The organism is Pseudogemmobacter lacusdianii, from assembly GCF_030848395.1.
Lineage (GTDB): Bacteria > Pseudomonadota > Alphaproteobacteria > Rhodobacterales > Rhodobacteraceae > Pseudogemmobacter > Pseudogemmobacter lacusdianii.
On the sequence record NZ_JAVDBT010000005.1, the window covers coordinates 55,761 to 169,201 of the forward strand.

At 62.4% G+C, this 113,441-nt stretch carries 102 protein-coding genes, 2 tRNA genes and 1 riboswitch (2 of these 105 cut by a window edge); of the genes, 65 read left to right on the forward strand and 39 right to left on the reverse strand.

Annotated features, from left to right (window positions below):
* Both Q9295_RS06265 and Q9295_RS06270 read right to left on the reverse strand, forming a co-directional pair.
* Positions 1 to 366 carry the beginning of a hypothetical protein gene (locus Q9295_RS06265; protein ID WP_306679664.1) on the reverse strand. 468 nt of this gene lie to the left of the window's left edge, so the window shows 366 of its 834 coding nt (coding positions 1–366); its start codon is at positions 364 to 366; its stop codon lies off the left edge, out of view.
* Positions 367 to 512: 146 nt separating this feature from the next.
* Positions 513 to 1,175, reverse strand: coding sequence for a hypothetical protein (locus Q9295_RS06270; RefSeq protein ID WP_306679665.1), 663 nt, complete (start codon positions 1,173 to 1,175; stop codon positions 513 to 515).
* A gap of 137 nt (positions 1,176 to 1,312) precedes the next feature.
* On the opposite strand from Q9295_RS06270, the gene argE reads away from it, so the two are divergent.
* From argE to Q9295_RS06290, 4 genes are all read left to right on the forward strand, one after another.
* On the forward strand, positions 1,313 to 2,494 hold the full coding sequence (argE, locus tag Q9295_RS06275) for an acetylornithine deacetylase (RefSeq protein ID WP_306679666.1): 1,182 nt from the start codon (positions 1,313 to 1,315) through the stop codon (positions 2,492 to 2,494).
* Between the two features lie 186 nt (positions 2,495 to 2,680).
* Positions 2,681 to 4,009 (forward strand): RNA polymerase factor sigma-54, encoded by a 1,329-nt coding sequence (locus tag Q9295_RS06280; RefSeq protein ID WP_306679667.1) that lies wholly within the window; start codon positions 2,681 to 2,683, stop codon positions 4,007 to 4,009.
* Positions 4,010 to 4,071: 62 nt separating this feature from the next.
* On the forward strand, positions 4,072 to 6,099 hold the full coding sequence (locus Q9295_RS06285) for a hydantoinase/oxoprolinase family protein (RefSeq protein WP_306679668.1): 2,028 nt from the start codon (positions 4,072 to 4,074) through the stop codon (positions 6,097 to 6,099).
* Positions 6,100 to 6,218: 119 nt separating this feature from the next.
* A tRNA-Met gene (locus tag Q9295_RS06290) sits at positions 6,219 to 6,295 on the forward strand.
* A gap of 205 nt (positions 6,296 to 6,500) precedes the next feature.
* On the opposite strand, the gene Q9295_RS06295 is transcribed toward Q9295_RS06290, so the two are convergent.
* Positions 6,501 to 6,905: a hypothetical protein gene (locus tag Q9295_RS06295; RefSeq protein ID WP_306679669.1), complete on the reverse strand. Its 405-nt coding sequence runs from the start codon at positions 6,903 to 6,905 to the stop codon at positions 6,501 to 6,503.
* Between the two features lie 269 nt (positions 6,906 to 7,174).
* Between Q9295_RS06295 and Q9295_RS06300 the strand changes: the two genes are divergently transcribed.
* Positions 7,175 to 7,813 (forward strand): DUF533 domain-containing protein, encoded by a 639-nt coding sequence (locus tag Q9295_RS06300; protein ID WP_306679670.1) that lies wholly within the window; start codon positions 7,175 to 7,177, stop codon positions 7,811 to 7,813.
* A gap of 9 nt (positions 7,814 to 7,822) precedes the next feature.
* Here the strand turns inward: Q9295_RS06300 and bhcR are convergent, their stop codons facing one another.
* Positions 7,823 to 8,632, reverse strand: coding sequence for an HTH-type transcriptional regulator BhcR (gene bhcR, locus Q9295_RS06305; RefSeq protein ID WP_306679671.1), 810 nt, complete (start codon positions 8,630 to 8,632; stop codon positions 7,823 to 7,825).
* A 150-nt stretch (positions 8,633 to 8,782) separates the two neighbouring features.
* Between bhcR and bhcA the strand changes: the two genes are divergently transcribed.
* The 5 genes from bhcA to Q9295_RS06330 all read left to right on the forward strand — a co-directional run bounded on the left by bhcA (position 8,783) and on the right by Q9295_RS06330 (position 14,460).
* Entirely contained in the window at positions 8,783 to 9,973 is a 1,191-nt protein-coding gene (gene bhcA, locus Q9295_RS06310) for an L-aspartate--glyoxylate aminotransferase BhcA (protein WP_306679672.1), read from the forward strand.
* Between the two features lie 70 nt (positions 9,974 to 10,043).
* Positions 10,044 to 11,012 carry a beta-hydroxyaspartate dehydratase BhcB gene (gene bhcB / locus Q9295_RS06315; protein WP_306679673.1) on the forward strand — a complete coding sequence of 323 codons (969 nt, stop codon included), beginning with the start codon at positions 10,044 to 10,046 and terminating at the stop codon, positions 11,010 to 11,012.
* A 12-nt stretch (positions 11,013 to 11,024) separates the two neighbouring features.
* Positions 11,025 to 12,188 carry a 3-hydroxy-D-aspartate aldolase BhcC gene (gene bhcC / locus Q9295_RS06320; protein ID WP_306679674.1) on the forward strand — a complete coding sequence of 388 codons (1,164 nt, stop codon included), beginning with the start codon at positions 11,025 to 11,027 and terminating at the stop codon, positions 12,186 to 12,188.
* 157 nt (positions 12,189 to 12,345) lie between these two features.
* Positions 12,346 to 13,305, forward strand: coding sequence for an iminosuccinate reductase BhcD (gene bhcD / locus Q9295_RS06325; RefSeq protein ID WP_306679675.1), 960 nt, complete (start codon positions 12,346 to 12,348; stop codon positions 13,303 to 13,305).
* Positions 13,306 to 13,485: 180 nt separating this feature from the next.
* A complete protein-coding gene (locus Q9295_RS06330; RefSeq protein ID WP_306679676.1) occupies positions 13,486 to 14,460 on the forward strand; it encodes a type I glyceraldehyde-3-phosphate dehydrogenase in 975 nt (324 codons plus the stop codon).
* A 123-nt stretch (positions 14,461 to 14,583) separates the two neighbouring features.
* Here the strand turns inward: Q9295_RS06330 and Q9295_RS06335 are convergent, their stop codons facing one another.
* The 11 genes from Q9295_RS06335 to Q9295_RS06385 all read right to left on the reverse strand — a co-directional run bounded on the left by Q9295_RS06335 (position 14,584) and on the right by Q9295_RS06385 (position 26,507).
* On the reverse strand, positions 14,584 to 15,351 hold the full coding sequence (locus tag Q9295_RS06335) for a potassium channel family protein (RefSeq protein WP_306679677.1): 768 nt from the start codon (positions 15,349 to 15,351) through the stop codon (positions 14,584 to 14,586).
* Positions 15,348 to 17,678, reverse strand: a complete 2,331-nt coding sequence (locus Q9295_RS06340) for an aldehyde dehydrogenase family protein (RefSeq protein WP_306679678.1) — start codon at positions 17,676 to 17,678, stop codon at positions 15,348 to 15,350. The genes Q9295_RS06335 and Q9295_RS06340 overlap by 4 nt, the downstream gene beginning before the upstream one ends.
* 174 nt (positions 17,679 to 17,852) lie before the next feature.
* Positions 17,853 to 18,776, reverse strand: a complete 924-nt coding sequence (gene deoC / locus Q9295_RS06345) for a deoxyribose-phosphate aldolase (RefSeq protein WP_306679679.1) — start codon at positions 18,774 to 18,776, stop codon at positions 17,853 to 17,855.
* A gap of 206 nt (positions 18,777 to 18,982) precedes the next feature.
* Entirely contained in the window at positions 18,983 to 19,384 is a 402-nt protein-coding gene (locus Q9295_RS06350; RefSeq protein WP_306679681.1) for a Na+/H+ antiporter subunit G, read from the reverse strand.
* Positions 19,381 to 19,653, reverse strand: a complete 273-nt coding sequence (locus Q9295_RS06355; RefSeq protein ID WP_373457432.1) for a monovalent cation/H+ antiporter complex subunit F — start codon at positions 19,651 to 19,653, stop codon at positions 19,381 to 19,383. The genes Q9295_RS06350 and Q9295_RS06355 overlap by 4 nt, the downstream gene beginning before the upstream one ends.
* Positions 19,650 to 20,147 (reverse strand): Na+/H+ antiporter subunit E, encoded by a 498-nt coding sequence (locus Q9295_RS06360; RefSeq protein ID WP_373457437.1) that lies wholly within the window; start codon positions 20,145 to 20,147, stop codon positions 19,650 to 19,652. Before Q9295_RS06360 ends, Q9295_RS06355 begins: the two co-directional genes overlap by 4 nt.
* The gene (locus Q9295_RS06365) at positions 20,147 to 21,616 is read right to left on the reverse strand and encodes a monovalent cation/H+ antiporter subunit D (protein WP_373457438.1); all 1,470 of its coding nucleotides are present in this window, start codon (positions 21,614 to 21,616) and stop codon (positions 20,147 to 20,149) included. The genes Q9295_RS06360 and Q9295_RS06365 overlap by 1 nt, the downstream gene beginning before the upstream one ends.
* A gap of 2 nt (positions 21,617 to 21,618) precedes the next feature.
* Complete coding sequence (locus Q9295_RS06370) at positions 21,619 to 21,960, reverse strand: Na+/H+ antiporter subunit C (protein WP_306679684.1); 342 nt, start codon at positions 21,958 to 21,960, stop codon at positions 21,619 to 21,621.
* Positions 21,961 to 21,962: 2 nt separating this feature from the next.
* Complete coding sequence (locus tag Q9295_RS06375; RefSeq protein WP_306679685.1) at positions 21,963 to 24,752, reverse strand: monovalent cation/H+ antiporter subunit A; 2,790 nt, start codon at positions 24,750 to 24,752, stop codon at positions 21,963 to 21,965.
* Positions 24,753 to 24,959: 207 nt separating this feature from the next.
* Complete coding sequence (locus Q9295_RS06380; RefSeq protein WP_306679686.1) at positions 24,960 to 25,565, reverse strand: nucleoside triphosphate hydrolase; 606 nt, start codon at positions 25,563 to 25,565, stop codon at positions 24,960 to 24,962.
* 18 nt (positions 25,566 to 25,583) lie between these two features.
* On the reverse strand, positions 25,584 to 26,507 hold the full coding sequence (locus tag Q9295_RS06385; RefSeq protein WP_306679687.1) for a DMT family transporter: 924 nt from the start codon (positions 26,505 to 26,507) through the stop codon (positions 25,584 to 25,586).
* 119 nt (positions 26,508 to 26,626) lie between these two features.
* On the opposite strand from Q9295_RS06385, the gene ade reads away from it, so the two are divergent.
* From ade to Q9295_RS06420, 7 genes are all read left to right on the forward strand, one after another.
* Entirely contained in the window at positions 26,627 to 28,342 is a 1,716-nt protein-coding gene (ade, locus tag Q9295_RS06390; protein WP_306679688.1) for an adenine deaminase, read from the forward strand.
* On the forward strand, positions 28,339 to 28,683 hold the full coding sequence (gene arsC, locus Q9295_RS06395; RefSeq protein ID WP_306679689.1) for an arsenate reductase (glutaredoxin): 345 nt from the start codon (positions 28,339 to 28,341) through the stop codon (positions 28,681 to 28,683). The genes ade and arsC overlap by 4 nt, the downstream gene beginning before the upstream one ends.
* Before the next feature lie 149 nt (positions 28,684 to 28,832).
* Positions 28,833 to 29,480 carry an SGNH/GDSL hydrolase family protein gene (locus tag Q9295_RS06400; protein WP_306679690.1) on the forward strand — a complete coding sequence of 216 codons (648 nt, stop codon included), beginning with the start codon at positions 28,833 to 28,835 and terminating at the stop codon, positions 29,478 to 29,480.
* A 103-nt stretch (positions 29,481 to 29,583) separates the two neighbouring features.
* The gene (locus Q9295_RS06405) at positions 29,584 to 29,997 is read left to right on the forward strand and encodes a RidA family protein (protein ID WP_306679691.1); all 414 of its coding nucleotides are present in this window, start codon (positions 29,584 to 29,586) and stop codon (positions 29,995 to 29,997) included.
* 135 nt (positions 29,998 to 30,132) lie between these two features.
* Positions 30,133 to 30,810, forward strand: a complete 678-nt coding sequence (locus tag Q9295_RS06410; protein ID WP_306679692.1) for a DUF1028 domain-containing protein — start codon at positions 30,133 to 30,135, stop codon at positions 30,808 to 30,810.
* A 36-nt stretch (positions 30,811 to 30,846) separates the two neighbouring features.
* Complete coding sequence (locus tag Q9295_RS06415) at positions 30,847 to 31,770, forward strand: LysR substrate-binding domain-containing protein (RefSeq protein ID WP_306679693.1); 924 nt, start codon at positions 30,847 to 30,849, stop codon at positions 31,768 to 31,770.
* On the forward strand, positions 31,770 to 32,426 hold the full coding sequence (locus Q9295_RS06420; RefSeq protein WP_306679694.1) for a sirohydrochlorin chelatase: 657 nt from the start codon (positions 31,770 to 31,772) through the stop codon (positions 32,424 to 32,426). The genes Q9295_RS06415 and Q9295_RS06420 overlap by 1 nt, the downstream gene beginning before the upstream one ends.
* A gap of 22 nt (positions 32,427 to 32,448) precedes the next feature.
* Here the strand turns inward: Q9295_RS06420 and Q9295_RS06425 are convergent, their stop codons facing one another.
* The 3 genes from Q9295_RS06425 to Q9295_RS06435 all read right to left on the reverse strand — a co-directional run bounded on the left by Q9295_RS06425 (position 32,449) and on the right by Q9295_RS06435 (position 36,725).
* Complete coding sequence (locus Q9295_RS06425) at positions 32,449 to 33,840, reverse strand: glutamine synthetase family protein (protein ID WP_306679695.1); 1,392 nt, start codon at positions 33,838 to 33,840, stop codon at positions 32,449 to 32,451.
* Positions 33,841 to 33,854: 14 nt separating this feature from the next.
* On the reverse strand, positions 33,855 to 35,234 hold the full coding sequence (locus tag Q9295_RS06430; protein WP_306679696.1) for an aspartate aminotransferase family protein: 1,380 nt from the start codon (positions 35,232 to 35,234) through the stop codon (positions 33,855 to 33,857).
* A 327-nt stretch (positions 35,235 to 35,561) separates the two neighbouring features.
* Entirely contained in the window at positions 35,562 to 36,725 is a 1,164-nt protein-coding gene (locus Q9295_RS06435) for an alpha-hydroxy acid oxidase (RefSeq protein WP_306679697.1), read from the reverse strand.
* 172 nt (positions 36,726 to 36,897) lie between these two features.
* On the opposite strand from Q9295_RS06435, the gene Q9295_RS06440 reads away from it, so the two are divergent.
* A complete protein-coding gene (locus Q9295_RS06440) occupies positions 36,898 to 38,412 on the forward strand; it encodes an aldehyde dehydrogenase (NADP(+)) (RefSeq protein WP_306679698.1) in 1,515 nt (504 codons plus the stop codon).
* Positions 38,413 to 38,479: 67 nt separating this feature from the next.
* Here Q9295_RS06440 and trpA read toward each other — a convergent pair whose 3' ends face one another.
* Complete coding sequence (trpA, locus tag Q9295_RS06445) at positions 38,480 to 39,271, reverse strand: tryptophan synthase subunit alpha (protein WP_306679699.1); 792 nt, start codon at positions 39,269 to 39,271, stop codon at positions 38,480 to 38,482.
* A 142-nt stretch (positions 39,272 to 39,413) separates the two neighbouring features.
* Here trpA and Q9295_RS06450 point away from each other — a divergent pair, with 142 nt between their 5' ends.
* The 3 genes from Q9295_RS06450 to Q9295_RS06460 all read left to right on the forward strand — a co-directional run bounded on the left by Q9295_RS06450 (position 39,414) and on the right by Q9295_RS06460 (position 41,220).
* On the forward strand, positions 39,414 to 39,737 hold the full coding sequence (locus Q9295_RS06450; protein ID WP_306679700.1) for a hypothetical protein: 324 nt from the start codon (positions 39,414 to 39,416) through the stop codon (positions 39,735 to 39,737).
* Positions 39,738 to 39,856: 119 nt separating this feature from the next.
* The gene (gene ychF, locus Q9295_RS06455; protein WP_306679701.1) at positions 39,857 to 40,954 is read left to right on the forward strand and encodes a redox-regulated ATPase YchF; all 1,098 of its coding nucleotides are present in this window, start codon (positions 39,857 to 39,859) and stop codon (positions 40,952 to 40,954) included.
* 176 nt (positions 40,955 to 41,130) lie between these two features.
* Positions 41,131 to 41,220: transfer RNA gene (locus tag Q9295_RS06460), tRNA-Ser, on the forward strand.
* Between the two features lie 343 nt (positions 41,221 to 41,563).
* Here Q9295_RS06460 and Q9295_RS06465 read toward each other — a convergent pair.
* A complete protein-coding gene (locus Q9295_RS06465) occupies positions 41,564 to 42,148 on the reverse strand; it encodes a TetR family transcriptional regulator (protein ID WP_306679702.1) in 585 nt (194 codons plus the stop codon).
* Between the two features lie 173 nt (positions 42,149 to 42,321).
* On the opposite strand from Q9295_RS06465, the gene Q9295_RS06470 reads away from it, so the two are divergent.
* The 6 genes from Q9295_RS06470 to Q9295_RS06495 all read left to right on the forward strand — a co-directional run bounded on the left by Q9295_RS06470 (position 42,322) and on the right by Q9295_RS06495 (position 51,795).
* Entirely contained in the window at positions 42,322 to 43,698 is a 1,377-nt protein-coding gene (locus tag Q9295_RS06470) for an efflux transporter outer membrane subunit (RefSeq protein ID WP_306679703.1), read from the forward strand.
* Between the two features lie 104 nt (positions 43,699 to 43,802).
* A complete protein-coding gene (locus Q9295_RS06475; RefSeq protein WP_306679704.1) occupies positions 43,803 to 44,978 on the forward strand; it encodes an efflux RND transporter periplasmic adaptor subunit in 1,176 nt (391 codons plus the stop codon).
* Positions 44,978 to 48,109, forward strand: coding sequence for an efflux RND transporter permease subunit (locus Q9295_RS06480; RefSeq protein WP_306679705.1), 3,132 nt, complete (start codon positions 44,978 to 44,980; stop codon positions 48,107 to 48,109). The genes Q9295_RS06475 and Q9295_RS06480 overlap by 1 nt, the downstream gene beginning before the upstream one ends.
* Positions 48,110 to 48,772: 663 nt before the next feature.
* Positions 48,773 to 49,774, forward strand: a complete 1,002-nt coding sequence (locus Q9295_RS06485) for an ABC transporter substrate-binding protein (RefSeq protein WP_306679706.1) — start codon at positions 48,773 to 48,775, stop codon at positions 49,772 to 49,774.
* Between the two features lie 100 nt (positions 49,775 to 49,874).
* On the forward strand, positions 49,875 to 50,762 hold the full coding sequence (locus Q9295_RS06490) for an ABC transporter permease (RefSeq protein WP_306679707.1): 888 nt from the start codon (positions 49,875 to 49,877) through the stop codon (positions 50,760 to 50,762).
* Entirely contained in the window at positions 50,755 to 51,795 is a 1,041-nt protein-coding gene (locus Q9295_RS06495) for a quaternary amine ABC transporter ATP-binding protein (protein ID WP_306679708.1), read from the forward strand. The genes Q9295_RS06490 and Q9295_RS06495 overlap by 8 nt, the downstream gene beginning before the upstream one ends.
* A gap of 60 nt (positions 51,796 to 51,855) precedes the next feature.
* Here the strand turns inward: Q9295_RS06495 and Q9295_RS06500 are convergent, their stop codons facing one another.
* Together Q9295_RS06500 and Q9295_RS06505 are read right to left on the reverse strand one after the other, a co-directional pair.
* Complete coding sequence (locus tag Q9295_RS06500) at positions 51,856 to 52,908, reverse strand: GlxA family transcriptional regulator (protein WP_306679709.1); 1,053 nt, start codon at positions 52,906 to 52,908, stop codon at positions 51,856 to 51,858.
* Between the two features lie 247 nt (positions 52,909 to 53,155).
* Positions 53,156 to 53,347, reverse strand: a complete 192-nt coding sequence (locus Q9295_RS06505; RefSeq protein ID WP_306679710.1) for a type 2 periplasmic-binding domain-containing protein — start codon at positions 53,345 to 53,347, stop codon at positions 53,156 to 53,158.
* A gap of 71 nt (positions 53,348 to 53,418) precedes the next feature.
* On the opposite strand from Q9295_RS06505, the gene Q9295_RS06510 reads away from it, so the two are divergent.
* Entirely contained in the window at positions 53,419 to 53,775 is a 357-nt protein-coding gene (locus tag Q9295_RS06510) for a pirin-like C-terminal cupin domain-containing protein (protein ID WP_306679711.1), read from the forward strand.
* Between the two features lie 253 nt (positions 53,776 to 54,028).
* Here the strand turns inward: Q9295_RS06510 and Q9295_RS06515 are convergent, their stop codons facing one another.
* Genes Q9295_RS06515 through Q9295_RS06525 form a run of 3 tightly spaced genes read right to left on the reverse strand, consistent with a single transcriptional unit; the run spans position 54,029 to position 57,459 of the window.
* Positions 54,029 to 55,636, reverse strand: coding sequence for an ABC transporter ATP-binding protein (locus tag Q9295_RS06515; RefSeq protein ID WP_306679712.1), 1,608 nt, complete (start codon positions 55,634 to 55,636; stop codon positions 54,029 to 54,031).
* Between the two features lie 3 nt (positions 55,637 to 55,639).
* Positions 55,640 to 56,497, reverse strand: a complete 858-nt coding sequence (locus Q9295_RS06520; RefSeq protein WP_306679713.1) for an ABC transporter permease — start codon at positions 56,495 to 56,497, stop codon at positions 55,640 to 55,642.
* Positions 56,498 to 56,502: 5 nt separating this feature from the next.
* On the reverse strand, positions 56,503 to 57,459 hold the full coding sequence (locus Q9295_RS06525; protein WP_373457439.1) for an ABC transporter permease: 957 nt from the start codon (positions 57,457 to 57,459) through the stop codon (positions 56,503 to 56,505).
* Positions 57,460 to 57,610: 151 nt separating this feature from the next.
* Here Q9295_RS06525 and hutC (Q9295_RS06530) point away from each other — a divergent pair, with 151 nt between their 5' ends.
* The 5 genes from hutC (Q9295_RS06530) to Q9295_RS06550 all read left to right on the forward strand — a co-directional run bounded on the left by hutC (Q9295_RS06530) (position 57,611) and on the right by Q9295_RS06550 (position 63,226).
* Positions 57,611 to 58,303, forward strand: a complete 693-nt coding sequence (gene hutC, locus Q9295_RS06530; protein WP_306679715.1) for a histidine utilization transcriptional repressor HutC — start codon at positions 57,611 to 57,613, stop codon at positions 58,301 to 58,303.
* 246 nt (positions 58,304 to 58,549) lie between these two features.
* A complete protein-coding gene (locus Q9295_RS06535; protein ID WP_306679716.1) occupies positions 58,550 to 59,587 on the forward strand; it encodes an aromatic ring-hydroxylating dioxygenase subunit alpha in 1,038 nt (345 codons plus the stop codon).
* On the forward strand, positions 59,587 to 60,699 hold the full coding sequence (locus Q9295_RS06540) for a 2Fe-2S iron-sulfur cluster-binding protein (RefSeq protein WP_306679717.1): 1,113 nt from the start codon (positions 59,587 to 59,589) through the stop codon (positions 60,697 to 60,699). Before Q9295_RS06535 ends, Q9295_RS06540 begins: the two co-directional genes overlap by 1 nt.
* 5 nt (positions 60,700 to 60,704) lie before the next feature.
* A complete protein-coding gene (gene hisC, locus Q9295_RS06545) occupies positions 60,705 to 61,841 on the forward strand; it encodes a histidinol-phosphate transaminase (protein WP_306679718.1) in 1,137 nt (378 codons plus the stop codon).
* Positions 61,838 to 63,226 (forward strand): FAD-binding oxidoreductase, encoded by a 1,389-nt coding sequence (locus Q9295_RS06550; protein WP_306679719.1) that lies wholly within the window; start codon positions 61,838 to 61,840, stop codon positions 63,224 to 63,226. Before hisC ends, Q9295_RS06550 begins: the two co-directional genes overlap by 4 nt.
* Before the next feature lie 33 nt (positions 63,227 to 63,259).
* On the opposite strand, the gene Q9295_RS06555 is transcribed toward Q9295_RS06550, so the two are convergent.
* Positions 63,260 to 64,192 (reverse strand): LysR family transcriptional regulator, encoded by a 933-nt coding sequence (locus tag Q9295_RS06555; RefSeq protein WP_306679720.1) that lies wholly within the window; start codon positions 64,190 to 64,192, stop codon positions 63,260 to 63,262.
* A gap of 253 nt (positions 64,193 to 64,445) precedes the next feature.
* Here Q9295_RS06555 and Q9295_RS06560 point away from each other — a divergent pair, with 253 nt between their 5' ends.
* Positions 64,446 to 65,954, forward strand: coding sequence for an ABC transporter substrate-binding protein (locus tag Q9295_RS06560; RefSeq protein WP_306679722.1), 1,509 nt, complete (start codon positions 64,446 to 64,448; stop codon positions 65,952 to 65,954).
* A gap of 149 nt (positions 65,955 to 66,103) precedes the next feature.
* Here Q9295_RS06560 and Q9295_RS06565 read toward each other — a convergent pair whose 3' ends face one another.
* On the reverse strand, positions 66,104 to 67,435 hold the full coding sequence (locus Q9295_RS06565; protein ID WP_306679723.1) for a formimidoylglutamate deiminase: 1,332 nt from the start codon (positions 67,433 to 67,435) through the stop codon (positions 66,104 to 66,106).
* A 157-nt stretch (positions 67,436 to 67,592) separates the two neighbouring features.
* Between Q9295_RS06565 and hutI the strand changes: the two genes are divergently transcribed.
* From hutI to Q9295_RS06600, 7 genes are read left to right on the forward strand one after another with little or no spacing between them, the layout of a single operon-like run.
* The gene (gene hutI / locus Q9295_RS06570) at positions 67,593 to 68,795 is read left to right on the forward strand and encodes an imidazolonepropionase (RefSeq protein WP_306679724.1); all 1,203 of its coding nucleotides are present in this window, start codon (positions 67,593 to 67,595) and stop codon (positions 68,793 to 68,795) included.
* Positions 68,792 to 70,345: a histidine ammonia-lyase gene (gene hutH, locus Q9295_RS06575; protein WP_306679725.1), complete on the forward strand. Its 1,554-nt coding sequence runs from the start codon at positions 68,792 to 68,794 to the stop codon at positions 70,343 to 70,345. The genes hutI and hutH overlap by 4 nt, the downstream gene beginning before the upstream one ends.
* Positions 70,342 to 71,145: an N-formylglutamate deformylase gene (gene hutG, locus Q9295_RS06580; protein WP_306679726.1), complete on the forward strand. Its 804-nt coding sequence runs from the start codon at positions 70,342 to 70,344 to the stop codon at positions 71,143 to 71,145. The genes hutH and hutG overlap by 4 nt, the downstream gene beginning before the upstream one ends.
* Positions 71,142 to 72,335, forward strand: a complete 1,194-nt coding sequence (locus Q9295_RS06585) for a CaiB/BaiF CoA transferase family protein (RefSeq protein WP_306679727.1) — start codon at positions 71,142 to 71,144, stop codon at positions 72,333 to 72,335. The genes hutG and Q9295_RS06585 overlap by 4 nt, the downstream gene beginning before the upstream one ends.
* Positions 72,328 to 73,470, forward strand: coding sequence for an acyl-CoA dehydrogenase family protein (locus Q9295_RS06590; RefSeq protein ID WP_306679729.1), 1,143 nt, complete (start codon positions 72,328 to 72,330; stop codon positions 73,468 to 73,470). The genes Q9295_RS06585 and Q9295_RS06590 overlap by 8 nt, the downstream gene beginning before the upstream one ends.
* Before the next feature lie 15 nt (positions 73,471 to 73,485).
* Positions 73,486 to 75,180 carry a urocanate hydratase gene (hutU, locus tag Q9295_RS06595; protein ID WP_306679730.1) on the forward strand — a complete coding sequence of 565 codons (1,695 nt, stop codon included), beginning with the start codon at positions 73,486 to 73,488 and terminating at the stop codon, positions 75,178 to 75,180.
* A complete protein-coding gene (locus Q9295_RS06600) occupies positions 75,177 to 75,719 on the forward strand; it encodes a HutD/Ves family protein (protein WP_306679731.1) in 543 nt (180 codons plus the stop codon). The genes hutU and Q9295_RS06600 overlap by 4 nt, the downstream gene beginning before the upstream one ends.
* Here the strand turns inward: Q9295_RS06600 and hutC (Q9295_RS06605) are convergent.
* On the reverse strand, positions 75,716 to 76,444 hold the full coding sequence (gene hutC / locus Q9295_RS06605; RefSeq protein ID WP_306679732.1) for a histidine utilization transcriptional repressor HutC: 729 nt from the start codon (positions 76,442 to 76,444) through the stop codon (positions 75,716 to 75,718). The genes Q9295_RS06600 and hutC (Q9295_RS06605) overlap by 4 nt on opposite strands.
* A gap of 475 nt (positions 76,445 to 76,919) precedes the next feature.
* Between hutC (Q9295_RS06605) and chrA the strand changes: the two genes are divergently transcribed.
* Positions 76,920 to 78,125, forward strand: a complete 1,206-nt coding sequence (gene chrA / locus Q9295_RS06610) for a chromate efflux transporter (RefSeq protein WP_306679733.1) — start codon at positions 76,920 to 76,922, stop codon at positions 78,123 to 78,125.
* Between the two features lie 6 nt (positions 78,126 to 78,131).
* Here chrA and Q9295_RS06615 read toward each other — a convergent pair whose 3' ends face one another.
* Positions 78,132 to 79,154 (reverse strand): LacI family DNA-binding transcriptional regulator, encoded by a 1,023-nt coding sequence (locus Q9295_RS06615; protein WP_306679734.1) that lies wholly within the window; start codon positions 79,152 to 79,154, stop codon positions 78,132 to 78,134.
* A 177-nt stretch (positions 79,155 to 79,331) separates the two neighbouring features.
* Here Q9295_RS06615 and Q9295_RS06620 point away from each other — a divergent pair, with 177 nt between their 5' ends.
* The 9 genes from Q9295_RS06620 (at position 79,332) to Q9295_RS06660 (ending at position 88,438) form a co-directional block, all read left to right on the forward strand.
* Complete coding sequence (locus tag Q9295_RS06620) at positions 79,332 to 80,654, forward strand: ABC transporter substrate-binding protein (RefSeq protein WP_306679735.1); 1,323 nt, start codon at positions 79,332 to 79,334, stop codon at positions 80,652 to 80,654.
* Positions 80,655 to 80,718: 64 nt separating this feature from the next.
* A complete protein-coding gene (locus Q9295_RS06625; protein ID WP_306679736.1) occupies positions 80,719 to 81,666 on the forward strand; it encodes a carbohydrate ABC transporter permease in 948 nt (315 codons plus the stop codon).
* Positions 81,663 to 82,601 (forward strand): carbohydrate ABC transporter permease, encoded by a 939-nt coding sequence (locus Q9295_RS06630; protein WP_306679737.1) that lies wholly within the window; start codon positions 81,663 to 81,665, stop codon positions 82,599 to 82,601. The genes Q9295_RS06625 and Q9295_RS06630 overlap by 4 nt, the downstream gene beginning before the upstream one ends.
* The gene (locus Q9295_RS06635; protein WP_306679738.1) at positions 82,598 to 82,786 is read left to right on the forward strand and encodes a hypothetical protein; all 189 of its coding nucleotides are present in this window, start codon (positions 82,598 to 82,600) and stop codon (positions 82,784 to 82,786) included. Before Q9295_RS06630 ends, Q9295_RS06635 begins: the two co-directional genes overlap by 4 nt.
* 3 nt (positions 82,787 to 82,789) lie before the next feature.
* Positions 82,790 to 83,887, forward strand: a complete 1,098-nt coding sequence (locus Q9295_RS06640; protein ID WP_306679739.1) for an ABC transporter ATP-binding protein — start codon at positions 82,790 to 82,792, stop codon at positions 83,885 to 83,887.
* Complete coding sequence (locus Q9295_RS06645; RefSeq protein WP_306679740.1) at positions 83,880 to 84,875, forward strand: ABC transporter ATP-binding protein; 996 nt, start codon at positions 83,880 to 83,882, stop codon at positions 84,873 to 84,875. The genes Q9295_RS06640 and Q9295_RS06645 overlap by 8 nt, the downstream gene beginning before the upstream one ends.
* Before the next feature lie 11 nt (positions 84,876 to 84,886).
* Positions 84,887 to 86,512 (forward strand): dihydroxyacetone kinase subunit DhaK, encoded by a 1,626-nt coding sequence (locus Q9295_RS06650; protein WP_306679741.1) that lies wholly within the window; start codon positions 84,887 to 84,889, stop codon positions 86,510 to 86,512.
* Positions 86,513 to 86,666: 154 nt separating this feature from the next.
* On the forward strand, positions 86,667 to 87,488 hold the full coding sequence (locus tag Q9295_RS06655) for an SDR family NAD(P)-dependent oxidoreductase (RefSeq protein WP_306679742.1): 822 nt from the start codon (positions 86,667 to 86,669) through the stop codon (positions 87,486 to 87,488).
* A gap of 35 nt (positions 87,489 to 87,523) precedes the next feature.
* Entirely contained in the window at positions 87,524 to 88,438 is a 915-nt protein-coding gene (locus Q9295_RS06660) for an SMP-30/gluconolactonase/LRE family protein (RefSeq protein WP_306679743.1), read from the forward strand.
* Between the two features lie 9 nt (positions 88,439 to 88,447).
* Here Q9295_RS06660 and Q9295_RS06665 read toward each other — a convergent pair whose 3' ends face one another.
* From Q9295_RS06665 to Q9295_RS06690, 6 genes are all read right to left on the reverse strand, one after another.
* A complete protein-coding gene (locus Q9295_RS06665) occupies positions 88,448 to 89,179 on the reverse strand; it encodes a creatininase family protein (protein WP_306679744.1) in 732 nt (243 codons plus the stop codon).
* Complete coding sequence (locus Q9295_RS06670) at positions 89,176 to 89,820, reverse strand: glutathione S-transferase family protein (RefSeq protein ID WP_306679745.1); 645 nt, start codon at positions 89,818 to 89,820, stop codon at positions 89,176 to 89,178. Before Q9295_RS06670 ends, Q9295_RS06665 begins: the two co-directional genes overlap by 4 nt.
* The gene (locus Q9295_RS06675; protein ID WP_306679746.1) at positions 89,807 to 90,556 is read right to left on the reverse strand and encodes an amino acid ABC transporter permease; all 750 of its coding nucleotides are present in this window, start codon (positions 90,554 to 90,556) and stop codon (positions 89,807 to 89,809) included. Before Q9295_RS06675 ends, Q9295_RS06670 begins: the two co-directional genes overlap by 14 nt.
* Before the next feature lie 58 nt (positions 90,557 to 90,614).
* Complete coding sequence (locus Q9295_RS06680) at positions 90,615 to 91,421, reverse strand: transporter substrate-binding domain-containing protein (protein WP_306679747.1); 807 nt, start codon at positions 91,419 to 91,421, stop codon at positions 90,615 to 90,617.
* 41 nt (positions 91,422 to 91,462) lie between these two features.
* Entirely contained in the window at positions 91,463 to 92,518 is a 1,056-nt protein-coding gene (locus Q9295_RS06685) for an ABC transporter substrate-binding protein (RefSeq protein ID WP_306679748.1), read from the reverse strand.
* 114 nt (positions 92,519 to 92,632) lie between these two features.
* Positions 92,633 to 93,553, reverse strand: a complete 921-nt coding sequence (locus tag Q9295_RS06690) for a LysR substrate-binding domain-containing protein (protein WP_306679749.1) — start codon at positions 93,551 to 93,553, stop codon at positions 92,633 to 92,635.
* A 103-nt stretch (positions 93,554 to 93,656) separates the two neighbouring features.
* Between Q9295_RS06690 and Q9295_RS06695 the strand changes: the two genes are divergently transcribed.
* Both Q9295_RS06695 and Q9295_RS06700 read left to right on the forward strand, forming a co-directional pair.
* A complete protein-coding gene (locus Q9295_RS06695; protein WP_306679750.1) occupies positions 93,657 to 94,742 on the forward strand; it encodes a hypothetical protein in 1,086 nt (361 codons plus the stop codon).
* Between the two features lie 13 nt (positions 94,743 to 94,755).
* Positions 94,756 to 95,808: an aromatic ring-hydroxylating dioxygenase subunit alpha gene (locus Q9295_RS06700; RefSeq protein WP_306679751.1), complete on the forward strand. Its 1,053-nt coding sequence runs from the start codon at positions 94,756 to 94,758 to the stop codon at positions 95,806 to 95,808.
* A 77-nt stretch (positions 95,809 to 95,885) separates the two neighbouring features.
* Here the strand turns inward: Q9295_RS06700 and Q9295_RS06705 are convergent, their stop codons facing one another.
* The 3 genes from Q9295_RS06705 to Q9295_RS06715 form a co-directional block, all read right to left on the reverse strand.
* Positions 95,886 to 96,431 (reverse strand): YaeQ family protein, encoded by a 546-nt coding sequence (locus Q9295_RS06705; RefSeq protein WP_306679752.1) that lies wholly within the window; start codon positions 96,429 to 96,431, stop codon positions 95,886 to 95,888.
* A 124-nt stretch (positions 96,432 to 96,555) separates the two neighbouring features.
* Positions 96,556 to 98,073, reverse strand: coding sequence for an L-piperidine-6-carboxylate dehydrogenase (gene amaB, locus Q9295_RS06710; protein ID WP_306679753.1), 1,518 nt, complete (start codon positions 98,071 to 98,073; stop codon positions 96,556 to 96,558).
* Between the two features lie 160 nt (positions 98,074 to 98,233).
* A complete protein-coding gene (locus Q9295_RS06715; RefSeq protein WP_306679754.1) occupies positions 98,234 to 99,151 on the reverse strand; it encodes a LysR substrate-binding domain-containing protein in 918 nt (305 codons plus the stop codon).
* Positions 99,152 to 99,271: 120 nt separating this feature from the next.
* Between Q9295_RS06715 and Q9295_RS06720 the strand changes: the two genes are divergently transcribed.
* The 4 genes from Q9295_RS06720 (at position 99,272) to Q9295_RS06735 (ending at position 105,053) form a co-directional block, all read left to right on the forward strand.
* The gene (locus Q9295_RS06720; protein ID WP_306679755.1) at positions 99,272 to 100,555 is read left to right on the forward strand and encodes an NAD(P)/FAD-dependent oxidoreductase; all 1,284 of its coding nucleotides are present in this window, start codon (positions 99,272 to 99,274) and stop codon (positions 100,553 to 100,555) included.
* Between the two features lie 33 nt (positions 100,556 to 100,588).
* The gene (locus Q9295_RS06725; RefSeq protein ID WP_306679756.1) at positions 100,589 to 101,770 is read left to right on the forward strand and encodes a pyridoxal phosphate-dependent aminotransferase; all 1,182 of its coding nucleotides are present in this window, start codon (positions 100,589 to 100,591) and stop codon (positions 101,768 to 101,770) included.
* A gap of 65 nt (positions 101,771 to 101,835) precedes the next feature.
* Positions 101,836 to 104,025 carry a dehydrogenase E1 component subunit alpha/beta gene (locus tag Q9295_RS06730; RefSeq protein ID WP_306679757.1) on the forward strand — a complete coding sequence of 730 codons (2,190 nt, stop codon included), beginning with the start codon at positions 101,836 to 101,838 and terminating at the stop codon, positions 104,023 to 104,025.
* Entirely contained in the window at positions 104,022 to 105,053 is a 1,032-nt protein-coding gene (locus tag Q9295_RS06735) for an ACP S-malonyltransferase (protein ID WP_306679758.1), read from the forward strand. The genes Q9295_RS06730 and Q9295_RS06735 overlap by 4 nt, the downstream gene beginning before the upstream one ends.
* A 23-nt stretch (positions 105,054 to 105,076) precedes the next feature.
* Here the strand turns inward: Q9295_RS06735 and Q9295_RS06740 are convergent, their stop codons facing one another.
* A complete protein-coding gene (locus tag Q9295_RS06740) occupies positions 105,077 to 105,946 on the reverse strand; it encodes an RNA methyltransferase (protein ID WP_306679759.1) in 870 nt (289 codons plus the stop codon).
* Between the two features lie 235 nt (positions 105,947 to 106,181).
* Here Q9295_RS06740 and miaB point away from each other — a divergent pair, with 235 nt between their 5' ends.
* From miaB to metK, 8 genes are all read left to right on the forward strand, one after another.
* A complete protein-coding gene (miaB, locus tag Q9295_RS06745) occupies positions 106,182 to 107,477 on the forward strand; it encodes a tRNA (N6-isopentenyl adenosine(37)-C2)-methylthiotransferase MiaB (protein ID WP_306679760.1) in 1,296 nt (431 codons plus the stop codon).
* 202 nt (positions 107,478 to 107,679) lie between these two features.
* Positions 107,680 to 108,249 (forward strand): OmpA family protein, encoded by a 570-nt coding sequence (locus tag Q9295_RS06750; protein WP_306679761.1) that lies wholly within the window; start codon positions 107,680 to 107,682, stop codon positions 108,247 to 108,249.
* Between the two features lie 17 nt (positions 108,250 to 108,266).
* Complete coding sequence (locus Q9295_RS06755; protein ID WP_306679762.1) at positions 108,267 to 108,671, forward strand: hypothetical protein; 405 nt, start codon at positions 108,267 to 108,269, stop codon at positions 108,669 to 108,671.
* Positions 108,672 to 108,931: 260 nt separating this feature from the next.
* Positions 108,932 to 109,939 carry a PhoH family protein gene (locus tag Q9295_RS06760; protein WP_373457433.1) on the forward strand — a complete coding sequence of 336 codons (1,008 nt, stop codon included), beginning with the start codon at positions 108,932 to 108,934 and terminating at the stop codon, positions 109,937 to 109,939.
* A 196-nt stretch (positions 109,940 to 110,135) separates the two neighbouring features.
* On the forward strand, positions 110,136 to 110,666 hold the full coding sequence (gene ybeY / locus Q9295_RS06765; RefSeq protein ID WP_373457434.1) for an rRNA maturation RNase YbeY: 531 nt from the start codon (positions 110,136 to 110,138) through the stop codon (positions 110,664 to 110,666).
* Positions 110,667 to 110,707: 41 nt separating this feature from the next.
* Positions 110,708 to 111,616 carry a transporter associated domain-containing protein gene (locus tag Q9295_RS06770; protein WP_306679763.1) on the forward strand — a complete coding sequence of 303 codons (909 nt, stop codon included), beginning with the start codon at positions 110,708 to 110,710 and terminating at the stop codon, positions 111,614 to 111,616.
* A gap of 57 nt (positions 111,617 to 111,673) precedes the next feature.
* Positions 111,674 to 113,167, forward strand: coding sequence for an apolipoprotein N-acyltransferase (gene lnt, locus Q9295_RS06775; protein WP_306679764.1), 1,494 nt, complete (start codon positions 111,674 to 111,676; stop codon positions 113,165 to 113,167).
* Positions 113,168 to 113,203: 36 nt separating this feature from the next.
* A riboswitch (SAM-SAH riboswitch) is annotated at positions 113,204 to 113,252 on the forward strand.
* A gap of 7 nt (positions 113,253 to 113,259) precedes the next feature.
* Positions 113,260 to 113,441, forward strand: the 5' end (the start) of a protein-coding gene (gene metK / locus Q9295_RS06780; RefSeq protein WP_306679765.1) for a methionine adenosyltransferase. 985 nt of this gene lie beyond the right edge of the window; the window shows 182 of its 1,167 coding nt (coding positions 1–182); it begins with the start codon at positions 113,260 to 113,262; its stop codon lies off the right edge, out of view.

A 113,441-nucleotide genomic window follows, 5' to 3' on the forward strand; every position in this document is an offset into this window, starting at 1 on the left:
GGCCAAAGCGGCGGGGGCTTCTGGCGCTGCATCGGCGGCCTTGCGCGTGGCGGCAAAGCCATCCAGCGTCAGCTCCTCGGCCGCCTCAGCGGCACCGGCGACGGCGGCGCCTTCCAAAGCGGCGGGGGTCTTGGCCTCAACCTCGGCCGAGGCGACGAGTTTGGCGGCGGCCAGCACGGTGACCGGGTCTTTTGCTTCGGTGCCAATGGCATAAAGCTCATACCCCATCGACAAAGTTGCCGCAGCGCCGGCGGCGCCTTCGCCGCTGGTGGTGAGATTGGAGCCGGTTTTGTCTTGCGCGAAGACCGGAGCGGCCAAAGCGACAAGGGCGGTGGTGGTAAAAGCTAGGGAAAGGGAATTTGGCATCAGATCCTATCCTATGTAATCGTGAAGCGGCCACAATTGCGCGGCCGACTTTTGACAGTCTGGCATTTCACATGCCGGCTGAATAGCCGGTTTGGCGTGACAAATATTGTCATGGGGCGCGAGGCGGAAATGACGGCAGGCGTTCGTCAATTGGTGATGATTTGGTAGGCGGCGGCTGGACCGGAATTTATAATCGTGATGGTAAAGAAATCATTGCGTTCGGGCAGAAAGCCGCAAAAGGCATTGGCGGCTGAGATTGCGCAAAGGGTTTCGCCTTGGGCGTCCTGAACGCGAAGCTCCAAGGGGGTCTCGGAGATCAGACCGATTTCGGCCGGGAGCTGGCCGTTGAAGACCATGCTCCAGCGGTCCTCACCCTTTTCGGGCAAAAGCCTATTGGCGGCGTTTAGGCGGGGCTGGCCGGGGGTAACGGTTTGAATTTCGGCCGCCACATCTGCGGCGATATCTCCAAGGGCCAAGCTTTCCTCGGCCATCAACTGGACCAAGGCCAGCGCTTCGGATGTGCGCGGATCTTGCGGGAATGCGGGCTGAACGGCCATTGCGTCGGGCGGGGGAGGGGGCAGACCGTCGCCGCTCACCTCCCAGCCGCTGGCGGGGCGCAGCTCGACCCGATGCGCCAAGGCGATGGCGGCAAGGATCAAAAGCGCATCGTCTTGCGCGAGGCCGATGTCATAAAGCTGATGCGCCGCGATATGCTGACGCACCGGGCCGGAAGCGGGGTCTTGGGCGGCGGCGGGCAGCGGCAGCAGGGCTGTGGCGACGAGAGTAGAGATCAGGGCAAAGCGGGGCATGGGCGCTCCTTCTTCGGGGCAGAGTTGCAGAAGCGCGCGGCGGGGGGAAGGTGCGAAACTCTAAACCGGGCAAGTTGTGGGAATGATTTGGCGAGACGGCTCTCTTCGCGCTAGGTCAGGGGCAGAGGAGAGATTTCATGCAACCCATCGCCCGCGCATCTATTCCCAGTGTGACCGAGATTTTGGCTCGGCTGATTGCTTTTGACACGGTGTCTTCGAACCCCAACCGGGCTTTGATGGATTATGTGGCAGAGCTTTTGGCTGCGGCGGGGATTGAGAGCCATTTGGTGCCGGATGCGGCGGGGGGCAAGGCCAATCTTTACGCCTCGACCGGGCCGGCGGGCGGCGGCGGGGTGATGCTGTCGGGCCATACCGATGTGGTCCCGGTGGAGGGGCAGGCTTGGACCAAGCCCCCCTTTGCGCTGACCGAGGCCGAGGGGCGGCTTTATGGTCGCGGGACCGCAGATATGAAGGGATTTGTGGCTTGTGCGATCCGCGCGATGCTGTTGGCCGCGCGCGAGGGCCTAAAGGTGCCTTTGCATCTGGCTTTGTCTTACGACGAAGAGATCGGCTGCATGGGGGTGCGCAGTCTGATCGACGTGCTGGAAGCCGCGCCAGAGCGGCCTCGGTTCTGTATCGTGGGGGAGCCGACCGGGATGCAGGTTGCCACCGGGCATAAGGGCAAGGTCGCGCTCCGGGCGGTTTGCACCGGGCGTGAGGGGCATTCGGCGCTGGCGCCTTTGGCGCTGAACGCTTTGCATCTGGCGGCGGATTTCATTGGCGTTGTGCGGGCTGTGCAGGCGCGGATTGCCGCCGAGGGTCCTTTCGATGGCGACTACGATGTGCCCTATACCACGGTGCATGTCGGCAAGATGCAAGGCGGCGTGCAGGTCAATATCGTGCCCAACCGCGCCACGGTGGATTTCGAGATCCGCTCATTGGCGGGTGTGGATGTGGCGGGGCTGATTGAGGAATTGCGCGCCGGGGCCGAGGCGGTGGTGGCGCCTTTGCGCGGCGCATTCCCCGAGGCGGCGATCTCGATCGAGCGGCTTTGGGATTACCCCGGCCTTGGCACGCCGCCCGAGGCCGAGGTGGTCCATTTCGTCAAATCGCTGACCGGGGCCAATGGCACGATCAAAGTGGCCTTCGGCACCGAGGGCGGGCTGTTTGATGCGCGGCTGGGCGTGCCGGTGGTGATCTGCGGCCCAGGCTCAATGGCGCAGGGGCACAAACCGGATGAGTTTGTCTCGGTCGAGCAGCTGTCGCGCTGCGAGGCGATGCTGGAGGAATTGGTGGCGCGGCTGCGCATGGGCTTCTGAGGCGGCGCTGTGGTTTATAGCTATGCGGAGGGCCGCTCCGCCCCGTTGTTTTGAGTTAAGAGGGGGGGCAGAATGCCCCGGTTTTATAGTTAAGAGGGGGGCGAAATGCCCCCCGGGCCCCCTAATGATATTTATATTCTGAAAGAGGGCGTTGCGGGGTTGGGTTTTGCGGCCTAGCTTCATCTGATGTCGGGACGCAACCGCATCACCATCGCGCAAAGTCAAAGGCTGGTGCTGAACACACGGCTTTTGTCCTCGATCCGGCTGTTGGGGCGGGATGCGGCGGGGTTGAGCCGGTTTTTGGAAGAGGCCGCGGCCGAGAACCCCCAGCTTTTGGTGGAAACCGCGCCTTTGGGCGAATGGCTGCCGCGCTGGTCCGAGGCTTTGCGCAGTCCCTATAGCGGGGCGGATGCGCGCGGCAGCTTGACGATGGAAGAGCTGACCCAAGGGGCCGCACCCAGTTTGCAGGCCCATGCCAGCCGGTTGGTGTCGGGGCTGCGGCTGAGCGGTGCCGAGGCGGCTTTTGGCGAGCGGTTGGTGATGGCGCTGGACCCCTCGGGCTGGTTGGGACGCTCTTTGGCGGATCTTGCGGCGGAAAGCGGTCTTGGACTGGCACGGGCCGAGCAGATCTTGGCACAGGTGCAGGCAGAGGCTGAACCGACCGGGCTTTTTGCACGCTCTTTGTCCGAATGCCTGCGTTTGCAGGCCGAGGAGGAGGGCTGGCTTGATCCGGTGGTGGACGGCGTCCTGTTTCGGCTGCGCGATGTGGCGGGCGGGCTTTACAACCGGGTGGCGGTGGCTTTGGGCGTGGATGAGGCCGCAATCTTGGCGATCCTGCGGCGCATTCGTGCGCTAGATCCCAAGCCCGGCGCGCAGTTTGGCGCCTGTGCAGCCCCTTTGCGTGAGCCGGATCTGATCGCGCGACGCGGTGCGCAGGGATGGGAGGTCGAGCTGAACGCAAGTGCCTTGCCCAGTCTGCGTTTGGCAGATCTGCCGTCTGAGGCGCGCAGCGAGGATTTGGCGCAAAAGCGGGCCGAGGCGCAGGGGCTGATCCGCCAAGTGCAGGGCCGCAACGCGGCTTTGCTGCGGGTTGGGCGGGAGATGATGCGCCGGCAGGTTCTGGCGCTGGAGGAAGGCATTGGCGCGTTGCGTCCGATGACGATGGCGGAGGTGGCCGCCGCCACCGGCTTGCATCAAAGCAGCGTCAGCCGGGTGATTGCAGGGGCCGCGATCGACACACCTTTGGGCACGTGGTGGCTGCGCAAGCTTTTCAGCCAGTCGATCGGTGGGCGAGGCCCCTCGGCCGCCGCATTGCGCGAGGCCTTGGCGCGGATGATTGCAGACGAAGACCCCGCACAGCCCTTAAGCGATGCGGCGCTTTCGGCGGCTTTGGGAGGGGCGGGCGCGCCGGTCGCACGGCGCACGGTGGCGAAATATCGCGATACTTTGGGTATCCCTCCGGCCCAGCAACGCGCACAACTTCGGACCATGCGCGACAGGAAAGGTCGCAGCTAGGGCTGACGCGAGGCCAAGGGCGGGTTAGTCACGCCATCGCAAAGCGCAGAAGGACGAGATCGATGGCCTATTTTCTTGGGGTGGACACCGGCGGCACCTATACCGATGCGGTGGTGTTGGATGATGTTTCAAACGTGATCCTTGGGAAGGCCAAGTCCTTGACCTCGCGCCATGATCTTTCGGTGGGGATTGGCGGCGCGGTGGACGGCGCTTTGCAGGCGGCGGGGGTTGCGGCGGGCGATATCGCTTTGGTCTCGCTGTCCACCACGCTGGCCACCAATGCTTTGGTCGAAGGCCAAGGCGGGCGGGTGGCGCTGATCTTCATTGGTTTTGACGATGATGACCTGACGCGCGGTGGGCTGACCGAGGCGCTGAAAGGCGATCCTGTGGTGCGGCTTGCGGGCGGGCATAACCACGGCGGCGGTGAGGCCGCCCCTTTGGATCTGGCCGCTTTGGAGGCCGAAGTGGCGGCTTTGGGGCCAGAGGTCATGGGCTTTGCCGTGGCTGCGCGCTTTGCCACCCGCAATGCCGCGCATGAAACGGCTGCGCGTGAGGTGATCCGCCGCGTCACCGGCCGCCCGGTCACCTGCTCGCATGAGCTTTCAGCCCAGCTGAACGGGCCCAAACGGGCGTTGACGGCGGTGCTGAACGCGCGGCTGATTGGCATGATCGACCGGCTGGTGGCGGCCTGCGAGCGGCATCTGGCGCAGGTTGGCATCGATGCGCCCCTGATGGTGGTGCGCGGCGATGGCGCTTTGATCTCAAGCGCAATGGTGCGCGAGCGACCGATTGAGACGATCTTGTCCGGCCCCGCCGCCTCGATCGTGGGGGCGCGCTGGCTGACCGGGGCGCAGACGGCCTTGGTCAGCGACATCGGCGGCACCACCACCGATGTCGCCTTGCTGAAAGACGGCCTGCCCGAGATTGACCCGCAAGGCGCGCGCGTGGGCGGTTTCCGCACCATGGTGGAAGCGGTGGCGATGCGGACCTGGGGCCTTGGCGGCGACAGTGAGGTGCATTTGCAGACCCAAGGCCTGACTGGCGGGCTGAAACTGGGCCCGCGCCGGCTGATCCCGGTGGCGCTTTTGGCGCATGAGCATCCCGGGATGGTTCATGCCGCGCTGGACCGTTGGCTCTCGACCGAGACGGTGGGCGAGACGGATGGGCGCTTTGCGATCCCGATGACCGGGCAGGCGGCGCAGGCGGGCGGCTTGGGCCCGCGCGAAGCGGCGGTGCTGGCGCGGTTGACCAAGCCGATGCCGATGGCCGATGCTTTGAACTCACGCCTTGAGGCGGCGGCTTTGGACCGGTTGGTGCAGCGTGGTTTGGTGATGATCGCGGGCGTGACGCCTTCGGATGCCAGCCATGTGCTTGGGCGGCAGGACGGTTGGGATGCCAGCGCCTCGGAAAAGGCGCTGCGGCTTTTGGCCAAGCGGCGCACCGGCGCGGGCGAGCGCTTTGCCAAAGATCCCGAGGTGCTGGCGCAATCCATCATCGATCAGCTGACGGCGCAGACCGTGGGCTGCCTTTTGGAGGCGGCTTTCTCCGAGGATGATGCCTTTGGCGCCGAGGATCCGGCGGCATTGGCCAGTCACACGCTGACCACGGCGGGTCTGTCGCAGCACCGCGGCATTGTTGAGATCAGCGCCAAGCTGGGGGTTCCGGTGATCGGGCTGGGCGCCTCGGCCCCGAATTACTACGGCGCGGTCGGTGCGCGTTTGGGCTGCGAGATGATCTTGCCCGAACATGCCGGGGTCGCCAATGCGATTGGCGCGGTGGCGGGGCAGGTCAGCCAAAGGGTGACCGGGATGGTCAGCTCTCCGGCTGAGGGGCGCTTCACCGCGCATTTGCCGGGCGGGCTTGAGCATTTCTCGGACCGTGAGGCGGCTTTGGACGCGATGGAGGCCGCTTTGCGCGAAGAGGCCACGGCGCGCGCCAAGCTTGCGGGGGCAGTGGATCTGCGGCTCACCGCCAGCCGTGATCTGCGCGAGGTCGAAATCGAGGGGCGCACCATGTTCATCGAGGCCAATGTGGTGGTGACCGCCTCGGGGCGGCCACGGGTGGCGCATGACCGGGCGGTGGGGGCGTAAGAATTCGGGTTTACCGTCGGTCACTTGGGTGATTTTGCGCTTTGCGATGCGCAATGTTGAAATCGGTGTCGGAATGCCCCTTGACGTGCCCCGACGGTGCCACTATTCCGCCGCCCAGTGGCTAGGTAGCTCAGTTGGTTAGAGCATGCGACTCATAATCGCAGGGTCGGGGGTTCGAGTCCCCCCCTCGCCACCACAGAATTTCAAGGGCTTAAGCGGAAACGCTTAAGCCCTTATTCTTTGCTCTCCAGAGAAATGCGAATGTGGCCTGTCCGAATGTGGCCTGCCGCGAGCGGCAGTTTTGCGAGCGGGCCGTTTATCGGCCACGGCCAAGCCGCGAATCCCCCTTGGGGCGCGCAGGCGGCTTTGGTGCCATCGGTGTTAGGCTTTAACCGGCTGGGTTACGCGGCGTTCAGTTCGACCTTGGCGGCGATCGCGGGGGTGACGACGAATTGGATCATCTCGGTGCGGCGCTCTTTATGGCTGCCACTGTTGAAAGAGATAGATTGCATCACGGTTTGATGGCCATTTGCGCCTCGAATGGTCCAATCAGCCCAAACGCGAAACCGCTGGCAGCGCGTCAGCTCGACCGAGACCAGATTGCCCTCAAGTTGCTGCAGGCCATCGCCGGTCAGTTGCTTATGCAAGCGTTCGAGAAAGCTTTGAAAGGCTTGCGGTGTGGCAAAAACCTGCGGCTCGTCGTTCAGATAAAGCGGCAGTGGGTAGGTGTAGCGCGCGGCCAATTGATCATACTGACCTAAGGAAAAATGGACGGCGATGGTGGCGATAGAGGCCTGAAGGGACATGGGGAACCAGAACAGTTATGACGGGTTATAGGCGACAGGCTGAACAAACCGGCGCCGATTAGATGTGTTTCAGAATCAAGTCAATCTGACCGGCCTCTTTGGGGAACCCTGTGCTGGCAGCTCCATTGTGACGTTTTATGTCACAAAGCTTGATGAAAATCTATTGTTATCGGGGGGTTGTGCCTCGCTGCCATTGCGCATGTTCTGAGCCAATGTCGAAAGCTTGGGCGTGATGTGGGGCAGAATGTCGCGCGGAAAGGGGTGTTGGCATGACCAAAACTGAGAGGCTGTTGGATCAAATGACCACGCTGCACGGGCTGCGGCGGATCGCCAAGGATGCCACGCGACAGTGGCAACGGCAGAGCGATCAGACCAAGGGGCTGCTGGCGGGCGGCGCGATCGGCGTGCTTTTGACCGGGGACGGGCGGCGGCTTGTGGGCGCGGGGCTGCGGCTTGGCAGCGCTGCATTGGTCAGCGGTTTGGCGTGGCGTTTGTGGCGCGATTGGCAGGCGGGCGCGGGGCTGCGTGACGCGGCTGGCCTAGATGCAGTGGAGGCAAAGGCACTGTCGCGCAAGCTGGTGCAGGCGATGGTTGCTGCGGCGCGGGCTGGTGGATCGATCTCGGGGGATGAGCTTGGGCGGATCGAGGGCGCTTTGGCCGATCTGGGCCTAAGCTTGGATGCAGATGACCTGAATGACGCCGCATTCGCGACAGAATTCGACGCTGAACAGATCGCCGCTTTGGCCGCGTCCGGGCAAGAAGCCGCGCAGATTTATGCGGCCACATTGCTGGTCATCCGGCAGCAATCCGCGAAGGAAAAGTCCTATCTGGCAGCCTTGGCCGAGGCCTTGGATCTCTCGCCTGAGCTGGTGGCGCAGTTGCACCGTAGGGCCGCGCGTCTGGTTTGACGTGCCAGTCTAGGGCTGGGCGCCGCCCGTTGCTTCGGTGACGCGGTCGGCGGCGGCACGGACCAAGGCGCCAAAGCGGGTTGCCTCTGAGATCCCCATGCGAAACGCCGGCCCCGAGACCGAGATCCCGGCCACCGGCTCGGCATGGGCGTTGAAGATGGGTGCTGCGACGCAACGCATGCCCTCGGCACGCTCTTGATCGTCGATGGAAAAGCCGCGCTCGCGGGTATGGGCAAGGTCGCGCAAGAGCGAATGCTCAGAGGTGAGGGTGAGCGAGGTAAACTTCATCAACCCCTGTCGCGCGATGATGCCGCGGGTTTTTTCCTCGGGATACCAAGCCAGTAGCGCCTTGCCGATGCCGCTGGAATGCATCGGCCCTTTGGTGCCGGGGGCGAAGAAGGCGCGGATCGTCTCATGGGTTTCGACTTGGGCAAGAAAGACCACCTCATCGCGCAGCTCGGCGCCGAGGTTGGCGGTCTCGCCGGTGTCGCGCATCAGCTGGTCCATGCTTTGGCGGGCACGTTCGACGACTTTGGTGCGGCGCAAAAACGCGCTGCCGGTGCGGAATGCGCCGGGACCGATGTGCCAAAATTGGCCCGGCTCCTCGAGCTCAACCATATCATGGCCCTGCAATGTCACCAATGCGCGATAGACAGTGGCGACGGCCTCACCGGTGGCTTCGGCAATCTCCGACAGAGTGCGGCCGGGGTGGGCGGCGACATGGGTCAGAATCTGTAAGCCACGGTCCAAGGCCTGCACCGTGTTCTGATCGGTCTTATCGTGAAAAGACTTTGGACGGCCCCGCGGTTTTACAGACATGGGATTTCACACCACAAAGTTGAAAAAGAGCAAGCTGTTGAAAGACTGGGACAAAAGCACCTTTATGAGCAAGTGAAAAATCTTTTCGAAAAAATTGTTCTATGGATGGACTGGGCCTAACCTCACCGTAACAATGAGGGAGCCAGAGCCATGTCCGTGCAAAATCCAGTCTTCATTCCCGGTCCGACCAACATGCCGGAATCGGTGCGCAAGGCCTGCGATATGCCGACAATTGACCACCGCAGCCCGACCTTCGCGCGGCTGTTCAAACCGGCAGTGGCCGGGGTGAAACGGGTGCTGAAAATGGCGGAGGGAGAGGTCATCATCTTGCCCTCGACCGGGACCGGCGGCTGGGAAGCGGCTGTTTCCAATACGCTTTCTCCGGGCGACACCGTGCTGGCGGCGCGGTTTGGCATGTTCAGCCACCGCTGGATTGATCTGTGCCAGCGCCACGGGTTGAACGTCGAGATCATCGAGACGCCTTGGGGCGAAGGGGCGCCTTTGGCGGCGATTGAGGCGGCGCTGAAGGCGGATACGTCGGGCAAGATCAAGGCGGTTTTGGCGACGCATAACGAGACGGCGACCGGCGTGCGCTCGGACATCGGTGGCATCCGCCGGGCGATGGATGCGGCCGGGCATGGCGCGATGCTCTTTGTCGATGGCGTCTCCTCGATCGGCTCGATGCCGTTCGATTTCGCCGGCTGGGGCGTCGATATCGCGGTGGCGGGGAGCCAGAAGGGCTTTATGCTGCCGGCGGGTCTGGCAATCTTGGGCGTGAGCCCTAAGGCTATTGCGGCGATGGAGACCGCGAAACTGCCGCGCACCTTCTTTGATTTCAAAGACATGCTCAGCTCTTATGCGCGGGGCGGTTATCCTTACACCCCCGCCGTAGGCCTGATCGCGGGTCTGGCGCATTCGATTGAGCTTTTGGAGGATGAGGGGCTGGAGGCGGTCTATGCCCGCCATCATCGGCTGGCCGAGGGCGTGCGTCGCGCGGTGGCGGCTTGGGGCATGACGCCCTTTGCGGCCTCGCCCGCGCTTTATTCGGACACGGTGACGGCGGTGAAAGTGCCCGAGGGCTGCAATGGCACCGATCTCGTGCAATTGGCGGCGACGAAATACGGCATGGCCTTTGGGGTCGGTCTGGGTGAGGTCGCTGGAAAAGTGTTCAGGATCGGGCATTTGGGCATGCTGACCGATGCGATGGTGCTGTCGGGGCTGGCGGTGGCTGAGATGTGCATGGCTGATCTTGGCTGGCCAGTGAAACTGGGCTCGGGCGTGGCGGCGGCGCAGGAGCATTATCGCGGCACCGCCCCTGCTATGGCCTTGGCCGCAGAGTGACCAGCGGCGGCGGGGGTTTTGCACCCCCGCACCCCCGCAGAGTATTTAGATCAAGATGAAAGGCGGAACCGTGAAGGATTTCAATGGGTTGGTTGTGCCTACCTTTGATGATGTGCTGGCGGCGCATGAGAGGATCGCACCTTATATCCACCGCACGCCGGTGCTGACCTCAAGCTATCTGAACGCGCTGACCGGGGCGGAATTGTTCTTTAAATGCGAGAACTTCCAGAAGGCGGGCGCGTTTAAGGTGCGGGGGGCCTGCAATGCGGTCTTTGGGCTGTCCGAGGAGATGGCGGCGCGCGGCGTGGCCACGCATTCGAGCGGGAATCATGCGCTGTCGCTGTCTTATGCGGCGGGGCAGCGCGGGATTCCTTGCCATGTGGTGATGCCGCGGACCGCACCTCAGGCCAAGAAGGATGCGGTGCGTGGCTATGGCGGGGTGATCACAGAATGTGAGCCTTCGACGAGCAGCCGGGAGGCGGTCTTCGCCGAGGTTCAGGCGTGGACGGGTGCAGAATTTGTGCATCCTTACAATGACTTGCGGGTAATTGCCGGGCAGGCGACCTGCTCGCGCGAGCTTTTGGAACAGGTTGAGGGTTTGGATGCTGTTGTGGCGCCGATTGGCGGTGGCGGGATGATTTCTGGCACCTGCCTGACGCTTTCGACGCTGGCACCGGAGATGAAAATCTATGCCGCAGAGCCGCTGAATGCTGATGATGCGGCGCGCAGTTTCCGCGCGGGCCATATCATTGCCGATGATGCGCCGGAGACCGTGGCCGATGGGCTGAAGGTGCCGCTGAAAGAACTCACCTGGCATTTTGTTAGCAAGAATGTTGCGGATGTCTTAACGGCAAGTGAGGATCAGATCGTTGAGGCGATGAAGCTGATCTGGAAGCGGATGAAACTGGTGATGGAGCCGTCCAGTGCCGTGCCTTTGGCCTGCATTCTGGCCAATCGGGACCGCTTCCGTGGCCAGCGTGTGGGTGTGATCGTGACGGGCGGCAATGTCGATCTCGACAGCCTGCCTTGGATGAAATGAGGGGATAAGACCATGAACAAGCACATCAATTTTGAAGGCCTGGAAGTGGGCTATGACATCCCCGCGCTGCCGGGCATGGATGCCAAAGACATCCAAACGCCCTGCCTTGTGCTGGATCTTGACGCTTTAGAGCGCAATATCAAGAAGATGGGCGATTACGCCCGCAGCCACGGTATGCGGCACCGGGTGCATGGCAAAATGCACAAATCCGTTGATGTGGCCTTGCTGCAAGAGCGGCTGGGCGGCTCGGTCGGGGTCTGCTGCCAGAAGGTCTCGGAGGCCGAGGTTTTTGCGCGCGGCGGGATTAAGGATATTCTCGTCTCCAACCAAGTGCGCGATGCGGCGAAGATCGACCGTCTGGCGCGGTTGCCGAAATTGGGCGCTCTTACAACGGTTTGTGTGGATGACATCGCCAATATCGCCGAGCTTTCGGCGGGGGCGGTGAAGCACGGCACGACGCTCGGTGTCTTTGTCGAGATCGACTGTGGCGCGGGGCGCTGCGGGGTGAAAACCGCCGCCGAGGTGGTGGCGATTGCCAAGGCGGCGGATGCGGCGGAGGGCCTGACCTTCAAGGGCCTTCAAGCCTATCAGGGCGCGATGCAGCACATGGATTCTTATGCCGATCGCAAGGGTAAATTGGATGCGGCGATTGCGCAGGTCTCGGAGGCGGTTGAGGAATTGAAAGCCGTGGGCCTTGAGCCCGAGCTGGTTTCCGGCGGTGGCACCGGGTCCTACTATTTCGAAAGCGGATCAGGGGTTTATAACGAGCTGCAATGCGGCAGCTATGCTTTCATGGACGCCGACTACGGCCGAATCCTTGACCAAAATGGTCAGCGGATTGACCGTGGTGAATGGGAGAATGCGCTTTTCATCCTCACCTCGGTGATGAGCCATGTGAAGGCGGATAAGGCGGTTGTGGATGCGGGGCTCAAGGCGCAATCGGTCGATTCCGGCCTGCCGGTGATCTATGGCCGCGAGGATGTGAAATACATCAAATGCAGCGATGAGCATGGCGTGATTGATGATCCGCAAGGCGTTTTGAAAGTCGGCGACAAGCTGAAGCTGGTGCCCGGCCATTGCGACCCGACCTGCAACGTTCACGACTGGTATGTCGGTGTGCGCGGCGGCAAGGTCGAGGTGGTCTGGCCGGTCTCTGCCCGCGGCAAGGCCTATTGAACGCCGGGTTAACGCCTTCAAAACGCTGAAAAACCCCGGGTCTGGTTTGCGTCTGTTTCATGTATGGCTTGCGTATGGCTTTGCGCATGACGTGGCCCGGACCTCGGGGGATTAACCTTTTCCAACAGGACGGGCGCTTTGGCCCGAAGGAGTGCCGATGCTGATCGTTCCCGAGGCGCTGATCGCCTCTCTCGTCTCGCCCGAAGATGCTTTTGCCGCCGTTGAGGCGACCTTTGCCGCGATGGCGCGGGGGGATGCCTATAACTTCCCCGTGGTGCGGGAGGCTTTGGGGGAGGGGCGGCAATATGGCTTCAAATCGGGGCTGGACCGGGCCGGAAAGCAGCTGGGTGTGAAGGCGGGTGGCTATTTCCCCGGCAATGCTGAGAAGGGGATGATTAACCATCAGAGCTCGGTGTTTCTCTTTGACCCCGACACCGGGCGGCCGGTGGCGATGGTGGGGGGCAATCTGCTGACGGCTTTGCGGACGGCGGCGGCCTCGGCGGTGTCGATTGACCGGCTGGCGCGGGGGGATGCCAAGGTTTTGGGCATCGTCGGCGCCGGGCATCAGGCGGGGTTTCAGCTGCGCGCGGCGGCGCGGGCGCGGCGGTTTGAGCGGGTGATCGGCTGGAACCTGCACCCTGAGATGCTGCCCCGGCTTGGCGCGGTGGCGGCGGATCTGGGCCTGCCCTTCGAGTCGGTCGAGCTGCCCCGCATGCGCGAGGCGGATGTGATCGTGACCATCACCTCCTCTCCGGCGGCGAGCCTTATGGCGGAGCATGTCAGCCCCGGCACGCATCTGGCCTGTATGGGAACGGATACCAAAGGAAAACAAGAGGTTGAGCCTGCTTTGCTGGCGAAGGCCTCGGTCTTCACCGATGAGGTCGCGCAATCGGTGACCATCGGTGAGGCGCAACATGCCGTGGCTGCGGGGGCCTTGTCCGAGGCGGATATCGTGGCGGTCGGACAGGTGCTGATCGGCGCGCATCCGGGGCGGCGCTCGGCGGAAGAGATCACTGTGTTCGATGGCACCGGCGTTGGTTTGCAGGATCTTGCGGTGGCGGCGGTTGCCGTGGCGCGGGCGCGCGAGCGGGGCATGGGGATGGAGGTCGGCGTCTGAGGCGCCGATTTCTTGGAAGAAATCGAGACGGAGCCTTGAAAGGCTCCGGGCCCTTTGCGACAGCATGACGCCATTGTGACGGGCACAAGTTTTGGTCTAAGCCCTGTTGATACGCGGCTTTTCCCGTGATGTGACTGCAAGGGACGGTTGCATTACGGGTTGGCGGAAGGACTTCGGATCATGCGGGTCTTTATCAACGGATTTGGTCGGATTGGACGCTCGGTCCTGCGGGCTTGGGCGCAGGAGCCTGCGCGTTGGCCGGGGCTGGAGGTCGTTGGGATCAACGATATCGCGGCACCTGAGATGTGCGCGCATCTCTTTGAATATGACTCCGTCTTTGGCCCTTGGCGCGGCACGGTGGCGCTGGAGGCGGGGGCTTTGCTGGTGAATGGCCATGCGATCCCGCTGCACCGGGTCTCGGACCTGTCGCTGCTGCGGCTTGAGGGTGTCGATCTGGTGATGGAATGCACCGGGCGCGCGGGCGTGCTGGAGGTGGCCGAGCGCGGCTTGCGCGCAGGGGCGGCGCGGGTGCTGATCTCGGGCCCGTCCGAGGCGGCTGAGGCCACCGTGGTGCTCGGCGCCAATGATGAGGTGCTGGCGGGGCAGAAGATCGTCTCCAACGCCAGCTGCACCACCAATGCTTTGGCCCCTCTGGCCCGGCTTATTCACCGCGAATGGGGCATTGTGACAGGTTCGATGACCACGGTGCATTGCTATACCGGCAGCCAGCCGACGGTGGATGCGCCAGCGGCCGATTACGCCCGCTCGCGCGCTGCCGCCTTGTCGATGGTGCCCACCACCACCTCGGCGGCACGGCTTTTGGACGGGGTGTTGCCCGAGGTCGCCGGTCGGATCGTGGCGCAAGCCGTGCGGGTGCCGGTCGCCAGCGTCTCTTGCGTGGATTTCCACCTTCTCCTTGAGCGACCGGCCAGTGTCGATGAGGTCAACGAGGCCTTCCGCGCGGCCTCGGGCGTCATCGGCGCCACCGACCGGGCTCTCGTCTCCAGCGATCTGCGCGCAAGGCCTGAATCGGTGGTGATGGCCACGCCCGAAACCAAGGTCACGCCGCAAGGCATGCTGCGGGTCTTTGGTTGGTATGACAATGAATGGGGCTTTTCCAACCGGATGTTGGATATGGCTCTTCGAATGGCTTAAGCCTTCGCGCTTTGCCAGCGACGGAGCCTCCGGCGGGAGTATTTAGATCAAGATGAAAAATGCTTTCATCTTGACGGAAATACTCCAGGGGGGCCCGGGGGGAGGATCCCCCCGGCTGCCGGGTCAATCCAAACCGTCGTCAGGAATATTGATCAAGGTGCCACAAGCCTTGCAATGCACCGCATCATGATCATGCCGGCGCAAGCCGCATTTGGGGCAGGGGAAATGCGCCTTTGAGGGGCGCAGCGCTACCTGCACCAGCCGCAGAAAAAGGCTCACCCCGACGATCATGATCGCCACGGTCAGCAGCCTGCCGGCATGGCCGGTCAGCGTTACATCGCCAAAGCCCGTGGTCGTCAGAGTGGTGACGGTGAAGTAAAGCGCATCGATGTAATTGGCGATGTCGGGGTTGCTGTTCGATTGAGTCTGATAGACCAAAGCGGTCGTCGCAAAGAGGAAAATCAAGAGGTTGGCGCCCGCACGCAGGGTTGCCTCATTGCGGCGAAAGCCGGGTATGTCGCGGCCAAGCTGGCTGATGGTGCGCGGCGAATGCAGCACGCGGTAAAGCCGCAGCACCCGCAGAAACGCCAGCCCCTCGCCCCAGATCGGGAAGAGAAGCGACAGGATCACCAGAAGATCGGCGATGCCCCAAAAGCTGAAAAGCTCGCGCAGCGGGCGGCGGGCGATCAAAAGCCGCGCCAAAAGATCGGCCAGAAAGACAAAGCCGATGCAGAGGTCGATGGCGATATTATAAGGCCCGCGCGGCAGGAAACTGGTGCTGACAAGGTAGCACACCGTCGCAAGGTCAAAGGCCAAAAGCGCGTAGCGAAAGCGGTCAGGCCCGGCACCCGCCCCCTCATAAAGCGTATGGAGGCGGCTGCGCAGGGTCATTCTCCGTAAGGCATCCAGATGGTTTTGACGGAGGTGCTTTGCGCAAGGTAGCTGCGCGCATCGGGCTCGGCCGCCCAATCCACCGCCGTTCCGGGCGCCCAGACGCGCTTAAGATTGCCCGCACTCTCATGCTCAATCAGAGCGGGGGAAGTGGGGCCAAAGCTCCAGACCGCGTCGATATCGGCATGGCCCGCCATCGGTTTTGCTAGATCCGCATGCGCTCCGGTCAGGATATTGACCACGCCGCCGGGCAGGTCCGAGGTCTCCAGCACTTGGTAGAAATCACTGGCGGCCAGCGGGAAGGGCTCGGATGCGGCCAGCACCACGCGGTTGCCCATGGCGATTGCCGGGGCCATCAGCGAGATCAGACCCAAGAGCGGAGCCTCATCAGGGCAGAGGATACCGATCACGCCCACAGGCTCATGCAGAGCCAAGGCAAGGCCGCGCATCGGGACAGGCTTGGCGGCACCCTCATATTTGTCGGCCCAAGCGGCATAGGTGAAGAGCCGGTTGATACTCGCCTCGACCTCCGAGGTGCCGGGCTTGCCGGTCATCTCTTGCAGGCGGGCGGCGAATTCGGTGGCCCGGGCCGAGAGGTTCTCGGCGATATAGTAAAGGATCTGGGCGCGGCTATGGGCGGTGCTGCGCGACCAAGATTTGGCGGCATGGGCGGCCTCAACCGCGTTGCGCAGATCCTTGCGGTTCGACAAGCCGATATGGCCAAGAAGCCGACCTTTCGGCGACCAGATGGCGCGGGATTGGCCGCCATCCGGGCGGGCCTGCTTGCCGCCGATGTAGAGTTTCGCGGTGCGGTCGAGCCCCGAGACCTGCGGGTCGCGCGGCGCGGGGATGGCGGGAATGGCTTTCAAGGGGCGCGGCTTGGCGGCGGGTTTGAGATAGGCGGCCAGCCCCTCCCATCCGCCCTCGCGGCCATAGCCCGACTCGCGCACCCCGCCAAAGCCGGCGGCGGCGTCGAACATATTGGTGCCATTGACCCAAACCACACCGGCGCGCAGCTTTGGTGCGATGTCGAGCGCAAGGTTGATATTCTCGCTCCAGACCGAGGCGGCAAGGCCGAAGCGGGTGTTATTGGCCAGCTCCACAGCCTCGGCGGGCGTGCGGAAGGTCATCGACACCAGCACCGGGCCGAAGATTTCCTCTTGCATGAGGGGGGCTGCGGGCGAGAGGCCGGTGATCAGGGTGGGCGGGTAGAAGCAGCCTTGGGGGAGGGGCGTGGCGGCGCGGTAGACCTCGCCTTCCGAGGCATCGACCATTGCGGAGATGGTGCGCAGCTGGATCGGGTCGACAATGGCGCCGATGTCGATGGCCTTGTCCAAAGGATCGCCGATGCGCAAACCGTCCATGCGGCGCTTCAGCTTGGCATGGAAGCGCTCGGCGATGCCCTCTTGCACCAAAAGGCGTGAGCCGGCGCAGCAAACCTGGCCTTGGTTGAACCAGATCGCATCGACGAGGCCTTCAACGGCGGAGTCGAGATCGGCGTCGTCGAAAACGATATAGGGCGATTTGCCGCCCAATTCGAGCGTCAGCGCCTTGCCTTGGCCCGCGGTGGCTTGGCGGATGCGCTTGCCGACCTCGGTGGAGCCGGTGAAGGCGACTTTCGCGACACCCGGATGGGCGACCAAAGCCGCACCGGTCTCACCATCACCGGTTACGATGTTGAGGACACCCTTCGGCAGGCCGGCCTCGCGGCTGAGTTCAGCGAAGAGAAGGGCGGTGAGGGGCGTGTATTCAGCGGGCTTCAGGACGACCGTGTTGCCAGCGGCCAGCGCGGGGGCGATCTTCCACGCCAGCATCAGCAGCGGGAAGTTCCACGGGATGACTTGGCCGCAGACACCAAGCGGCTGCATTCCGGGTTGCTCGGCAGCCATCAGCTGGGCAAGGCCCGCGTGGTAGTAGAAATGCCGCGCCACCAGTGGCAGGTCGATGTCGCGGCTCTCGCGGATCGGCTTGCCATTGTCCATCGTTTCCAGCACCGCCAGCAGCCGCGCGTGCTTTTGCACGAGCCGCGCGAGGGCATAGAGCACCTTTGCCCGCTCATGCCCCGGCGTGCGGGACCATTTCGGGAAAGCGCGGGCGGCGGCGGCTACGGCTTGATCGACGGTCTCGGATGAGCCTTGCGAAACCTCGGCCAAGACCGCGCCCGTGGCGGGGTTGCGGGTCTCGAAAACCGCCTCTGGGGCTGTGAAGCGACCATCGATCCAATGGCCAAAGCGGCGGCCATGTTGCTCTAGCCAAGCCATGGCCTCGGCATTGCTTTCCGGGGCGGGGCCGTAGGACATAGAGTCGAAGATTTCCTTGATCGTCATCGCGTCACTCTCCTGCGCCCCATTCGGGCGGGATCTCATTTGGCGGGCCGGGGCCTCCGGCGGGAGTATTTAGATCAAGATGAAAAGCGCTTTCATCTTGACGAAAATACTCCGGGGTGAGCCCGGAACGGGCGAGGGGCAGAGCCCCTCCCGCCTTTGGTTTGGGCGCTGGCCTTAGGCCATCGCGTGGCGGTGGCTGGCCGAGTAATGGCCGGTCAAATGGTGTTCCAATTGCCGCTCGATATCGCCCAGAAGCGAGGAGGCGCCGAAGCGGAAGAGGTCGGGCTGGAGCCAATCATGGCCGAGCTCATCCTTCAAAAGCGCAAGATAGAGGAGCGCATCTTTGGCTTTCGAGATGCCGCCGGCGGGTTTGTAGCCGACTTTGATGCCGGTGCGGTCCTCGTAATCGCGGATGGCGCGGATCATCGTCAGGCTCACCGGCAGGGTGGCGTTCACGGCCTCTTTCCCGGTTGAGGTTTTGATGAAATCGGCCCCGGCCATCATGCAAACGAGGCTGGCGCGGGCGACGTTACGCAGGGTTTGCAGCTCACCCGTGGCGAGGATGGCTTTGACATGCGCCTCACCGCAGGCGGCGCGCATCTCGCGCATCTCGTCGTAAAGGGCCTGCCAATTGCCGGTCAGCACATGGCGGCGCGAGATCACGATGTCGATCTCTTGCGCCCCGGCTTTGACGGATTCGCCGATTTCCGCAATCCGCAGGTGCCAAGGCGAAAGGCCTGCGGGGAAGCCGGTGGAGACGGCGGCAACCGGGATGCCGCTGCCTTCCAGCGCGCGCACTGCGGTTTCGACCATATCGTGGTAAACGCAGACCGCGCCGGTGGTGAGGCCGGGCATGCCAAGCGCCTCGAGAATATCGGCGCGCACGGGTTGGCGGGCCTTGGCGCAAAGCCGCTGCACGCGGGCGGTTGTGTCATCGCCGGAAAGCGTGGTGAGGTCGATCAGGCTGATCGCTTTCAAAAGCCATGCGGCTTGGAAATCCTTTTTGACCGAGCGGCGGCCGCCCAGCGTGGCCGCGCGGCGCTCGATCGCACTGGTATTGGCTTGCACCGAGGCGACCCAATCAAGGTCAAGCGGCATGCCCGGGTTGCGAGGGTGCGCCTGATGGCCAGAGAGTTGCGGCAATAGGCCCGCGTGATTGGGGGTCAGGGTCTGCAAAACGCGGTCTCCGCGGGCAAGGAACAGGCCGTTACGATGCCACGGGCGCGGCGCGGCTGGCAAGGGTCGGGCGGCTGTGACGGCAGGTCAGCCGGTTGCGGTGGTCGGGTTTTCGCCGAAAGCGTGGTTTAGGCTTTGCGGTCCTGCGGGTGCGAGGGCTCGGCGGGGTTATCTTCGCTGAGCGTGGCCCAGCCCGCTTTGGTTCCGGTGGGGGGGAGTTTTGCGGCATCTTCGCTGCGGAAGAGATGGGCTTTGGAGAGGAACAGGGCCGAGAGCGGGGCGGTGAGGAAGAAAAAGAGCGCCACGGCAAGCTCGCGCAAGGCCAGCCGGTCTTCGTTGAGCCAGATATGCACGGCCACGGCGACAAGGGCCGAGCCGATGCCAAGCGTGGTGGCCTTGGTCGGTGCGTGAAGGCGCTGCATCGACTGTTTCAGGCGCAAAAGGCCGAGCGAGCCGATGACGGCGAAAAGGCCGCCTGCGACCAGAAGGGCGGCTGCGATGATCTCGATGATGGTGGCGGCAAGGCTCATTCGATGATGCTCCCACGCAGGAGGTATTTGCAGAAAGCCATGGTCGAGACAAAGCCGGTCATGGCGATCAGGACGGCGGCTTCAAAGCTGAGGGCTGAGCCAGATTGCGCGGCGGCGAGGATCACCAGGGCCGCGACATTGACCGCCATCGTGTCGACGACCAGCACCCGGTCGACGAGGTTCTTGATGGTGAAAAGCCGTAAGAGATTGAGGAGCAGAGCGAGACCGAAACAGCCAATGGCGAAGCTGAGTGCATAACCGAGGATCATGCGAAAATCCTTTTCAAACGGGCCTCATAGCGGCTGTGGATGTCATCGCGCAGCGCCTGCGGATCGGGGGCATGCAGGGCATGGATCAAGAGCACTTTGCCATCGGCGGAGAGATCTGCGGTCAGCGTGCCCGGCGTCATGGTGATGGTGCCGGCAAGCAGCGCAATCGCCTCGGGCGAGGTGAGGGAGGTTTCCACCGCGACATAGGTGCTACGGATCTCTTCGGGGCGCAGGAAAAGGATCACGCGGGCAACGTGCAGGCTGGAGATCACCACATCGTAAAGCACGATGCCGATATAGGGGATCAGCAGCGCGGGGCGCTTCAGACGCGGTTTGTCGGGCCACCAAGGGGCGGTCAGCAGCGGGATGGCAAGGCCAAGGAAGCCGCCCATCACCAGCGAGCCGAAGGTCCATGAATCGGCCAAGATCAGCCAGAAGAGGGTGAGGAAAAGGCTGAGGATCGGGTGGGGCCAAAGTCGCATTGCGGGGCGCATCATTGGGCTCCTCCGGGCAGGTCATGGGCCTCTATGTAGGGCGTGGGGTTATGCAGGCTTTGCGCGGTCTCGGCCAGCCATGCCGTGATGGGGCCTGCGAGGATCGTCAGGCCAATGAGGGCGGCGATCAGAGCGGCGGGGGCGAAGGCTTCGCGGAGTGGGAGTTTTGCGGCCTTGCCCTCGGGCTTCCAAAAGAGCGCCGTGCCTGCGCGGGAAAGGCCAAGGATGGCAAGGAAGGTGCCGAGTAGGATGACGGCCCAAACGAGCGTGCTGGGTTGGCTTTGCAGCACCATCAGCTTGGCCGGGAAGCCCGAAAGCGGCGGCAGTCCGGCACTGGCGATGGCAGCGGCCATGAAGAGCGCGGCAAGGCGGCCGGGCAGGGGGGCTTTCGAGGCAAGCACCTCGGCCCCACGGGCGCGGGCGAGGTCGGCAATGAGGAAGAGCGCCGCCCCTGCGAAGGTGGAGTGGATCACATAGTAAAGCGTGGCGGCGGTGGTGGCAGGCGTGAAGCCGGACATGGCGGTGAAGACCGTGCCCATCGACATGAGGGTGGCACTCGCGGCGATCTGCGGCAGGCCGCGCGCGCCAAGGATGCCGATGGCGCCGATGCCAAGGGTGATGAGGCCTGCGGGCAGGAGGAGGGGGCCGATAAGCCCTTCGGTCACGGAAAGGCCCTCGGGGAAGACCATCGTGCCAAAGCGCAAGGCGGCATAGGCGCCAACTTTGGTCATCACGGCGAAGAGCGCGGCGACCACTCCGGCGGCGGCGGCATAGGTGCCGGGAAGCCAGAAATGCAGCGGCACCAGCGCGCCTTTGATCGCAAAGACCAGCATCAAAAGGATCGCGGCGACGCGCATCAGGGCGTGGTCTCCCTGCGGCAGTTGCGGCAGTTTGACCGCGAGATCCGCCATATTGAGCGTGCCGGTGACGGCGTAGATCGTGGCAAGCGCGAAGAGGAAGAGTGTCGAGCCGACGAGGTTGATGGCGATATATTGCAGGCCTGCGCGGATGCGCGGCCCGGTGCCGCCATGGGTCATCAGCCCGTAGGAGGCGATCAGCAGAACCTCGAAGAACACGAAGAGGTTAAAGGCGTCTCCGGTGAGGAAAGCGCCGTTGAGGCCCATCAGTTGGAAAAGCCAAAGCGCGTGGAAGCGTTGGCCGCGCTGGTCCCAGCCGGTGGCAATGGCTTGGATGAGCACAAGGCTCGCCAAGCTGGCGGTCAGCAGGAGCATGAGCGCCGAGAGCCGGTCGAGCACCAGAGTGATGCCGAAGGGGGCGGGCCAATCTCCCAACCGGTAGACCTGCGGCTCCGCGCCGCTGGCGGTGCAAAGCAGGTGAATGGCAATGGCGAGAAGCCCGAAGGTGCCCAAGAGCGAGAGCACCCGGCCCGCCGCATTCCGCCCGGCAAAGAGCGACAAAGCCGCCAGCACGGCGGGGAGAAGAACCGGGGCGATGATCCAATGGTTCAGCATCAGGCCTGATCCTCCGGCGTGCCGGTCTTGGCATCGGTGCGGTCATGGCCAAGCTCGAGGTAAGAGCCAAGCGCCATCATCACCATGACGGCGGTCATGCCAAAAGAGATCACGATGGCCGTCAGCACCAAGGCTTGCGGCAGGGGATCAGACGGCGCCTCGGTGGTGCCGACGATGGGGGCGGCGGCGGTCTTCAGCCGCCCGGCGGTGAAGAGGAAAAGGTTCACCGCATAGGACAGGAAGGTGAGGCCCAAGATCACCGGAAAGCTGCGCAGTCGCAGCATCAGGTAGGTGCCGACAGCGGTCAGCAGGCCAATGGTCAAAGCGAAGAAAAGCTCCATCATCAGGCCTTTGGCTTTTCGCGGTCGGCGGTGTGTTGCGCCAGTCGCGAGAGGGTGGAAAGCGCCAGCATCACCGCGCCGAAGACGCAGAGGAAGACGCCAAGATCAAAGAGGGCGGCGGTGGTCAGCTCGATTTTATCCAGCGGCCAAAGCTCGAGGTAGCGATAGCCCGAGGTGAGGAAGGGCCAGCCCATGGCCCAAGCGACAAGGCCGGTGGCGGTGGCGATCAGCACACCCGCTCCGATCATGCTTTGATGGGCAAAGCGCAGGCGTTTCTCGGCCCAGACGAAGCCCGAGGCGATATAGACCAGAAGGATCGCGATCGAGACGGTGAGACCTGCGACAAAGCCTCCGCCCGGCAGGTTATGGCCGCGCAGGAAGATGAAGACGCCGACAAGGATGATCAGCGGCATCAAGAAGCGGCTGGCGACGACCAGCATCAAAGGGTGCGGATCGCCAGCGTTTTTGGCCAGTTTCAGGCCGCGCAACCTTGTGATTGCGGTTTTGGAGCTGAGGACCGAGGCGGCGAGGGCGAAGATCACCAAAGCGGCGACGCCAAGGACGATGATCTCGCCGTAGGTGTCATAGCCGCGGAAATCGACGATGATCGTGTTGACGGCGTTCGTGCCGCCCGCGCCGGGTTTCGACTGCGCCCAATGAAAGTCAGAGATGCGGGGGAAGGCCGGGTCGCGCAGCATCAGCGCATAGGAAAGGATGCCGGTGCCAAGGCCTGCGGCTGTGGCAAGGATCGCATCACGGGCGCGACGCAGGGGGCGGCTGTCGCGGGGCGTCTCGGCGGGCAGGAAGTTCAGCGCCAAGAGCATGAGGAGGATGGTGGCGACCTCAACGGTGATCTGGGTCAGCGCCAGATCCGGGGCCGAGGCCCAAGCGAAGGCGGCCGAGATCATGATGCCGACGATACCGGTCAGCAGAAGCGCCAAGACGCGGTTGTGGTGGTTCCTCACCGTGGCAAGGGCTGCGGCAGAGAGGATCAGCCAGCCGATGATCGGGGCGGCTTGCAAGGGCAGGCTCTCACGCAGGCCGGGGGCGTGGGTGCCGGTGGTGAAAGCGTAAAGGCCAAGCGCAAGGATGGTGGCGACGGCGGCGAAGAGACTGCGCGAGAGGCGGCCGTTGTGGAGGGCCTCGGTCAGGCGCTGGGCGGCTTTGGCGATGGCGTTGATGATCGCCTCGAAGATCGGCTTTGCCTCGGGGCGCGGGGTGCTGTCCCAGATGCGGCGGAGGCGCGGGGTGGCGGCGTAAAGTGCATAGCCGCCGCCGAGGGCGGCGAGGGACATCCAAAGCGCCGGGGTTTGCAGCCCGTGCCAAAGGGCGAGATGGCTGTGGATCGCCTCTTGGGTGGTGGCGGAGGCGGCGGCATCGACCAAGGGGCCAAAGACCAGCATCGGCATCAGCCCAGATGCGATGACCAGCGCGGTGAGAAGCGCAGGCGCGAGCCAAAGGCCGGGGCCGGGGTCATGGGCGTGGCTGTCGTGTGGCTTTGGGCCAAGGAAGGTGCCAGCCAAGAGCCGCAGCGAATAGGCGACCGAGAAGAGCGCGGCGAGGGTGGCGATCAGCGCCATCGCAAGGCCGCCCGTTGCGGCATTCTCAAGCATGGCCTCTTTTGAAACAAAGCCGTTCAGGGGCGGAATGCCAGCCATAGAAAGCGCGGTCACGGCGGCAAGGCCGAAGGTCAGCGGCATGAGGTGGCGCAGGCCTCCAAGCGCGCGGATGTCGCGGGTATGGGTGGCGTGATCGACGATCCCCGCCAGCATGAAGAGCGCGGCCTTGAAGCTGGCATGCACAAGGATGTGCAAAAGCGCGGCCGTGGCGGCGGCTTTGGTGCCAAGGCCCAGAAGGAAGGTGATAAGGCCCAGATGGCTGACCGTGGAATAGGCGAGGATGGCTTTGAGGTCGTCTTTGAAGAGCGCGATCACTGCGCCGAGGAACATGGTAATAAGTCCCGCCGTGGCGACGATAGTGGTCCATTCGGGCGTGCCAGCCAGCGCGGGCCAGAGCCGCGCCATGAGGTAGATCCCCGCCTTCACCATGGTGGCCGAATGCAGATAGGCCGAGACCGGGGTGGGCGCGGCCATCGCGTGGGGCAGCCAGAAGTGGAAGGGGAACTGCGCCGATTTGGTGAAAGCGCCAAGGAGGATCAGGACCAGCGCCACGGGGTAAAGCGGGCTGGATTGGATCAGCGCGCCTTGGGTCAGGATCTGCGAAAGCTCATAAGACCCGGCGATTTGGCCAAGGATCAGCATGCCTGCGATCAGGGCCAAGCCGCCTCCGCCGGTGACTGCCAGCGCCATCCGCGCACCTTGACGGCCAGCGGCGAGGTTGCTCCACCAGCCGATCAGAAGGAAGGAGGTGAGCGAGGTCAGCTCCCAAAAGATCAGCAAAAGAAGGATGTTGTCGGAAAGGACAATGCCGATCATCGCGCCTTGGAAAGCCATGAGAGAGGCGATGAAGCGCGGGAAATTCTCTTGCGGGTTCAGATAGAAGCGGGCGTAGAGCAGGATCAACAGGCCAATGCCAAGGATGAGCCCCGCGAACAGCAGCGCCAGACCGTCGATGCGGAAACTGGCGGTCAGACCCGCGGCGGGCAGCCAGTTGAAGCTTGCGCTGATCCCTTGACCGGCCAAGATCGCCGGGGCGTGGCTGATGAGCCCCACGAGCGCAAGGCCCGTGGCCAGCATCGCGCCCAATGTCGTGGCATTGCGGCCAAAGCGGCCAAGGCCAGCCGCGACAAGCGCGCCGAGGAAGGGCAAAACAGCAATCAACGCAGGTGACATAGGTCGGAACGGCCTTTGTTGCGAAAGCGATATCGGAAATGTGGCGGGCGGCAGTGACGCCCGGTCAACTTGGCGGCAAAGTCGCCCGAGAGGGCGGGGAATTCAACCCGTTGCGGGCAAATCATCAGCCAAAGAGCGCCGCCGAGGGTCACAGGTTCTTGAGCTTGACTTGAGCGAGAGCCGCCTGCGCCACTGCAGGGCGATGGGTCAGAGCGGCCCCAAGGTGATTTCGGCGGGGCGTGAGCTGTCGCGCACGATGCGGGCATTTGGCAGATCGTTCGAGGCGATCCAATCTTGCGCCGCCTGCGCCTCGCGCCCGTGGTGCTGCCAGCGTGCGGTGAGGCGGCGGATCAGCTCGGGCTCGGGCACGTCGAGCGAGATGGTGAGGTCAAAAAGCAGGCCAAGGTCGCGCCAAGGGGCTTGATCGAGCAGGAGATAATTGCCCTCGACAATCAAGATGCGGTCGCGGCGGCTGATGATCTCGGCCCCGGCGCGGGCCAATTCCAGATCGCGGTCAAAGACCGGGATCGCCACATCATCCTCCCCCTCGCGCAGGCGGCGCATGAGGTGCAGAAAGCCCTTGGCATCGAAGGTGGGCGGTGAGCCTTTGCGCGACCGCAAGCCCCGCGCATCAAGCACGGCATCGTCGAGATGAAACCCGTCCATCGGCACGACGCGGCCGTCTAAGCTTTGCGCAAGCGTGGCGGCCAGCGTGGATTTGCCCGAAGCTGGCGGGCCGGCCAGCGCGACGATAAACCGCTCGGCCCCTTCGGCGCGGCTGCGGATCAGGCTGGTCAATGCGGCGTGGTCCATCGTGATCCCCTTCACTCGTCAGCCTTGCGGCGACATTGCTTTGCGTTGGCGGGCGCGCTCCATCCCCAGCTGACGCTCGCGCCAGATGATCAAGATCCCGGCGGTCACCACCAAAGCTGCGCCAAGCAGCATGGTCCAAGTTGGCGTTTCGTCAAAGACATACCAACCGATCGCCAGCGCAAAGATCATCGACGCATATTCGAAGGGGGCGACGAGCGAGGCATCGGCCTCGCGGTAGCTGGAGGTGAGGCAGATTTGCCCCATGCCGCCCAAGATCCCTGCGCCAATCAGCAGGGCGAATTCTTTGGGCGTGGGCCAGACCCAGCCGAATGGGATGGTCAAAAGCGAAAGCACCGTGGCGGTGACTGAGAACCAAAAGACGATGGTCGCGGTCTTTTCCGCCTGCACCAATTTGCGCACGAAGACTTGGGCAAGGGCCGAGAAAAGCGCGCCCCCCAGCACGATGGCGGCGCCAAAGGCCTGCATATAGCTGGCACTGTCCGAGCCGAGCACGGTCAGGCGCGGATAGACCACCACCATCACGCCCACGACACCCAAGGCCACTGCGGCCATGCGAAAGAGCCGGACCTCCTCGCCCAAGAACATGGCGGCAAGGATCACGGTGAGGATCGGCGCGGCATAGCCGATGGCGGTGACCTCGGGCAAAGGCAGATAGGCCAGACCCGCAAAGCCGCAGCCCATCGCCAAAGTGCCCATCATCCCGCGCCAGAAATGGCCAAAGGGGTTGGCGGTGCGAAAGCCCTGCGCCAGCTCTCCGCGCCAGGCAAGCCAGACCACGATCACCGGAATTGCTAAGAGCGAGCGGAAGAACACGGTTTGCCCGGCGGGCACATGTTCGGAAGTGGCTTTGATCATCGCGAACATCACGATGAAGATCAGGACGGAGATCACCTTATAGGTGATGCCGCGGAGAGGGCGCATGGGGTCTTCCTTCAGGCAGTGGCTTTACCCACCACGGAAGCCGCAGATGCACAAGTGTGAACCGATCCGGGCTGGACGCTGGCCTTGCTTTGCGGCTTTCTGGCCGCAGGAGGTGGCGTATGGGACATGTGCAGGGTGGTGCTGCGGCGCTTTCGGCGCGGATCGCGCAAGGGCGGGGCTTGGAACCGGCGGATCTGGTGCTGAAGGGCGGGCGGATCTTCGATCTGATCTCGGGTCAGCTGGTGGAAAGCGATGTGGCGATCTGTGGCGACACGATCGTGGGCACCTATGGCAGCTATCAGGGCAAGCGAGAGATCGATGTCTCGGGCCAGATCTTGGTGCCGGGTTTTATCGACACCCATCTGCATATCGAAAGCTCGGCCGTCACTCCGCATGAGTTTGACCGTTGCGTGACGCCACGCGGCGTGACCACGGCGATCTGCGATCCGCATGAGATTGCCAATGTCTGCGGGCTGACCGGCATTCATTATTTCCTCGATTGCGCCGCCCAGACGCTGATGGACATCCGGGTGCAGCTGTCGTCCTGCGTGCCCTCGACCCATATGGAGACCTCGGGCGCGCGGCTGGAGGCGGCGGATCTGGTGCCGCTGATGGACCACCCAAAGGTCATCGGGCTGGCCGAGTTCATGAATTTCCCCGGTGTCTTGATGCAAGATCCGGGCTGCATGGCGAAGCTGGAGGCGTTTCAGGGCCGCCATATCGACGGTCATGCGCCCTTGCTGCGGGGCATGGACCTTAACGGCTATATCTCGGCTGGTATCCGCACCGAGCATGAGGCGACCACGGCGGATGAGGCTTTGGAAAAGCTGCGCAAGGGGATGCGGGTTTTGATCCGTGAAGGCTCGGTCTCGAAGGATCTTGAGGCTTTGGTCCCGATCTTGACCGAGCGCCACGCGCCCTACCTTTGCCTTTGCACCGATGATCGCAACCCCTTGGATATCGCCGAGCATGGGCATCTCGATCACATGATCCGCACGGCGATTGCGCTGGGTGCCTCGCCCTTGGCGGTCTACCGCGCGGCCTCGCTCTCGGCGGCCGAGGCCTTTGGGCTGAAGGACCGCGGGCTGATCGCGCCGGGAAAACGCGCCGATATCGCGGTGATCGACAGTCTTGAGACCTGCCATGCTGCGATGGTCTTCGCAGGTGGCGTGCTGGCCGATGATGAGGGCTTTGCAGCGCGGAGCACGACGCCGCCGGTGGCAAGGGGTTCGGTCAAGGCGCCGAGGCTGAGCGCTGAGGATTTCCGCACCGCCGGCAACCGCGCCGAGACCCCGGTGATCGGCATCCTGCCCGGCAAGATCATCACCCCGCATCTGCGGTTTGAGATCCCGCCGGTGGATGGCGACAAGCGCCCCGATGTCAGCCGCGATTTGATGAAAATCGCGGTGATTGAACGGCATGGCAAGAATGGCAACCGCGCCACCGGCTTTGTGCAAGGCTTTGGCATGCAGCGCGGCGCCATTGCCTCGACCGTCTGCCATGATCACCACAACATCGCCGTGGTCGGTGCCGATTACGCCGATATGGCGCTGGCCGCGAATCGTCTGGGCGAGATCGAGGGCGGTTTTGTCGTCACGCTGGACGGTCAGGTTCTGGCAGAACTGGCTTTGCCGGTGGCGGGGCTGATGTCCCTGCGGTCCTTTGAAGAGGTGCGTGAGGCTTTGGTGGCTTTGCGCGCCGCCGCCCAAGACTTGGGCGTCACTTTGGAGGAACCCTTCTTGCAACTTGCCTTCCTCGCTTTGCCGGTGATCCCGCATCTGAAGATCACCGATCACGGCATGGTCGATGTTGACCGCTTCGAGGTGCTGCCATGAACGCCACGATCTGGCACAATCCGCGCTGCTCCACCTCGCGCAAGGCGCTTGCGGCGCTGGAGGCGGCGGGGTTTCAGCCGCAAGTGGTGGACTATCTCAAAACCGGCTGGACCGAGGACGGTCTGCGCATTCTTTTCGCCGAAGCCGGGCTCTCCGCGCGGCAAGCTTTGCGCGCGAAAGAGCCGCTCGCTGCGGAGTTGGGCCTGAAGGATGCAACCGAGGCGCAAATCCTTGCCGCGATGGTGGCGCATCCGATCTTGGTCGAGCGCCCCTTCGTTCGCACCACCAAGGGCACCCGCCTTTGCCGTCCGTTGGCGCTGTTGGATGAGCTTCTTAAGTGAAGAATGAGTATTTAGATCAAGATGAAAGCACTTTGGTTTTCATCTTGACTGAAATACTCCCGCCGGAGGCGTCCGACCGTGGCCAAGCCCGCCTCCGTCTGCCTTTGGTGGCGGCTGACGGCCGGTCCTTGTGACAGATGAGGAAAATGATGAGCAAAATCCGCACCGTCTTGCTGTTTGGCGACAGCAACACCCATGGCACCAAGCCGATGCATGCGCTGTCCGATCTGGGCCGCTACGACCGCTCGGAACGTTGGGCGGGGCTGCTGCAAGGGCTTTTGCCGCAGTGGCATGTGATCGAAGAGGGCCATCCCGGCCGCACGACTTTGCATGACGACCCGATCGAGGGGCCGCATCGCAATGGGTTGAAGGTGCTCCCGGCTTTGCTCGATTCGCATCGGCCGCTGGATCTGGTGGTGATCATGCTGGGCACCAATGATCTCAAAGAACGTTTCAGCGTCAATGCCGGTGATATCGCGCTGTCGGTGGGGCGGTTGGTGCAAGAAATCCGCGGCAGCGTGGCCGGGCCCGAGGGGACCGCGCCGCAGGTGCTGGTGATCGCGCCGCCGCCGATCATTGAGACCGGCTGTTTGGCCGAGATTTTCGCGGGAGGGGCGGCGAAATCGCACCAACTGGCCAAGCGGATGCAGGCCATGGCCGCGCGGGAAGGGGTGGCCTTCCTTGACGCCGGTAATTTGGTCGAGGTGAGCCCGATCGACGGCATCCATTACGGCCCCGAGGCCAATCCGGTTTTGGCCGAAGCCATTGCCGAAGCGATCACCCGGCATTTTCCCTAACAGATTAGGCGCTGCCTAATCATAGCTGCGCCAATCCATCCTTTTTTCCGAATGTGTCCTCCGGCAGGCTGTCGGTAAACCGCAGCCCCGCCGGAGAGATTTTATGGCCCATAAGCGCCATCGCAAGTTTAACACCAAAGACACTTACCCTGAGCAAAAGCTGGACAATGATCTGGCCCAAGCCGTGGTGGCGCGCGGCACCACGATTTTCTTGCGCGGCCAATGCCCGCAGAATCTGGATGATTCCAAAGACATCGGCAGTCATGACCCGGTGGAGCAGACCCATAAGGTGATGCAAAATATTCAGCAGCTGATCGAGGAATGCGGCGGCAAGATGGAGCATCTGTGCAAGGTGGTGGTCTATCTCACCGATGTGCGCCACCGCGAGGCGGTTTATCGCACCATGGGCGAATATATCAAAGGCGTGCATCCGGTCTCGACGGGGGTGGTGGTGACGGCTTTGGCGCGTCCGAGCTGGCTGGTGGAGATCGATGCCACTGCGGTGATCCCGGATTGACCTTAAGTTGGGGGGCTAGCCCCCCAAACCCCCCAGAGTATTTAGATCAAGATGAAAGGGCTTTCGCCTTGAGGGAAATACTCCACGGGGGTCCGGGGGTGTGAAACCCCCGGCGCCTGCCAGAAGGAGCTGTGTATGACCTTTTCTCTCCTCGCCCGCTGCCCAGAGACCGGGGCTTTTGGGATGGTGATTTCATCCTCGTCTCCGGCCGTGGCGGCGCGTTGTGCCTATGCCCGCGCTGGGGTGGGGGTGGCGGCGACGCAGAATATCACCGATCCAAGCCTTGGCCCGCGGCTTTTGGATCTGATGGAGGCCGGGGTCTCGGCTGCGGAGGCGATGGCGCAGGTCGTGGCTGAGGCGCCTTTTATTGAGTATCGCCAATTGCTTTGCGTCGATCGCCAAGGCCGGGTGGCAAGCCATTCGGGGGCGAAGACCCTTGGCGTTTGGGCTTTGGCCGAAGGGCAGGGGGCGGTCGCGGGCGGCAACCTCTTGGCCCAAAAAGGTGTGCCGGCGGCGATGCTGGCGGGCTATGAAGCGGCTTCGGGCAGCTTCGGCGACCGGCTTATCGCTTCTTTGCAGGCAGGTGCTGCGGCGGGTGGTGAGGCGGGGCCGGTGCATTCGGCGGGGCTTTTGATCGTTGATCGTGAAAGCTGGCCGGTGGCTTGGCTGCGGCAAGACTGGTCGGAAGAGGCGCGGCCGATTGAGGAGTTGACCCGCGCTTGGCAGGTCTATCAGCCGCAGATGGCGGCCTATATCCAACGTGCCAAGGATCCCGAATGGGCGCCCTCGTACGGCGTGCCCGGCAACGAATAGGCTTTTCCGACGCCAAGGCGCGCGCTAGCTTAGGCCATGTCTTTGCGCTTTACCCTTCGTCAGTTGGAATATCTGGTCGCCGTTGGCGAAACCGGCTCAATCGCGGCGGCGGCAGAGCGGGTGAATGTTTCCTCTCCGTCAATCTCGGCCGCGATTTCGCAATTGGAACAAGCCTTTGGCTTGCAGCTTTTCGTGCGCCGCCATGCGCAGGGGCTGTCCTTGACCCAAGGTGGGCGCCAGTTTGTGGATGAGGCGCGGGACGTTCTGACGGCGGCGGGGCGGCTTAATGATCTGGCCAATGCGATCACGGGCGAGGTGCGTGGCCCCCTTTCGGTGGGCTGCCTTGTCACCTTTGCCCAGCTGATTTTGCCGCGGCTGCGGCGGTCTTTTGTCACCCGCCACCCCTTGGTTGAATTCTCCCAATATGAGCGGCATCAGGCGGAGATTATCGAAGGCATCCGTCAGGCAAGGCTGGATGTGGCCTTGACCTATAACCTTGATATTCCTGCGGATCTTGAGTTTGTGCCGCTGCTGAAGCTGGCGCCTTATGCGCTTTTTGCCCCCGATCATCCGCTGGCAGGGCGCGATCATGTCACGCCGCAGGACCTTGCGCCGCATCCGATGGTGCTGCTGGATCTGCCCTTTTCCACTGATTACTTCCTTGAGATGTTTCGCGCGCATGGCTTGCGCCCGAATGTGGTGGAGCGGACGCGGGATATGGGGGTGATGCGGGCGATGGTGGCCAATGGCTTTGGCTATGGGGTTGCCAATATCCAGCCGCATTCCGCGCATGCGCCGGATGGCCAGCCGGTGGTGCATGTGCCTTTGCGGCAGGGCGATGCGCTGAAGCTGGGGCTTTTGCTGGCCGAAGGCGCGACCTCGGCCCTGACGATCCGGGCTTTTATTGAGCATTGCCATGAAGTTGTGGCGACACAACTTCTGCCCAAGGGACAGGCGTGATGCGGGCTTTGATCGTGGCGCATGGCCAGCCCTCGGATCCCGGGCCTGCGGCGCGGGCGCTGGAGGCTTTGGCGGGGCGCGTCGCGGTTGACTTACCGGGCTGGCAGGTGGCGGCGGCGACTTTGGCCGAGCCGGGGCGTTTGGCCGAGACCGCAAAGGGCGAGGGGCTGCTCTTTCCGCTCTTCATGGCCTCGGGCTGGTTCACCCGAAAGGCGATTCCAGCGCGGCTGGCCGAGGCGGGTGCGGGGGATTGGCAGATGTTGACGCCTTTGGGCGAAATGCAGTCTTTCCAAGACCTTGCCGTGACGGTGGCGCGGGAATCCGGGGCGGCGCGGCTGGTGCTTGCCGCACATGGCTCGGGCAAAGCGCCGGAGCCTGCAGCGATTGCAGACCATGTGGCGGGCCGGATCTCGGCTGAGGCTGGGATTGCCGCCGAGGCCCGTTTTATCGACCACCGGCCGCAACTGCTTGAGGCCACTGGCTATGGCCCTGACAGTGCCTGCCTGCCATATTTCGCCATGTCGGGCGAGCATGTGGAACGCGACATTCCAGACGCGCTGGCCCGTGCCGGTTTTCAGGGCCGTATCCTGCCCGCTTTGGGCTTGGATGTGCGGGTGCCGGGGCTGATTGCGGCGGCTTTGCGGGCCGCCTTGTAAGGCCGCCCGCAGGTTTTGTGGCTTAGACGGTGTGCAGATAAAGGTCGAAATCGACCTCAGACACGGTGCGCATCACGCGGCCATATTCGGCGGCCTTGATCGCGGTGAAGGTGCGGTGCATATCCTCGCCCAAGGCGTCCTTCAGGAAGTCCGAACGCTTTGCCGCCTCAATCGCCGAGCGCCAATCAGAGGGCATGGCGCTGGTCTCAGCGCTTTCGGCATAGGCATTTCCGGTGGTCTCGGGCCCGGGATTTGTCTTCTCATTCATGCCCTTACGGATACCCGCCAGCACGGTTGCGGCCACCAGATAGGGGTTGGCATCCACCCCTGCCGGGCGGTGCTCAATCCGCCGCGCCTTGATATCACCCGCCGGGATCCGCAGGGCCACCGAGCGGTTGTTCACCCCCCAACTGGGCGAGACCGGCGCGTAGCTTTGCGAGGCGAAACGGCGCCAAGAATTGGCATGCGGGGCGAAGACCAGCATGGATTCCGCCATGGTCTCCTTAAGGCCACCCAGCGCGTGCAGGATGGTCGGGTTCCAATCGCCCTCAACCGCCTCGATGAAAACGTTTTCGCCCGATTTATTCAGCATCGAGACGTGGAAATGCATGCCGGAACCGGCGTAGTTCTCATTCGGTTTCGCCATGAAGCAGGCGGTGACGCCATGGGCGCGGGCCTGTGCGCGGACGATCCGCTTTAGCCGGATCAGGTCATCGGCGGCCTGCATCACATCTTTGCGGTAGTTCAGCGTCAGCTCATATTGGCCGGGGGCATATTCCTCGATCAAGGTCTCGGCGGTGATGCCGGCCTTCTTGGCGCCTGCGTAAATATCTGAGAACAAAGGCAACATTCCGTGGAGATGGTCCACGGAATAGACCTCGGTCTTGTTGCTTTTGCGCCCGTCCAGCACGTCGCGGGCGGGCTGCATTTTGCCGTCCGGCCCGCGTTCATTGTCGAGAAGGAAGAACTCAAGCTCAAAGGCGCCGGCGGGGTGTAGGCCCTCGGCGGCAAGCGCGTCGACTTGGCGCTGGAGGGCGTGGCGCGGGTCCGAGGTCATGCGGGCGCCGTCGAGCGTGTACATCGACATGAAAACCTCGCCGCGCGGCGGGTTGGTGCCATGCAGTGGCACCAGCGTGCCGGGGATCGGCCAGGCGCGCAGATCGCCGTCGCCTTGGTCCCAGATGAGGCCGGTTTCATGCACATCCTCGCCGCAGATATCGAGGCCGAGGATCGAGATTGGCAGGTGGCGACCGGATTTGTAAAAGCTGAGAAGCTCATGCCGGCGGATGATTTTGCCGCGACCTATGCCATTGGCATCATGGAGAATAATGTCGAAAGCCTCGATCTCGGGATGGGCTTCGAGAAAGGCCTCGGCTTCGGCGAGGGTCGAACCGGAAGGGCTAAGTTGGGTCATGGCTTGGGTCATCTTTAACTGAAAAGCTGCGTCAAGATCGCATCGAAATTGCGGATCAGGCGGTTGATTTGGGCGGGGCTGGTGACGGGGCTGACCAGCATCATATTGTGGAAGGGCGCGATCAGGCTGCCGCGGTTGATGAGGCCGGTGTGGAGGGCGGCTTCCAACTGCGGTTGGTGGGCATGGGCGGCCTCGGACCCGTTGGTCAGGGGGCCGGGGGCGCAGATGAATTCCACCCGCGCGCCAACGCGCACAACATGCCACGGCGCGCCATGTTTGGCGATGGATTTAGAAAGGCCGGCTGCGAGAGCCTTGGCACCTTTTTCCATATGGTTGTAGGCCTTAGCGGTCATCACCTCGGCCAGATTGGCCTTGAGGGCGGCAAATTGCAAAGGGTTGGCCGAGAGCGTGGTGCCCATGCCGGAATGGCCCGCAGGGCGGTTGGCATTGGCCTTTGCATAGGCTTCGGCGGTGGGGGCGGTGAGGCCCCAGACGGCGGTGGGCAGACCGCCTGCAACGCATTTGCCGACCACGAAAATATCGGGCTGAAGCCCATGCGTGGCGGTGTAGCCGCCAAGGCCGGAGGACAGGGTATGCGTCTCATCGATGATGAGTAAGGCATTGTATTTGCGGGTAAGTTCCCGCAGGCCCTGATGGAAGCCGGGGGTGGGGAGGACCATGCAGGAATTGGTCATCACCGGCTCGGTCAGTATGGCGGCGATTTGGCCGGTTTGGAGGGCGGCCTCAACGGCGGTTAAGTCGTTGAATTCGACGCAAATTGCCGATTGGCTGAGGTCCGCGAATTGGCCCATGAGGCCGGGGCGCGCGATGGTGCGGCCTTGGTCAAGCGTGACCATCGCCTCATCCACGGTGCCGTGGTAACAGCCGTTGAAAACCAAGACCTTAGGGCGGTTGGTGATCGCGCGAGCCACCCGCAAGGCGAAGCGGTTGGCATCGGTGGCGGTGGTGGCGATCTGCCATTTGAAGGCGCCGAAACGCTCGGTCAGCAGGGCGCCTGCCTCCAGCGCGGCCTCGGTCGGCAGCATATAGGTGAGGCCCTTGGTGGCCTGATCGCGGATCGCTTTTGCCACCGGCGCGGGCGAATGGCCGAACATCGAGCCGGTATCACCCAGACAGAAATCGTCCAAGCGATGCCCGTCGATATCTTGAATTACCGAGCCTTTTGCGTGGCTTACCAGCGGCAGATGCGGCATCGGCCAATCGGCCATCCAGTGCATCGGCACGCCGGAAAGGTAATGCCCGGCGCCGTTTCTAAGGGCCTCGGCGGCTTTGGGGCGGGCGCGTGCATAGGCCTTGGCCTCCGCTTCGGCGAAGGCGGCAAGACGGTCCTTGTGGACCCCGGCGATACACGCGGCGCTGCTGTCGGCGGACATGGGGGATTCCTTGCTGCGCCGGCATATTGCCGCAAGATTTGATCAAATTGCAAGGGGCGGGGTGGGGGCGTTTTTTCGCAAGGTGTTTGTGTTGTGAAAATGGCGTCGGGTGCGGGTCGTTAAGCCGCTGGGATTGTGTGAAAAACCACGTCTGGTTTTGGTCTGGCTTACGTCTGATTTGCGTATGGCTTTGGTATGGCAACCGGGCGGGTCGGCTTTGTTAAGGTTTCCCGGTTTGGCAGCGGTCAACAGCCGCACCAGCGGCCTCGGCCACCGCCTGACAGCGGTCAGGCGATGGCGTTGAACTGGGGTAAAGGGGGAGGGGCCTTAGACCCAGCGCCCCTCAAAATCCTCGGGCACCAAGAGGCTGTCCCGGCCGAAGTCGCGCAGGTTCCGCTCGCCGCAGAGCGCCATCGAGATGTCGAGCTCTTTGGCGATCACTTCGAGCGCTTTGGTGACGCCCGCCTCGCCCATCGCGCCAAGCCCGTGCAGATAGGCGCGGCCGATCATCGTGCCGGTGGCGCCCATGCCCATCGCCTTCAACACGTCTTGGCCCGAGCGGATGCCGGAATCGAGCCAGATCTCGGTCTTGCCGCCGACGGCGCGGACGATCGAGGGCAGCACGCGGATCGAGCTGAGCGCACCATCAAGCTGCCGTCCGCCGTGGTTCGAGACCACGATCGCATCGGCGCCGACATCAACGGCCTTCTGCGCATCCTCGGCGTCGAGCACGCCTTTGAGGATCAGCTTGCCGCCCCATTGGTCGCGGATCCGGGCGACTTTCGACCAATCAAGCTTGGGGTCAAACTGCTCATTGGTCCAGACCGCGAGGTCCGCCAGATCGGTGACGCCCTTCACATGGCCAACGATATTGCGGAACTGCCGGCGCGGCGTGCGCGCCATTGCCATCGCCCAACGCGGCTTCGTCGCGATGTTGAGGATATTGGGCAAGGTCGGGCGCGGCGGTGAGGTGAGGCCGTTCTTCAGGTCATTGTGGCGTTGGCCCAAAACTTGCAGATCCAGCGTCACCACCAAAGCGGAGCAACCGGCGCGCTTGGCGCGCTCGATGATCGCATCGACGAAATCCTCGTCGCGCATCACATAAAGCTGGAACCAAAAGCCGGGGCCGGCGTGCTCGGCCACATCCTCGATCGAGCAGATCGACATGGTGGAAAGCGTGAAGGGCACGCGGAAACGCGCGGCGGCGCGGGCGGCAAGGATCTCACCATCGGGGAATTGCATGCCGCAGCTGCCGACGGGGGCAAGGGCAACGGGCATGGCGACCTTTTCGCCCAGCATCTGGCCCGAGATATCGCGGCCGCTCAGGTCGCGGGCAACGCGCTGGCGCAGGCGGATCTTGCTGAAATCGCTGCTGTTCTCGCGGAAGGTTTGCTCGGTGTAGCTGCCGGAATAGCAGTATTCCCAGAACATTTTCGGGGTGCGCTTACGGTGCAAATGTTTGAGGTCGTCGATGCAGGTAATGACGGTCATTTTGTAATTCCAAAGCTCTCGGAAGGTTTACGAAGGCTTGGGTGAAAAGGCAAATCCTGACTTTCCAGCCTTGTATTTTCCATGTATGCAAGAAGGGGGTTTGGGGCAGTCCCTTCGGCCGCTGCGCCGCGCCTTGCCCCGCCCGTATTCCTGTAACAATGGAGCAGAGCCCATGACTTTCGTGCCGCATGGACGCCATCTGATCGCCGGAGACTGGGTCTCCAATGCCGAGACTTTCCCCAATGCGCCGGTGAGCGGGGAGCCGATGCTGTTCTCGGTTGGCACTGTGGCGCATGTGGATGCGGCTTGTGCGGCGGCTGAGGTGGCTTTTGCAGAATATTCCGCAAAGTCACGCGAAGAGCGGGCTTTGTTCTTGGAGGCGATTGCGGAAGAGATCGAGGCGCGGGCGGCTGCGGTCACCGAGATTGGCACGCTGGAAAGCGGTTTGCCGCAGGGCCGTTTGGAGGGCGAGCGGGGCCGGACCACGGGTCAGCTGCGGCTCTTCGCAAGCCATATCCGTGACGGCGCTTTCCTCGATCGCCGCACCGATGTGGCCTTGCCCGAGCGTCAGCCGGCGCCGCGCCCGGAAATCCGGCTGATGCAGCTGCCGGTCGGTCCGGTGGCGGTCTTTGGCGCCTCGAACTTCCCGCTGGCGTTTTCCACCGCGGGTGGCGACACGGCGGCGGCTTTGGCCGCGGGTTGCCCGGTTGTGGTGAAGGGCCATTCGGCGCATCCCGGCACTGGCGAGATCATTGCCGAGGCGGTGAAGGCGGCTGTGGAAAAGACCGGCATGCCGAAGGGCGTCTTCAGCCTGATCCAAGGCGGCAATCGTCAGGTGGGTGAGGCTTTGGTCAAGCATCCGGCGATCAAAGCGGTGGGCTTCACCGGATCGCTGGCGGGCGGCCGTGCGCTCTTTAACCTTTGCGCCCAGCGTCCCAATCCGATCCCGTTCTTTGGCGAGTTGGGCTCGGTCAACCCGATGTTCCTGATGCCGGCCGCTTTGGAAGCGCGCGGTGAGGCTTTGGCCAAGGGCTGGGCGGGTTCGCTGACCATGGGTGCGGGGCAGTTCTGCACCAATCCCGGTATTGCGGTGGTGATCGACAGCCCGGCGGGCCGCGCTTTCCACGACCAAGCGCGTGAGGCTGTGGCTCCGATCGCGGCGCAGGTCATGCTGACCGATGGCATCGCCAGCGCTTACCGCCAGGGCAAAGAGCGGATCGCGGCGGCTTCGGGCGTGCAGACTTTGGTTTCGACGGTCAGCGAGAACCGTCAGGCCTTGCCGAACCTTTTCGCGGTTTCGGGCGATGATTGGCTGGCGAACCATGCTTTGGGCGAAGAGGTCTTCGGGCCTTTGGGTCTGATCGTCACCGTGCGTGATTTCGCGCAGATGCTTGAGGTCGCGAATGCCTTGGAAGGTCAGCTGACCTGCACCTTGCATGTCGATGCGGGGGATAAGGCTGAAGCGGCGCAACTGCTGCCGGTTCTGGCGCATAAAGCGGGCCGGATCTTGGCCAATGGCTTCCCGACCGGCGTGGAAGTCTCAGAAGCGATGGTGCATGGCGGGCCTTACCCGGCAAGCACGAATTTTGGCGCCACCTCGGTCGGCACCATGTCGATCCGCCGCTTCCTTCGGCCGGTGAGCTTCCAGAACATCCCGGTGGAGCTGCTGCCGGAAGATCTGCGCTAATCGGCTGATCTCAATAGGAAAGGGCGGGCCAATGGCCCGCCCTTTTTGCATTGCGGAAGCTAAAGGATCAGGCGGCGTGCGCGCCTGCGGCAAGGGCTTTGACCTTCGCCAAAACCTCGGCCACGGGTTGGCCTTCACCAATCGCTTTCACGATCGCCGAGCCCACAACGCAGCCATCGGCCACCGAGGCGATGCCCTGCGCGGCCTCGGGCGTGTTGATGCCAAAGCCGACGATGACCGGCAGATCGGTGGCGGCTTTGATCCGCGCGACTTCCGGCGCCACATCGGCGGGCTTGGCGGCGGCGGCGCCGGTGATCCCGGTGATCGAGACGTAATAAACGAAGCCAGAGGTGTTTTGCAGCACTTTGGGCAGGCGCTTGCCATCGGTCGTGGGCGTCGCCAGACGGATGAAGTTCAGGCCCGCGGCTTGGGCCGGAATGCAAAGCTCGGAATCTTCCTCGGGCGGCAGGTCGACGATGATGAGGCCATCGATGCCAGCCTCTTTCGCCTCGGTCAGGAAGCGGTCAACGCCGCGCGAATAGATCGGGTTGTAATAGCCCATGAGCACGATCGGCGTGGTGCTGTTGCTGGCGCGGAAGCTGCGCGCCATGCCAAGCACGCGGTCCATCGTCATGCCGTGATCCAGCGCGCGTTGTCCGGCAAGTTGGATCGTCGGGCCATCGGCCATCGGATCGGTGAAGGGCAGGCCAAGCTCGATGATATCGACGCCGGCTTCGGGCAGGCCTTTCATCACCTCAAGCGAGACCGCCTCATCCGGGTCGCCGGCCATGATATAGGCAACAAAGGCCTTTTTGCCTTCGGATTTCAGCCGGGCGAAGGTGTCGTCGATCCGGGTCATGACGGGCTCCTGCATCTGTTTGATCAGCGGTTTGCACAAGCGGGCGCGGAAAAGCAATGCCAAGGCGTGCGGGGGCATCGGCCTTAACCGCTTCTTAAGCGTTTTCGTGCCCTGATGGGCAAAAGCAGGGCTGGAGGAGAAGATGCGTTTACTGGCGCTGATACTTTTGGCGGTGACCTTGCCCACTGCGGTATTGGCACTGGACGGTCGGGTGATTGGCCTTGGCGGGACCGATACCGTCTTTGTTTGGCGAAATGCGGATGCGCATAGTGAAGCGATGCAGCTGATCCAAGCCGGTGTGCACCAAAGCAACCCCGCGCTGCTGCTGACGCTTTTGGCTTGTATGGTGCCTTCGGGGACCAAGGCGATCATCACCGATGCTGGCTTTGCCACCCATGATATCCTCATCACCAGCGGCGAGCAGTCTGGCTGTCGTGGCAATATCCCAATGGAGAGTTGGGATTAGCCGCGCGCGCAGCGGGGCTTCGGGCCTTTCTGTGCGCTGGTTTGCCACCGATCTTGATCCTTTGACCTCACACCCTTAGAAGCGGCCTGTTCGATGGCGCGGCGCCAATGGAGGGCAGCATGGGTTTCAAGATGGGCATCGTAGGGCTGCCGAATGTGGGCAAGTCCACCCTCTTCAATGCGTTGACGCGGACCGCGGCGGCGCAGGCGGCCAACTTCCCCTTCTGCACCATTGAGCCCAATGTCGGCGAAGTGGCGGTGCCCGATGCGCGGCTGGATGTTTTGGCGGGGATTGCTGGCTCGAAGCAGATCCTGCCGACGCGGATGACTTTCGTTGATATCGCGGGCCTGGTGCGCGGCGCTTCGAAAGGCGAAGGCTTGGGCAACCAGTTCTTGGCCAATATCCGCGAATGCGATGCGATTGCCCATGTGCTGCGCTGCTTTGAAGACGGCGATATCACCCATGTGGAAGGCCGGATTGACCCGGTCGCCGATGCTGAGACCATCGAGACCGAACTGATGCTGGCCGATCTCGAATCGATCGAGCGGCGGCGGGCCAACCTGGCGCGCAAGCTGAAGGGCGGCGACAAGGAGAGCCTGGATCAGGACCGGCTTTTGGCCTTGGCTCAAACCGCGCTGAACGAAGGTCGTCCGGCGCGGACGCTGGCGATCTCGGCCGATGACCGCCGCACTTGGGACCTGTTGCAGCTTTTGACCTCGAAACCGGTGCTTTACGTTTGCAACGTGGAAGAAAGCGCTGCGGCGACGGGCAATTCGCAATCGGCCCGCGTGGCAGAGATGGCGGCCAAGCAGGGCGCAGGCTCGGTGGTGATCTCGGCCCGGATCGAGGAAGAGCTGGCGCAGCTGCCTGCGGAAGATGCCGGGATTTTCCTTGAAGAGATGGGGCTGCAAGAGGCGGGCCTCGACCGGCTGATCAAGGCGGGTTATGCGCTTTTGGGCCTGCAGACCTATTTCACCGTGGGCCCGAAAGAGGCGCGCGCTTGGACCATCTTGAAGGGCACCTTGGCTCCGCAAGCCGCCGGCGTGATCCACGGCGATTTCGAGAAGGGCTTTATCCGCGCCGAAACCGTTGCCTATGACGACTATGTCGCGGGCAAAGGCGAAGCGGGCGCGAAAGAGGCGGGGAAATTCCGTGTCGAGGGCAAGACTTACGAGGTGAAGGACGGCGACGTTCTGCACTTCTTGTTCAACGCCTGATCCCGATTGAGACCTTCGGGCCTGCCGATTGGCGGGCCTGAATTCCTTGAACGCCGCAGTGTCATCCTTGCGCGCAAGCACCAACGACCACCGCAAATTCATCGCTTTGAAAAGCTTTGCTCAATCGCGATGAAAAGCCCTTGTCACTCCGCCACTTGGCCCATATACGAGCAGGCGGAGCTGTGGCCGAGTGGTCGAAGGCACACCCCTGCTAAGGGTGCAGGCCCGGAAGGGTCTCGAGGGTTCGAATCCCTTCGGCTCCGCCATTACCCCTTGATTTGATTGAACGTTTGCTTGGCGCAGATGCCCGCCAATGCGTCGCCTGATACGGGGCGCCAGGATACAACCGGTGGCAGCAACAGCTGTCCGCTCACTGCCTTGTCAGGAGCGGCTGGAAGAATCTCCGGTTGGCCAGTCTGTGTGAAGAGCCTGGAGCTGCAGCCTTCAAGCGAGCCACTCCCCAGACATCTTTGGCGACGGCCAGCTCCGCGATCTTGGCGGGCGTCGACGGGACCGGCTCCTCCGCTGGGTCAACAGCAGGTCAATGCTGCGCAAAATTTGGCAGGGGTCCTTAGCTTCATGGCATGGTTGTCTCGCAGGCCGGAATGTCTACTTCCGCATTGTTCGCAGCATGCGTTGAAGAATCTTGGCCCCCACTTCCGCAAGATCAAACGCCCCCTTCGTGTTCAGCCACTGGTTTAGGAGCCCGTTCAATAGGCTGGCGAGCATCAAGGCGGCCTCTTCTGGTGCCAGATCCTCGCTGAGGATGCCCGTCGCATCGGCACGCTTCGCCAAATGCAACATCACATTCCAAGCCTCCATCGATTCTGGGTCAGATGCATCGACGGGCAGGGTGGATAGGATCTTATAGATCCGCTGCCGACTTTGGTCGCTGGCGAAAAGCGTCAAAAAGGCCAGAGCGCTGCGCTCAAAGACCACGAATACATCTTCGGTCGAAACGGCAAGTGCCTGTTCTGTAAGCTCATCTTGCGGAGGGCGGAACTTTACACGCAAGGCCTGAAGGACTTCGGTTTTATCCTTGAAATGCCAATATATTGCGCCACGCGTGACGCCCGCTTTGCGCGCGATCTGGTCCAAAGACGTGTTGGCGACGCCTTGGCGCGAAAAGAGATCCTCCGCAGCCAGCAGAATGCTCATGCGCGTTTTTTCAGCATCATCTTTACTACGTCGCATTCTTGTCTCCGTCGCTAAGATTTTACTTACATACAAACTTGAATGTATGTAAGTGCCAAGCCGTGCCACGCCGCAGGGTAGGCCAGTTTCAGATCAATTCGACAGTGTTCTTCCACTTCAACGGCGGGGGAGTCGCTTCGATTTCCGCGAACATAGTGAGAAGGCGAGAGAGAATGCCAAGCCATGAGGCCACCAAATGCCTGCCCCGCAGGCAGTTTCTGCTCGGGTCAGCCGCGCTTGCACTGGCTGGCTGTGCTCCGGCCTCAATGCGTGGTTTGGACGTGGATCCTGCCGCCAGCTTTGGAGAGGGGACGCCCGGCCGTCAGGCCGGCGATTGGTGGCTTGCTTTCCAAGAGCAGCAACTCTCGGCCCTGATCGCGCAGGGCCATGCGCGCAATTTGGATCTGGCGCAAGCGGTTGAGCAGATTCGCGCGGCTGAGGCAGGCGCTGGCATGGCCAGATCCGCTGACCTGCCGCAAATTGGAGCCACGGCGCAGGGCCAGCGCGGCGATGGCGATGGATCGGGCCGTATCTCTGAGACTTCGACGGCCGGGCTGAATGTCTCATGGGTCTTGGATATCTTCGGCGCCAACCGCAACGCCAAACGGGCAGCCGAAGCCCGCGTGGATGCCAGCCGCGCCGGTGCGGCGGCGACCAAGCTGATCATCGAAGGCGCGATTGCCGCGGCCTATGTGGATCTGCGGTTCTATCAAGCCAATCTCAGCCTCACCCGTCGCTCTTTGGAGAGCCGCCGCAAATCGTTGGAGCTGACCAAACGTCAGTTCGAATTTGGCGACGCGGCCAAACTCTCGGTCGTGCAAGCCGAACAATTGGTGGCCGAGGGCGAGGCGCAACTGCCGCAATATGAGGCAGGCGTGGATCAGGCGATCGCGCGGCTTGCCAATCTCACCGCGCAACGCAGCGCAGCGTTGCAAGGCACGCTGAAGACGTCAGGCGGGCAACCGCGGACGAAATTCAAAGCATCGGTCGGTGTGCCGGCCGAAGTGATCCGCGCGCGGCCCGATGTGCAGCTTGCCGAAAGCCTTTATCAGGCGGCGGCTTATGATGTAGGTGTGGCCAAAGCCGCGTTCTGGCCTTCGGTGCGGTTGGGCGGGTCGATCCTGCCGACCAACATTTCCGGTGGCGGCAATGTGAAGCCTTGGAGCCTTGGCCCCAGCATTGACCTGCCCATCTTCACCGCCGGAGCCAATCGCGCCAATCTGCGCGCGAAAGAGGCCAAGGCGGCTGAGGCGCATCTGGCTTGGCAAGCGGCGGTCTATGGCGCCATCGAAGAGGTTGAGGTTGCTCTGGCCTCTTATAACCGCGATGGCCGTGTCGTCAGCAGCCAGCAAAAACTGGTCGAAACCTCGCGCCAAGCGGTCGAGCTGGCTCAGGCCAATTTCTCGATCGGTGAAGGCGCCTTCATGGCCGTTTTGGACGCCGAGCGCAGCTATCTGGGGGCCCAGCAGGGCCTTGCTGCGGCGCAGCGGATGCGCGGGCTGAACTTCATCCAGCTTAGCCTTGCCACAGCTGGCGGCACGGCGATCTAACCTCATCCCCTCTCTTTGCGCCCCCCAGCCGATCGCCGGGGGGCGCCGTTTTTCCTATGAAACTAAGGCCCTCCATGTCCCTCTTCTCTGTCCCATCCGTCCGCATGAAACGGGCTTTTGCGCTGAGCACGGCCCTCTTGACCTCGCCCGCTTGGGCGCAAGCCCCCGGGGGCGAAGCACCGCCGACGCCGGTCACCGTGATCGAAGCTCAGGTTCAGGACCATGTTCTGACCACCCGTCTGCCCGGCCGGGTCAAAGTGGCTTTGGTGGCAGAGGTTCGCCCGCAAGTCTCGGGCCTGCTGCGCAACCGCCTTTTTGAAGAGGGCAGCACAGTCGAGGCCGGTCAGCCGCTTTATGAGATTGAGGACGACAGCTATCGCGCCGCGGTCGCCGCGGCTTCAGCCGCTGTAGCTCAGGCCAAGGCAAGCTTTGAGCTGGCAAAGACCGAAGAGCGCCGGGCTTTGGAACTCTTTGAAAATAACGCAGGCTCCGCCCAGAAACGCGACAGCGCCATTGCAAACCGGCAAGCCGCCGAAGCCGCCTTCATGGCCGCCGAGGCCCAGTTGCTGGCCGCCGAGATCAACCTTGATCGCACGGTCATTCGCGCGCCGATTGCTGGCGTGATCGGTCTGTCGGATGTCTCGGTTGGGGCGCTGTTGTCCGCCCAGCAGCCCGCCGCTTTGGCCACGATCCGCGATCTGAACAATGTGCATGTCGATGTCACCCAGTCAGCGGTGGATATCCTGCGCTGGAACGCCACGCTGGATCAGCTGGATGTCCGCACCTCTGGCGAAGCCACGCTGATCTTGGCCGATGGCTCTACCTATCCGGTGAAAGGCAAACTGGCGGCGGCCGAGCCCAAGGTGGAGCCGACGACGGGCATGGTCACCTTGCGGATGGCCTATCCCAACCCGGACCACATCCTTCTGCCGGGCATGTATGTCGAGGTCGATCTGCCGCAAGCCTTGGCGAATGACGCCGTGGCCGTGCCGCAAAACGCGGTGATGCGCGATCGCTCGGGTGGCACCTTCGTCTGGGTCGTGGATGCCGGCGCCGTCGCCGTGCGGCCGGTCGAGGTCGTCACCTCGGAGGGCAATCTGTGGATCCTGTCGTCGGGCCTGAAAGAAGGCGATCAGGTGATCACCTCTGGCTTCCAAAAGATCGGGCCGGGCGCTCCGGTCGCTGTGGTTCCGGCCGCTGCGGCGACGGGCCCGACGGCGACGGACGCAACGGCGACGGACACGACGGATGCGGCCCAAACCGAAAAGGCAGCTGAATAATGGCCCGCTTTTTCATTGACCGCCCCATCTTTGCATGGGTGATCGCGATCGTGATCATGGGCGTCGGCATTCTGTCGATCATGCGCCTGCCCGTGTCGCAATATCCGGCCATCGCCTCGCCTGCGGTGGTGATCAACGCGATGTATCCCGGCGCTTCGGCGGAAACTGTGGCCGATACCGTGGTGCAGGTGATTGAGAAGGAGATGACCGGGCTTGATGGCCTGCGGTATATCTCGTCCTCGACCACTTCGAACGGCACAGCCTCGATCACACTGACCTTCGAGCTTGGCACCGATCCCGACATTGCACAGGTGCAGGTGCAGAACAAATTGGCGCAAGCCGAGGCAGGACTGCCGCAGATCGTGGCCCGGCAAGGGGTGACCGTTCAAAAGTCGATGACCGGCTTTTTGATGGTGATCTCGCTGATTTCAGATGACGGCAGCATGACGGATGTCGCGCTTTCCGATTATCTCAGCTCTTACATGGTCGAGAATTTCTCGCGGCTGCCCGGCGTCGGTTCTGTTCAGGTGTTCGGCTCTGAATATGCCATGCGGATCTGGCTCGACCCGCAAAAACTCAAGTCCTATGACATGAGCCCCGGTCAGGTCATTGCCGCAGTGCAGGGCCAAAACGCCCAGATCTCTGCTGGTGCTTTCGGGGCGCAACCGGCGCCTGCCGGCCAGCTCTTGAATGCGACGATCAACGCGCAATCCTTGCTGAAGACGCCGGAAGATTTTGAACGGGTGGTTCTGCGCGCTGATGCCGATGGCGGTTTGGTGATGCTGCGGGATGTGGCCCGGGTCGAGCTTGGCGCCGAGATGTATGAGATCAAGTCGCTGTACAACGGCAAGCCCTCGACCGGTATGGCGATCATGCTGGCCTCGGGTGCCAATGCGCTTGAGACCTCAGAGAGGGTCAAAGAGACCTTGGCCGAGCTGGAGCCCTTCTTGCCGGAAGGCGTGAGCTATGTGATCCCCTTCGACACGACGCCTTTCGTCTCGATCTCGATTGAAGCCGTGGTCATGACGCTGATCGAAGCGATCGGCTTGGTCTTCTTCGTGATGCTGATCTTCCTGCACAACCTTCGCGCCACCTTGATCCCGACAATGGCAGTGCCAGTCGTGCTTTTGGGCACCTTCGGCGTGATGGCCTATTTCGGCTTTTCGATTAACACCCTCACCATGCTGGCGATGGTGCTGGCGATCGGGCTTTTGGTCGATGACGCCATCGTGGTGGTCGAGAACGTCGAGCGGATCATGGCGGAAGAGCATCTGCCGGCAAAAGAGGCCACCAAGAAGTCGATGGGCGAGATCACCGGCGCTTTGATCGGCATCGCCATGGTGTTGTCGGCGGTCTTCGTGCCAATGGCTTTCTTTGGCGGCTCAACCGGCGAGATCTACAAGCAGTTTGCGATCACCATCGTGGCCGCAATGGCGCTTTCGGTCATCGTGGCTTTGGTCTTCACGCCTGCGCTCTGCGCCACCATGCTGCGTCCTCATAGCGAGAAATCCCGTATCGCGACGCGCTATGCCAATTGGTTCGAGCCGAAGTTCACCCGCCTGACCAATGGCTATGGCGGCGTGGCAAAATGGGGCCTGAGCAATCCCGTTAAGATGCTTGGGATCTATGCCGCGCTCGTTTTTGGCATGGTGACGATGTACAACAGCACCCCGACCTCCTTCCTTCCCGAGGAAGACCAAGGCGTGTTGATGACGATCATCCAAGGCCCTTCGGGGGCGACGACCGAGCAGACCTTGGCCGTCACCAAGCAGGTTGAGCAATATTTCTTGCAAGCGGAAGGCGACAATGTGGAGTCGGTCTTCTCGGTTCTGGGCTTCTCCTTCTCGGGGCAAGGTCAGAACATGGCGATGATGTTCGTGAAGCTGAAAGACTGGAGCGTCAGGACCGCCTCTGAAGACGAAGCGAACGCCATCGCCATGCGCGCCTTTGGGCCGCTCTTCGGAGGCATGACAGAGGCCTTGGTCATTCCGATTGCGCCGCCTGCGGTGATGGAACTGGGCAACTCGAACGGCTTTGGGGGCTTTTTGCAGGCCCGCTCTGGCCAATCCCATGAAGAGCTGCTGAATGCGCGCAATATGCTTTTGGGCATGGCCGCGCAGAGCCCGCTTTTGCAAGGCGTGCGTCCCAATGGCGTGGAAGATGCGGCTCAACTGCGGCTGAACATCGACTGGGCCAAGGCCGGAGCCGTTGGCCTGACCGCCTCGGATGTTGGGCAGTTCCTCTCGACGGTTTGGGCCTCGTCTTACGTCAACGACTTCCTTTACGAAGGCCGGGTGAAGCGGGTTTATGTGCAGGGTGAACCTTGGGCCCGGACGACGCCAGAAGACTTTGCTTTGTGGCGTATCCCCAACAACCGCGGAGAATTCGTGGCCCTTTCCACCTTCGCGACACCAGAGTGGATCTATGGCCCGCAGCAAGTGAAGCGTTACGATGCGGCACCAGCAATGGAGATCCAAGGCACTCCTGCCGTCGGTGTCTCGACCGGTGAAGCTATGGCTGAGATGGAGCGTTTGGCGACACAATTGCCGCCGGGCTTCAGCTGGGTTTGGACAGGCCTGTCGCTGGAAGAGAAAGAGGCCGGCAATGGCGCGATCATGCTCTATGTCCTTGCGCTGGCGGCGGTCTTCCTTTGCCTTGCGGCTCTTTATGAAAGCTGGGCCATTCCGATCTCGGTCATTCTGGCGATGCCCGTGGGTGTCCTTGGGACTTTGATCGGGGCTTGGATCGGTGGGCAGGCCAATGGCGTCTACTTCCAAGTTGGGATGCTTACGGTGATTGGCCTGACGGGCAAGAACGGCATCATGATCGTCGAATTTGCCCGCGAGCGCATGTCGCAATTGGGAGAGGATGCGATTACCGCCGCCTATCAGGCTGCCAAATTGCGCTTCCGTCCGATCCTGATGACCTCGCTTGCCTTTGGTTTGGGCGTGGTGCCGCTGGTGCTGTCGTCAGGTGCAGGCGCAGGCGCGCGCCACGCCATCGGTTATGCAACGCTTTACGGGACGATCTCGGGCACCTTACTGGGCATCGTCTTCGTTCCGGTGTTCTTCGTGTTGGTGAACAAGTTGTTCAATAGAAACCGGAGCAAAGCCGAAATCGCGACGAGCTAAGCCCCCTTAGCTTACCGACGTTAACAAATGTTAGGCCCATGCCATGGCAATGGGCCTAACGAATCTCTGTTGTTGTAGGTTTTAGGGGCGCGGGCATCGCTCGGACCTGTCCGGATCGAAGAGCAGATCCTAAGTTGGCACGGCTAAGCTGCTGATAACTCAATCTACGAACAAATTTTCGGTGCACTGGATGGAGTTCCTGCCGATATCTTGGCAGGCTCCGCCGGAACCTCTGCTTGGGCAAGGCTACGGCCATGCCGCACGGGCGCCGCTCCTCTGAACATTCTAAGATCCCAATTTACGCGCGAGCGTATTTGTGAGCGTCACGATGTGCGGATCGTCGCTGCTCTCCTCGCAAAACTTTGCCCAACATTTGCGCTGCGCGATCGGGCAGGCTTTCGGCTCTGACAGCCCCTGTCGCTAGGTGAGCGCCTTTATGCGGCTTGCCCCGCGAGGCATCGGTCGCCTGCTTTTCAGACCAATCGGCGCGAGAACCTTCCTTGGGGCGCCTTGGCCAAGGCTCCACAAGGGGCTGTCGCAATCCGACAGATAAGGTCGCTTAAGGCTCGATCTGAGCGCGTTGCCTGTTGCTCATTGAGCTTGCCCGAGCCCCCTGAAGCAACAGCTGAGGGGAGGCTTGCAATGCATAACAGGGAGAAACCTATGAAACCGACTATCGCACCGCTTGCCCTTGCGCTGGGCCTTTCCGGTGTGGGCGGCATGGCTGCCGCCGAGGGCTGCGGCGAGATCACCATTGCCAGCATGAACTGGCAAAGTGCTGAACTGGCCGCTGCAGTAGATCAGTTCATCCTGAACAACGGCTTTGGCTGCGAGGCAGAGATCATCCAAGGCGACACCGTGCCGACCATCACCTCGATGGTGGAGAAGGGCGATCCGCAAATTGCTCCCGAAGGTTGGGTCGACCTGATTCCCGAAGTCGTGCAGGCGGGTCTGGCCGAAGGCAAGATTGTCGCCGGGGCTGAGATCCTGTCGGATGGCGCGGTCCAAGGCTGGTGGATCCCTAAATATCTGGCAGACGCCAATCCCCAGATCAAAACCATCGATGACCTGCTGAAGCATCCCGAGCTTTTCCCCGATCCCGAGGATGACTCCAAAGGCGCTGTGCACAACGGCCCGCAAGGCTGGGGCGGCACGGTCGTCACCGCACAGCTTTACAAAGCCTATGGCGCGGAAGCCGCTGGCTTTAATCTGGTCGACACCGGCTCTGCCGCGGGTCTCGACGGCTCGATCGCCCGCGCTTACGAGCGTCAAGAAGGCTGGGTCGGCTATTACTGGGCACCGACCGCGCTCTTGGGCAAGTATGAGATGGTCAAGCTTGAGCATGGCGCTGCGCTTGACGCGGAAGAGTGGAAGTCCTGCACCTCGAACGCCGAATGCGCAGAACCGAAGCCGAACGATTGGCCGAAAGATAAGGTGCAAACCGTTATCGCAAAGCCCTTTGCAGACAGCGCCCCGGCTGAGGTGATGGATTACCTCAACACGCGTGCCTGGACCAATGCCACCGTCAACGGCGTCATGGCTTGGATGACCGACAACCAAGCCACGGGTGAAGATGGTGCGCGCCACTTCCTGAAAGAGAATGAAGCTTTGTGGCAGGACTGGGTCTCGCCGGAAGTCGCGGAAAAAGTAAAAGCCGCGCTCTGACCTGCTCTTACCCTGCGGGCGGCCCCGTTTGGGGCCGCCCATTTTGTTTGCCACTGCCCGCACCTTGCGCCGGGCATCTTCCCGTTAGGACCTTTCGCCTATGAGCTGGCTCACCGATTTCCCGCAGATGGATGAAAACCATCTGCGAGATCTGAGAAAAACGATCGACGAAGCGTTTAGAAGCTTCACCCGCAGTTATGGTGACACGTTCGAAGCCATGTTTGAGCCGCTCCGCATCTTCATGGTGCAGGCCGAACGCTTCATGACACAGACACCCTGGCTCATCACGCTAGCGATCATTCTCGCGGTGGCTTGGCTGGGCAGCCGGAGCGTCAAAGCCGTTTTGGCCACCGCTGCGACCATGCTGCTCATCGGCTATCTGGGCATGTGGGACGATACGATGAAGACGCTGGCGATGATCTTCGTCTGCACGGTCATCTGTATCGTCATCGGCATTCCGCTTGGGATCGCGATGGCGCGGTGGAACCGCATGCAGGCGGTCATCAACCCTGTGCTGGATGTGATGCAGACCATGCCCAGCTTCGTCTATCTGATCCCTGTGGTGATGCTTTTGGGCATCGGCAAGGTGCCGGGTCTGATTGCGGTGGTGATCTATGCCATGCCGCCGGTGATCCGCCTGACCAATCTTGGCATCCGCCTTGTCGATAAGGAAATGCTGGAAGCCGCCGACGCCTTTGGCTCTTCGGATTGGCAAAAGCTGAAGAATGTGCAGCTGCCGCTGGCGCTGCCGACCATCATGGCTGGGATCAACCAGACGATCATGATGGCTCTGGCGATGGTGGTGATCGCCTCGATGATCGGCGTGCAGGGCCTTGGCCAGCCGGTGCTGCGGGCGATCTCGAACCAGTATTTCACCCTTGGGATGTTCAACGGCTTTGCCATTGTCGGTATCGCGATCATCTTTGACCGCGTCAGCCAAGCCTTCGGCAAGCGCCTGCAAAAGCATTCGGAGGTGAGCCATGGCTGATCAGATCGGTATTGAGATCCGCAACCTTTACAAGATCTTCGGCCCGCGTGCGGCCGAGCTGATGGAGAAGGTGCGCGCAGGCGCCACCAAGACAGAGCTCAACGAGCAGCATCACCATGTGCTGGGCCTTAACAACATCAACATGTCGATGGCCGCGGGCCAGATCCATGTCATCATGGGGTTGTCCGGCTCGGGCAAATCCACGCTGATCCGCCACATCAACCGCCTGATCGACCCCACTGCCGGTGAGGTGATGGTGGGGGGTGAGAATGTGGTGGGGATGTCGAAAGAGGCATTGCGCGAATTCCGTCGCCACCAGACCGCAATGGTGTTCCAAAAATTCGCGCTGCTGCCCAACCGCACCGTGCTGGAAAACACCTATTACGGGCTGGAGATCCAAGGCGTCCCGCATGCGAAACGCGTCGATGCGGCGATGCGCTGGATCGAACGGGTGGGGCTGAAGGGCTTTGAGAAGAAATATCCCAACCAGCTTTCGGGCGGGATGCAGCAGCGCGTTGGCCTTGCGCGCGCCCTTTCGAATGACGCGCCGATCTTGCTGATGGATGAGGCTTATTCCGCACTCGATCCGCTGATCCGGGTCGATATGCAGACCGTCCTGCTCGATCTGCAAAAAGAGATCCGCAAGACCGTGGTCTTCATCACCCATGACCTTGATGAGGCTTTGCGGCTGGGCGACAGCATCGCCATCCTGCGCGATGGCGAGATTATCCAGCAAGGCACCAGCCAAGACATCGTTCTGCGTCCGGCCGATGCCTATATCGAGAACTTCGTGCGTGAAGTGAACCGGGGCCGCGTCATTCGTGCCGATGCGGCAATGGCTGCGCTGAACGGTGCCGAGCCGCCTGCGGGTCGCGTGTCCGGCTCGAACACCTTGGATGATGCAGGACGGATCATGGTGCAGAACGGGATGACACGTCTGGCGGTGATCGATGATCACTCCGGCCAGCCGGTCGGTGTGCTGACGATGGAGGCGATCATGGCCGCCATCACCCGGCACAATGCCGCCGCTTAAGCCGATTGATCTGATGCTTGTTGTGAAAAGGGCCAGAGGGGAAACCTCTGGCCCTTTTGCTTAGGCTTCGGTCTCTGCCGGTTCCTCGCGCATTTTGCGGAAATGCGAAAAACGGTGAGGCGAGACGCCAAATTTCTTGCGAAAGCTTTTCGAGAAATGGGAGCTGGATTGATAGCCGCAGGCGATCGCGGTCTCGAGCACACTCAGATCGGTCTCAGCCAAAAGCGCCCGCCCATTCTGCAGCCGCAGATTGTTTAGGTATTGCAGCGGTGTCACGCCAAGATTGCCTTTAAACAAACGTTCAATCTGCCGCCGCGACACGCCCACATGATCGGCGCAATCATCGATGCTGAAGGGCTCTTCGATATGCTCTTCAAGATAAGTGACCGCTTTGGCCAGATGCCGGTTGCGGGTGCCCAAACGGGAACTGAGCGAGGTGGTTTGCTCATCCGCCTCATCCCTGCGTCGGGACAGAAGGCACATATTCATCACCGCTTGGCTGAGCTCTCCGCCGAAATGTTCGTCCACGATCCTTAAGACGAGGTCGGCCGCAGCCACCCCACCGGCACAGGTGACGATGCGATCGTCGACACTGAAGACCTGCCATTCCGGCGTCAGATCTGGGAAAACTTCGGTGAAGCTGCGGATGTTCTCCCAATGCAGGGTGAACCGCCGCCCATCCAAAATCCCGGCCCGTGCCAAAGCATAGGCCCCGGTGCAAAGCCCGCCCACGGTGCGTCCATGCCGCCACTGGGCCCGGATCCAATCGCTTAAGGTCGAACTGCAGGCCAATTCTGGCTCGACGCCGCCACAGACCAAAACATAGCCCGGCGCTGCGTGATTGGGCAGGGCAGCATCTGGCACGAGCGAAAGCCCGTTTGAGCAGCGCACCGGCTTGCCATCCGCACTATAGACGTTCCAGCGAAACAGCACCTGGCCCGCCAGTTGGTTCGCCACCCGCAACGGCTCAATCGCCGAGGTGAAGGCCAGCATGGTAAACTGATGCATCAGCACGAAGGAAACGTTGATCGGTTCCTTGGGCGCTTGGAGCGAGATATGGGCAATTCCCCGTGCCACATAGCGGCGATCACCGGCATCGATCACATTGGACATGGCGGACCCTTCCGTGGGAGAATTTCGACGGCGATATCCAATCGGCAGATGAGTGTCCATATCACTGCTGCGCTGGGTTTTAAGGTCTGTCTCGAGGGGGTTGCGAAGGGCGTTTATCGCCAGACTTTAAGGATTTATGGGGGCAAGCGGACGGGCCCAGAAATGCAGCGAGGCGACCGGGTTGGCTTGAGCCGCCTTGGGGGCCGATGGGTGGCAAAGGGCAGGGCCGAGAGCGCGGCCGACCGTCCTATCGGGGACGTGGCGGGCAGATCCCTTGATAGGCAGTGGCCAACCAATCGAGCAGGTGGCGCACCACGGGGCGCATGCCTTTCTTGCCCAAATGCACGGCATGAATGCGGCCAACGGGCGCGCGCAAATCCAGATCGACAGTGACCAAACGGCGGGCCTGCAGGTCATCTTCGACCAAGATGCGCGGCATCAGACGTTCACCAGCGGCCAAATCCCAGCGGTTGAACTGGAAGGCCGCAGTCGCCTGCGCGTCATCGCGGGGTGTATGGCGGTGTTGAGGGGCCCGCGCAGACGGCCTCGCCTTTGCATCTGTGGGACGTTTACCTGCAGGCTGGCGATGGTCACCGCATCGAACTGCCAGCAGGGCAGGCGGTGTCGGTTGCGCTTTTGAGTGGTGGCGCGGTGCTGAATGGCCTCCAAGAATTGGCAGGCCCTGAAACGGTGATCTTCACCACCGATGCAGGGCAGATCCAACTGGCCGCGACCGAAGATGCCCATTACCTCGTCTTGGCGGGAGAGCCGATTAAGGAGCCGATCGCAATGGGCGACCCCTTCGTGATGAACACCGAAGCCGAGTTGCGCGATGCCTATCAGGATTTTCGCATGGGCAAGCTCTGACGCCGCTGACCCTGCGCGTGGCGCGACCCTCCATCTGCGAGGGCATCCCGAAGCGAGCAGGGCGCGCTACCAATTGCCAAGGGGCATGAGATCACGGCCAGCCCGAGAGCAGGGGCTGGCTGCGTGACTTCTGCGCCAAAGCCCGTTTGATGCGGCATGATCCCTGTTGGGGCGGCGTCCCATCCCCGCGATAGGTTTCGGGGATGGAACGCGGCTTTTGGCGGGCACGGGCCTTTGTCCTGCCCGCCTGAGCTTAGGCCTGACGGGCCGCGAGCAGGTTGTCGAGCCAGTCGGGGTCCATTTCGGGGACCGAGGAGAGCAAAAGCTCGGTATAAGCGGCATGTGGTGGGGCAAAGATCTCGTCTTTGCTGCCTTGCTCAACCACACGGCCGTTTTGCATCACCACCACATGATCGGCGATGGCGCGCACAGTCGCGAGATCATGGGTGATGAAAAGATAGCCCAGCCCACGCTCGCGTTGCAGCCGGTCCAGGAGCCGCAAGATGCCTTCGGCGACGATTTGGTCAAGCGCGCTGGTCACCTCATCGCAGATGATCAAATCGGGTTCGGCTGCCAAGGCGCGGGCGATGCAGACGCGTTGTTTCTGACCGCCCGAAAGCTCGCTTGGCAGGCGGTTGATGAAAAGATCGGGGTCCAGCTCGATCTCGGTCAAAAGCTCGCGGATGCGGTCTTCCTTGGCGCGGCCGCGCAGGCCTAGGTAAAACTCCAGCGGCCGGCCCAGCACCTCACGGATGGTGTGGCGCGGGTTCAGCGCGGTGTCGGCGCTTTGGTGGATCATTTGCATGCGCTTCAGCATGCTGCGCGGGCGGTCACGGTTCTTGGCGGGCAGCATTTGGCCGTCGAACTTCACCAGCCCGGCGGTGGGCGGCAAAAGCCCCATTGCCACGCGTGCGGTGGTGGACTTGCCCGAGCCGCTTTCGCCGACCACGGCCACGGTTCTGCCGCGGTGCGCGGCGATGGTGACGCGGTCCAGCACTTTATGGGTGCCGTAAGAGGCATCGACGCCGGTGATCTCAAGCAGCGGCGGGCCTTCGGGGAGGGGCCCGCGCGGCGAGGCTTGGAACTCACGCACGGCCCAAAGCGATTTGGTATAGGCCTCTTTGGGATGGGCCAGCATCTCGCGGGCAGGGGCGTCTTCGACCTCTTCGCCCTTGAGCAAAACCTTGATGCGGTCGGCCATCTGGGCCACGACCGCAAGGTCATGGGTGATGTAGATTGCAGCCGAGCCGTGGTTGCGCACGATGTCGCGGATCGCGGCGAGAACCTCGATCTGGGTGGTGACGTCCAGCGCGGTGGTCGGTTCGTCAAAGATGATGAGGTCCGGCTTGCAGGCCATCGCCATCGCGGTCATCGCGCGCTGCAATTGCCCGCCCGAGATCTGGTGCGGGAAGCGAAAGCCGATCTGATCGGGGTCGGGCAGGCGCATCTCACTGTAAAGGCGTACGGCTTCCGCCTCGGCTTCGCTGCGCGACATGACGCCGTGTCGGATCGGGGCCTCGCAATGCTGTGCGATGATGCGCCAAGCCGGGTTGAAGGAGGCGGCCGAGGATTGCGCGACATAGGCGATGCGGCGGCCGCGCAGCTTGCGCAGCTCTTCCGTCGAAGCACCGACCAGCTCTTGCCCGTCAAAACGGATCGAACCGCTTGAGATGCGGCAGCCGGGGCGCACATGGCCCATTGCCGTCAGACCAAGGGTGGATTTCCCCGCGCCGCTTTCGCCGATCAGCCCCAGAACCTCGCCGCGGTGCAGATCAAGGCTGACGCCTTTGACGATCTCATTCCAGCCATTGCTGCCGCGGCCTTCGATGCGGAGGTCGCGGATTTCCAACAGTTTTTCCATGGTTCAGTCCTTCAATCCGCTGGAAAGGTGCAGCACCCAATCGACGACCAGATTGACCGAGACGGTCAGGATCGCGATGGCGGCCGCAGGCAGGAGCGGAGCCAGGCCGAAGGTTGCCGTTTGCCAGCTTGAGAAGTTGGCGAAGGAGATCAGGCGCGCACTTTCGCGCACCATCGAGCCCCAATCCGCTGTCGGCGGTTGCAACCCTAGACCAAGGAAGCTGAGGGCGGCGATAAAGAGAAAGACAAAGCAGAAGCGCAGGCCAAACTCCGCGATCAGCGGTGCGGCGGCATTGGGCAGGATCTCGCGGCGGACGATCCAGCCCAGTCCCTCGCCACGCATCCGCGCGACTTCGATATAGTCCAAGGTTAGGATGCCTTGCGCCACAGCGCGCGACAGGCGGAAGACGCGGGTGCTGTCGAGCACGGCGATGACCAAGATCAGCGCCACCACGGATGTGCCGGTGATGGTGAGGATCAGCAGGGCGAAAATCAGCGAAGGGATCGCCATCAGCACATCGACCAGCCGCGACAGCGCGGTGTCGACCCAGCCGCCCATCGTGGCGGCCACCAGCCCTAGGGTGGAGCCGATTAAGAAGGCCAAGCCGGTGGCCATCAAGGCGATGCCGACGGTGTTTCTGGCGCCATAGATCAGCCGCGACAGCACATCTCGGCCCAAGGCGTCGGTGCCAAGGTAATAGGGCGCGACCCAAGGTTGATAGGTGGGCCCGACGACCTCTTGCTCGGCGTAGGGCGCGATGAGGGGGGCGAAGATGGCAAGCACGGCGTAGAGCAGGATCAAGCTCATCCCGAGCTTTGCCGAGAACGGAGCACTGCGCATGGCTGAAAGGCTAAGCGCCATGGAGATTACCTCGGGTGCAGAAGGCGCGGGTTAGAGGCAATGCCAATCAGGTCCGCAACCAAGTTGAGAAGAATATAGGTCGCCGCGAAGATCAGGCAGGCGGCCTGCACCACGGGCATATCGCGCTTTGCCACGCTGTCGACCAGCAATTGGCCAAGGCCGGGATAGACGAAGACCACTTCGACCAGCACGACGCCGACGATAAGATAGGCAAGGTTTAGCGCGATCACGGTGACAATCGGCGCGACCGCATTCGGCAAGGCGTGAATGGCGATGACGCGCCAAGCTTTCATGCCCTTAAGTTCGGCCATTTCGATATAGGGCAGGGCGAGCAGGTTCACGATCGCTGCGCGGGTCATCCGCATCATATGCGCGGCCACGATCAAGACCATCGTCAGCGCCGGCAGGAAGGCGGTGTGCAGCCGATCCGCCAAGGTCATGTCCGGGGTCACGTTGGCAAGGCTGGGGAACCAGCCCAATTGTACTGAAAAGAGCAAGATCAGGATATAGGCCACGAAGAACTCGGGGAAGGAGATCACCGTGAGCGTGGTGCCCGAGATCCAGCGGTCCAGCAGGCCGCCGCGGTATAGCGCTGCCAAGAGGCCAAGGCCCACCGAAAGCGGCACTGCGATCGCGGCAGCATAACCCGCCAAGAAGAAGGTGTTGAAGGCGCGGTCCGAAATCAGATCTGCAATCGGACGTCGGTTTGCCAGCGACAGGCCAAAATCGCCCTGCACCGCATTGCCCAGCCAAGCCAGATAGCGCGTCATCGGCGGATCGGTCAGGCCAAATTGCTCTTTGAAGGCGGCAATCGTCTCGGGCGAGGCGGATTGGCCCAGCACCTCGGTGGCGATGTCGCCGGGCAAAAGCTCAACCGCCCAGAAAATCACGGCTGACACGATGAGCAGTGTCAGGAGACCGATGCCCAGTCGCCTGAGCACAAGAAGCGGAATCGGTGACAATTTGGTTGGCATTCTGGCAGGACTTCTTTCGTTATGTATAGTCATAATCCAGAAGTTTGCCGCGCAGTCTAGTAAAATATTGGCTCGACACCCCTAATTGTTGCTTGCATTTTGAGCGCGCTTCAAACTTGAGCAGTTGAGGGGCGGCGTGATGCGTTCGGCGACTTATCGTGAGATCAAGGCAGATTTATTACGGCGAATCCTGGGTGGAGAATGGCTGCCCGGCAGCTTGGTGCCGAACGAACAACAGCTTGCGCAAGAGTTCAAGGCTGCGCGTGCAACCGTCAATCGAGCGATGCGCGAGCTGGTGGATGAGGGGATCATCGAGCGGCGGCGCAAGGCTGGCACGCGGGTGCGCAAAGCGCCGGTGCGCACGGTGCGTTTTGCGGTGCCTCTGACCCAGCGCGAGATCTCTGAGCGCGGCTCGGCCTATGGGCACACACTGCTCATGTCAGAGATTGTGCCGGCGCAAGATTGGTTGGCAGAGCGGCTGAATGTGACCTCGGGGGCCGAGGTGATGCATGTGATCTGCCTGCATTCGGCGGATGGTGAGCCCTACCAATTGGAGGATCGCTGGATCAATCTGGCGGCGACGCCCGCTGCGCGCGAGGCGGATTTCACCCAGAACGGCCCGATGGAATGGTTGGTGCAGCAGGTGCCCTTTTCGGACGTTGAGGTCAGCATGTCGGCGGCGCTGGCCACGAAAGAGCAGGCAAGGCTGCTGAAATCGGCGCTGGGCGATGCGCTCTTTCGCGTTGATCGGCGCACGATCTGGCGCGATGAGGTGGTGGCCTATGTCACGCTTCTACATCGCCCGGATTACCAGATGACGGGCCGCTACTAAGGGCCTCATTTGGATGTTTTGGCGCAGCGTTGCTGGGTTTTCGAGGCAACGTTCTGTGCCAACTTTTTCATCACCTTGCGCAAAAAGCTCTCTGAAAAGCCATGAAATGAGGACCTTTCCAGGGGGATTGCGGCGCAGACTTGAGGCTACTTGATTTAGCTAATCTAAAGATTGCGTTAGAACTGATCTCTTTAAGCCGCCCGAAGAATAACGTATTTTGTCTATACATAAATTTCGGAGGCTATAATGTTCCTGCGCAACAGCTGGTATGTGGCGGCTTGGGATCACGAGGTCGGCACTGGCCTCTTCCCCGTCAAAATGCTTGGCGAAAACATCGTCCTTTATCGCAAACTCAACGGTCAAGTGGCCGCTCTTGAGGATGCCTGCCCGCACCGCAAGCTGCCGTTGTCGATGGGACGAATCAAAGGTGATACGGTTGAGTGCGGCTATCATGGCCTGACCTTTGACAGCACCGGCACTTGCACCCGCGTGCCCGGCGTTGAGAAGATCCCGCATGTGGCTTGCGTGCGGTCCTACCCGATCGAAGAGCGTTATGGCCTTTTGTGGGTCTGGATGGGCGATGCCGACAAGGCTGATCCCGCGCTGATCTTTGAAGTCGACCATTGGGGCGACCCGGCTTGGGGCGTGAACCGTGGCGACTCTATGCAGATCAACTGCAACTACCTTTACATGACCGACAACCTGTTGGACCCGTCGCATGTGGCTTGGGTTCACCAAACCTCCTTCGGCAATGCCGCGACCGAAGAGGCTCCGCTTGAGACCACCATCGGCGAAAAGGGCGTCACCGTCTGGCGCTGGATGATGGATGTTGAGCCTGCGCCCTTCTATGCGCCTTTCTTGAAGTTCAAAGGCAACTGCGACCGCAAGCAGCACTATGAAGTGCACTATCCCAGCCATGCCATCATCAAGTCGATCTTCTCGCCCGCCGGTGCCGGTGGTGAGGGCCGTCCGTTCGTCGATGATACCTTCTTGATGGACAGCTATAACTTCATGACGCCGATCGACGAGAACACGACCAAATACTATTGGTTCCAGATGCGCAACTTCGCTCCGAACGACGCAGAAGTGTCGCGTCAGTTTGCGGTTTCGGTGCGTGGCGCCTTTGATGAAGATCGCGCTGTGCTGACGGCGGTGCATAAGGGTATGGCTGAAAAGCAAACCCCGAACCTTGATCTGAAGATCGACGTGGGTCCGCTGCGCTTCCGCCGCAACCTTGCCAAGATGATCGAGGCCGAACAGGCACAGAAAGTCGCGGCTGAGTGATGACTGCCAACGACCGGCCCGCTTCGGGGAAAGCTGGTTTTCGCGGCCTGAAAGTGGTTGCGAAAACCGTCGAGAGCAGCTTGATCACCTCGATCTACCTTGAGGCGGAGGACGGCAGTGTACTGCCGTCCTTCCGGCCGGGCCAGTTTCTGGTCTTCAAGTTCCCGGCCGAGAACGACAAGGGCTATGTGCTGCGCAACTATAGCCTTTCGGGGGCGCCGGATGACCAGATGCGCTACCGCATCTCGGTCAAGCGAGAGCCTGCGGCGGGGCCGGATCTGCCGGTGGGTTTCGGCTCAAACCACCTGCATGATCAGGTTGAAATCGGCGATGTCCTCAGCGTCGAAGGTCCGCGCGGTGAGTTTGTGCTTGATGAGCAAAGCGATCGCCCGGTGGTCTTGCTCAGCGGTGGCGTTGGGCTGACGCCGATGGTCTCGATGCTGCATGCTTTGGCGCAGCGTTCAGAGCGTCGCGCGCTGTTCGTACATGCTTGTGAGAATGGCGATGTCCATGCTTTGCGCCGTGAAGTGGATGCGGTGATCGGGCAGCGCGCGGGACTTGCGGCGCATTACCGCTACCGCATGCCGCTGGATGCAGACCGCTCTGCGGGCCATTTCCACGGCGAGGGTGTGATCACCCGCGAGGTGCTGCAAGAGCTGTTGTGCCTTGATGATTATGAGTTCTACCTCTGTGGCCCACCCGGCTTCATGCAGGCGGTCTATCAGACATTGCGCGGGCTTGGCGTGGCCAAGGACCGCATAGCCTATGAATTCTTTGGCCCCGCCACGGTGCTTGATACCGAAGTGAAGCCTATCGTTGCGGCAGCCCCTGTCGCTGCACCGGCTGAAGCGGGGGAGGCGATCACCGTCGAATTCCGCAAGTCGGGGATCACGGTGGCTTGGGATGATGCGACTGGCTCGATCCTTGATCTGGCCGAGAATGCCGGGCTGACGCCGGACTTCAGCTGCCGCGCCGGCATCTGCGGCACCTGCGTTGCGCGCAGCCTCTCGGGCGAGGTGAGCTATTTCGAAGACCCGTTGGATGAGATGGGCGAGGGCGAGGTTCTGCTTTGCTGCTCTCGGCCAAAGACCGCCCTCGTATTGGATCTGTGACGCGCATGACAAATCACACGCCCCCTCGCGACCTCAGGCCTGCGGCCTTGCAGGTCAATCCGCATGTCTCGGCCCTGCCGACCTATAATGCCGGCATGTCGCTGGACAAGGCGCGGGCGATCAGTGGCCATGAAGAGCTGGCGCGGCTGGCCAGCAATGAAAACCCCGACGGATGCTCTCCGGCGGTGCGGGCGGCCTTGGCCAGCGCCGCCTTTGATCCGTCGCGCTATGCCGATCCGGCCTGCACGGCCTTGCGGGAGGCTTTGGCGGCGCGGCTTGGGGTTGAGCCGGGCGTGATCGTGGCGGGCAATGGCTCGGAAGAGATGATTGCCGCGATCTCGCGCGGGGTGCTGACGCCAGAGGCTCAGGTTGTGACCGTTGTGCCAAGCTTTGGCCTGCATGAGATTGAGCCTTTGGCGGCGGGTGCCTCGGTCTTGAAGGTGCCGATGACGGGGGAGGCGGGCTTTGACCTTGCAGCCTTGGAGGCGGCGATTGCTGCGGGTCCGCGCGTGGTCTTCCTGTCGTCGCCTTGGAACCCAGTTGGCCCGGCGCTGGATCAAAATGCGCTTGATCGGCTGATCGCGGCGGTCCGGCCCGGCACCTTGTTCGTGCTGGACGAGGCCTATTTCGAATTCGCCGATGCGGGTCTACCCGATGGGATCGAGGTGCTGCGCAACAGCGGCATCAACTGGATCGTGCTGCGCACCTTCTCAAAGGCCTATGGGTTGGCAGGTTTGCGCGTCGGCTATGCGGTCTGCTCGGACACCGAGATTGCCCGCGTGGTCGGCGCCGCAAAGACGCCTTTCAACGTCAATTGCGCGGCGCAGATTGCGGCCACAGCGGCGCTGGCGGATGAGGCTTGGATGAAAGCCTCGGTCGCGGGGACGCGGGCCGAGCGGCTGCGCGTCGAGGCGGCTTTCGCAGAAATGGGGCTGCGCGCGGCCTCCTCGCAGACGAACTTTTTGTTCTTTGACTGCGGGCGCGACAGCAGCGAGATGGCGACGAGCCTGCTGATGGCCGGGATCATCGTCAAACCTTGGCGCGAGCCCGGCTATACAAGCTGGCTGCGGGCGACCATTGGCAAACCGGCCGAGAACGACCGGTTGATCGCGGCTTTGCGCGCGCTTACGGTCGCGGCATGAGCCACAGCCCCGCATCTTCCGAACTGATCTCTTTGCGGCAGGAACTGGCGGGCATCGTCGGTGCCAGCCATCTGCGCGAGGATCTTGGCCCGGAGCATGGGGCCAAGCTGATGGCACTGCCCGCCTCGACCGAAGAGGTCGCGGCACTCGTCCAGCTTTGTGCCGCGCGTGGGGTCAGCATTGTCCCCGAGGGCGGCGGCACTGGGCTGGTTGGCGGGACTTTGTCGCAACCGGGGCAGTTGGTTATCTCATTGACCCGGATGGCAAAGATTGAAGCCATCTATCCGGACGAGCGTGTCGCGGTCGTGCAGGCGGGCGTGCCGCTTGAGGTGTTGCAAAGTGCCGCGGCGCTGCATGGGCTGGAGCCGGGGATCGACCTGCCAGCCCGTGGCACAGCGACGATTGGCGGCATGGTTTCGACCAATGCGGGCGGCATCATGGCGCATCGCTACGGGGTGATGCGGCACCGGGTGCTGGGCTTGGAAGCGGTGCTGCCGGATGGTCAGATCTACTCCGATCTGACCCGGGTGGTGAAAAACGCCGCTGGCTACGATCTGAAGCATCTTTTCATCGGGGCGGAAGGCACGCTTGGGCTTGTGACGCGGGTGGTTTTGAAGCTTGAGCCTTTGCCCGCAGCCTCGGCCACGGTGCTTTTGGGGCTGCCGTCGTTTGACGCCGCGCTTCAGGCGATCAACCTTGCGATGAAGACCGAGATTGGGCATCTGCGCGGTGCCGAGGGACTTTGGCAAAGCTACATCCGGCTGACGGCGCAGGCGCATGGTTGGTCAGAGCCGAGCTTCCCGCTCGATCAGCCGGTCAATCTTTTGCTGATGCTGGGAGGCGGTGATGAGGCCGCTTTGCAGGGCGCCATCGAGGGGATCTTCGGCAGCATCCTTGAGGCCTATCCCAGCGCCACCGGCATTATTGCCGCATCGAAGCGCCAAGAGGCCGATCTGTGGCGGCTGCGCGAGGACACCGATGTCCTTTATCGCACCCATAAGGCGGCGCCCTCTTATGACGTCTCGGTGCCGCTGTCCGAGATTGCGGGCTATGTTGACCATGTCACGCAGGGACTGGCGGCGCTGGATGGCGGGATTAAGCCTTATGTTTTCGGGCATTTGGCCGATGGTAACCTGCATATCGTGTTGGACCGCACGGGGCCGATGGCACCCGGCCTAACCGCATCGGTGGAAGAGGTGCTTTACGCGCCGCTGCGCGCGCTGGGGGGCAGTTTCTCGGCCGAGCATGGTGTGGGTTCAAAGCGGATCGGATCTTTGATCGCGACGGTGGACGCTGGAAAGCTGCAAATGATGACGCAGCTTAAACGCACACTGGACCCGGGCAATCTTTTGAACCCCGGCAAGGTGTTGAGCTTGAAATCCTAAACTTAGAATAGCGCGCACCGGACCGGTTGCGCGCTATTTCGGTTTGACCGTGCCCTCGCGCCGCGGGCGAGATTGGGCGATGGTCCAGTTAAGGAACTCACGCGCCACGTCGCGCGCCAAGCTCGCTGCACCCCAGCAGATGAAATAGGATTCGTTGAGCGGCATGGCATCGTCCGAAAGCCGGATCAAACGGCCGGATTCAACATCGGCCTCGGCAAAGGCGGCCTGTGCCAGCACGACGCCTTGGCCGGCGATCGCGGCTTCAAGCCCGAAGCTCGACAGCGAATAGATCGTCGCCATTTTGGGCTGGCCCGACAGCCGCTGCCCGCGCCTTGCAAACCATTCGGTCCAAGTGGGCGATGCGGTCTCGCCCATGCCCCAATCCACCTCGATCAAGGGCACATTCATCAAGCCGGAGTCGGTTGCGGCCTCGGGGTGGGCCTGCAAAAACTCGGGTGAGCAGGCGGGGAAACAGGTGTCGCGGAACAAGAGCCGCGAATGCGGATAGCGCGCAGCGGCATTGCCATAGGTCAGGCGAAAGCCGTGATCCATCAACTGGGGATCGGTCTCGCGATGGGTGGCCACGATGCGAATCGACGGGTCCTGCGCAGCGGCCTGAAAGCGGTGGATGATCGGGTGCAGCCATTTTTGCAAAAGCGTCGGCAGGCCCGAGATCACCAGATCTTCAGACATGCGTTGGGCGAGGATGAAATCTGAGGCGCGGGTCAGGCGGTCGAAGCCTTGCGCGATCATCTCGTGGTAAATTCGGGCCGCCGGGGTCAGCCCGATGCGTCGTCCCTCACGGATCAGCAGGGGAAAGCCGACATGCTCTTCCAATAAGCGCAGCTGCTGGCTGATCGCGCCGGGCGTCACACCAAGGCTGCGCGCCGCGCCGTGCACGGTGCTGGTGCGGCCAAAGGCATCAAACGCCTGCAAAGCACGCAAGGGGGGCAGACCTTTGCTCATTTTTTGCTCCGCTGTGAGACTGCGTTGATCCGTGTAATGCGTTAGTCTGGCTAAACAAATGTGTAGAGCTTATCGTTTGTGTGATGCGTTGGCGAGGCTTAGCTTATTAAGTACATACATAATCTCCGTCCCACAATTCAGACCCGATAATCAGCCACCAAGGCTTTCCGATCCAACGGAAACCCGCCAATAGGGAGCTTCTCTCATGACAATCTCACCCACTCGCCGTTCAATGCTGTTGGGAGCAGGCGCGATGTCGGCCGCCGCAGCGCTGGGGCTTGCGCCGCACCGCGCCCGCGCGCAAAGCACGCCGCAATCGGGCGGCACCTTCCGCATGGCGGTGTCCGACTTCAGCACCGCCGACAGCCTTGACCCGCAGGTCAACGAATACCGCTTCATGATGCACCTGCAGTATCAACTGCGGAACTGCTTGATCGAAGTTGGCCCCGGCGGTGTCTTGGTGCCGGAACTGGCAACCGAATGGGGCCCGAACAACGATCTTACCGAATGGACCTTTAAGATCCGCTCGGGGGTTGAGTTCCATGACGGTCGCCCGCTGACCGCTGAAGATGTGGTTTGGTCGCTGAACCTGCACCGCGGCGAGAAGACCATCTCGGTTGCGAAGTCGATGCTGACCGCGATCACCGATATTCAGGCCACTGGCCCGCTTGAGGTCAAGATCACACTGTCTGGCCCGAACGCAGGCTTCCCGGCGATCCTGTCGATGATCAACATGATCATCGTCCCGGCCGAGGACACTGATTTCAACAAAGGCGTCGGCACCGGCGGCTATATCCTTGAGACCTATGAGCCGGGCCTGCGCAGCGTTGTGCGGAAGAACCCGAACTACTGGAAAGAGGGCCGGGCGCATTTCGACTCGATCGAGATCCACTGCATCGCCGACATCAACGCCCGCACCACCGCGCTGCAAACGGGCCAGATCGATGCAATGGGCTTTGTTGACACCACCACGGCGGGCCTGCTCAAAGCCTTCCCGGGGATCAACCTGATCCAAACTCAGGGTAAACTGCACCACGGTTTCGCGATGAACGTGACCGATCCGCTCTTCCGTGACGCGGATGTGCGCCGGGCGATGAAATATGCCATCGATCGCCATGAGATCTTGGACAAGATCCAGTCGGGCTATGGCTCGATCGCCAACGATCAGCCGCTCTCCAAGGCCTATGCCGCACATAACCCCGACCTACCGCAGTATGAATATGACCCCGAGCGGGCCAAGTCCTTGCTTGCGAAGGCTGGCGTTTCGGGGATGGTCGTGCCGCTGCACGTCTCGGAACTGCCCTTCACCGGCGCGGTCAATATGGCGCAGCTTTACGCCCAGCAGGCATCGGCTGCCGGCATCACCATTGATGTGAAGCGCGAGCCCGATGACGGCTACTGGTCCAACATCTGGACCAAGCGTCCGATGTTCGCCACCCGGTGGTCGGGCCGCGTCAACGAAGATGCGATGCTGACGCTGGTTTACTCGCGCGAGAGCATCGGCACCTTCAACGAAAGCAGTTGGGACAATGAGGCGTTCAACAACGCTTTGGTCGCGGCGCGCGGCGAGAAGGACGAAGCCAAGCGCAAGGAAATCTATTGGGAGTGCCAGCGCATCATCTGGGAAGATGCGGGCCTCGTGGCGCCGATCTGGGCAGATTTCTTGGACGCCACCTCGTCCAAAGTGGGTCATGGCGAGATCGCCAACGACTGGGAGCTTGACGGTGCACGCTGCGGCGAGCGCTGGTGGTTCAACGCCTGATCTTTGGCGGTGCCGGGGCAACCCGGCGCTCGCTTTTGGCCCTGTGGCGCGTGACGTCCGAGGGGCCGCAAAGACGGGTCCTGCACAAAAGAAAAACGCGGCAGATGGGGTTCATCTGCCGCGTTTTTATTTGTTTAAGGTGCCTTAGGTCAGAGCAGTTTGCGCATGACTTCGCTGGCGGCACGTCGGATCCGGTCCCGCTCGGGGTGGCGACCGTCTTGCACGACATGACGGCCCGAGGCCCAAACTTGGTCCACCGCGACGCCGCTGCCAAAGATCCAGCGGTCCAAAAGCGAGGCCGGGTTCGAAAGCGCCATCGGATCGCGCAGGGCCACAAGATCAGCGGGCGCGCCGGTTGCAAGCTCCTGCTGCGGCGCGGCCAAGGCCTGCGCACCACCTTGCAGGGCAGCGTTGAAGAGGGCGGTGCCGGTCGATCCAGCCTCGGTGCAGATGTTGCGACCCCGCAGCGATAGGCGCTGTGAATATTCCAGCATCTGCAGCTCTTGCGCGACCGAGATCGCCACATTGCTGTCGGTGCCAACGCCGAACCTGCCACCTTGGGCCAAGAAGCCGGGGGCGGGGAAGATACCATCGCCAAGGTTCGCCTCAGTCACCGGGCAGAGGCCTGCGACGGCGCCGCTTTGCGCGATGCCGGTGATCTCGGCTTCGGTCAGATGGGTGGCGTGGATCAAGCACCAATTCGGGCCGACCGGGGTCTCAGCCAGAAGTGCTTCAACCGGGCGCGCGCCGGAATGGGCAAGGCTGTCTTCAACCTCTTTCACCTGCTCGGCAATGTGGATGTGGAACGGCCGATCCGGCCATTGCGCGGCGAGATAGCGAATCTCCTCCGGCGTCGCACCGCGCAGTGAATGCGGCGCGAGACCGAGCCGGTCCTGCGGGCGGGTCATCCGGGCCTCACAGCGCTCCATTAGCCGGTCAAAGGCGTCGAGGCTGTGCAAGAAGCGGCGCTGGCCTTCGTTGGGCGCGGCGCCGCCAAAGCCGCCATGCGCGTAGAAAACCGGCAGATGCGTCAGCGCGATGCCGGTCTCTTCGGCGGCGGCAAAGATCCGCAGAGACAGCTCGGCCGGGTCGTCATAGGGGCGGCCATCGGGGGCGTGGTGCAGATAGTGGAACTCGCCCAGCCGGGTGTAACCGGCTTCAAGCATCTCAACGCAAGCCAGCGCGGCGATGGCTTGGACGCCCTCGGGGTTCAGTTGCAGTGCAAAGCGGTACATCACTTCGCGCCAGGTCCAGAAGCTGTCTTTGCCCGGCCCGCGCAGTTCCGTGAGCCCCGAGAAGCCGCGCTGGAACGTGTGGCTGTGCAGGTTGGGCATGCCCGGGATCAGCGCTTCGACCCGGGTGTCATCCGCCTGTGCCGGAACGCCGACGCTTATCCCGGCAATCCGGCTCTCAGACAGCTCGACCCTTACATCCTCGACCCAGCCAGCGGGCAATAGGGCCGCTGCCGCATGAATGCGCATCTTCAGATTCTCCCGCGTATTTGCCCCGCATTATGAGCAGAAAAAACTTATATGTATATACTTGTTTTTCGTCGCAGACGGGTGCAGCATGAAGGCAAGCACAGCCGCGCCGAATCCGCATTCCGGACCGCGCCTGAACCAGCGAGATGGAGAGCCGATGACCGCGACGCTTTGGACCAACGCCCGCATTGTGACCGCGGATGGCACAACAACGCCCTCGGCGCCGGGCGCGCTGGAGCTTTTGACTGACGGTGGAAAGATCGTGGCTTTGGGCGCTGATCTGCCGCGTCAGGGCGCAAAGATCGTCGATTGCGAAGGCCGGCTGATGACGCCCGCGCCGATTGATTGCCACACCCATCTGGTCTTCGGCGGCGACCGCGCCTTTGAGTTTGAGCAGCGTCTTGACGGCGTGGCCTATGAAGAGATCGCGCGGGCAGGGGGCGGCATCAAAGCCTCGATGCGCGCGACGCGGGCGATGGATGTGGACCAACTGGTCACCGCAAGCCTGCCGCGATTGGACCATTTGCTGGCCGAAGGGGTCAGCACGGTCGAGATCAAATCGGGCTACGGCCTGTCGGTTGAGGCCGAGTTGCACATGCTGCGCGCCGCCCGCGCGATGGAGACGCAGCGCAATGTGCGCATCCGCAAGACTTGGCTCGCCGCCCATGCGCTGCCGCCCGAATATGCGGGCCGCGCGGTGGATTACATCCATGAGGTCGCGATTGCGGGACTGAATGCAGGCCATGCCGAAGGGCTGATCGATGCGGTCGATTCCTTCTGCGAGGGGATTGCATTCTCGACCGAAGAGCTGGCGCCGCTTTACGCACGGGCGAAGGCGTTGGGGTTGGATGTGAAAATCCACTCCGAGCAGCTTTCCCATGCTGGCGGCACCGCCTTTGCCGCGCGGCACGGCGCGCTTTCGGCCGATCACCTTGAATATGCCACCGCCGAGGATGCCGCGTTGATGGCGGCTTCAGGCACTGTGGCGGTGCTCTTGCCCGGTGCCTTCTACACCTTGCGTGAGACGGTGTTGCCTCCCGTTGAGGCCTTCCGCGCCGCAGGCGTGCCGATGGCGCTTTCGACCGATTGCAACCCCGGCACCTCGCCGCTGACCTCGATCTTGATGACCATGAACATGGGCGCGACGCTCTTTAGGCTGACGGTGTCGGAATGCCTGAAAGCTGTGACCTGCAATGCCGCGCAAGCGCTTGGTCTTTCAAACGAAACCGGGCGGATCGCGCCCGGACTCTCGGCCGATTTGGCGCTGTGGGATGTGGAAAGCCCCGCCCAGCTTGTCGCCCGTATTGGCTTTAACCCGCTCCACTCCCGCGTCTTCAGAGGTGCAGAATGCCCGCAATGACCCCGCTTATCCTGACCCCCGGAAACGCAACCCTGACCGAGCTTGAGCAGGTCTGGCGCGAAGGGCTTGTCGTGCGCCTGCACGATTCTGCCCGCGCGGGCATCGCCACCTCGGCCGAGCGGATCGCGGCGGCGGCGGCGGGCAATGCGCCGGTTTACGGCGTCAATACCGGCTTTGGCAAACTCGCCTCGGTGCGGATCGCGCCGGCCGATACCGCCACGCTGCAACGCAACCTGATCTTGTCGCATTGCTGCGGCGTGGGTGAGCCGGTTGAGCCGCAAACCGTGCGGCTGATCATGGTGCTGAAGCTTCTGAGCCTTGGCCGTGGTGCCTCGGGCGTGCGGCCCGAACTGGTGGCGCTGCTCGAAGATATGCTGGCGCATGACGTGCTGCCGGTGATCCCGTCGCAAGGCTCGGTCGGCGCTTCGGGTGACTTGGCCCCGCTGGCCCATATGGCCGCCGTGATGCTGGGCGAGGGCCGGGCTTTGCACAAAGGCGTTGAGATGTCGGGCGCCGATGCGCTGGCAGCCGCCGGGCTGAAGCCTTTGACCTTGGCCGCGAAGGAAGGGCTGGCGCTGATCAACGGCACGCAAGTCTCGACCGCTTTTGCACTGGTCGGTCTTTTCGATGCCTTCCGTGCGGCCCGCGCGGCGCTGGTGGTCTCGTCGATGTCCACCGATGCGATCATGGGCTCGACCGCGCCCTTCATCGAGGAAATCCACACCCTGCGCGGCCATCGCGGCCAGATCATGTCGGCGCGCATCATCCGGGGGCTGATGGAAGGCTCGGCGATCCGCGAGAGCCACCAAGAGGGCGACAGCCGGGTGCAAGATCCCTATTGCATCCGCTGCCAGCCGCAAGTGACCGGCGCCTGCATTGACGTGCTTTTCCAAGCCGCGCGCACGCTGGAGATCGAGGCGAATGCCGCCACCGATAACCCGCTGGTGCTGACCAGCGCCGAAGGCGAGCCGTCGCTGATTATCTCGGGCGGGAACTTCCACGCCGAGCCGGTGGCGCTGGCCGCTGACCAGATCGCGCTGGCTTTGTCCGAGATCGGTGCCATCGCACAGCGCCGCATTGCGATGATGGTTGATCCGGCGATGAGCTTTGGCTTGCCGCCCTTCCTGACCAATGATCCGGGTCTGAACAGTGGGCTGATGATCGCCGAGGTCACCTCGGCCGCGCTGATGAGCGAGAATAAGCACCTCGCCAATCCCTGCTCGACCGATTCCACCCCGACCAGCGCCAACCAAGAGGACCATGTCAGCATGGCCGCTCATGGGGCGCGGCGCTTGCGTCGGATGAACGCAAACCTGGCGCATATCATCGGGATCGAGGCGATCTGTGCTGCCGCCGGGATCGAGGCGCGTGCGCCCTTGGCCACCTCGGGGCCCTTGGGTGCGGCTTTGGCGCGGCTGCGTCAGGACATCGCCCCGCTCGAGCAGGACCGCTACCTTGCCCCCGATCTGGAACTGGCAGCGGTGCTGGTCTCCAGCGATGCTTTGGCCAAAGCCGTTCCGGCCGCGCTCTTTGCTGAGCTGCGCCCGTGAAACCAGTCGAAGTCCAACAAGGCGACAGCCCCATCATCTTGGGGCTGCCACATACCGGCACCTTTCTGCCCGAGAATATCCGCGCGGCCTTGAACCCGCGCGGGCAGGTTCTGGCCGATACCGATTGGCATATCGAGCGGCTTTATGACCAGCTTTTGCCCGGTGCCACCACGGTACGGGCGACCTTTCACCGCTATGTCATCGATGCCAATCGCGGCCCCGAGGATGAAAGCCTTTACCCCGGCCAGAACACCACTGGCTTGGTGCCGCTGACCGATTTCGACGGCCATCCGATCTGGGAGCGAGAGCCGGATGCCGCAGAAGTTGCAGCGCGGCTGAAGCTCTGGCACGCGCCCTATCACGCCGCCTTGCGCGCCGAGATTGAGCGGGTGCGGGCGCGGCACGGCGTGGCGATCCTTTACGATTGCCACTCGATCCGCTCGGTGATCCCTTTCCTCTTCGAGGGCGCCTTGCCCGATTTCAACATCGGCACGGTTGGCGGGCAAAGCTGCGCGCCGCAGATCGAGGCCGAGACCTTGCGCATCTGTCAGGCCACCGGCCGCAGCACGGTGCTGAACGGGCGTTTCAAGGGTGGCTGGACCACCCGCCATTACGGCAAGCCCGAAACGGGTGTGCATGCGATCCAGATGGAGTTGGCGCAATCCACCCATCTTGCGAGCGAACTGCCGCCCTATGCCTATGACCCCGAGCGCGCGGCCTCTCTGCGCGTGCCATTGGCCGAACTGCTGGCCAGCCTTGCCGCGCTCGCGCCGACCCTTTCCAAGGAATCTCTTCGATGAAACCGCTCAATGGCATTCGGGTGCTTGACCTGACCCGAGTCCTGGCAGGTCCCTTCTGCACCGCCATCTTGGCCGATCTTGGTGCCGAGGTGATCAAGCTTGAGCCGCCGCAGGGCGATGATTATCGCCATATCGGCCCGTTTAGCGCAGGTGAATCCGCGCTTTTCACGCTGAACAATCGTGGCAAGCAGTCGCTGGTTGTGGATCTCAAGGCCGATGAGGGCCGCGCGCTGGCGCTGAAGCTGGCGGTGTCTTGCGATGTGGTGGTTGAGAACTTCCGCCCCGGCGTCGCCGACCGGCTGGGCATTGGCGCCGATGCCTTGCGCGCCGTCAATCCGAACGTGGTCGTCGCTTCGATCTCGGGCTTTGGCCAAGAGGGGCCGGCGGCTGATCTGCCCGCCTATGATCTTGTCGTGCAAGCCATGTCGGGCTGGATGGATTCCACCGGCGCAGAGGGCGGCGATCCAATGCGCACGGGCGAGTCCATCGGCGATGTCGCCGCCGGGCTTTACGCCACGATCGGCATTCTGGCCGCTTTGCAAGGCCGCGCCGCCAATGGTGGCACCCATGTCGATATTGCGATGATGGACTGCCTTGTCGCCATGCTGCCCACCAGCCATGCGCTGCACCATTATGCTGGCCAGCGGGTCACCCGCACCGGCAATCGCCATCCGCTCTCGACCCCCTTTGGCGCCTTCCGCAGCGCCGATGGCCAAGTGATCATCGCCGTCTTGGGCCCGCGCCAGTTTGCCGGTCTTTGCGATCTGATGGGCCAGCCGCAGCTTGCCAGCGACCCGCGCTTCAACAGCGATGAGGCGCGGACCTCCAACGAACCCGCCTTGCGCGCGCTGATCGAGGGCTGGACCACCACGCTTTCGACCGAGGCGCTGATCGCCGCATTGCGCGGGGCAGGGATCCCGACCGCGCCGATCCAATCGCTGGCCGAGGCGCTGGAAAGCCCGCATGCCAAAGCGCGCGGGCTGGTGGCCGATCTGCCGCATCACAGCCTTGGGCAAAGCCCGGTCGCCGGGCAACCGCTGCGCTTTGACGGCGCAAAACCCTTGTCCGCCACCGGCGCTCCGGCGCTTGGCGGCGATACCCGCCCGGTGCTGACCGCCTTGGGCCTTACCGCCGACCAGATTGCCGGGCTGATCGCCGCTGGCATCGTACAGGAAGCCGACCATGCCTGACTATTCCCACCTTTTGGATGAGGCCGAACGCGGCTTCATGGATATGCTGAACCGTTTTGCGGCCGAGGAAATCGCGCCGCTTGCGGCGCAGACCGATGAGACGGCGGCTTTCGTTCATCAGCAGATCGCAGCCCTTGGCGCGACCGGCATGATGGGGGCGAACCTGCCCGAGGCTTGGGGCGGCGCCGATATCTCGGCCCATGCGTTGTTTGAGGCGGTTGCGACCATCGCCGGGGCCTGCGCCTCGACCGTCTCGGCGCTGACCGCACATTATCTGGCAACGGATTCGCTTCTGATCGGTGGCGATGACGCGATGCGCGCGCGCTATCTGCCCGCCGCCGCCGAAGGCCGCATGCTGGGCGCCTTTGCGCTGACCGAGCCCAATGCGGGTTCCGACCCCGGCGATATGCGCACCCGCGCCGAGCGGGAAGGCGACGGCTGGCGCATTCGCGGCCGCAAATGCTTTATCTCGAACGGCGGCGTGGCCGATTTCATCGTGGTCTATGCGGTGACCGATCCCGCGGCAGCGCATCGCGGCATCTCGGCCTTCGTGGTCGAGAAGGGCACGCCCGGTCTGGTGCCGGGCCGGGTTGAGCAAACCATGGGCCTGCGCGGCGGCCATGTCTGGGAGCTGGACATCGACTGCTATGTCCCGGCTGAAAACTGCGTCGGCCCCGAAGGCTCGGGCTTCCGCACCGCCATGAAGGTCTTGGACAATGGCCGCGTCGAAGTGGCGGCAATGTGCGTTGGCATCGCGCGCGCTGCACTGAGCGCTGCCCGCGACTGGTCCAAATCGCGCATCATCGGCGGCGAGCCTTTGGCGGCAAAGCAAGGTATCCGCTGGAAGCTGGCCGATATGGAGACCGATCTCGCCGCAGCCGAGCTTTTGGCGCATGAGGCCGCCCGCCAGCGCCAAGCCGGGCAACGCTTCACCGCCGCTGCAAGCCGCGCCAAGCTTTTCGCTTCGGAAGCGGCGGGACGCATCGCCGATCAGGCGATCCAGATCCATGGCGGCTATGGCTACACCCGTGATTTCCCTCTGGAACGCCACGCCCGCGACCTGCGGATCATGCGGATCTACGAGGGCTCGTCCGAGATCCAACGCAATATCATTTCCGGCATTTTGCTCGCCTGAGGAGGGCACGACATCATGACAAACCCACGTCACAACACCCGCGACATCTACCCGGCGACCGGGACCGATCTGACCGCGAAAAGCTGGCTCACCGAAGCGGCTTTGCGGATGCTGATGAACAACCTGCATCCCGATGTGGCCGAAAACCCGCATGAGCTGGTGGTTTATGGCGGTATTGGTCGGGCGGCGCGGACCTGGAAGGACTTTGACCTGATCTGCGACGCGTTGCGCGATCTGGAAGAAGACGAGACGCTGCTCGTGCAATCGGGCAAGCCGGTCTCGATCGTGCGCACCCATAAGGATGCGCCGCGCGTGCTGATCGCCAACTCGAACCTGGTGCCGCGTTGGGCCAATTGGGAGCATTTCAACGAATTGGACCGCAAGGGTCTGATGATGTATGGCCAAATGACCGCAGGGTCGTGGATCTACATCGGCGCCCAAGGCATCGTGCAAGGCACCTATGAGACCTTTGCCGAGATGGGCCGCCAGCATTACGGTGGCGATCTGACCGGCAAATGGGTGCTGACCGGCGGTTTGGGCGGCATGGGTGGCGCACAGCCTTTGGCGGCGGTCTTCGCCGGCGCGTCCTGCCTTGCGGTTGAGGTGGATGAGACCCGCATCGACTTCCGTATCCGCACCAAATACGTTGATGCGAAAGCGAAAACCCTTGATGAAGCGCTGGCGATGATCGCCGAGTGGAATGCCAAGGGCGAAGCGAAATCGGTGGGTCTTTTGGGCAATGCTGCCGAGATCTTCCCCGAGATCCTGCGCCGCCAACTGGCGGGTGAGCCGCTGCCGAATGGCCGCCCCGATATCGTGACCGACCAAACCTCGGCCCATGACCCGGTGCATGGCTACTGCCCGACCGGCTGGACCGTGGCCGAATGGCGCGCCAAGCAAGAAAGCGATCCGGCAGGCGTTGAGAAGGCCGCGCGCGCTTCGATGCGTGCCCATGTCGAGGCGATGGTTGGTTTCCATGACGCCGGCGTGCCGACGGTGGATTACGGCAACAACATCCGTCAGATGGCTTTGGAAGAGGGCTTCGAGCGCGCCTTTGCCTTCCCGGGCTTCGTGCCGGCTTGCATCCGTCCGCTCTTCTGCCAAGGCATCGGCCCGTTCCGCTGGGCGGCTCTGTCGGGCGATCCGGAGGATATCGCGAAGACCGACGCCGCGATGAAGAAGCTCTTCCCGGAGAACACCCATCTGCACCGCTGGCTCGACATGGCGGGCGAGCGTATCGCCTTCCAAGGTCTGCCCGCCCGCATCTGCTGGATCGGTCTGGGCGATCGTCACCGCGCCGGTCTGATGTTCAACGAAATGGTCGCCAGCGGTGAGCTGAAGGCCCCGATCGTGATCGGCCGTGACCACCTCGACAGCGGCTCGGTCGCCAGCCCCAACCGCGAGACCGAAGGCATGATGGACGGATCGGACGCCGTGTCGGATTGGCCGCTGCTGAACGCGCTGACCAACACCGCCTCGGGCGCGACTTGGGTGTCGATCCACCACGGCGGCGGCGTTGGCATGGGCTTCAGCCAACATGCGGGCGTGGTCATCGTGGCCGATGGCACCGAAGATGCCGCGCGTCGGTTGGAGCGCGTTTTGTGGAACGACCCGGCCTCGGGCGTGATGCGCCACGCCGATGCGGGCTATGAGCTGGCCAAGGATTGTGCGCGCCTGCACAACCTGCGCCTGCCGGGCATCCTCGGGTGAGGGGCGTCTTCCAAGCTGCCGAACGCAAGTTCACCGCTTGGAGGAACGGCGGCGGAGAGACGGCGGAAATCGCCGTCTCTCCCGCTGGCGCCGACTTCGAGACCTTTGACTGGCGCATCTCAACCGCCATCGTGGCGTCGGATGGGCCGTTCTCAAGCTTTCCCAATGTGGACCGGGTTCTGACGGTGATCGAGGGCGGACCGATGCGTCTTTCGGTGGGCGGTGAGGTCCATGAGCTGGAGGCGGCAAGCCCGCCTTTGGCCTTTGCCGGCGATCAGCCTTGCGAGGCACAGCTTTTGGGGGGGCCGCTACTGGACTTCAACGTCATGATCCGCCGGCCTTTGCGGGCCGAGGTCACGCGCGGGCCGTTCACCCTGCCGCCGCCGGGGGCGGTGGCGCGCTTGGCTTTGCTGATGGAGCCTGCCGCCGGTCTTAACCCGCTGGACTTGGTCGATCTTGACGCTTGCGAGCCTTCCTTGCTGCAAGCGCTTGAAGGTGCGGCAGTTTTGACTGTGTCGATCTGGCCTTTGGGTCTTTAAGCATCCCCGCTGGGCGAGAAATCGGCCAGCAATTGGTGGCGATCGCCGGGATAGGTTTGGGTCACCAGCGTGACCCATTCACCCGCCACTTCCGTGCGCCGCTTCACCTCAAGGCAGGGCGTGCCCAGCGGCAAGCCAAGGTCGCGCGCCATCTGACCAAGCGCTGGCACCGCGCGAATGCGGTGCTGCGCCGAGGTCCAAGGCACCTCTTTGACCAGCCACGCACCGGGCGCCATTTGACGGAAATCCGCAGCGGCTGATTGCGGCGCGACATCAGGATTGATCAGCCGCGCCTCATGGCAAAACGGCAGATCGCCCGCATGATGCACGCCGCGCAATTCCAAAACCTGACCCGAGGCATTGGCCATTCTCGGATCGTCGCGTTCGTCATCCGAAGCGGCGCGGAGATGACGCTCTAAAAGTTCAAACCGCCAGGTTAGCCCAAGGGCCGCAACTTCATTGGCAATGTCCGAGATTTCCATCACCGCCGATTGCGCCATTGGGCGCGCGACGAAAGTGCCCAGCTTTTTGCGTCGGATCAGATGGCCTTCACGTGTCAGCTGGCTCAAGACCTTGTTCATGGTCATCCGCGAGACGCCGTACGTCTCAGCCAACTGCGTCTCAAAGGGCAGCTGAAAGCCGGGGGGCCAATCACCTTGAGTGATGCGATCCCGAAAATCCGCGAGAATGCGTTCGTGATGGGTCTTGCGTTCTTCGGTCTTCAATGCGGCCTACCCAGATAATCCGGCTTATTGAGTTGAAGGATATAGGAGATTTTCCACACAAGCTATGCAGCGTTTCAATAAAGATTGCGACTTGAACGATTGTTGATTGCGCGAAGAAGGCTGTTCCAGATTGATGCAATTGCCCAAAACTCTGGGGCTGAGGATGTGATTTTGTAACCGAAGGCGACCATGCCGCTTTTTAATCCATTGGCTTGTAGCCGAAATTCACCGCCTGAATTCGCGCAAAGTTTGGCGCGATGCAGGCGGAGGATTGTGCGCAGCGGTTGAAGGGCTTGCGGTGGTCGGTGTCACCTGGCTGGGCAGGGGGCTTTGCGCTGGGTACATTCGGGTCTTGCGGTGCATTGCTTTGGAACGGCTTTGCACAGAGTTACAACGCTGTTGCAAATTCCAGCTAGCAGCAAAGGGCTGCCCCCTTGGGGGCGGCCCAAGGGACCACAGAAGGTGACGCCAAGACGTGACGCATGATCCGCAAATCGCCTCGCAGGGGGGCAGCGCCGCCGAGGTCTTCGGGGCCTTTCTCAAGCTTGGCCTAACAGCTTTCGGCGGCCCGATCGCGCATCTTGGCTATTTCCGCGAGGCCTTTGTGGCGCGCAGAGGTTGGCTTTCGGATGCGGCCTATGCCGATCTGGTGGCGCTGTGTCAGTTCTTGCCGGGGCCAGCCTCGTCGCAGGTGGGCGTTGCTTTGGGCGTGATGCGCGCCGGATGGTTGGGCGGATTGGCGGCCTTTGTCGGCTTCACTTTGCCCTCGGCGTTGATCTTGCTGGTGCTGGGACTGACGGCAGCCAATCTCACAGGCCCGGTTGGGAGCGGGATCTTGGACGGGTTGAAAATCGCGGCGGTGGCCATCGTGGCGCAGGCGGTTTTGGGCATGGCGCGCAGCCTTTGCCCCGACCGTGAGCGCGCAGCAATCGCAGCAGGCGCGGTGGTACTTTTGGCCTTTCTGCCGCCCGCGCTGGCCATGATTGGGGCGATCATACTGGGGGGGATACTGGGCCTGGGCTTGGGGCGAGGGACCGGCAGCATCCTTGGTCAGCCTTTGACGATCGCGGTGACGAAACTCCATGCAGGGCTTGCACTTGCGACATTCGTGCTGCTGTTTTTGGGTCTGCCCCTTCTGGCCAGCCAGTCGCAAACCGGTGCGCTGTTGGACGGCTTTTACCGCGCCGGGACGCTGGTCTTTGGTGGCGGTCATGTGGTCTTGCCACTTTTGCAGGCCGAGGTGGTGGCACCGGGTTGGGTGACGCCGGATCAGTTCCTGATGGGCTATGCTGCCGCGCAAGCCGTGCCGGGCCCCCTGTTCACCTTTGCCGCCTATCTTGGTGCGGTGCTGGGGCCTGAACCAAACGGAGTGTTGGGCGCGGCATTGGCTCTGACGGCGCTGTTCTTACCGGGATTTTTGCTGCTGATCGCGGTTCTGCCCTATTGGGAAAGCTTGCGCGCCAACCGCAAAACCCAAGCGGCGATGCAGGGCGCGAATGCGGCGGTTGTTGGCATTCTGGGGGCGGCGCTTTACGATCCGGTCTTCACCTCCGCGATCGGCGGCATGCCGGATTTCGCCTTGGCGCTGGCCTTGTTCGTGGCACTGACGGCTTGGAAAGCGCCACCATGGCTGGTGGTGCTTTTCGCTGGTCTGGGCGGGGTTCTGCTGGCGCAGCTTTAGGCCGCGCTAGAGGTTCTCAGCGATCAAAATCTCAATCCGAATGCGCTCTTGCGAGGCCAGAATTGGCCGCTTTTCGCATTGCGCGCGCAAGATCCGGGCGGCGCTGCGCACCAGATGGCCGGGGTCTTGATGCACCACCGCATCAAGCCGTCCCTCGCGCAGGGCAAGCTCGGTCGATGGCGTGCGCTCATGCGCAATGGTGATGGGGGCGGAAGGCCGCGACGCTAAAGTGGCAAGCGCCAATTGTGGTTGCATACCAATAAGATAGAGCCCCACCACATCGGGATGCGCGGCGAAGGCATTGGCCAGCACACGCTGGGTGCGATCAGGATCACCGTAGCTTTCCAGCGTTGGGCGCACCTGCAATTGGGGTAAGGCGCCGGCAAAGATCGTATCAAACCCCAGACGCCGCTCCAGACTGTCGCGGCCTTGCATCGTATCGGCCAGAACAAGGATCGAGCCGCTGCGCGGACCCAAGAAGCGCCGCATCAGCCGCCCCGCCGTGGCCCCGGCGGCGGCATTGTCGATGCCGACAAAGGGCAGGCCCTCGGCCTCGGGCTGGTTTGAGATGAAGGAGACGACGTTGATCCCGCGTTCGCGCATCCGTTGCACCGCGTCGCGGATTTGCGGGGTCTCGGCCGCCATGATCGCCACGCCGTCGCAGTCCTCGGCGCTGATCGCCGTAAGGCTACGGGCGGCGCGATGCGGGTCGCGCTCATCCAGCCGCAGCACACCGATTTGGATCATCTCGCCCATGCTGGCGCGACGAAACTCGGCGATGCGGTCCAAGAGCACGTCGAGAAATTCGGTGCTGGTCTCGGGCAAGGCGAAAAGAAAGCGGTGGCCGCGTTGGCGGGCAAGGGTGGCGGCGACGATGTTGCGCTCGAACCCGATGCGTTCAATGGCGGCATGCACGGCTTCGGTGCTGGAGGCGCTGACGCCGCTGCGGCCATTCAACACCCGGTCCACCGTGGCAAGGCTGACCCCGGCGGCTTGGGCAAGGTCTTTGGTGGTGGGTCTGAGCGTCACAAAACCATCCCGAGCAGGCGCATTTCTGGGCAGTCTTACCATCGAAACTGCCCTTGGCAATCGATTTGAGGTGCGCACCTCAGAATTTTCTTGCTCTGAGGTGCGTGCCTCACATAGCTTTATTTCAGAGATTCGCGGCGGGGAGGCTGCGGGTCCGTCATGGGAGGAACGTGGAAGATGACCAAAAGACATCTGGTGAGCGTTGCTGCATCTGCTTTGATCGTGGGCTCGTTCGCGACATCTGCTGCGGCAGAGGATTTGACTTTGTGCTGGGCGGCTTGGGATCCGGCCAATGCGTTGATTGAACTTTCCAAAGATTTTGAGGCCCAATCCGGCCATAAGATGAAGTTTGAATTCGTGCCTTGGACCTCATTCGCGGATCGGATGCTGAATGAGCTGAACTCCAAGGGCCAGCTTTGCGATTTGATGATTGGCGACAGCCAGTGGATCGGCGGCGGGGCCGAGAATGGCCATTACGTCAAGCTCAATGACTTTTTTGACGCCAATGGCATCACGATGGATGATTTCATCCCGGCGACCGTGACGGGCTATGCCGAATGGCCGAAGGGCACGCCGAATTACTATGCGCTGCCGGCCTTTGGCGATGTGGTGGGCTGGACCTACCGCAAGGATTGGTTTGAAAATCCGGAAATCCAAGCCGCATTCAAAGAGAAACACGGCCGAGATCTGGGCGTGCCTGCCACTCTGGAAGAGCTGCGCGATATCGCGCAATTCTTCCAAGGCCGCGAGATCGACGGCAAGACCGTCTACGGTGCCGCGATCTACACCGAGCGCGGCTCGGAAGGCATCACCATGGGCGCGACCAACGCGCTTTACAACTACGGCTTCCTTTATGAGAATCCGGAAAAACCCTATGATCTTGCGGGTTTTGTCAACTCGCCTGAAGCTGCCAAGGGGCTAGAGCTTTATAAAGAGATCTACGACACCGCGACGCCGCCCGGTGCCTCGAACTGGTATATGAGCGAGAATATCGACGCTTATAAATCCGGTCAGGTGGCGATGCAGATGAACTTCGCCTTCATCTGGCCGGGGGTTGAGGCGGATGCCAATGTCGGTGGCGGCAAGTCCGGTTATTTCCCGAACCCGGCCGGTCCGGCGGGCCAATTCGCGCAATTGGGCGGGCAGGGGATTTCGGTCGTGGCCTATTCGACCAAGCAAGATGCGGCGCTGGACTATATCAAATGGTTCGCCCAGCCCGAGGTTCAGTCGAAATGGTGGGCTTTGGGCGGTTATTCGGCGCTGAAGGCGGTGGTCGAGGATCCGGGCTTTGCGGCAAGCCAGCCCTATGCCCAGACCTTCCTCGACTCTATGGCGATCGTGAAGGACTTCTGGGCCGAGCCCGCCTATGCCGATCTTTTGCTGGCGATGCAAAACCGTCTGCACAATTACGTCGTGGCTGGTGATGGCACGGCGCAAGAAGCGCTGGACGGGCTGGTCGAGGATTGGACCGAAGTCTTCGAGGACGAAGGCAAGCTTTAACGCCTTTCCCACTGGGGGGCCGGTGCGCGGCTCCCCAGACCCATCCCCGGATTAGGGTTCTGACATGACGCATTCGCTGATCGAGCGGGCGGCCGAGGGCACGCCTCCGGGTATTGCGCAGAAACTGCGTGGGTTATCCGACCGCAGCATCGCTTGGATTTTCGTCGCCCCCACGATCTTTTTGCTCTTGGCGGTGAACATCTTCCCGCTGATCTGGACGGTCTATCTCAGCTTCACCGATTACCGGGTGAACCGGCCCAACCGTGATATCGAATGGGTAGGGCTGGCGAATTACGAGCGGATCCTTGGCGATGCCGGCATCTGGAGCACGATGCAGGCGACCGCGCATTTCCTTTTGTGGACCTTGGTCTTGCAGGTGCTGATCGGCTTCACTTTGGCCTATCTCATCAACAAGAAATTCCGTGGCAATGATATGTGGACCACGATCATCGTGCTGCCGATGATGCTCTCGCCTGCGGTGGTGGGCAATTTCTGGACCTTCCTTTATCAGCCGCAAATCGGGCTTTTCAACTATGCGGTCGGTTTTGTCACCGGCAAAGACCCGGCCAGTTTTTCGATGATCGGCGATGTCAGCTTGGCGCCTTGGGCGATCATCATTGCCGACACTTGGATGTGGACGCCCTTCGTGATGCTGATCTGCCTCGCGGGGCTGCGCTCGATCCCTGATAGCATCTATGAGGCGGCGGAATGCGACCGCGCCTCAAAATGGCGGCAGTTTTGGACCATCACTTTGCCCTTGGTGCTGCCGTTCCTAATGTTGGCGATCCTCTTCCGCGGCATCGAGAATTTCAAGATGTTCGATCTGGTCGTGCAGTTGACCGGTGGCGGCCCCGGCAATGTCACAACGCTCAGTTCCATCGACCTCAAACGTGAGGCCTTTGAGAAATGGCGCACCGGCTATTCCTCGGCCTATGGGGTGATCCTTTTCGTCACCGTCTTCGGCCTTGCCTCGATCTATGTCAAAGCGCTGAACAAGGTGAAAGAGAGATGAGCTATTCGATCACCGAACCGACCGCGCGGGTCAAATGGTTGGCCGGAGGGCTGGTCGTCGCCTATGCGCTGATCACGCTGGTGCCGCTGTTGTGGATCATCGCCACCGGCTTCAAATCCGGCGCGGATTCCATAGCATATCCGCCAAAGGTGCTCTTTGAGCCCAGCCTTGAGGGCTATGTGAACCTTTTCACCGATCGCACCCGCGCCACGCCCGAGATGCTGGAGGCCGCAGGCCCGCCGCAAAACTGGGTTGAGCAAGTGGCGCGCGATCAGGGGCAAGTGATCGCCGGACCCTCGCGCTTTGGCGAGCGGTTCTTGAATTCGGTCATCATTGGTTTTGGCTCCACCGCGCTGTGCATGATCTTGGGCACTGCCGCCGCCTATGCCTTCTCGCGCTTCCGGGTGCCGCTGAAGGATGATCTGATGTTCTTCATCCTCTCCACCCGGATGATGCCGCCCATTGCCGTGGCGATCCCGATTTTCCTGATGTTCCGCCAGCTTGGGCTGAGCGACACCCATCTGGGGATGATCCTGCTATACACCGCCGTGAACCTCTCGCTCTCGGTCTGGCTGCTCAAAGGCTTCATTGATGAAATCCCGGTGGAATATGAGGAAGCGGCGCTGATCGATGGCTACACCCGCTTTCAGGCCTTTTACAAAGTCGTGCTGCCGCAGGCGGCCACCGGCATCGCATCAACCGCGATCTTCTGCCTGATCTTCGCTTGGAATGAATATGCCTTCGCGGTGCTTTTAACCTCGGGCAATGCCCAGACCGCACCGCCTTTCATCCCCACCATCATCGGCGTTGGCGGCAAGGATTGGCCTGCTGTGGCCGCCGGAGCCACGCTCTTCCTCTTGCCGGTCATGGTCTTCACCATCCTTCTGCGCAAACATCTTCTGCGCGGGATCACCTTCGGAGCTTTGCGCAAATGACAGGTTTTCTGAACGGGCTTTTGCGCTTGCGCCGGGGGCCGTGGGAGATGCTGGCCTCGATCCTGATTGCCTTGGGCGTGGTCATGCTGATGCAGCCCTTCGCGCTTGCCCTTTACACTTGGTCCTTCCTTGTGACCCTGACCGGAACAGTGATGTTCGTCGTGGTCAGCCATTTCCCGGAGTAGCAAATGGCGCAGATCCGCATTGAAAACCTGCGCAAGGAATTTGGCAGCTTCACCGCCGTGCAATCTTCGACCTTCACGGTGGAGGATGGGGAGTTCTTCATGCTGCTTGGCCCCTCGGGCTGCGGCAAGACCACCACTTTGCGGATGATGGCGGGGCTGGAGCTGCCGACATCGGGCCAGATTTACTTGGGCGGTGAAGAGGTCAGCCAACGCCCCGCCAGCCAGCGCGACATCGCCTTCGTGTTCCAGATGTTCGCGCTTTACCCGCATATGAACGTGCGCAAGAACATCGCCTATCCGCTGGTCAGCCAAGGCCTGCCGCGCGATCAGGTGCGCCGCAAAGTGGGCGAGGTGGCCGAGATCCTTGGCATCACCGGGCTCCTGGACCGCCCCGTCGGCGGGCTTTCGGGCGGTGATCGGCAAAGGGTGGCTCTGGGGCGCGCCATCGTGCGTGAGCCGAAGGCGTTTTTCATGGACGAGCCGATGGGCGCGCTCGATGCCGAGTTCCGCGAGCATATGGCGGGCGAGTTGCGCGCTTTGCATGATCGGATGGGGGCGACCACGGTTTACGTTACCCACGATCAGCTTGAGGCGATGCAGATGGGCGATAAAATCGTGGTGATGAACCACGGTGTGATCGAACAATTCGGCGTGCCGCAGGACATCTACAACTGGCCCGCGACCCGCTTTGTCGGCTCTTTTATCGGCTCTCCCCCGATGAATTTCCTTGAGTTTGAAGGTGTTGCTGAGAAGGGCGCGGTGGAAGTCACAATGGCTGGGCTGGCCATGCCGGTGCCGCGCATCCTTGAAGGGGCAGCGGGCGGGCTGACTTTGGGCGTGCGCCCCGAACATGTCAGTCTTGACGATGCTGCCGCCTTGCGCGGGAAAGTTTTGGCGGCGGAATATCTTGGCACCACCCAGATCGTGACCTTCGAGACCGCGTTTGGCCCGGTGAAGGCGCGGGTCTCATCGGCCCAGCACATCCCGCCCGGCGGCTTCACCGGGCTGCGGCTGGACCCGCGCAACATCACGCTTTTCGAGCGCGCCAACGGCCGCGCGCTTCTGTCCGAGGCCAATCAAAAGGTGCTGCGTCATGGCTGAGGTCACCTTGCAGAATGTCAGCCGTCACTACGGCAGCACCGCCGCGCTCGACGGGGTCAGTTTGACCGTGCCCGACGGCGCTTTCGTTGTCCTTCTCGGCCCCACCGGGGCGGGAAAAACCTCATGCCTGCGGATGGTTGCGGGGTTGGATCGGCCGGATCAGGGCCGGGTGCTGATCGGTGGCCAAGATGTGACTGAGGCCAGCCCCGCGGCACGCAACGTTGCCATGGTCTTCCAGCAATATTCGCTCTACGCGCATCTGACCGTGCGACAGAACCTTGAATTTTCCCTGAAAGCGCCGGGCCTTAAGCTTGGCGCGGCCGAGATCACCGCCCGCGTCTCGCGCGTGGCCGAGGTGCTTCAGATCAGCCATAAGCTTAACAACCGCGCCACGCAGCTTTCCGGCGGCGAGATGCAACGGGTTTCAATCGGGCGCGCCTTGGTGCGCGATCCCGCGATCTATCTGATGGATGAGCCTCTGTCCTCGCTCGATGCCAAGCTGCGTGCCGATCTGCGGATTGAGCTGAAGGCCATTCAGGCGCAAAGCGGCGCGACCTTGCTTTACGTCACTCATGATCAGATCGAGGCGATGACCATGGCCACCCATGTCGGCATTCTCGACCATGGTCGCTTGGTGCAATTCGGCCCCCCGCGTGAGATTTATGAAGCCCCCGTCAGTCTTTACGCCGCAAGCCGCCTTGGCCAGCCGCGCATCAACCTGCTGCCCGCCGCACTTTTCCCCGGCGCACCGGCGCGGGCCAAAACCATTGGCTTGCGCCCCGAGCAGATCTTCCAAGGTGAGGGCGAGGAGGGCCAGGTGCAAAGGGTTGAGCATCTTGGGGACCAGACCCGCCTGCACCTGAGCTATCGCGGCGAAAGCCTGATCACCGTCACCGATGCGCATAGCCCCTTGCGCGCCGGTGACAGCCTGCGGATCCGTCCACAGAACCCATTCTATTTCGACGCCGACGGCGCTCGGATCATCTGAGGAGTGTAAAAATGGCGCAATTCATCAATGCCCGCGATGCGGTGGTGACCGATGCGATCGATGGTGCGATCCTGACCTCGGGCGGGGCCTTGGCGCGGCTTGACGGTTATCCGCATATCCGCGTGGTGGTGCGGGCCGATTGGGATAAGTCGCGGGTGGCGGTGGTCTCGGGCGGTGGTTCGGGGCATGAGCCGGCGCATGCGGGTTTCGTCGGCGCGGGCATGCTGACGGCGGCGGTCTGCGGAGATGTCTTCGCCTCGCCTTCGGTGGATGCGGTGCTGGCGGGGATCCTCGCCGTCACCGGCCCGGCGGGCTGTTTGTTGATCGTGAAGAACTACACCGGCGACCGGCTGAACTTTGGCCTCGCGGCCGAGCGGGCGCGGGCTTACGGGCTGAAGGTCTCGATGGTGATTGTCGGCGATGACATCGCATTGCCCGATCTGCCGCAGCCGCGCGGCGTGGCAGGAACGCTTTTCGTGCATAAGATCGCCGGGGCATTGGCCGAGGCGGGTGCGACCTTGGAAGCAGTGACGGCGGCGGCCAATCGGGTCATCGCGGGCACCCGCAGCATCGGCATGTCTTTGGACACTTGCACCGTGCCCGGCTCGCCGAAAGAGCACCGGATCGCCGCCGGTAAGGCCGAGTTGGGCCTTGGCATTCATGGTGAGGCGGGGGTCCAGCAGGTCGATTACCGCGATGCCGCCCAAGCCATGGCGGCCCTGGCTGAGGCCTTGGCTAAGGTGATGTCCGACGCGCCGCATGTGGCGCTTTTGAACAACCTTGGCGGCACATCGGTCTTGGAAATGTCGATCCTCGCCAATGAGTTGATGAAGTCGCGCATTGGCGATCGGATCAAATGGGTGGTGGGTCCGGCGGCCTTGATGACCTCGCTTGATATGCAGGGCTTTTCGGTCTCGGTCTGCCCGCTGAGTCCCGAGGATGAGGCGCTTTTGTCCGCACCTTGCGGGCCTTCGGCTTGGCCGGGTGTGCAGGCGGTGAAGCCGCTTCAGGTGGTGGCGCTTCCCGATGGGTTGAAGCCGATCAAGCCCATCGCCTCGGCCCATGCGCCGACGGCAGAGTTCCTGAACCGCTGCTGTGACGTGTTGATCCGGGCCGAGGCCGACCTGAACGCATTGGATGCGAAATCGGGCGACGGCGATACAGGATCAACCCTTGCAGGCGCGGCGCGGGCCTTGAGCGCGGCGATGGACCGCTTGCCTTTGGCCGATCACACCCAGCTTTACCGCGCCATTGGTCAAGAGCTGAGCCAGACCATGGGCGGCTCTTCGGGGGTGCTTTTGGCGATCTTCTTCACCGCCGCTGGCGATGCCGCTTCAAGCGGGAAAAGCTTGGTCGATGCGCTGCAAGAGGGGTTGAAGCGCATGCAAGTGATTGGCGGCGCTGAGGTTGGTGATCGGACGATGGTCGATGCGCTGCACCCCGCTTTGCAGGCTTTGGCCGCGCAGGATCTGCAAGCCGCCGCCCAAGCCGCGCGCAAAGGGGCGGATCACACCGCCACTTTGCGCAAAGCCAAGGCGGGGCGCGCGTCTTACATCAGCGCGGATCAGCTGGACGGTCATATAGACCCCGGCGCCGAAGCGGTGGCGCGATTGTTTGAGCATCTAGCGCAGGGTTAAAAAAGCGCGCGGAGAAAGATGTTCGGAACGTTGACAGGTTTAATAATCTTGTTAACTTTATTCGTGGGTTAGGCCTTAGCAGCCGACCAGATGCCGCCGCAGTCCTGCGCGGCAGGTTTGGGCGGCGCTACCGCCTTTCACACGGATTTTCTTGATGAAGCAGCCTTCTCAACCCAACGTGATCTTCGTGACGGGGGCAGCCAGCGGCATTGGCGCGGCCTTTGCTAAAATGGCGGCCGTGAAGGGCCATCAGGTGGTGGTCGCTGATATCAACCAAACCCAAGCCGAGGCGGTGGCGCAAGCGATTGGGCCGCGCGCCTTGGCAGTGGCCTTGGATATTTGCGATCCCGCTGCTTGGCAAAATGCCTTGGGTGCGGCCTGCCGTCACTTTGGCCGCATTGATGTACTCGTCAACAATGCCGGCGTGGTCTTTCCGGGCCGCTTGGACGAGGTGCCGCTTGAGCAGCACCGCAAAACCCTTGATGTCAATGTGATGGGGCCGATGCTGGGCATGCTGGCTGCGCTGCCGCTCTTCAAGGCGCAAGGCCACGGCCATATCGTCACTTTGTGCAGTATGACGGCCTTTATGACCATGCCGGGCATTGTCAGCTATGCGGCCTCGAAAAGTGCCTTGCGGGCTTTGCATCTGGGCATGGCGCTGGAGCATCGCGACAGCGGCGTCGACTTCACCCTGATGCACCCCGGCGCGACCGAGACGCCGATGCTAGAGCGCGAGGCGGAACGTGGCGTCTCGGCCGCATTTGCGCGCCAAGCGGTGCCGCCGGAAGAGGTGGCAAAACTGGTGCTGAAGGCGTTGAAGAGCAAAGCGGTCGAGGTCTGCATTCCCGCCTCACGCGGGCGGTTTGTGAAGGCGGTGGGGATGAACCCGGCCCGACTGACCGAGCTTGTCACCCGCAATGAGGCGATCGGCGCGGAACTGTTGGCCGCGCGTATGGCCGCAAAAACAAAGAGTTAGTCCGGATAGGCCTCTTTCCAGCCTCGGAGGGCGCAATGAAAGTGATCACGCAGGATCTGGGCTATCCCGAAGGCCCCATTGCCATGCCGGATGGTTCGGTCTTGGTGCTGGACATCTATGATGAGGCGCTGAAGCGGGTCTCGCCTTCGGGGCAAGTCACCCGGATCGCCGCGCTGCCCGGCGGTCCTAATGGTGCGGCTTTGGGGCCAGAGGGCGCGGTCTTCGTCTGCAACAACGGCGGCACGGATTGGATCGACACCGGGCCGGGCACACGCCGCACCGGGCCGCAAAGCGCGGGCTATCGCGGCGGCAGTATTGAGCGCGTGGATCTGGTGACGGGCCGGGTCGAGACGCTTTATGACGCTTTCGAGGGCGTCGGTCTGCGCAGTCCCAATGATCTCGTCTTCGACGGCACCGGCGGGTTTTATTTCACCGATTTCGGCAAGCGCCGCGCGCATGAGATGGATCTGGGCGCGGTCTATTGGGCCAAAGCGGACGGGTCCGAGATCCGGCTTCTGGTCAGCGGCATGATCTCTCCCAACGGGATCGCACTCTCGCCCGATGGGAACTCGCTTTACGTCGCCGAGACTTACACCGGCCGGATCTGGATGTGGAGCATCGAGGCACCGGGCCAGCTGCGCAAAGCCGATTGGCCGGCCAGCTATGGCGCGACGCTTTTCGCAAGCCCCGGCGGGATTGCCCGCTTTGACGGCTTGGCAGTGGCGGCAAGTGGCGCGGTCTATGCGGCGGCTTTGGATATGTGCGCTGTGCTTGAGTTCCAAGGCCCGCTGCAAGCGCCTCGGCTGCATCCTTTGCCGGACCTTCTGGTGACCAATTTGTGCTTTGGCGGCCCCGATATGCGGACCTGCTATGCGACGCTTTCGCATGATGCACGGCTCGTCAGGTTTCGGGTGGCCGAGCCGGGTCTGGTGTTACACCACGCGGGCTGACGCGCGCCGTCAGCCCAAACCGGCGAAGGCTTTGAACTCGGCCTCGGCCTCGTCCAGCACCAAGGCCAAGAGCTCTTGGCCATGCTCTGGCCGCGCAAGTTCGGACCATGAGCCGACGCGGCCACAAGGAAACCGCGCGCGGTGCTCATCCGGTGGGCCGTGGCGGTCGCCAGAATGGGCGGCGCGGAAGGCAGCGTCGAGCAATTCGGGCGCGTCGAGCGGGGCGCGGTCAATGCGGCGGTGCAGGGCTTGGGTCAAAGCAATCTCGGACGGGGTGGCGTGCATCCCTTCCCACGCGCCATAAAGCCGGGCGCGCAGGGCGTTGGTCTGCGGGTAATCCCACCACGACCGGATTTGCACGGCCAAAGCGGTCTTTTCGGCCATAGCGCGCAGGGGGGCTAGATTGGCGCCGTGGCCATTCACCACATAAAGCCGCTGAAAACCGTGCTGCGAAAGAGCGGTGAAAATCTCGGACAGAAGCGTCGAAAAGGTCTGCTCCGAGACGGAGATCGTGCCGGGAAATCCCATGTTGAAGGGCGCGGGCGTATAGGCCAAAGGCGGTAGGACGATGGAGCCGGTCCGTTCGGCCAGACGTTCCGCAACCGCTGTGGCGCAAAGCGCATCCGTGCCGATCAGGCCGATTGGCCCGTGCTGCTCGGTCGAGCCGACAGGCAGGATCGCATCGCGGCGGGTGGCGAGGTAGGCCTCGACCTCTTCCCAAGCCATCATATCCAGTCTCATCGGGGGCTCTCCTTGCTGCGAACCCAATCTTGCAGGGCGCGGCGGTAGGTTTGGATGTGCGGGGCCAGAGCGGGCAGAGCCTCATAGGCTTGCGCGCAATGAGGGTCTGGCAGGCCCAGCTGAAGCGCTTCATTCAGGCTCTCTTGCACAAGCCCCACCGCACAAAGCCCGCAATCGGGCAGGCCGGAGGTGTTGCCACTGAGAAAGGGGCCGGGGCCGGTCAGCTTCTGCAACGTCTCAAGATGGCGCAGAATGGTGTCACGGGCTGCAGCGGGCACCACCGCACCGCTGCCCACCAACGGGAACAGCGCGCGCAAGGCGGGCTCAATCCGCAGGTCAATCAGCCGCGATAAGGCCCGGTTGCGGGCTCGAGAGGCGGGGTCCGTGCCCACCAAGGGTATGCCAAGCCCAAGGTCATCGAGATATTCAATGATCGTGTCAGATTCGACCACGAGCGCGTCGCCATAGCGCAGAGCAGGCACAGTGCCTTGCGGCACAATCGCCTTATACTCGGCGCTGCAATAGCCTCCGGGAGGCGGAAGTTCGCGCCACTCCAATCCCTTTAGAGCCAGCGCAATGCGCAGCTTGCAGCTGTAGACGCTGATCGGCGTGGCATAAAGGAGGAGCTCAGTCGCGGCCATGCGTGCCGGCACCCATCCGCCGCTCCATCCGTCGCACGCCCCATGACACCAAAAGGATCAGGGCGAGATATTCCAAGACCAAGAAGCTGTAGATCTCCAAGGGGCGGAACTGTGATAAGGTCAGCTCATTGGCGCGGCGGGTCAGCTCTTGATAGCCGATCACCGAGACCAGTGAGGACATCTTCAGCACATAGACATATTGGTTGCCCAAGGCGGGCAGCACAGCGCGCACCACCTGCGGCAAGATCACCAGCCGCATGGTCTGCCAAGGCGAAAGGCCCAGCGAGCGCGCCGCCTCACCCTGGCCTTTTTTCACCGATTGCAGGCCCGCGCGCCAAATCTCTGAGGTGAAGGCGCTGTCCGAGATGGCCAAGCACAAAAGCCCGGTGACAAAGACACCGGTTTGAAAGCCGGTCAGGATCGGCAGGCCGTAATAGACCCAGAGGATCATCACCAAGAGCGGGATGGCGCGGAAGAACTCGACATAGATCCGGCTTGCGTAAAAAAGCGGCCGGCGCTTTGAGCTGCCCATCAGCGCCACCGCAAGTCCGACGCTCAGCGAGATCACCATCGCCAAGGTCGAAACCGAGACCGTCGCCCAAAGCCCCCAGATCAGGAAGCTGAGGTTGGACAGGCCACGCGGATCAAAGGGCGAAAGAATGTACCAAGCGAAATTATAGCCGCCGCCCGCGCCACTGCTCGCGCAGCCCGACAAAAGCAGCAAAGCGGCTGCCATAACGCTGTGCAGGGGCCAACGGCCCCTGAGTTCAGGTTTCGCCGCGATCATATACCGATCAGCCTTGACCCAACCATTTCTTGTCCAGCCCGGCAAAATAGCCGTCGATCTTGCGCAGGGTCACCCAAGTGTTGACGAAGTTCAGCCAGATCGGATCGTCCTGCGCCACGACATAGGCGAAGGGACGGCGGTTGCGCATCTCGGCCCCGGGTACAACGATCTTCAGGTCGGGGAAGTTGGCGACCAAACTGCCTGCCTCGACGTTCGAGGTGATGGTCACATCGGCGCGTCCTGCCAGCACCTCTTGAAAGCCAGTGGCGGGCGATTGCACGGCTTGGATCGTGGCATTGGGGAAATGCGCGCGGGCTTGCTCTTCGAAGACGGTGCCCATCGAGACGGCGACGGTGATGCCGGCTTGGTTGATCGCCTCCCAACTGCCGAACCGCTCGGCATTGGCGGCGAGCGATAGGGGAACGGTGCCGGCCTCGGTATAGGGTTGGCTAAAGGCGGCAACCCGGGCGCGGGCCACGCTGACAGAGGCGCCCGAGAAGATGTCGAAGCGGTCAGCGGCAAGGCCGGTGGTGATGGTGGACCATTCGGCGGCAACCCATTCCACTTGCACCTCTAACTCGGCAGCCAACTTGGTCATCGCCTCGATGTCATAGCCATCATAACTGTTGGAGGCGGTGTCGCGGAAAGACATCGGGTTGAAATCCCCGGTTGTGCCAACGCGCAGCACGCCTGCCTCAAGGATGCGCGACAGGCGCGAAGCCGGTGCGCTTTGCGCTGCGGCGGGTTTGCCGCCCGCCAGCATCAAAGCACCGCCACCTAGGGCAGCCATTGCGAAAAGGTCTCGTCTGTCCATGATTTTGGTCCCCAGTCGGCTGATACAGGTGAGCGAATTGGTTACGGCTTATGCGCGGTTGCGCCGCTGCATCGCCGCAGCGGTCCGGCGTCAATCATCGCATTGAAATCGTACGGTCGGTCGAGAAAACCATTTACCAGCAGATGTTCGTATTTCTTGCCGACTTGCGCAACGCGTTCAGCGGAAAGATTAATGTCTATCTGTTGAAGCAAACGAGAAGAATATCCTTGATCCAAGAACGACTCGGGCAGGCCGGTGTCATTGGCAAAAATACGGCGGGTTTCCGAGGCGTTTTGCGTCGCCCAATCTTGCGCCTGCAAGAGCTGCGCCATCCAACGATCTACCAAATCCGGTCGCTCGTCCAAGAGCTTGGCTGAGACGGTCAGCAAGATCGGATGGCCGAAGCCGGCTTCGCTGTCGTCTTCCAGCCCGCTCATCCGCGCCACTTCAAAGGCACCCGTAGTGGCGCAGAGGATGGCTGAAAGTGCAGCGTCGGAATAGATCGCATCGACCTCGCCCCGGTAGAGCGCCGCGATCTCCTCACGCTGCACAGCGAATTGGCTGCGGCTGCCCCAGAGCGAGGCGCGAGCCTCGGGGCCGATGGTGGCATCGTCGAAATAACTGCGGTCAATCTCGATCGGCACGATGACAGGCGGCGGGGCGCCATCGGGCAAAAGGCGTTGCAGCTGTGCGATGCCCGCCAGCACTGTGGCACGCCACCAATCGGTGCGGTCGTTCTTGCGGATGGGCAAGGCAATGCGCCGACCGGCCAGCGCCTGAGGGCCAAGGTTCGCTTTGCGCAAGTCGCTGTCAGGCAAAGCAAAAAAGCCCGAGCTTCGGTCGTGCCAATTGATCCCGATGATCCGCAGATCCACGCCTTTTGACAGTGCTTGTAAGGGTGGCACATAGCCGCCAAAGCGGAAAAGCGCAGGGTGGTCGTGGCTGTAATGTGCCAGCCGGGTAGCCTCATCGGCGGCTTCCGAGACCGAGCGGACCTCGATCCCGTCGGCGGCAAATTCAGCCTCGAGCCAGCCTTGCCGAATGGCAATCGAGGCCGCGGTGGGAGCCGGGCAGCGTGTATACCAAAGCGTTTTCACGGCATGTCCTTGCGGAAAAGGCCAGTCGCAGGGTCGGCCAATGGGGCGCAGAATTTGTGCCCAGCATGACGGAGGCGGCAAAGGCCAGCAAGGCGGCGTTTGTAATGTTTGCGATCAGTTAAACTTATCGCAATCGGTCGCCTCAGCGAAGATCCAGTCGTGGAAGGCGCGCACTGCCGGCCGGTCCAGCGCCGTCTCGGGGCAGACGAACCAAAAGGCGTAATCCGAGGGCACAGGCGGCAAGGTAAAGGGCCGCACCAACCGCCCATCGGCCAAGGCATCCATCACCAAAGCATCGCGTCCAAGCGCCACCCCCAAGCCCTCGATCGCCGCTTGCACCACCATATTGGATTGTCCAAACCGGCGCAGACGCGCTGGGCGCGGTAGCATGATGTTCGATTGGGCCGCCCAAAACTCCCAGTTCGGAAGGCGCCCTCCGGCGGGCTTTAGATCATCAACCAAGAGCGTGTGCCGCGCCAAATCGGCCGGGCAGCGCAGGTCAGGATCGCTGCGCAAAAGCTCGGGCGAGCAGACGGGGGTGAGATTCTCACCCAGCAACCGGCGCACATAGAGCCCTGAATATCGGCCCAAACCATAGCGAATCGCCACATCGGCCTCGCCTCCCGCAAAGGAGATCGCCCGCGCCTCGGTCGAGATCGAGACCGACATATCGGGCTGGGCCTGATCAAAGCGGATGAGCCGGGGGAAGAGCCAGTTGATCGCGAAGCCCGGCAGGCACGAGATTGAAAGGCTTTGCGCGTTGTTGCTGCGGTTGCGCAGCTCATTGCACAAAGAACCGATCCGGCCCAAGCCTTCGCCAACCGCTTCGGCCAAGCGCCGGCCCTCATCCGTTGGGTGAGATGCGCGCGGACCGCGCACCAAAAGCCTTTGCCCAGTCCATTCCTCTAAAAGCCTGACATGCTGCGACACTGCGCTTTGCGAGATGCCCAACTCTTCGGCGGCGCTGGAAAAGCCGCCCATCCGAACGACCGCTTCGAAGGCGCGCAAGGCGGCGTAGGGCAAGTTGATCAACATGGGCAGGCTATTAGCTCAGCTTAAGGGCTGGATTAGACCTTGCATATTGTGAAAGCCCGCGCAACGGCTTCGATTGCGGCGAAGGTACTTATTAGGTTACGCAATGCCCCAGTCGCAGTCCGATCCGCTTGCCGCAGCGGTGCAGAATCTTTTGCAGGGCTGCGCTGGGGCGCGGGCAGGGGAGCGTTTGCTCATGCTCGAAGAAGGTCCCGCGCTTGGTCATTATGGGCCGGGACTGGGGGATGTGATTGCGCAAGGTGCCAAGGCTTTGGACCTTGTGGTCGAGCGCCGTCAGGTGGGCTTCTCCCCCCATCCGCAAGAGCCTTCGCAGGCGATGCTTTTGGCGATGGCAGGGGCGCAGCATATCCTGTACCTCGCCCGCATCGGTGACCAAATGCGCTTTCGCGCGCTGCCCTATGCCGAGCGGTCTGTCGTCTCCTATGCGCTTGATCTGGCGTCATTTTCTAGCGCTTTTGGCACAATTCCGCATGGCGCAATGCTGGCGATGAAGGCCGCGATCAACGCCGCGATGGCAGCAGCGCAAGAGATCCATATCCGCTGCCCCTTGGGCACCGATCTGCGCGGCCGCATAGCGCCGGGGCAAAGCGCGCCGCCTGATGTTGGCATCCGGCGTTTTCCAATGGCGGTCTTTGCTCCGGTTCCGATGGCGGGCTTCAGCGGCAAAGTCGCGCTGGCGCGCTTCGTGCTTGGCACGGGTTCCGTCTATTACCAGCCGTTCCTGCACAAGCTGGATCAAGTGGTCACTGTCCAGCTCAGCGGGAACCGCGCTTTGCGCTATGACGGACCCGCGGATGTCGTGCAGTCCTTGCTTCGCCACATCGAAAGGGTGGCCAGCGCGCAGGGCTTGGATGGTCATTTCGTGCATTCTTGGCATGCCGGCATCCACCCCGGCTGCGCCTATCCCGGACGGGCAGAGGATCACCCCGAACGCTGGACCTGCAGCGCCTTTGGCAATCCACGGCTTCTGCATTTCCACAGCTGTGGCGATGACGCGCCGGGTGAAATTTGCTGGAATTTGCTTGATCCCACTGTCACCTTGGACGGTGTGGCCCTTTGGGAGGAGGGTCGGCTTCACCCGCGCAGGATTGTGGCGGGGGCGGCCGTTCTAGACGCCTGCCCAGAGCTTGCGGCCTGCTTTGCTGCCCCGGCCCGCGCGGTCGGGCTATAGGAGGGAGTGCAGGATGTATCTTTATAACGCGTGGTACGTCGCGGCTTGGGATCATGAGATCGGGCAGGCGCTGACGCCGGTGCGGATGCTGGATCAGCCGATCGTGCTTTATCGAACCAGCGCGGGCAAAGTGGCCGCGTTAGAGGATGCTTGCCCGCACCGTAAGCTGCCGCTTTCCAAAGGGCGGCTCTTGGGCGATCAGGTGGAATGCGGCTATCACGGGCTGACCTTTGACGCCTCGGGCACCTGCACCCGCGTGCCGGGGGCCGAACGCATCCCGCACCGCGCCTGCGTGCGCTCTTATCCGGTGGAAGAGCGCTACGGGCTGGTCTGGGTCTGGATGGGCGAGGCGGCTTTGGCGGATCCGGCCAAGATCTTCCATGTCGATCACTGGGAGGATCCGACTTGGGGCATCAATCGCGGCGATGCGATGACGCTGAAGTGCAACTACCTGTATATGAGCGATAATCTTTTAGACCCGAGCCATGTCGCTTGGGTGCATCGCAGCAGCTTTGCCGGGGCCGGCACCGATGAGGTCGCGCTGAACACCGATGTGGGTGAGAAGGGCGTAACGGTTTGGCGCTGGATGATGGACACCCCGCCCGCGCCCTTCTACGCGCAGTTCCTGAAGTTCCAAGGCAACTGCGACCGCAAGCAGCACTACGAGGTGCATTGGCCCAGCCATGCGATCATCCGCGCAATTTTCTCTCCGGCGGGGACGGGCGGTGAGGGGCAGCCGCTGCATCGCGACAGTTTCGTGATGGACAGCTACAACTTCATGACCCCGGTTTCGGCCACCGAGACGCGGTATTACTGGTTCCAGATGCGCAATTTCGCCCCGAAGGATGCCGAAGTCAGCGCGCGCTTTGCCACCTCGGTGCGCGGCGCCTTCGAAGAAGACCGCGTGGTGCTGGAAGCCGTGCAAGAGGGCATGGATGCGATGCTCACGCCCAATCTTGATTTGGCGATTGATCTGGGACCGATGCGCTTTCGCGCGCGTCTGCGCAAGATGATCGAGGCCGAGACAGCGGCCCGCAACGCTCCGGCGGCAACTCTGGTAACGTAGAGGCCATCGTTGCTAAGCCGGAGGGAAGGGCGGTTTGGCCATAGGCGGTGATCGAAGCCGCCTGCGGCCGGAACCGCTTAGGCGGCAGATTTCCACTGCACGGGCGTGACATAGAGCACGTCATCATCGACAGAGACCATCACCTCACCGTCTTGGATATTGACCTGCATCTTCATCGAGCGATTGGCCTTTTGGCCCAAAGCGCCGGTGTCTTTCTCGGATAGGTTCACGACCGAAAGATTCTGGAACCGGGCCGAGCTGGACTTCATCTTGTCCCACCAAATCTCAGCCGTGCGCCCGCCGTAGCAATAGACCACGACCTTGTCGGACTTGCTGCAAGACTGCCGCACGACCTTTTCGCTGGGCAGGCCCAAAGCCACCCAAAGCTCCAACTCATTGCTGAGGCTCTTTTGCCAAATGTCGGGCTCATCCTCGGTCGAGATCCCTTTGGTCATCTCGAGCTGCTCATGGGCGTTGAGCGCAAAGGCCAAGATCCGCACCATCATCCGCTCATCGGTCTCCGAAGGATGTTTGGCGACCGTCAGCTTGTGGGTCTCGTAATAATGGCGATCCATATCCGAGACGGAGAGTTCGACTTTATAAATCGTGGCGTTTTGCGCCATGAGCATGCCCTTTGCAGCGAGGATCGCTGCCAGTAGCGAGTTTTCCCCTTATTTGAAAGCAAAAACCAAAAGGCGCAGCGGGGATGCCGCTGCGCCTTTGTTCCCAGTGATAGCCTTCAGGCGATCACTCGATGTCGAAGACCACGCCCTGCGCCAGCGGCAGCTGGGCCGAGTAGTTCACCGTGTTGGTCTGGCGGCGCATGTAACCTTTCCACGCATCCGAGCCGCTTTCGCGCCCGCCGCCGGTCTCTTTCTCACCGCCGAAAGCCCCGCCAATCTCGGCGCCCGAGGTGCCGATATTAACGTTGGCAATGCCGCAATCCGAGCCTGCGGCTGAAACAAAGGTCTCTGCCTCGCGCATGTCGAGGGTGAAGATCGACGAGGACAGTCCCGCGCCCACCGCATTGTGCTGGGCGATGGCATCCGACAAGTCACTGTATTTCATGACATAAAGGATCGGGGCAAAGGTCTCTTCCAACACGGGGCCGGTCTGCTTCGGCATCTCGACCAAAGCGGGGCGGGCGTAAAAGGCGCTCTCGGCCCCAACTGAGACGCGCTCACCGCCATGCACTTTGCCGCCCGCCGCTTTCGCGGCCTCCAGCGCATTTTGCATCGCGTCAAAGGCGGCGCGATCGACCAGCGGGCCGACCAGCGCCGCGCTCTCCAGCGGGTTGCCGACCGAGACCGAGCCGTAGGCCTTGATCAGCCGCGGCACCAAGGCGTCATAGACGCTGTCATGCACGAAAAGCCGGCGCAGAGTGGTGCAGCGCTGGCCTGCGGTGCCCATCGCACCAAAGGCAATCGCGCGCAAAGCCATGTCGAGATCGGCCGAGGGGCAAACGATGCCCGCATTGTTGCCGCCCAGCTCAAGGATTGAGCGGCCAAAGCGCGCCGCCACTTTCGGCCCGACGATGCGGCCCATCCGGGTGGAGCCGGTGGCCGAGATCAGCGGCACATCGGGGCTGGCGACCAGAGCCTCGCCCACATCTGGGCCGCCGATCAGCACTTGTGCCAGACCCGCGGGCGCATCGCCGAAGCGCTTCATGGCACGCTCTAGGATGGCTTGGCTTGCCAGAGCGGTGAGCGGGGTCTTCTCAGACGGTTTCCAGATCACCGCATCGCCGCAAACCAGCGCCAGCGCGGTGTTCCACGACCAGACCGCAACCGGGAAGTTGAAGGCGGAAATCACGCCGACCACACCCAGCGGATGCCAGCTTTCCATCATCCGGTGGCCGGGGCGTTCCGACGCGATGGTCAGACCGTAAAGCTGGCGCGAGAGACCGACCGCGAAGTCGCAGATGTCGATCATCTCTTGCACTTCGCCAAGGCCCTCGGACGGGATCTTGCCCGCCTCGATCGAGACCAAAGCGCCGAGATCCTCTTTTGAGGCGCGCAGCTCTTCGCCCAAAAGCCGCACCAACTCACCCCGGCGCGGGGCGGGGACCACGCGCCAAGCCTCAAAGGCGGCTTTGGCGCGGGCGATGGCGGCTTCGGTGCTGGCCTTATCATCGGTCTTCAGCTTGGCGATCGCTTCGCCGGTCACCGGGGTGAAGCTGGCAAGGCTGCCGCCGGTATAGGCGCTGGCGGGCACGCCCAGACGGTCAAGCAATGCAGCGGCGCGGGCAGCGATGGTCTGGGACATATCCATTTCCTCGGGCAAAGCCCCCCGGACGAGGCTGCTCGTGGGGGCATCGTGGCGATTGATTTCCCAAGTGATAGCATGCGGATCGGAAAGCGGCTGTCGATCATTCCGTCTAACCTCATGCCAAACGGGAATGAGGCGGGATGTCTTTGCAGTCCAGTTAGAAGCCGCGCCCGAGCTTTTCTCGGGTCATCTCAGCCACCAGCCAATCGCGGAAGGCAGCCAAAAGCGGGTGGTCGCCTTTCTCGATCGGCCAGCACAGATGGTAAGCGCCGGCGCTTTCCATCGGCAGGGGGAGGGCGGGCACGATCCGCCCGTCGCGCAACTCTTCAGTGAACAGAAATTCCGGCAAAAGTGCCACGCCAAGACCCGCGGCTGCGGCCTCATATAAGGTGCTGAATTGGTCGAACAGCATGCCGTGTACGCGGCTGTCATCGACGCCCTGCTGTTCGAGCCAGCGCTCCCATGCATCGGGTCGGGTGGTCAGGTGCAACAGCGGCGCGCGGCGCACATCGGCGGGGGCGGCAAAGCCGTAGCTTTGCGCCAATTCCGGCGCGCAGACCGGGATCATCACCTCACCCCGCAGGCGCAGCATTTGCACGCCCGTCCAAGGCTCATCGCCAAAATGGATAGCTGCATCAATGACATCCTCGCGGAAGTCAAAGCGCGTGAGGCGGCTCAGCACATTGATCATCACCTCGGGATGCGCCTCGGTAAAGCGGTGCAGGCGCCGCGTCAGCCAGCGCGCGCCAAAGGTGGGCGGGACCGAAATCGTCAACGTGCCGCCGCTAGGATTGGCCAAAAGGTTCAATGAGGCGCTGGAGATTTTGCCCAAAGCCTCACGGATTTCCCGCGCATAGACCTGACCGCCAAAGGTCAGCTGGATCTTCTGCTTGGCGCGGATGAACAGTTCCAACCCCAGCTGGTCCTCCAGCGCCTTGATCTGCCGCGACACCGCCGATTGCGTCAGCGAAAGCTCTGCCGCGGCTTCGGTGATCGACCCGGTGCGGGCGGCCGCTTCAAAGGCCGCCAGAAGCGAGACCGAGGGTAAAAAGCGTCTGGGCGTGCGGATCGACATGACGTACCGGCATGAAGTTATGACAAAGCCTTGGTATCTTACCGCGCGACAAGCGTTAAAAAAAGCCAAGATAAGGGCGGGGGGGCAGCCTGTCCGTGACTGGAACTTGGGGGCCAAGACATGCTGAACAATCCGCGCTCTCATGGTCTGTGGGAGGCCAGCGCGCCCCAAGCGCCGGCCACCAAGCCCCTTCAGGGCGAGGCGCGAGCCGAAGTGGCGATCATCGGCGCGGGCTACACCGGCCTTTCCACCGCTTTGCATCTGGCCGAGCGCGGCATTTCGGCACTGGTGGTTGAGGCGGCCGAGATCGGCTTTGGTGGCGCGGGGCGCAATGTCGGTTTGGTGAATGCCGGCATGTGGGTGATGCCCGAGGATCTCATCAAGACGCTGGGCGAGGATTACGGCAATCGCTTGCTGGATTTCCTTGGCGCTGGGCCCGGTTACGTCTGGGAGATGGTGCAAAAGCACCAGATCGCATGTGAGGCCAATCCGGTCGGCACTTTGCATGCTGGCGTTGGCCCCGAAGGCTATTCTGAGCTGCAAGAGCGCGCCCGGCAATGGCAGGCGCGCGGCGCCCCGGTGGAGCTTTTGGACCGGGAGGCGGCGGCGCAAGCCTTTGGCTCCAAAGCCTATTCCGGTGCTTTGCTGGACCGGCGGGCGGGCACGATCCAGCCCTTGGCCTATGCGCGCGGCTTGGCCCATGCGGCGGTCAAAGCGGGGGCGGTGATCCACACCAGCTCTCCCGTCACGGGGATTGAGCGGGACGGGCAGGGCTGGCGGGTGCAGACGCCGCAAGGCACGGTGCGCGCGGGCCGTGTGGTCGTCGCGACCGACGCCTACACCAAGCTGGTGATGCAAGATATTGCCCGCCAGCAGGTCACTTTGCCCTATTTCAACATGGCGACCCAGTCTTTGCCGGCGGATGTGGTGCAAAGCATCCTGCCCGGTCGGCAGGGCGTTTGGGACACCAAAGAGGTGCTCTCATCCTTCCGTTTCGACGCGGCGAACCGGCTGGTCTTCGGCTCGGTCGGGGCTTTGCGCAACACCGGTGTGGCGATCCACCGCGCTTGGGCCAAGCGGGCCTTGCGCAAGATCTATCCGCAGATCGGCGATTTTCGCTTTGAACATGAATGGTTTGGCGCGATCGGCATGACCTCGGACAATCTGCCGCGCTTCCACCGGCTGGACGAGGGCATCTTCGCCTTCTGCGGCTATAACGGCCGCGGCATCGCGCCGGGCACGGTTTTTGGCCGCGAAATGGCCCGCTTCCTGGCGGGCGAAACCCGGGCCGAGGCGCTGCCTTTGCCGCTCTCTGTGCCCAATCCAACCGCATGGCGGGGCCTGCGCTCGGCCTTTTATGAGGCGGGCGCGCAGCTTGTGCATTTGACCGAGGCGCGGCTTTAAGCCGCTTGGCTTAGGCCTGAAAGGATCCAGAAAATGACCCGTTTCACCCGCGCCACACGGATTTCGGCGATTGAGATCTCTGAGATTATGCAGCTGACCGAGAAGGCCGCTGGCCTGAAGGTTGCAGGCCGCGATGTGGTGGCGCTGACCACCGGCGAGCCCGATTTTCCCACGCCAGATCATGTGGTTGAGGCGGCGCATCAGGCGGCTTTGGCGGGCAAGACGAAATACCCCGCCACCCTTGGCACGGCTGAGTTGCGGGCCGCGATTGCCGCAGCGAATGGCGTCACGGCGGCTGAGGTGATTGTGACCACGGGCGCCAAACAGGTTTTGGCCAATGCCATGCTCGCCAGCCTTGATCCGGGGCATGAGGTGATCATGCCCGCGCCCTTTTGGACCAGCTATGCCGACATCGTTTTGATGGCGGGCGGCACGCCGGTGATCCTGCCTTGCGGCGCGGATCTGGGCTTCAAGCTTAGCCCAGAAGCGCTTGAGGCCGCGATCACTCCGCAGACCCGGTGGTTGATGCTGAACTCCCCTTCAAACCCCTCGGGTGCAATCTATTCTGCGGCTGAGATCAAGGGCTTGGCCGAGGTCTTGGCGCGGCATCCACAGGTCTGGGTCCTCTCGGATGAGATCTATGAGCATCTGAGCTATGTGCCGTTTGTCCCTTTCACTATGGCCGCGCCCGCGCTGAAGGACCGCACCTTGGTGGTGAATGGTGTGTCAAAATCCTATGCGATGACCGGCTGGCGAATTGGTTGGGGCGTTGGACCGGCGGAGTTGATCAAGGCGATGGGGGCGGTGCAGGGGCAGATCACCTCGGGCGCATGCTCCATCGCGCAGGCGGCGGCTTTGGCGGCTTTGACCGGCGATCAAGCGCTTTTGGACGAGCGCCGCGCGGTGATGCTGGCGCGGCGCGACCGGATGGTTGCGGGGCTGAACGCCATGCCCGGCGTCACCTGTCCGGTGCCGGATGGCGCGTTCTACGTTTTCCCAGACCTCAGCGAAGCGATTGAAAAGGGCGGTTTTGCCTCGGATGCCGAGCTTTGTGCTTGGCTCTTAGATGAGGCGGGCGTGGCTATTGTGCCGGGTCGCGCTTTCGGCCTTCCCGGCCATGCGCGGATCTCCTTTGCCTATGCCGAGACAGATCTGATTAAAGGGCTTCGGCGGATGCATGCGGCCCTAGAGACCCGACTGGCCGTTACTCTCTAACTTAGCCAAAACAAAGCTTTACCCTTATGGCTCAAAGGATCTGAGCCGGTTGAGAAGGACCCCTTATGGGACGCTCTGTCATCGTTCACGAGAACTTCCTGCGGCGCGTGGCGGCGGGCGATCTGCCGCAAGGCCGGGCTCCTTCCGGCCCATTAAGCGCCACGGAAGCGGTGGCGCTCTACCGCTCGGCCTGTCTTTCGCGGCACTTGGACCGCACCAGCCGGGCGATGCAGGCGGCGGGGACGGGGTTCTACACCATCGGCTCGTCGGGGCATGAGGGGCTGGCGGCGGTGGCGGCGGCATTGCGCCCGACCGATATCGCATTCCTCCACTACCGCGATGCCGCCTTCCAGATCCACCGCGCCAGCCAAGTGCCGGGGCAAACGATCCTGTGGGATATGCTCTTGTCCTTCGCCTCCTCGTCGGAGGATCCCATCTCGGGCGGGCGGCATAAGGTCTTGGGATCAAAGGCGCTTTGCATCCCGCCGCAAACCTCGACCATCGCCAGCCATCTGCCGAAAGCCGTGGGGGCCGCCTATGCGATTGGCTCGGCCCGCCGCCACCGTCCGGAACATGCGATCCTGCCCGATGACGGCATTGCCTATTGCAGCTTCGGCGATGCCTCGGCCAACCATTCCACCGCGCAAGGTGCCTTCAACGCCGCGCAATGGACCTCTTATCAATCGGTGCCTCTGCCGCTCCTATTCTGCTGCGAAGACAACGGCATCGGTATCTCCACCAAGACGCCGCAAGGCTGGATCGGGGCGACCTTCTCGAACCGTCCGGGGATGAAATATTTCACCTGCGACGGGCTTGATCTTTACGACACCTATGCGACCGCGCTTGAAGCCGCCGACTACGTCCGCACCCGCCGCAAACCCGCCTTCCTGCATGTCCGCACCATCCGGCTTTACGGCCATGCCGGGGCCGATATGCCCACGACCTACCTGCCGAAAGCCGAGGTTGAGGCCGAGGAAGCCCAAGATCCGTTGCTGCATGCGGTGCGTTTGATGGCCGAAGCGGACGTCATGCAACCCGATCAGGCGTTACAGATTTACCAAGACACCGCCGAGCGCGTAACCCGCGCCGCGGCCGAGGCCGTGACCCGGCCACGGCTGAAAGATGCCGCCGGCGTCATGGCCAGCATCGTGCCGCCCAAGCGCGAGTGTCGCCCCAGCAATGGCGCATCGTCCGAGGCGCGCACGGCGGCTTTCGGTAGTGATATCAAGCAGATGGCTGAGCCGCAGATCATGTCGAAACTGATCAACTGGGCGCTCACCGATCTGATGCTCGACCATCCCGAAGTGGTGATGATGGGCGAGGATGTCGGCCGCAAAGGCGGGGTTTATGGCGTCACCCAAAAGCTGCAACAGCGCTTTGGCCCGGACCGGATGATCGACACGCTCCTTGATGAGCAGTCGATCCTTGGCCTTGCGATCGGCATGGCGCAGAACGGTTTTGTGCCAATGCCCGAGATTCAGTTCCTGGCTTATTTGCACAATGCCGAGGACCAGCTGCGCGGTGAGGCGGCGACTTTGTCGTTCTTTTCCAACGGCCAATACACCAACCCGATGGTGCTGCGGATCGCGGGCCTGGGCTACCAAAAGGGCTTCGGTGGGCATTTCCACAATGACAACTCGGTCGCGGTTTTGCGCGATATTCCGGGGCTGATCTTGGCCTGTCCGTCCAACGGGGCCGATGCCGCGCGGATGCTGCGCGAATGCGTGCGGCTGGCGCGGGAAGAGCAGCGGGTGGTCGTTTTTCTTGAGCCGATTGCGCTTTATCCGATGCGCGATCTGCATGCCGATAAGGACGGCGCTTGGATGCAGCACTACCCCGACCGCTCGGAAAGCATCGCTTATGGCGAGGTCGGCGTGGCGGGCGAGGGCGCGGATCTGGCGATCGTCACCTTCGGCAATGGCACCTATCTGGCGAACAAGGCTTTGCCCGCGATCACGGCGGCGGGTGTGAAGGCGCGGATCGTGGATACGCGCTGGCTTTCCCCTTTGCCGAAAGAGGCGCTGACGGCGGCAGTGGCGGGCTGCAAGAACATTCTGATTGTGGATGAAACCCGCCACACCGGCGGTCTGGCCGAGGCGTTTATGGCGCATTTCCATGAGGTTAGCGATGCCAAGCTGGCGCGATTGACTGCCGAGGACAGCTTCATCGCCACCGGCCCCGCCTATGCGGTGACGATGCCCTCGGCCGAGAGCATCACGCAGGCCGCATTGGCCTTGGTGGGGGGCAAAGCATGAAAACCGCCGTTGTCATCTGCCCCGGTCGCGGCACCTATAATGCGACCGAGCTTGGCTATCTGTCGCGCCATTTCCCGGATGCTGCGCTGTTGTCGCGGTTCGATGCAACGCGCCAAGTCATTGGCCAAGAACAACTTTCCGTCTTGGACAGTGCGGCTCGGTTCACCATGTCGACCCATGCGCGCGGCGATAACGCTGCGGGGTTGATCTATGCCGCGACCTATGGCGATTACCTCTCGATCGACGGCGAGAAGGTGCGCGTGGTCGCCGTCACCGGCAATTCTATGGGCTGGTATTCGGCTTTGGCCTGCGGTGGCGCGGTGACGCCTGAGAACGGCTTCCGCATCGCCAATACGATGGGCACTTTGATGCAAGAGGCGATGATCGGCGGGCAGATCATCTATCCTTGGTTGGGCGAGGAGTGGCGGCCCGACTTTGCGCGAAAAACTGAGCTTTTGGGCATAGTTGCAGCGATCAACGCCCGCGCCGACCATATCTTGGCTTTGTCGATCGACCTTGGTGGTATGCTGGTTTTGGCCGGGAATGAGGCGGGTCTGAAAGCCTTTGAAGCCTCGGTGTCGCCCTTGCAGGGGCGGTTCCCGATGCGGCTCGGAGGGCATGCCGCCTTCCACACCGCGCTGCAAGAGCCGGTGGCAGAGAAGGGGCGGGCGGCGTTGGGACAGGATTTGTTTGGCCAGCCGCAAGTTCCGCTGATCGATGGGCGGGGGGCGATCTGGTGGCCGGGGGCGACGGATCCAGCCGCTTTGCGCGCCTATACTTTGGGTCATCAGGTCGTGGAACCCTATGATTTTACGCGCGCTTTGGCGGTGGCCGCGCGCGAATTTGCGCCTGATCTTTTCATCATCACCGGCCCCGGCACAACCTTGGGGGGGGCGGTGGCGCAGAGCCTGATCCTGAATGATTGGCGCGGAATGGCGGACAAGGCCAGCTTCCAAGCCTTGCAGGGCGAGCGAGGGCTTTTGGTCTCGATGGGGATGGCCGAACAGCGGGTGGCCGTCAGTAAATAACCTAAGAAAAGTCGGGGCTTAGGTTAGAACCACTGCCCCGGCTCAATCAGCCCCAGGTCCATCAATTGCTGGCTGTGCCAGGTGAAGGGCACCGAGTTGTGCCAGCGGAAATCTTTGATCGCAAAGCGGCTGCCAGGGTTGCTGCGCAGGGCTTTTGCGGTGCGAAAAGAGCAAATCGCCGCCGTGAGGTTGTTGTGCCAGGGGCAGGCGTAAGTATTGAATTCTTCATCAGAAAACGTGAAGTCCGGCCGCAGCCGCAAGCCTTTTTGGGCGCGGAAAAGCGACACTCGGTCGATCTTGCGGCGGGACCAGGGGATGTGTTCTTCGAAACGCCAGCGTAATCCGCCGTAAAAATCGAGTTGGCGGTCTTTGGGTTGCCAGTTCTTCGCCTCGTCCTTGCGGGCAAGGGAATAATAGCCCGAACGGTCCAAATGCGCGTCGGACAAAGAGACGGCGTTGCTGTGTTCCGACAGATTTCCCGCATAAAGATCAATCACATAGCTGATCATTGCCGAGCGGCGTTCTTCGGCGTGAAAGGCGAGGAGGTCTTTGACAGAGCGGGATTCGCTGAAGGGGAAAAACAGGTATTCCGCGTTAAAACTGTAATAAATCCATTGGTTTAGCGCGGCGTCATTGATGCGATTGACCGCCTCGATCAGGGCGTTTTCGGCGTAAACATCATAGGTAACGTGGTGGACTTTTTCGGCTAAGGCATTGGGAAGACTGACTTCTTCGGGCGCAAAGAGCACCACGCAGCCAAAGCCGCTTTGCAGGTTGTGGCGCAAGGTGCTTTCGAGCTCCACCACATCCTCGGCCATGGTCAATGCGATCGGCCCGCGCGCCAAGGCTTGCGGGGCTTTGTCGATAAACTCTTCAATATCAGCGTATTGCATCGCGCGGCTTGGGCCCCTTTTGCCCGTTTTGGTGCCAGAGCGGTCGGCTCAAGCCTCGGACTTGCCGGGTCAAAGTCATTGATCTTCGGAGCCAAGGCAAGAGGGTCTGGTTTTGGTATGGCTGACGTATGGCTTAGGTATGGCTTTGGTCATGCCGCCCGCAAAGCGCGCTGCAAAGCCTGCCGCGTTGCCCAATCCGGGCTGGGGGTGTAGAGACCGCCGCAGGAGGCCGGACATGGAAGCGCCGAAAAAACTCTTCATCAAGACCTATGGCTGTCAGATGAATGTCTATGACAGCGAGCGCATGGCTGAGGCTATGGGCGCTGAGGGCTATGTCCAGACCGAGACGGTGGAAGAGGCCGATATGGTGCTTCTGAACACCTGCCATATCCGCGAGAAGGCGAGCGAGAAGCTTTACTCGGACCTTGGGCGGCTGCGGAATTTGAAAGCGGCCAAGCCGGAGATGAAGGTCGGCGTCGCGGGCTGCGTGGCGCAGGCCGAAGGGGCCGAGATCTTGCGGCGGATGCCGCTGGTCGATCTGGTGGTCGGGCCGCAAAGCTACCACCGGCTGCCGGCGATGGTGAAGGCCGAAGGCCGTCAGGTCGATACCGAGTTTCCAACGGAAGATAAGTTTGACCACCTGCCGCAACGCAAGGGCTATCGCGGCCCGACCGCGTTTTTGACGGTGCAAGAAGGCTGCGACAAGTTTTGCGCCTTTTGCGTGGTGCCCTATACGCGGGGGGCCGAGGTCAGCCGCCCCGCCTCGCGGCTGTTGAAGGAGGCGCGCGATCTTGTGGCGCGCGGCGTGCGGGAAATCACCCTGCTGGGCCAGAATGTGAATGCCTATCACGGCGAAGATCGCACGCTGGCCGGGCTGATCCGCGAGATGGCGCAGATCGAGGGGTTGGACCGGCTGCGCTATACGACGAGCCACCCCAATGACATGGGCGATGATTTGATCGCGGCCCATGCCGAAGTGCCGCAGCTGATGCCTTACCTGCATTTGCCGGTGCAATCGGGCTCGGATCGGATTTTGAAGGCGATGAACCGCAAACATACCGCGGCGCATTATCTCGATCTGATTGGCAAGATCCGCCAAGCGCGACCGGATGTGCTGCTGACCTCGGATTTCATTGTGGGTTTCCCCGGTGAGACGGATCAGGATTTCCAAGAGACGATGCGCCTTGTGCGCGCGGTGGGCTACGGCGCGGCCTATTGCTTTAAATACTCGGCCCGCCCCGGCACCCCGGCGGCGGAAAAGACCCCGGTGCCCTCGGACGTGGCCGATGCAAGATTGCAAGAGCTGCAAGGTTTGATCTTGGCCCAGCAGCAAGCGGCGCAGCAGGCGATGGTCGGCCAAGTGGTGGAAGTTCTTTACGAAAAGCCCGGTCGTCTGCCCGGTCAGATGGTTGGAAAGTCGCAGCATCTGATGGCGGTGCATGTGCAAGATGCCACTGGCAAGACCGGCGATCTGGTGCGCGCGCGCGTCACCTCGGCGGTGACGAATTCGCTGTCGGCGGTCTTGCTTTAGGGCTCGGCTGCGCGATTGGGCAGCCGGCGGTGCGGGTTTCCCTTTCAGCGACAATCCGGGTTCTGATACCCTATATTGTGTGGCGGAAGCCCAAAACCCCGACATTAATGGGCGGGTTCCGTAAAATTTTCTTTACTTCGCGTCACCGGACCGGCAACTCTCCGCTCAATTGTTATAGCATGGTGTAAGGGGGGCTCTGGCCGTGAGCTTTTATTCACGCGCAGCGCGAATGTTGGTGGCTGGGCTTGTGCTTTGCTTCGGCATGGCCGGCGCGACCGCAAGTTTCGCCGATGAGAATGCAGTCGTCACCGGTAAGATCGAATGGGGCGTCTGGATTGACGACGACGGTTGCATGCATTGGTGGGCAGATGGCGGCTTGGAAGGCTATATGGTGCCGCGCCGCAACCCCAAGACCGGCAAGCCAGTTTGTTTGAAGAAAAACACTTGCTTGGTCGAAAACACCGATACGCTTTTTGCGACTGACAGCCATAAGCTGACCGCCTCGGGCCGCGACCGGCTGCGCAAGTTCTTCTCAAGCGCTGGCGCCTTTGGCTATGCGATCTACGGCCATACCGACAGCCGCGCCTCGGATGAATACAACATGGCGCTTTCGAAGCGCCGCGCCCATTCGGTGGCTGAGGTGGCCCGTTCGGTTGGCGCCTCGGTGGAGCGGGAGTTGGGCTTTGGCGAGCGTCAGCCCATCGCCTCGAATCAGACGGTGGCAGGCATGGCCAAGAACCGTCGTGTTGAAATCATCTGCTACCGGTGGTGAATATGATGCAGGGCTATATGAAACTGAGCGTTCTTCTAGCGCCGCTCATGCTGGGGGCTTGTGTGGCCGGCGACGGCTTGCGCGTCTATAGCGGGCCTGATGATGTGATCGCCACGGGCGTGGATAAGGGCCGCGACACGGGCGCTTTGACCCATGGCCGCGCCGCGATCGCCTATGATCCCGATGGCTGCCAGAACTGGATCATCGACGATGGGGTCGAGGGCTATTCCTCGCCGCGCTTCGATCCGGCCTCGGGTCTGCCGGTGTGCAACGATAAGTTCCCGCCCGGAACGGTGATCCGCGACTATCAGTCGGGGACGCAGGGTCTGAAGGACTTTGTTCCGGGTCCGGGGCGGAAGGTTGTGGTGGTCAAGCAATGCCCGGCTGGCACGACCTCGGTGAACGGGATCTGCACCAAGTAAGCTTGGGTTTGGCAGGAGATGAGCAAAGGCCGTGGCATCTGCTGCGGCCTTTGGCTTTTGGCGGTGCCGCATCACTTTTGCGCGACGCTCTTGCTGGGGCCGCGGGGCATTCCAAATAATCCCTGTGATGATCCCCCTGATTGTCACACTGGTATTATCGCCAGTGGCGCTACATATAGCGGAGCGTGTGTTTTTCCTTGCCAGATGGCGGGGTGAGGCGCAGGCTCGACCTACCTGCCATCTGAACAATGGAGATCCTTTTGGGCATCAGCGCGCTGACCCCCCCGACCCGTCCCGAGGATATGGTGGAAACCGTCCTGGAATTTCCCGACAATCGTCTGTTGATCGAGCTTTGTGGCGAGTTTGACCGCAATCTGTCGCAGGTAGAGCATCAGCTGGGGGTGAATATCCTGCGGCGCGGCAACCGGTTGGCGGTGATCGGCGATAAATCCGCGCGCGAGCAGGGGGCGGCCGTGCTGCGCAGCCTCTATGCGCGGCTCGAGGCTGGGCGCTCGGTCGAGGCGGGCGATATCGATGGCGCGCTGCGGCTGGCCGGACCGGGGGCTGTGCCGGCTGAGGGCGAGCAGATCGAGATGTTCAAGCCCGGCATGGAGCTGCGCACCCGCAAAAAGCCGGTGGAGCCGCGGACCGAGGCGCAAAAGGCCTATGTCGCCAATCTCTTCAACCATGAGCTGGCCTTCGGCATTGGCCCGGCGGGCACCGGTAAGACCTATCTGGCGGTGGCGGTGGGCGTGACCATGCTGCTGACCGGGGCGGTGGAGAAGATCATCCTGTCGCGCCCTGCGGTCGAAGCGGGCGAGCGGCTCGGCTTTCTGCCCGGCGATATGAAGGAAAAAGTCGATCCCTATATGCAGCCGCTTTATGACGCGCTGAACGACTTTTTGCCCGCCAAACAGGTGGAAAAGCTGATCTTGGACAAACGGATCGAGATCGCGCCTTTGGCCTTCATGCGCGGCCGCACTTTGTCGAATGCTTTCGTGGTGTTGGATGAGGCGCAAAACGCCACCACAATGCAGATGAAGATGTTCCTCACCCGGCTCGGCGAGGGCTCGCGCATGGTGATCACCGGCGACCGCACCCAAGTGGACTTGCCGCGCGGCACGGCCTCGGGGCTGGCCGATGCCGAGCGGATCTTGAAGGGCATCAAAGGCGTGTCTTTCAACTATTTCACCGCCAAGGATGTGGTGCGCCACCCCTTGGTGGGCCGGATCATTGAGGCCTATGAGGCCGACGAGGCTAAGGCCTGAGAAAAAAAAAGACCGGGGCGCGCTGAAGCGCGCGCGCCCCGGATGCCTCCGGCGGGGATATTTAGAGACAGAAAATGAATAAGGGAAAATGCTCTCCTCATTTTCTGTCCTTAAATATCCCGGGGGTTGAGGGGGCAGAGCCCCCTCTCTTTTCGCTTCTCTTGCCTCTCGCCCCAGCAAAGGTTAGGCGCGGGCTATGATGAGCCAAGACAACGCCCCGCAAGATGAGCCGCTGATCGACCTTGTGATCGAGGATGATCGCTGGGAGGCCTTTGGCCTTGAGCATTTGGCCGAGGCTGCGGCATCTGCGGCGCTGGCGGGGCTTGGCCTGCCGAAAGCCGGCTTTTTGATCTCGCTGCTGGCTTGCGATGATGCGCGTATTGCCACGCTCAATGCCGATTTTCGCGGCAAGCCCACGCCGACCAATGTGCTCAGCTGGCCCTCGGAAGAGCGCGCGGCAGAGGTGATCGGCGAAGAGCCTGAGCGCCCCGAGCCGGGCGAGGTGGATGATCCCGAAGAGCTTGGCGACATCGCCATTGCCTATGAGACCTGCGCGCGGGAGGCGGAAGAGCAGGGCAAGCCGATGGCCGATCATGTCACCCATTTGATCATCCACGCCGTGCTGCATTTGCTGGGCTATGACCATATCGAGGACGAAGACGCCACGCTGATGGAGGCGCATGAGGTGCGCATACTTGCGTCTATGGGCCTATCTGACCCATATTAGGCGCGCATCCGCCAGACGGATGTTTGTTGGACAAAGGATCGATGGGCAGTAGCACCGATGGGCAGGCGGCATCGCAAAGCGCGATGCAGGAGCCAGCCGAAGACGAACGACCCGAGGCCGCAACACGCGGCTTCTTGGGGCGGATCCTTTCCGCATTCTCGCCCTCAACCGACGCAGAGGGCACGCCTGATGCGCCTCTGACCGCGCAAGGCAGCGCCGGGCTTGGCGCTTTGCGCCGGCTGCGGGTGGATGATGTGGCGATCCCCAAAGCCGAGATCACGGCCGTGCCTTTGGACATCGGCAAAGATGATCTGGTCGAGATGTTCCGCGAACATGGTTTCAGCCGTATGCCGGTCTATAAGGGCACTTTGGACCATCCGCAGGGCTTGGTTTTGCTGAAGGATTTGGCGCTGACGCATGGTTTTGGGGCTGGCGGCCGGTTCAGCCTCAAGCGGCTTTTGCGCCCCATTCTTTACGCGCCGCCCTCGATGCCCTCGGGCGTGCTTTTGCAAAAGATGCAAAAGGAGCGGGTGCATATGGCCTTGGTCATTGATGAATATGGCGGGGTCGATGGTCTGGTGACCATTGAAGACCTCATTGAGACCGTGATCGGCGAGATCGATGACGAGCATGATGAGGTTGAAGGCGCTTTGTGGAAGGCCGAGGCGCCGGGGGTGATCTTGGCGCAATCCACCGCGCCTTTGGAAGAAATCGAGGCGGCTTTGGAGATGAAGCTGCGCGCCGATGGCGAAGGCGAGGATGTCGATACGATCGGCGGTCTGGTCTTTTTGCGCATGGGCCGGGTTCCGGCGCGCGGTGAGGTGCTGGACCACGAGTCCGGCGCGCAGATCGAGATTGTCGATGCCGATCCTCGGCGGATCAAGCGGCTGCGCATTCGCCGTCATGCCGAGCCGGTGGCCGAGGCCGAAGCGGTGGCGGTGTTGCGGTAAATGGCGTTTTGGTCCGGGCTGAAGAGCTGGCTTTGGCCTGGCCGTAGAAAAGCCGCGTTGAGTGTTGCGCTGGGCGCAGGCGTGGCTTTGGGGCAGGTGCCCTTTGGCTTGCATATCGTGGCTTTGGCGGCGCTTTGCGGGGTGCTGGCGCTTTTGGTGCGGCAGGCCCGGGCGCGCGACGGCTTTGCTGTCGCGCTGTTTGCCGGGGCGGGGCATTTTGCCTTGGCGCTCAATTGGATTGTGCAGCCTTTCTTTGTGGACCCTTGGGTTTACGGCTGGATGGCCCCCTTTGCTTTGGCGCTTTTGGCCTTCGGCTTGGCGCTCTTTTGGGCCGGAGCCTCGGCTTTGGCTGTGCGCTTGGCGCGCCCCGGTGGGCTGCGGCTTTTGGCCTTGGTGGCGGCTTTGGCCTTGGCGGATTTGGCGCGGGGCTATCTGCTGACCGGCTTTCCTTGGGCGCTTTTTGGCCATTTGGCGCTGGACACCTCGGCCGAGCAACTGGCGGCTCTGATCGGCGGCTATGGGTTGGGGGCCTTGGTACTGGCGCTTTGCGCGCTGCCTGTGCTGGCGCCGAAGGCCGGGACGGCGGCCTCGGTGGCGGTTTTGGCCGGGGTCTTGCTTTGGGGGCAGCAGCACGCGCGGTTGGCGCCCAGTGAGGCGGGCGAGGCTCCGGTTGTGCGCTTGGTGCAGCCTGCGATTGCGCAAAGCCTGAAATGGAACCCCGAGGAGGCGCGGGCGAATTTCGATCTGTTGATGGCTTTGACGGAAAGCCCCTTGGAGGCGGCCCCGGCGCTGGCGCTTTGGCCCGAGACGGCGGTGCCTTATCTGATGACCGAAGGCGAGGGCGCGGCGCTGGCCTTGGGCGGGCTGAAGATCCCGGTGGCCTCGGGCTATCAGCGGGTCGAGGGCGACGGGCGGCAGGCCTGGAACAGCTTTGCGCTTTTCGGGCCGGGGGGCAGCATTGGGCCGAGCTATGATAAGGTCCATCTGGTGCCCTTTGGCGAATATATTCCCTTTGGCGATCTGGCTTACCGGCTTTTCGGTTTGCGGGCTTTTGCGGCGCAGCAGGGGGCGGGGTATACGGCGGGCCGTAAAGCCGAGCTGATGGATTTCGGGCCTGCGTTGAACGGGCTTTTGGGTCGGGCGCGGGTGTTGATTTGCTATGAGGCGATCTTCCCCGAGGAGGTTTGGACCGAAGAGCGTCCGGCTTGGATCTTGCAAATCACCAATGATGCTTGGTTTGGCACTTTGACCGGACCGTATCAGCATTTCGCGCAAGCGCGGTTGCGGGCGATTGAGCAGGGTCTGCCCTTGGTGCGGGTGGCCAATACCGGGATTTCAGCCGTGGTGGATGCGCGCGGGCAGGTGGTTGCGGATGTGAGCGGTGCGCCGGCGCTGATGGGCATGGGCGCGCGCGGGGTTTTGGATGTGGCTTTGCCCGGCGCTTTGCCGGCACCGCTTTATGCCCGCAGCGGTGATCTGCCGCTGGTTGTGCTGTTGCTTGCAGCACTCGGCTTTGCGGCGATCGGGCGCGGGGCGCGTGAGCGCACTTGAAAAACAGGGCCGGACCGCTTAGGCGGGGCGAGTACTAAACCGTCACAACGGCTTCCTGGCGTGACGGGTAAACCCCAACGGAGCACTTCCCCATGAGCCGCAACTCCTACGTCTTCACCTCTGAATCCGTTTCAGAGGGACATCCCGACAAGTTGTGCGATCGCGTTTCTGACGCGGTGCTGGACGCATTTCTGACCGAAGAGCCCAATGCCCGTGTCGCCTGTGAAACCTTTGCCACCACCAATCGTGTGGTTGTGGGCGGGGAGGTTGGTCT

Bases quoted from the DNA above. Each gene is read 5' to 3' on its own strand.
- Q9295_RS06270 (WP_306679665.1), bottom strand. From the start codon at position 1,175: ATGCCCCGCTTTGCCCTGATCTCTACTCTCGTCGCCACAGCCCTGCTG.
- argE (WP_306679666.1), top strand. From the start codon at position 1,313: ATGCAACCCATCGCCCGCGCATCTATTCCCAGTGTGACCGAGATTTTG.
- Q9295_RS06280 (WP_306679667.1), top strand. From the start codon at position 2,681: ATGTCGGGACGCAACCGCATCACCATCGCGCAAAGTCAAAGGCTGGTG.
- Q9295_RS06285 (WP_306679668.1), top strand. From the start codon at position 4,072: ATGGCCTATTTTCTTGGGGTGGACACCGGCGGCACCTATACCGATGCG.
- Q9295_RS06295 (WP_306679669.1), bottom strand. From the start codon at position 6,905: ATGTCCCTTCAGGCCTCTATCGCCACCATCGCCGTCCATTTTTCCTTA.
- Q9295_RS06300 (WP_306679670.1), top strand. From the start codon at position 7,175: ATGACCAAAACTGAGAGGCTGTTGGATCAAATGACCACGCTGCACGGG.
- bhcR (WP_306679671.1), bottom strand. From the start codon at position 8,632: ATGTCTGTAAAACCGCGGGGCCGTCCAAAGTCTTTTCACGATAAGACC.
- bhcA (WP_306679672.1), top strand. From the start codon at position 8,783: ATGTCCGTGCAAAATCCAGTCTTCATTCCCGGTCCGACCAACATGCCG.
- bhcC (WP_306679674.1), top strand. From the start codon at position 11,025: ATGAACAAGCACATCAATTTTGAAGGCCTGGAAGTGGGCTATGACATC.
- bhcD (WP_306679675.1), top strand. From the start codon at position 12,346: ATGCTGATCGTTCCCGAGGCGCTGATCGCCTCTCTCGTCTCGCCCGAA.
- Q9295_RS06330 (WP_306679676.1), top strand. From the start codon at position 13,486: ATGCGGGTCTTTATCAACGGATTTGGTCGGATTGGACGCTCGGTCCTG.
- Q9295_RS06335 (WP_306679677.1), bottom strand. From the start codon at position 15,351: ATGACCCTGCGCAGCCGCCTCCATACGCTTTATGAGGGGGCGGGTGCC.
- Q9295_RS06340 (WP_306679678.1), bottom strand. From the start codon at position 17,678: ATGACGATCAAGGAAATCTTCGACTCTATGTCCTACGGCCCCGCCCCG.
- deoC (WP_306679679.1), bottom strand. From the start codon at position 18,776: ATGCCGCTTGACCTTGATTGGGTCGCCTCGGTGCAAGCCAATACCAGT.
- Q9295_RS06350 (WP_306679681.1), bottom strand. From the start codon at position 19,384: ATGAGCCTTGCCGCCACCATCATCGAGATCATCGCAGCCGCCCTTCTG.
- Q9295_RS06355 (WP_373457432.1), bottom strand. From the start codon at position 19,653: ATGATCCTCGGTTATGCACTCAGCTTCGCCATTGGCTGTTTCGGTCTC.
- Q9295_RS06360 (WP_373457437.1), bottom strand. From the start codon at position 20,147: ATGCGCCCCGCAATGCGACTTTGGCCCCACCCGATCCTCAGCCTTTTC.
- Q9295_RS06370 (WP_306679684.1), bottom strand. From the start codon at position 21,960: ATGGAGCTTTTCTTCGCTTTGACCATTGGCCTGCTGACCGCTGTCGGC.
- Q9295_RS06375 (WP_306679685.1), bottom strand. From the start codon at position 24,752: ATGTCACCTGCGTTGATTGCTGTTTTGCCCTTCCTCGGCGCGCTTGTC.
- Q9295_RS06380 (WP_306679686.1), bottom strand. From the start codon at position 25,565: ATGGACCACGCCGCATTGACCAGCCTGATCCGCAGCCGCGCCGAAGGG.
- Q9295_RS06385 (WP_306679687.1), bottom strand. From the start codon at position 26,507: ATGCGCCCTCTCCGCGGCATCACCTATAAGGTGATCTCCGTCCTGATC.
- ade (WP_306679688.1), top strand. From the start codon at position 26,627: ATGGGACATGTGCAGGGTGGTGCTGCGGCGCTTTCGGCGCGGATCGCG.
- arsC (WP_306679689.1), top strand. From the start codon at position 28,339: ATGAACGCCACGATCTGGCACAATCCGCGCTGCTCCACCTCGCGCAAG.
- Q9295_RS06400 (WP_306679690.1), top strand. From the start codon at position 28,833: ATGAGCAAAATCCGCACCGTCTTGCTGTTTGGCGACAGCAACACCCAT.
- Q9295_RS06405 (WP_306679691.1), top strand. From the start codon at position 29,584: ATGGCCCATAAGCGCCATCGCAAGTTTAACACCAAAGACACTTACCCT.
- Q9295_RS06410 (WP_306679692.1), top strand. From the start codon at position 30,133: ATGACCTTTTCTCTCCTCGCCCGCTGCCCAGAGACCGGGGCTTTTGGG.
- Q9295_RS06415 (WP_306679693.1), top strand. From the start codon at position 30,847: ATGTCTTTGCGCTTTACCCTTCGTCAGTTGGAATATCTGGTCGCCGTT.
- Q9295_RS06420 (WP_306679694.1), top strand. From the start codon at position 31,770: ATGCGGGCTTTGATCGTGGCGCATGGCCAGCCCTCGGATCCCGGGCCT.
- Q9295_RS06425 (WP_306679695.1), bottom strand. From the start codon at position 33,840: ATGACCCAACTTAGCCCTTCCGGTTCGACCCTCGCCGAAGCCGAGGCC.
- Q9295_RS06430 (WP_306679696.1), bottom strand. From the start codon at position 35,234: ATGTCCGCCGACAGCAGCGCCGCGTGTATCGCCGGGGTCCACAAGGAC.
- Q9295_RS06435 (WP_306679697.1), bottom strand. From the start codon at position 36,725: ATGACCGTCATTACCTGCATCGACGACCTCAAACATTTGCACCGTAAG.
- Q9295_RS06440 (WP_306679698.1), top strand. From the start codon at position 36,898: ATGACTTTCGTGCCGCATGGACGCCATCTGATCGCCGGAGACTGGGTC.
- trpA (WP_306679699.1), bottom strand. From the start codon at position 39,271: ATGACCCGGATCGACGACACCTTCGCCCGGCTGAAATCCGAAGGCAAA.
- Q9295_RS06450 (WP_306679700.1), top strand. From the start codon at position 39,414: ATGCGTTTACTGGCGCTGATACTTTTGGCGGTGACCTTGCCCACTGCG.
- ychF (WP_306679701.1), top strand. From the start codon at position 39,857: ATGGGTTTCAAGATGGGCATCGTAGGGCTGCCGAATGTGGGCAAGTCC.
- Q9295_RS06465 (WP_306679702.1), bottom strand. From the start codon at position 42,148: ATGCGACGTAGTAAAGATGATGCTGAAAAAACGCGCATGAGCATTCTG.
- Q9295_RS06470 (WP_306679703.1), top strand. From the start codon at position 42,322: ATGCCAAGCCATGAGGCCACCAAATGCCTGCCCCGCAGGCAGTTTCTG.
- Q9295_RS06475 (WP_306679704.1), top strand. From the start codon at position 43,803: ATGAAACGGGCTTTTGCGCTGAGCACGGCCCTCTTGACCTCGCCCGCT.
- Q9295_RS06480 (WP_306679705.1), top strand. From the start codon at position 44,978: ATGGCCCGCTTTTTCATTGACCGCCCCATCTTTGCATGGGTGATCGCG.
- Q9295_RS06485 (WP_306679706.1), top strand. From the start codon at position 48,773: ATGAAACCGACTATCGCACCGCTTGCCCTTGCGCTGGGCCTTTCCGGT.
- Q9295_RS06490 (WP_306679707.1), top strand. From the start codon at position 49,875: ATGAGCTGGCTCACCGATTTCCCGCAGATGGATGAAAACCATCTGCGA.
- Q9295_RS06495 (WP_306679708.1), top strand. From the start codon at position 50,755: ATGGCTGATCAGATCGGTATTGAGATCCGCAACCTTTACAAGATCTTC.
- Q9295_RS06500 (WP_306679709.1), bottom strand. From the start codon at position 52,908: ATGTCCAATGTGATCGATGCCGGTGATCGCCGCTATGTGGCACGGGGA.
- Q9295_RS06505 (WP_306679710.1), bottom strand. From the start codon at position 53,347: ATGCCGCGCATCTTGGTCGAAGATGACCTGCAGGCCCGCCGTTTGGTC.
- Q9295_RS06515 (WP_306679712.1), bottom strand. From the start codon at position 55,636: ATGGAAAAACTGTTGGAAATCCGCGACCTCCGCATCGAAGGCCGCGGC.
- Q9295_RS06520 (WP_306679713.1), bottom strand. From the start codon at position 56,497: ATGGCGCTTAGCCTTTCAGCCATGCGCAGTGCTCCGTTCTCGGCAAAG.
- hutC (WP_306679715.1), top strand. From the start codon at position 57,611: ATGCGTTCGGCGACTTATCGTGAGATCAAGGCAGATTTATTACGGCGA.
- Q9295_RS06535 (WP_306679716.1), top strand. From the start codon at position 58,550: ATGTTCCTGCGCAACAGCTGGTATGTGGCGGCTTGGGATCACGAGGTC.
- Q9295_RS06540 (WP_306679717.1), top strand. From the start codon at position 59,587: ATGACTGCCAACGACCGGCCCGCTTCGGGGAAAGCTGGTTTTCGCGGC.
- hisC (WP_306679718.1), top strand. From the start codon at position 60,705: ATGACAAATCACACGCCCCCTCGCGACCTCAGGCCTGCGGCCTTGCAG.
- Q9295_RS06550 (WP_306679719.1), top strand. From the start codon at position 61,838: ATGAGCCACAGCCCCGCATCTTCCGAACTGATCTCTTTGCGGCAGGAA.
- Q9295_RS06555 (WP_306679720.1), bottom strand. From the start codon at position 64,192: ATGAGCAAAGGTCTGCCCCCCTTGCGTGCTTTGCAGGCGTTTGATGCC.
- Q9295_RS06560 (WP_306679722.1), top strand. From the start codon at position 64,446: ATGTCGGCCGCCGCAGCGCTGGGGCTTGCGCCGCACCGCGCCCGCGCG.
- Q9295_RS06565 (WP_306679723.1), bottom strand. From the start codon at position 67,435: ATGCGCATTCATGCGGCAGCGGCCCTATTGCCCGCTGGCTGGGTCGAG.
- hutI (WP_306679724.1), top strand. From the start codon at position 67,593: ATGACCGCGACGCTTTGGACCAACGCCCGCATTGTGACCGCGGATGGC.
- hutH (WP_306679725.1), top strand. From the start codon at position 68,792: ATGACCCCGCTTATCCTGACCCCCGGAAACGCAACCCTGACCGAGCTT.
- Q9295_RS06585 (WP_306679727.1), top strand. From the start codon at position 71,142: ATGAAACCGCTCAATGGCATTCGGGTGCTTGACCTGACCCGAGTCCTG.
- Q9295_RS06590 (WP_306679729.1), top strand. From the start codon at position 72,328: ATGCCTGACTATTCCCACCTTTTGGATGAGGCCGAACGCGGCTTCATG.
- hutU (WP_306679730.1), top strand. From the start codon at position 73,486: ATGACAAACCCACGTCACAACACCCGCGACATCTACCCGGCGACCGGG.
- Q9295_RS06620 (WP_306679735.1), top strand. From the start codon at position 79,332: ATGACCAAAAGACATCTGGTGAGCGTTGCTGCATCTGCTTTGATCGTG.
- Q9295_RS06625 (WP_306679736.1), top strand. From the start codon at position 80,719: ATGACGCATTCGCTGATCGAGCGGGCGGCCGAGGGCACGCCTCCGGGT.
- Q9295_RS06630 (WP_306679737.1), top strand. From the start codon at position 81,663: ATGAGCTATTCGATCACCGAACCGACCGCGCGGGTCAAATGGTTGGCC.
- Q9295_RS06635 (WP_306679738.1), top strand. From the start codon at position 82,598: ATGACAGGTTTTCTGAACGGGCTTTTGCGCTTGCGCCGGGGGCCGTGG.
- Q9295_RS06640 (WP_306679739.1), top strand. From the start codon at position 82,790: ATGGCGCAGATCCGCATTGAAAACCTGCGCAAGGAATTTGGCAGCTTC.
- Q9295_RS06645 (WP_306679740.1), top strand. From the start codon at position 83,880: ATGGCTGAGGTCACCTTGCAGAATGTCAGCCGTCACTACGGCAGCACC.
- Q9295_RS06650 (WP_306679741.1), top strand. From the start codon at position 84,887: ATGGCGCAATTCATCAATGCCCGCGATGCGGTGGTGACCGATGCGATC.
- Q9295_RS06655 (WP_306679742.1), top strand. From the start codon at position 86,667: ATGAAGCAGCCTTCTCAACCCAACGTGATCTTCGTGACGGGGGCAGCC.
- Q9295_RS06660 (WP_306679743.1), top strand. From the start codon at position 87,524: ATGAAAGTGATCACGCAGGATCTGGGCTATCCCGAAGGCCCCATTGCC.
- Q9295_RS06665 (WP_306679744.1), bottom strand. From the start codon at position 89,179: ATGAGACTGGATATGATGGCTTGGGAAGAGGTCGAGGCCTACCTCGCC.
- Q9295_RS06670 (WP_306679745.1), bottom strand. From the start codon at position 89,820: ATGGCCGCGACTGAGCTCCTCCTTTATGCCACGCCGATCAGCGTCTAC.
- Q9295_RS06675 (WP_306679746.1), bottom strand. From the start codon at position 90,556: ATGGCAGCCGCTTTGCTGCTTTTGTCGGGCTGCGCGAGCAGTGGCGCG.
- Q9295_RS06680 (WP_306679747.1), bottom strand. From the start codon at position 91,421: ATGGACAGACGAGACCTTTTCGCAATGGCTGCCCTAGGTGGCGGTGCT.
- Q9295_RS06690 (WP_306679749.1), bottom strand. From the start codon at position 93,553: ATGTTGATCAACTTGCCCTACGCCGCCTTGCGCGCCTTCGAAGCGGTC.
- Q9295_RS06695 (WP_306679750.1), top strand. From the start codon at position 93,657: ATGCCCCAGTCGCAGTCCGATCCGCTTGCCGCAGCGGTGCAGAATCTT.
- Q9295_RS06700 (WP_306679751.1), top strand. From the start codon at position 94,756: ATGTATCTTTATAACGCGTGGTACGTCGCGGCTTGGGATCATGAGATC.
- Q9295_RS06705 (WP_306679752.1), bottom strand. From the start codon at position 96,431: ATGGCGCAAAACGCCACGATTTATAAAGTCGAACTCTCCGTCTCGGAT.
- amaB (WP_306679753.1), bottom strand. From the start codon at position 98,073: ATGTCCCAGACCATCGCTGCCCGCGCCGCTGCATTGCTTGACCGTCTG.
- Q9295_RS06715 (WP_306679754.1), bottom strand. From the start codon at position 99,151: ATGTCGATCCGCACGCCCAGACGCTTTTTACCCTCGGTCTCGCTTCTG.
- Q9295_RS06720 (WP_306679755.1), top strand. From the start codon at position 99,272: ATGCTGAACAATCCGCGCTCTCATGGTCTGTGGGAGGCCAGCGCGCCC.
- Q9295_RS06725 (WP_306679756.1), top strand. From the start codon at position 100,589: ATGACCCGTTTCACCCGCGCCACACGGATTTCGGCGATTGAGATCTCT.
- Q9295_RS06730 (WP_306679757.1), top strand. From the start codon at position 101,836: ATGGGACGCTCTGTCATCGTTCACGAGAACTTCCTGCGGCGCGTGGCG.
- Q9295_RS06735 (WP_306679758.1), top strand. From the start codon at position 104,022: ATGAAAACCGCCGTTGTCATCTGCCCCGGTCGCGGCACCTATAATGCG.
- Q9295_RS06740 (WP_306679759.1), bottom strand. From the start codon at position 105,946: ATGCAATACGCTGATATTGAAGAGTTTATCGACAAAGCCCCGCAAGCC.
- miaB (WP_306679760.1), top strand. From the start codon at position 106,182: ATGGAAGCGCCGAAAAAACTCTTCATCAAGACCTATGGCTGTCAGATG.
- Q9295_RS06755 (WP_306679762.1), top strand. From the start codon at position 108,267: ATGAAACTGAGCGTTCTTCTAGCGCCGCTCATGCTGGGGGCTTGTGTG.
- ybeY (WP_373457434.1), top strand. From the start codon at position 110,136: ATGATGAGCCAAGACAACGCCCCGCAAGATGAGCCGCTGATCGACCTT.
- Q9295_RS06770 (WP_306679763.1), top strand. From the start codon at position 110,708: ATGGGCAGTAGCACCGATGGGCAGGCGGCATCGCAAAGCGCGATGCAG.